The following is an 88,328-nucleotide window of genomic DNA, read 5'->3' on the forward strand; positions in this document are numbered from 1 at the left end:
ATGTTTTCCTGGCCGCCGGCGATCACGATGTCGGCATCGCCCGCGATGATCGCGTTCGCCGCCAGCATCACGGCCTTGAGACCGGAGCCGCAGACCTTGTTGATCGTCATGCCGGGCACCGACGTGGGCAGGCCCGCCTTGATGACCGACTGGCGCGCCGGGTTCTGGCCCGAACCGGCCGTCAGCACCTGTCCAAGGATCACTTCGCTGATCTGCTCCGGTTTGAGGTTCGCGCGTTCCAGCACGGCGCGAATTACCGCTGCACCCAGATCGGGCGCTGCAATCTTCGCGAGCGACCCGCCGAATTTGCCGACCGCTGTCCGTGCGGCCGATACGATCACTACGTCAGTCATTTCAGTTTCCTTTGGCTACGAATGTTAAAGCGGGCTCTTGATGCCCGGTACGCAAAAGCGCACCGTCGAGGCGACGAAAAGCGGCTTACTGGTCACGCTGCAGCACATAGCGGCCAGGCGCCGCTTCGATAACACGGTGTTCCTCCGATCCCGGCGTGGCCGGCGCCTTCACCTTCTTGCCGGCGTAGGCCTGCAGCCAGTTCGTCCACGTGGGCCACCAGCTTCCCGGCTGCTCGGTCGCGGCGGCGAACCAGTCGTCCGGATCGGCGGCCAGGGTCTTGGCGTCGGCGTCGATGCTCCAGAAACTGCGCTTGTTCTTCGACGGCGGGTTGATCACCCCCGCGATATGCCCCGACGCGCCCAGCACGAACTTCTGCGGCCCGGTGAGCAGCGGCGCCGATGCATACGCCGACGTCCACGGCACGATGTGATCCTCGCGCGAACCGTAGAGGAACGTCGGCACGTCGATGCGCGACAGGTCGACCGGTTCGCCGCACGTCTTCAACTGGTTCGGCACGCGCAACTTGTTTTCGAGGTACGTGTTGCGCAGATACCAGACGCACATCGGACCCGGCAGGTTCGTCGAGTCGCTGTTCCAGAACAGCAGGTCGAACGCCTGGGGCGTGCGTCCCTTGAGATAGTTATCGACGACGTAGTTCCATACCAGATCGTTAGGACGCAAGTAGGAAAACGTATTCGCGAACTCGATGCCGCGCATGAGCCCCGGCTGCGCGCCGTTCTTGCCGCCGATCGTCTGCTCGCGCATCTGCACGTGCGACTCGTCGACGAAGACGTCGAGCACGCCGGTGTCGGAGAAGTCGAGCATCGCGGTGAGAAGCGTCATCGAGGCGGCCGGGTGTTCGCCGCGCGCCGCCGCGACCGCGAGCGCGGTCGCGAGGATCGTGCCGCCGATGCAGAAGCCGAGCGTGTTGATCTGCTCGCGGCCGGTGATCTGCCTGACGACGTCGATCGGTTCGAGCACGCCCTCCTGGACGTAGTCGTCCCAGGTCTTGTGCGCGATCGACTGATCGGCGTTGCGCCATGACAGGATGAACACCTGATGCCCCGCGTCGAGCGCATGGCGCACGAGCGAGCTTTCCGGCTGCAGATCGAGGATGTAGAACTTGTTGATGCAGGGCGGCACGATCAGGAGCGGCCGTTCGAACACCTGCGCCGTGCGCGGCTTGTACTGGATCAGTTGCAGCAGCTCGTTCTCATAGACGACCGAGCCTTCCGTCGAACCGATGTTATGCCCGACCACGAAGCCCGAATCATCCGACTGGGAGATCTTGCCGCGCTGCATGTCGTTTAGCAGGTTCATCATGCCCTGCCAGAGGCTTTCTCCCTTGCTTTCGATCAGCGCCTTCTGCGCTTCCGGATTGAACGCGAGGAAGTTGCTCGGCGAGGCGGCGGCGGTCCATTGCTGCACCGTGAAGCGGATGCGCTCGCGCGTCTTGGGATCGGTATCGACGGCTTCGGCGAGTTCCTGCAGATAGCGCGCGTTCAGCAGATACCACGCGGCGGTGAACGCATACGCGGGCGTCGATTGCCACGCCGTCGTGCTGAAGCGGCGATCTTTCAACGCTGACGGATCGATATTCTGCGCGCTGGCCTGCTTGAGCAATTCGATCACGTCGCGCGAATAGTTGCTCTGCAATTGCTGAAGACGCTCGGGCGAGATGACGGCGTTCGGCATCGCGGGCATCTGCGACAGCGCGCCGTTGAAGCCGGGAATTGCCTGCATGCCGGGGATCGCGCCCGCGAACTTCGAGAAATCGGGGATCGTGCCGAGTTTCGTGAAGTCCGGCATCGGCGGGATCGTGAACGGCACGGCGCCGGGCGCGCCGTTCAAGCCCGCGAAAGGATTCGCGGCGCTCTGGCCGTTGCCGCCATTCGTCTGCGGAGTCGCCTGCTGGGCGAGTGCCGCCCATTGCGATGGATCGGCGACCGAGCGCCACGCGTTCAACCATTGCTCGAAGACTTGCTGCATGCCTGCCGTGTCGGCGGGACCTGCGCTGGCCGATTTCGTATCGGCGGAATCTGAGCGGGAAGTTTGAGAGGATGTTTTAGAAGCAGCCATACCCGCTATTGACCTGTGAGTCCCGAAAGACTGATTGCTGATGCAGGCGCTCGTGCAGGGCTCGCCGGGACAGCGCGCAAGTGTGCGTCAAGTGCGCGATGGACACCGACCTTGCCACGCCGTGCCTGATTTCGAAATGAATCGGGAACATTCTTGCTCCCGAGCGTCAGGCATGTCAATGCTTTGCCCCGATTTTGCCGCAGTGCGATATTTTTTTAATTATCGTTTTCCCCCATGCGATCGTTGCGCCGATTCGGCCCTCGCGCGCGGGCATCGCCGACGCATCGGACGACGCACGCGCATGTGTCGCGGATATTGCAGCACAACAAAAAAAACGCTCATGCGTTCGGAGATTCGAAGCGTCGGGCGTTATTCGGCGAGCCAGATCATCGCGGCCATGCGGCCGGTGACGCGGTCGCGTCGATAGGAGTAGAAGCGCTCGCGCTCCGTCACCGTGCAGTGCGTGCCGCCGTGCACGCGCGCCGTATCGATACCCGCGTCTGCGAGCCGCAAGCGCGCGAGCGCGTAGATGTCAGCAAGGTATTTGCCTTTCGACTGCGTCGCGTGGAAAGCGGCGACGGTGGCGTCGCGGCGGGTGGCGTCGGCGGTGGTGGCGAAAGCATCGAGCACGTCCTCGCCGACTTCGAACGCGGACGGCCCGATCGCCGGCCCGAGATACGCACGCAATGCCGAAGGGCTCGCGCCAGCCAACGCGGCGACGCGCCCCGCCGTCTTTTCGACGATCCCCGCCGCGAGCCCGCGCCAGCCCGCATGCGCCGCGCCGACCGCGCGGCCGGCTTCGTCGCAAAAGAGCACCGGCAGGCAATCCGCGACCATCACGACGCATACCGCGCCCGGACGATCGGTCACGCTGGCATCAGCCTGTACCACCGTCGATGGCGCGTTCGCGCACCGGTCGATCACCGCACCCGCTTCGGCGATGTCGGCGCCATGAATCTGTTCGAGCCACGCGGCCGCGGGCGACTCGGTCAGCGCCAGCAGGCGGCGACGGTTTTCGCGCACGGCGTCGGGCGAGTCGCCGGTATGCAGGCCGAGGTTCAAACCGCCCTCGCCCGGTTGGCCGCCGCCATACGGCGCCTCGCTGACGCCGCCGTTTCTCGTTGTGACCAGCGCGCGCACGCGCTTCGACACGCGCCACGCCGGCCACAGACAGTCATCGTTGCGAAGCGCGGCGCGGGCGATGCTCATTCTTCGTCATCCTCGTAGTCTTCGTCGCAGTCGTCGCCGATCTCGTAGACTTCGACGAAATCGTCGTCATCGTCGCCGTGGTCCATCTCTTCCTCGCGGCCGAGGCCCAGTTCGGCGGCAAGAATCGAAATGTCCTCGGGGACATCGGCGCGCCAGGCGATGTCCTTGCCCGTCACCGGATGAACGAGCCCGAGCCTCCACGCATGCAGCGCCTGCCGCGCGAAGCCGTTCGGCAGCGGCGTGACGGAGCGCTTGCCGCGCGCGTGCCCGTAGACGGGGTCGCCGAGCAGCGGATGCCGCGTATGCGCGCAATGCACGCGAATCTGATGCGTGCGCCCGGTTTCGAGATCGCAATGGATCGCCGAGACCGGCTGGCCATTCCACAGCGCGCGGTCGATGGTGCGAAAGTGCGTGCGCGCGGGTTTGCCCGATGCGCTCTCGACCACAGCCATGCGCGTGCGGTCGCGCGGATCGCGGCCGATCGGCGCATCGATCGTGCCTTCGTCGGCCATCGTGCCCCAGACAAGCGCGACGTAGCGGCGCTTGACGGTACGCGCCTGCAATTGCCGCGTGAGGATGGTCTGCGCCTCGAGCGTGCGCGCGACGACCATCAGCCCCGATGTCTCCTTGTCCAGCCGATGCACGATGCCCGCGCGCGGCAGGCCGGCAGCGGCTTCGCCGTATCGGTACAGAAGGCCGTTGAGCAGCGTGCCGCTCCAGTTCCCCGCCGCCGGATGCACGACCATGCCCGCCGGCTTGTTGATGACGACGAGCGCGTCATCCTCGTAGACGATCTCGAGCGGCACCGGCTCCGGCGTGAACGCGAGCTGCTCGGGCAGCAGGTCGGGCACGAGCGTGATCGTGGCGCCGAGCGGCACCGCCTGGCGGATCTTCGCGGGCGCGCCGTCAATCTGCACGCGCTGCGCATCGATCCACGCCTGCAGGCGGCTGCGTGAGAACTCGGGAAACATTTTCGCCATGACCTTGTCGAGCCGGTCGCCCGCGTACTCGTCGGGCACGACCGCGACGCGCGGCGTTTCGGCATCGGCGCGGCGCTCGGCGAGCATCGTCGGGACGGTGGTCTCGGAGCCTTCTGCAGACGGCGCGGCAGGCTCTCGGGACATGGCTGAATCGTCCGGGCGTGCGTCGTCGGCCGGTGCGCTTGGGCTATAATCTTTGTTGCGATCTTTGGTACGACTAGTACTTGAGCGGGTCATTTAGACTGAAAGCCGGGAAATAGCTAGGAAATGCAAGCACTGATGCGAGCCCTGAACACCACCAAACAATCGATGCAGAAATCGATCAAGTACCTGGCGCTGGCCGCTGGCGTTGCCATTGTGGCGGGTTGCCACGGCCTGCCCGAGAAGACCGACGAGACGGCAACGTGGAATAACAACAAATTATATACGGAGGCTCAGGACGCGCTTTCCGGCGGCGACTTCGGCAAGTGCGCGAAATACTTCGAAAGCCTCGAAGGCCGCGACCCGTTCGGCCATTTCGCGCAGCAGGCGCAGATCAACGTCGCGTACTGCAACTGGAAGGACGGCGAAACCGCCAACGCCGACCAGGCCATCGACCGCTTCATCAAGCTGCATCCGGACCACCCGGAAATTTCGTACGCGTACTACCTGAAGGGGATGATCCACTTCAACGACGACCTCGGTCTATTCGGCCGCTTCTCCGGCCAGGACATGAGCGAGCGCGATCCGAAGTCGCTGCGCGAGTCGTATGACGCGTTCAAGGTGGTCGTCGACCGTTATCCGAACAGCAAGTATGCGCCGGACGCCGCGCAGCGCATGCGCTATATCGTGAATGCGCTGGCGTCGCACGAGGTCCATGCGGCCGATTATTACTATCGCCGTGGTGCGTATGTCGCGGCCATCAACCGGGCGCAGCTCGCGATTCGCGAATACAAGAACGCGCCGGCAACCGAAGACGCGCTGCACATCATGATGCTCTCGTACCAGAAGCTCGACCAGCCGCAACTCGCCGACGACACGAAGCGCGTGCTCGCCGCCACGTTCCCCGACAGCCCGTACGTGACCGGCAAGCGCCGCGCGGGCACGGACAAGCCCTGGTATCAGATCTGGTAAGCCGCTTCTTCGTCGCACCCAACAAAAAACCCGGCTCTCGCTCGAAGCCGGGTTTTTTATGCCCTCAATCTACTCCGCCAGATCGGCGGCCGTGCTCTCCGGATCGGCGAAGAACTCGCGCACGACCTCGATTTCCCGCGTGCGCTTGAACGGCGGCAGGCTTTGCCAGATGCGCCGGCCGTAGGGTTTATCAACCAAACGCGTGTCGCAGATCATCAGCACGCCGCGATCGGTTTCCGCGCGGATCAGCCGCCCCGCGCCCTGCTTGAGCGTGATCACCGCCTGCGGCAACTGATGCACGGCAAACGGGCTCAGCCCTTTCTTCGTCAATGCTTCGAGCCGCGCCGAAAGCACGGGATCGTCGGGCGGGGCGAACGGCAGCTTGTCGATCACGACGAGCGACAGCGCATCCCCACGCACGTCGACGCCTTCCCAGAAGCTCTGGCTCCCCACGAGAATCGCGTTGCCGTAGGCGCGAAAACGATCGAGCAGCTCAGTGCGGCTCGCGTCGCCCTGGACCAGTAGCGGGTAATCCCAGCCGCGCCGCTCGATCGTGTCACGCAGGCGCATCGAGATGCGATCGACCGCGCGCAGCGTCGTGCACAGCACGAACACGCCGCCGCCCGACGCTTCGATCGCCGGCAGCGCCGCTTCGAACACGGCGTCGGTGAATTGCGGCGACGACGGCTGCGGCAGGTTCCGCGGCACGTACAGGAGCCCTTGCGTCGGGTAATCGAAGGGGCTCGGCAGCGTCATCGAGCGGCGCGCGTTGAGGCCCATCTGTGCCGCGTAGTGGGTGAAGTCGCCGCGCACCGAGAGCGTCGCCGACGTGAAGATCCACGCGCGCGGCACGCCTGCGCGCTGTTTCGCGAAGATCGGCGCGACGGAGAGCGGCGTCTCGTGCAACTGCACCGTGTGCGAGAACACTTCGATCCAGCGCACCATTTCGTTCGGATCGGCCTTGGCGGCTTGCTTCGCGGCCTCCTCGTCCTCGACGACCGCGCGTTCCGTCGATGTCGGCGGTGTCGTCCAGCCCGCGAGCTGACCCTGCAACTCGCGCGCACGGCGCACGAGCGCCTGCAGCGGTTCGGCGCGTTCAGCGTGCGCCGAGAGCGCGGCGCTCAGCGCGTCGAGATGCGTGTCGAGCGTATCGAGCGCTTCGAAGAGCGGATGATCGTCGGGGAGCTGGCCGAGCGACAGGCGCACTGAATCCTCGCGAAACGCGAGCCGCAGGTCGCGCGCGGCGCGTTCCAGCGCGGCGCCGAGCTTGGTCCAGTCGGTGGCATCGCGCGCGTGGCTCAGGCCTTCCGCGACCGAATCGCGCGCGAGTTCGAGGAACTGCGTCGTCGAAACGGTAACGCCAAAGAAAAGCGTCGCGGTTTCGGGCAACTGATGCGCTTCGTCGAAGATGATCGTGTTCGCCGTCGGCAGCAGTTCGGCCATGCCGGTGTCGCGCAGCATGACGTCGGCGAAAAACAGGTGGTGATTCACCACGACGATGTCCGCCTGCTGCGCTTCCTTGCGCGCTTGCATCACGAAACAGTCCTTGTAATGCGGGCATTCCTGGCCGAGACAGTTGTCGCGCGTGGAGGTAACCATCGGCCAGACCGGCGAGTTTTCGGGCACGCTCGCGAGCTCGGCCTTGTCGCCGGTGCGCGTGATTTTCGCGAACCGGATGATGTCCTGCAGATGCGACGTGTCCTGGCGCGTTGGCAGGCGGCCGTTGTCGGCGGTGCGTTGCAGATAGTAATGGCACAGGTAATTCGCGCGGCCTTTGAGCATCGCCACCGACACCGGCACGGCGAGTGCGTCGCGCATGGTCGGGATGTCGCGCTGGAAGAGCTGGTCCTGCAAGTGCTTCGTACCGGTCGAGACGATCACCTTGCCGCCCCACAGCATCGCCGGAACGAGGTACGCGTAGGTCTTGCCGGTGCCCGTCCCCGCTTCGACGATCAGCGTGTTCTCGCCCCCATCGACCGCAGCCGTCGCGGTGGCGATGCCCACATCGTCCGTCTGCTGCTCGACGGGCGATTGCGGCGCATCGGACGGTCCGGGCTTGCGCGCCGGACGCCGTTGCGCCTCGAACATCGCGGGTTCGGGCATCGCGCGGCCGGACGCTTCCATCGCGGCGGCGACGGCGCGCGCCATGTCGATTTGCGACGCGCGCGAGCGATAGCCGTCGATCGCGCGTGCGAGCAGGCCCTCGGCGGAGAAGATGGAATCGAGTTCGGCGCGGCGTTTGTCGGCGAGGACGAGCGCGGCGGGGCCATCGGCGGTGACGGCAGCGCTGTTGGAAGACGACGATGAAGATGAGCGGACGGGAGAATTCAAGGCAAGCGATTCCTGCTAATGCCGGTGCGCGCGCCGCCGGGCGGTGAATACGGCGCTCAGTGCGCGTCCGGCTCCAGTTGCAATTGCAACAGGATGATGGTGTCTTTCACCTTGAGCTTGCGCTTTTTGAGGCGCCGCAACTCGAGATCGTTGATGCCGGGCACGCTCGCCATCTTGCCGATCAGGCTGTCGAGTCCGTGATGCTCGGCCTGCAATTGCGCGATGCGATCGCGGATCGTGCCTGCATCCACGGCTACGGCTGGCGCTGTGGTCAAACGCTGTTGCATGCTCGCCTCCTCACACTACGCGCGGCGCCGCGTTGAAAACGGCATCGCCCGAGGTTGCTGTCCGGCTCGAAGGTGCTACTTGTTCTGCTGCAGTTGCTGTTGTTGCTGCTTGATCTGCTGCTGACGCTGCTGTTCCTGCTGGGCCTCGAGCGCGCGCTGCTGCTGTTTCGCCGCAGCCTCTTTCTGGCGCGCTTCGACTTCCGCCTGGTGCAGCGCCGCCTGGCGCTGCTTTTCCTCGTAGCGCTGCGCCTTGTCATCGCGATCGCGCGCGTCCTGCGCGCCGCGGGCGCGCGCGTCGTCGAGCTGCTTCTGGTAGTCGGCCTGCTTTTTCTGGTACGCGGCGTCGTTCGCGGCGCGCTGCGGCGCCTCGGCATTGCGCTGCGCCGCCGCCAGTTCGTTCTGACGCTGCTTCTCGGCAAACGATGTCTCGTTCGCCTTCTCATTCGTGGCGCGCTGCGGCGCTTCCGCCTCGTATTGCGCGCGCTTGATCGCCGTCTGCTGGTCGCGTTCACTCGCGTGCTGGGCGCGTTGTTCGTCGTCGAGGGCGAGCTGTTGCTTTCGAATGTCCTGGCGCTCGAAGCGCATTTCGTCGCGCGCCTTGTTGAGACAGTGATTCACGAAAAACGTGCTATAGCAGTTGTGCTGCGCGACGCCATAGCGGTAGTTGTTTTCCTCGCTGCGCAGGCTCAGTACTTTCTGCCGTTGCGTAAACTCGTTCTCGACAGGCGCATCGACAGCTTCTCCAAGCGGCTTCGCGGTGACCGACGTGGTGGCATCGATCGGCTTGGGCGTTTGCGCCGAAACCGCCTGCGACGACATCGCCAGCATCGCCGATACAGCCAGCGCCACAGCCCGCCACGGAGAACCGGAAAGCACGCGGGGAAACGAACCCGAAGACGAAGCGACGGCGGTTTTCGACGCGCTCGCGGGCGATGGGCTCGGCAGGACGTGGATAAGGCGGGAGGTCGGCAACGTGATGGGCAAGCAGCTTGAACGATCCCGAAATTCTATCACCGCGCGCCGGAGCGCCCCGGCATTTATGGCAAAATGCCCGGCTTCACCAACCCGGCCGACGTGCTCGCGCCCTCAATACCCGCGCGTTCCCGCGCGAGTCCGAAATGCGCGGCGCCCACGCCCTTGATGAGCCAGCAGGCAGTGCAGAAACCCATGACGGAAACCGTAGCACTCAAGATCGTCCAGCGCATCGCCAGCGAGTTGACCGTAGAGCCGCGCCAGGTCGCCGCGGCCGTGCAACTCCTCGATGAAGGCTCAACCGTTCCGTTCATCGCCCGGTATCGCAAGGAAGTGACCGGCAATCTCGACGATACGCAACTGCGCAATCTCGAAGAACGGCTCCTGTATCTGCGCGAGCTCGAAGACCGCCGCGCATCGATCCTTTCCAGCATCGACGAGCAAGGCAAGCTCACCGACGAACTGCGTGCCGCTCTCGAAGGCGCCGACAGCAAGCAGGTCCTCGAAGACCTCTATCTTCCCTACAAGCCGAAGCGCCGCACGCGTGCGCAGATCGCCCGCGAAGCCGGGCTCGAACCGCTCGCGCACGCGCTCCTCGCCGATCCAAAGCTCGATCCGCAAACCGAAGCCGCGAAGTTCGTCGATGCCGAAAAGGGTGTCGCGGATGTCAAAGCCGCGCTCGACGGCGCCCGCGACATCCTCTCCGAGCAATTCGGCGAGACGGCGGAAATCCTCGGCAGGCTGCGCGACTACCTGTTCAAGCAGGGCCGCGTGATGTCGACGGTAGTCGATGGCAAACAGGGCGAGGAAGGCGAAAAGTTCCGCGATTACTACGAGTACAGCGAGACGATCCGCACCGTGCCGTCGCACCGCGCGCTCGCGCTCTTTCGCGGACGCAATGCCGGCGTGCTGATGGTGAAGCTGGGCTTGGGCGACGAACTCGACGCGCAAGTGCCGCATCCGGGCGAAGCGATGATCGCGCATCATTTCGGCATCGCGAATCAGGGGCGTCCGGCCGACAAGTGGCTGTCCGACGTCTGCCGCTGGTGCTGGCGCGTGAAGGTGCAGCCGAGCATCGAAAACGATCTGCTGACGCAGTTGCGCGAGGAAGCCGAAGCCGAGGCGATCCGCGTGTTCGCGCGCAACCTCAAGGACCTGCTGCTCGCGGCGCCCGCCGGCCCGAAAGCCGTGATCGGCCTCGATCCGGGGCTGCGCACGGGCGTGAAAGTCGCAGTGGTCGATCGGACGGGCAAGGTGCTCGCGACCGATACCATCTACCCGCACGAGCCGCGCCGCGACTGGGACGGCTCGCTCGCGAAGCTTGCGCGCGTCGCCGCGCAAACGCAGGCGGAACTGATCAGCATCGGTAACGGCACGGCATCGCGCGAAACCGACAAGCTCGCGAGCGAACTCATCGCGAAGCATCCGGAGCTGAAGCTGCAGAAGATCGTGGTGTCGGAAGCGGGTGCATCGGTGTATTCGGCGTCCGAGCTAGCCGCGAAAGAGTTTCCAGACCTCGACGTCACGCTGCGCGGCGCCGTATCGATCGCGCGGCGTCTGCAGGACCCGCTCGCCGAGCTCGTCAAGATCGATCCGAAGGCGATCGGCGTCGGCCAGTATCAGCATGACGTGAACCAGCGCGAACTCGCGCGCTCGCTCGATGCGGTCGTCGAGGATTGCGTGAACGCGGTCGGCGTCGATGCGAATACGGCGTCGGTCGCCCTGCTCGCCCGTGTGTCTGGGCTCAACGCGACGCTCGCGCGCAATATCGTCGAGTTTCGCGACGCGAACGGGCCGTTCCCGTCGCGCGAGCATCTGAAAAAAGTGCCGCGTCTCGGCGATAAAACGTTCGAGCAGGCCGCCGGCTTCTTGCGCATCAACAACGGCAGCAATCCGCTCGATCGCTCGTCGGTGCACCCTGAGGCGTATCCGGTCGTCAAGCGTATTCTCGCGAAGATCAACAAGCACGTCGGCGACGTGCTCGGCAAGCGCGAGGCGCTCTCGGGCCTGTCGCCGGCGGAATTCGTCGACGATCGCTTCGGTCTTCCGACCGTGCGCGACATTCTCTCCGAGCTCGAAAAGCCGGGCCGCGATCCGCGTCCCGAATTCAAGACGGCGACGTTCCGCGAAGGCGTCGAGAAGATCTCGGACCTCACGCCGGGCATGGTGCTGGAAGGCGTCGTGACGAACGTGGCGGCGTTCGGCGCATTCGTCGATATCGGCGTGCATCAGGACGGGCTCGTGCACGTCTCGGCGATGTCGACCAAGTTCATCAAGGACCCGCACGAAGTCGTGAAAGCGGGGCAAATCGTGAAGGTCAAGGTGGTGGAGACCGACGTGAAACGCCAGCGTATCGCGCTGACGATGCGTCTCGACGACGATTTCGCCGCTGCGGGCACGGCCGGCGGCGCGGCGGGTGGCTCGCAGCGCGGCGGCGCTCAGGACAAGCGTGGCGGCGGCAGCAATCGCGACGTGCGCGGCAACGGCCGTCGCGAGCCAGAGGCGTCCAGTGCGATGGCGGCGGCTTTCGCGAAACTGAAGCGATAGCGCGACGCGCTTCGGGCAAGACAAAAGGCCGTTCCAGTGCAACTGGAACGGCCTTTTGTCATTGATCTACCGCGAATCCTTGTTCTGCCACTTCCTGCCCTCGATCGACCCTGCCCTGCGAGTCTTCTCGACGCGCCGCTGACGCGCCGTCTTCGGATCGACCTTCAGCGGCCGGTAAATCTCTACACGATCGCGATCTGCAAGCACTGCGTCGAGCGGACTGATCTTGCCGTACACGCCCACTTTCTGCGCATCGACATCGATTTCCGGATGGCGCTGCAAAACACCGCTTGCATCGATGGCCTGCCGCACCGTCGCGCCTTCCGGCAGATCGAGCGTCGCGAGAAAACTGCGCCCGTCCGGCAAGCCGTAACACACATCGATCCGCATGCTCACGCCTTCCCGTACTTCTGGTCCGCGCGCTTGACGAACGAATCGACGAACGTGTTCGCGATATGGCTGAACACCGGCCCGATGAGCTTTTCCAGGATGATGTTGGAAAATTCGTAATGCAGCGCAAATTCGATCTTGCAGGCATCGGCCCGAAGCGGCGTGAAGCGCCAATAGCCGGTGAACTTCTTGAAAGGACCGTCCATGAACTCCATATCGATACTGGTCGGCCGTTTTTGCGTGTTGCGCGTCGCGAAGTGCTGCTTGATACCCTTGAAGCTGATGTCGATCTTGGCTTCCATGCCGGTTTCGTCCTGGCGTCGAATCTCTACGCCGCCGCACCACGGCAGGAAATTGGGGTAGTCGGCGACGTCGGTGACGAGGTCGAACATCTGCTCCGCCGAATGGCGGATCAACACGGTTTTCTGAACATCTGCCATAAAGGGCGCAACATGTGGCAAGAGTGGGAAGCTTCGCGGCCGCTTCTTCAGACCTTATCGGGCGGGCCCATGAGCCCCGTACGACGCCGCGCTGCTAAAATCAGGATTTTAAACGAGTTGGGCACTTTCCATTCATGAGCATCATAGACAACAGAAAAGCCTTCTTCGATTATTTCATCGAAGACCGCTATGAGGCCGGGCTCGTGCTCGAAGGGTGGGAAGTCAAGGCCATCCGGGCCGGGCGCACGCAGATCAAGGAAGGTTACGTCATGATCCGCGACGGCGCGCTGTATCTGATCGGCGCGCACATCAGCCCGCTGCCGGAAGCGTCGACACACATCAACCCCGATCCAGTGCGCACGCGCAAGCTCCTGCTGCACGCGGAAGAGATCTCGAAGCTCATCAGCAAGGTCGAGCAGCGCGGCCACACGCTCGTGCCGCTCAATCTTCATTACAAAGGCGGCCGCGTGAAATGCGAGATCGGTCTCGCCAAGGGCAAGAAGATGCACGACAAGCGCGAAACCGAAAAAAAGCGCGACTGGGAACGCGAAAAGGCGCGCATCATGCGCGGCGCGACGAAGTAACCATTGCGTTGACAATGGAAACGGGGCGTTGACTGCTTGAGTCAACGCCCCGTTGTCTTTTGAAGCTTCTTCAGCTCTTGCGGATGACGCCGCCGCCGTCGCCTTTCACGATCGCCAGCGCCGACGCGATCATCGACCCCATGTCCGACAGATTGCCCGGCACGATCAGCGTGTTGCCCTGTTTCGCGATGTTGCCAAACGCGCCGACATACTGCTCCGCGATCTTCAGGTTCACCGCCTCCATCCCACCGCCGCTCTGGATCGCCGCGCCGACCTTCGCGATCGCCTGCGCGTTCGCCTCGGCAACAGCCAGAATCGCCGACGCCTGCCCTTGCGCCTGATTGATCGCCGCCTGCCGCTCGCCTTCCGACTTGTGGATCGCCGCCTCGCGCGCGCCCCACGCGAGGTTGATCTGCTCCTGCTTGCGCCCTTCCGATGCCGCGATCACCGCGCGTTTTTCACGCTCGGCGGTGATCTGCGCCTGCATCGCGTGGAGGATTTCCTTCGGCGGCGTCAGATCCTTGATTTCGTAGCGCAGCACCTTCACGCCCCAGTTCGACGCCGCTTCGTCGAGCGCCGTCACAATGCTGTGGTTGATGTAGTCGCGTTCCTCGAAGGTCTTGTCGAGTTCGAGCTTGCCGATCACCGAGCGCAGCGTGGTCTGCGACAACTGCGTGATCGCGTAGACGAAATTGCTCGATCCATACGACGCCTTCATCGCATCGGTGACCTGGAAGTAAAGCACGCCATCGACCTGCAACTGCGTGTTGTCTCGCGTGATACAGACCTGGCTCGGCACTTCGAGCGGAATCTCCTTGAGCACATGCTTGTAGGCCACGCGATCGATGAACGGCAGCACGATCGTGAGACCGGGCGTGAGCGTCGTGTGATAGCGGCCGAGCCGCTCAAGCACCCACGCGTGCTGCTGCGGCACGATCTTGATAATCTGCGCGGCGATCACGATCACGATCACCAGCAGGATGGCCCCGACTATAGTTACATCCATTTCTTCACTCCTTTGTTATCAACGCTTCGCCGTCACGACGAGCCGATTGCCCTGCATCGCCATGATCTGGTACCAGCGCGCGCCTTCCGTTTCGCCGGGCGCGAGTTCGACGTCCCACTCCGCCCCGCGATACATCGCGCGCGCATGGCCCTCGTGCCATTCATTCACCTGCAGCGTCTCGCCGATGTCGAGGTTCACGCCCGCGTCGCGCGAGGCGTCGCGCCGCTTCCAGCTACCAAAGCGCGAGCGCCTGAGCACGATGACCGCGACGAGCGCCACCAGTGCAGCCACCGCCAGTTCGATGGCGAGCGACGCGCCCGCCCAATGCGCCAGCCCGCCCGCGATGAAACCGAGCGCGATCATCAGCAAGTAGAACGTGCCCGTGATCAACTCCATCACCACGAGCGCGCCGGCTGCGATCCACCAGAAAAGTCCGCTTGCGGCCATGTCAGTCTCCAAACGAAAACACCCCGGAATATCCGGGGTGTTTATAGCACGGCAACCGTCTCAAAAAAGCTATCGAAAGGCCGCCATGTGATGCCTGCTTACTTGTTCAAGGCTTTGGCAAGCGTCTGCCACGTATCGATGATCGTGTCCGGATTCAACGACATCGACTTGATGCCTTCCTTCGCGAGCCATTCGGCGAGGTCCGGATGATCCGACGGACCCTGTCCGCAAATACCGACGTACTTGTTCAGCCGCAGGCACGTTTCGATCGCGCGCTTGAGCATGAACTGCACGGCCGGATCGCGTTCGTCGAAATCGATGGCGAGCAATTCCATGCCCGAGTCGCGGTCGAGGCCGAGCGTGAGCTGCGTAAGGTCGTTCGAGCCGATCGAGAAGCCGTCGAAGAATTGCAGGAACTCCTCGGCCAGAATCGCGTTCGACGGCACTTCACACATCATGATCAGCTTCAGGCCGTTCACGCCGCGCTTGAGGCCGAACTTCTCCAGCAGCCCGACCACGCGTTCCGCCTGCTTCAGCGTACGCACGAACGGCACCATGATCTCGACGTTATCGAGCCCCATCTCCTCGCGCACCTTCTTCAGCGCGATGCATTCCATCTGGAACGCTTCGGCAAAGTCGTCGGAGATGTAGCGCGACGCGCCGCGGAAACCGAGCATCGGATTTTCTTCGTCCGGCTCGTAGCGCGAACCGCCGATCAACTTCTTGTACTCGTTCGACTTGAAATCTGACAGACGCACGATCACGGGCTTCGGATAGAACGCCGCCGCGATCGTGGCGATGCCTTCGGTCAGCTTGTCGACGTAGAACGCACGCGGCGACGCGTGACCGCGCGCGACGCTTTCCACGGCCTTCTTCAAATCCGAATCGATGTTCGGATATTCGAGGATCGCCTTCGGATGGACGCCGATGTTGTTGTTGATGATGAACTCGAGCCGCGCAAGGCCGACACCCGCGTTCGGCAGTTGCGAGAAATCGAAGGCAAGCTGCGGATTGCCGACGTTCATCATGATCTTGACCGGAATCTCGGGCAGTTCGCCGCGCTGCACCTCGGTCACTTCGGTTTCGAGCAGGCCGTCGTAGATCTTGCCTTCGTCGCCTTCCGCGCACGAAACCGTCACGAGCGCGCCTTCCTTCAGCACATCGGTGGCGTCGCCGCAGCCGACCACCGCCGGCACGCCGAGCTCACGCGCGATGATCGCCGCGTGGCAGGTCCGCCCGCCACGATTCGTGACGATCGCCGAGGCGCGCTTCATCACCGGCTCCCAGTTCGGGTCGGTCATGTCGGCGACGAGCACGTCGCCCGGCTGCACGCGTTCCATTTCCGACGGATCGTGAATCACGCGCACGGGACCCGCGCCGATCTTCTGGCCGATCGCGCGACCCGTGGCGAGCACGTTCGACTGCCCCTTCAGCTTGAAGCGCATTTCGGCCTTGCCGGCCGCCTGACTCTTCACCGTCTCGGGGCGCGCCTGAAGGATGAAGATCTTGCCGTCGCGGCCGTCCTTGCCCCATTCGATGTCCATCGGACGCTGATAGTGCTTTTCAATGATGACGGCGTACTTGGCGAGCTCGATCACGTCTTCGTCGGTGATCGAGAAGCGGTTGCGCTGCTCGTGCGGCACGTCGACGGTCTTCACGCGGCCCTCTTCGCCTGCCTTGGTGAATTCCATCTTGATCAGTTTGGAACCGATCGAGCGGCGGATGATCGGGTACTTGTCCTGCGCGAGCGTGGTCTTGAAGACGTAGAACTCGTCCGGGTTCACGGCGCCCTGCACGACCGTTTCGCCGAGACCGTAGCTCGACGTGATGAACACGGCTTCCTTGAAGCCCGACTCGGTGTCGAGCGTGAACATGACGCCGGCCGCGCCCACGTCCGAGCGGACCATGCGCTGCACACCCGCCGACAACGCGACTTCAGCGTGGGTAAAACCCTTGTGGACGCGATAGGAGATGGCCCGGTCGTTATACAGCGACGCGAACACGTGCTTCATGCGGTCGAGCACTTCTTCGATGCCGACCACGTTCAGATAGCTTTCCTGCTGGCCGGCGAACGACGCATCCGGCAGGTCTTCAGCGGTCGCCGACGAGCGCACGGCGAACGACAGTTCTTCGGGCGAACTGTTTTGCAGCGTGTCGAAACCCTTGCGGATTTCTTCTTCGAGACGCGGCTGCATCGGCGCATCGACGATCCACTGGCGAATTTCCTTGCCGGCAACGGCCAGGGCCTTCACGTCGTCGACGTCGAAGAGTTCGAGGCGCTTCGCGATGCGCTCGGTCAGATTGTTGTGATTGAGGAAATCGCGAAAGGCGAGCGCCGTGGTGGCGAAGCCCGTCGGCACGCGCACACCGGCGTTGGCCAACTGACTGATCATCTCGCCGAGCGACGCGTTCTTGCCGCCGACGATTTCGACATCGGTCATTCGCAACTGCTCGAATGGAACTACATACGCCTGATCCTTTGCGACATCTTTCGCAACATTGACTGCGTTGTTCATACAAGCCCCTAAGGTGGATGGAATTCACGATCATGCAAGTGGGCTCTCATGCGGCGGCGCTCATTGAAAGCGCGTGCCGCATCTTGCACAACCTGTTTGATGAGCTATCGCAAAATAGTCCGGCGCGAATAAAAATGCCCGGCGAAAGACGCGCGAATTCGGCCAGAATATGCTCGAATCGAGGACAATTTGCAGGAAAACTGCGCGAATCCCGGTAAAATCGACGAGATTCGTTATCAAATTGTTCGCAATTGCTTATCAAACAGGTTGCCGCTATTCTACCGTGCTGGCTCTCGAAAATGTTTCGGCGGCGCCTTTTGTACCGCGAAATCGGCGTCTTCATGGCCTGTACGGTGCGCCGGCGCACACCGGTCATTTGCCGACCTTTTAGTCCGCACTCAACGGCCAGCACATTGATTTGAGCGCGCCCGCCCACTCTCGTTCCTTTTTTCCGATGCCGCCATCCGTATTCATCGTTTCCGACGGTACCGGGATCACTGCCGAAACCTTCGCGCACTCGATCCTCTCCCAGTTCGATCAGAAATTCCGGCTCGTGCGCGTGCCGTTCGTCGATTCGAGCGACAAGGCGCATGCGACGGTCGCGAAGATCAACGAGGCGGTGTCGCTGGACGGGCGGCGTCCGATCGTCTTCACGACGCTGGTCAACAGCCAGTCGAACGAGATCGTGAAGGCGTCGAATGCGCTCGTGCTCGACATGTTCCAGACGTTCATCGAGCCGCTGGAACACGAACTGGACATCAAATCGACGCACGCGATGGGGCGCGTGCACCAGAACGCTGATACTGAGGAATACAAGAATCGCATCGAGGCGATCAATTTTTCGCTCGCCCACGATGACGGCCAGTCGAACCGCAACCTGACCGACGCCGACGTGATCTTGGTGGGCGTGTCGCGCAGCGGCAAGACGCCGACGAGCCTTTATCTCGCCATGCAATACGGCGTGAAAGCGGCGAACTACCCGCTGATTCCGGAAGATTTCGAGCGCGGCAAGCTGCCGACGCCGCTTCTGGATCATCGCGAGAAGATGTTCGGTCTGTCGATCGATCCGCAGCGGCTTTCCGAAATCCGCAACGAGCGGCGACCGGGCAGCAAGTACGCGGCGCTGGAGAATTGCCGCTACGAGATCAACGAAGCGGAAATGATGATGAAGCGCGAGGGGATCAAGTGGCTGTCCTCGACGCACAAGTCGATCGAGGAAATCGCGACCACCATCCTGCAGGAAATCAAGCTTGAACGGCCGTCGTATTACTAGAACGAGCGCCTATTTGCCGCGCTGCTGGCGGCATTGCTCGAAAAGACACACGGCGGCTGCGGCCGCCACATTCAACGATTCCATGCCGCCCGGCTGCGGAATCGTCACGCGAAGCGTCACGGCATCGCGCCACGCCTGCGACACCCCCGCCCCTTCATTGCCGAACACCCACGCGAGCTGGCCCGACAGGTCGCAGTCGTAGAGCGCCTTCGCGCCGTGCGAATCGGTGATCGTGACCGGTGCGTCGAGCCGCGCGATCAAATCGGCGGGCTCGGCGTCCTCGAAGATGTTCAGCAGGAAATGCGCGCCCATCCCGGAGCGCAACACCTTCGACGACCACGCGTACGCCGTCCCCGGCGCGCAAAACACGTTCTGGACGCCCGCCGCCGCCGCACTGCGCAGGATCGAACCGACGTTGCCCGCGTCCTGCACGCCATCGAGCACGACGCAGGTCGTCGTGACGCGTTCCGGTATCGGCGTCTCGATTTTCTCGACGAGCAGCAGCATTCCGACGCCGTGCACCACGCTCGAAAGCTGGCCGAAGAGCGCATCGGGCAGCGTGTGGACGCGCTTCTCTTCGATCCGCGCGACGATCGCCCGCGCCTCCTCGTGTGCGAGCGCGCCTTCGGTAACGATGCACGTTTCCGGCTGCCCGGCCGCATCGAGATACGCCGACGCGAGATGCAGCCCTTCGAGCAGCGCGTGGCCGCTGCGGCGCTGCTGCGCGGTCGAACCGGCGAGCGCCTTCAGGCGCTTGTAGAGCGGATTGTCCCGCGAGGTGATGGCTTTCACGTTTGGAGAGTCAGAAGGCGCGGGCGTCCGGGTCCTGGTCGGCCACAGAGGCCGCCTGGATCACTTCGGGCGCGATTTCAGGCAGCACGATGCCGCAACGCGCGTGCGCCTCGCGCACCGGCGCAAACGAGCGCCGGTGGTGCTCGCATGGCCCGTGGTCGCGCAAGGCGGCCAGATGCTGCGGCGTGCCGTAGCCGGCGTGGACGTTGAAACCGTAGACGGGATGTGTCTCGTGCAATTGCAGCAACATGCGGTCGCGCGTGACTTTCGCGAGGATCGACGCTGCCGAGATCTGCGCGACGAGCGCGTCGCCGCCGATCACGGCTTCGGATCGGATCGCGAGAATCGGGCAGCGGTTGCCGTCGATTTTGACGAGCGTCGGCGTCACCGACAGCCCTTCCACTGCGCGTTTCATCGCGAGCATCGTCGCGTGGAGGATGTTCAGCGTGTCGATTTCCTCGACATTCGCCGACGCGACGCAATACGCCAGCGCGCGGTCGACGATCTTTTCGTACAGTTCTTCGCGCTTTTTGGCGCTGAGCACCTTCGAGTCGTCGAGACCGCGGATCTTCGGTTTTGCGGGATCGAAAATCACTGCCGCCGCGACCACCGGCCCGGCCAGCGGCCCGCGCCCCGCTTCGTCGACGCCGCAAATCACATCGAGCGGCGAGTCGAAATTCAGGCCGCGCTGTCTGGACGATGTGCCTTTCACCGCGGCCTCCGGGTTTCGAGCACCGTCGCGACGGCTTGCGCCGCCCGCTCTGCCGTGTTCTGCCGCAGCGCCAGGTGCATTTCGGTAAAGATTTGCGTGAGAGTACGTCGGTTCGCGTCGTCGTTCAACTGCTTCAGCGTGGCGTCGGCGAGGGCTTCGGGCGTCGCGAAGTGCTGCAGGATTTCCGGCACGACGAAACGCCCCGCCAGAATGTTCGGCAAACCGACGTACGGCAGATAACCCTGCCGCTTCATGATCTGGCCCGTGAGCCAGGGCACTTTGTACGAAATGACCATCGGCTTCTTCAGCAACGCCGCTTCCAGCGTCACCGTGCCGCTTTTCACGAGAATCGCGTCGGCGGCGGTCATCGCGGTTTGCGCGCGGCCATCGGTGATGGTCAGGTTCAGCCGCGGATGCGCCTCGACGAGCGGTTGCAGCAATTCACGCAGCGCCGCGTTCGCCGCTGGCACCAGAAAGCGCACGCCGGGTTCGCGCTGCTGCATCAGTTCCATCGCGTCGAAAAACGTCGGGCCGATCAGCGCGATTTCCGAACGGCGGCTGCCCGGCAGCACCGCGATCACCGGAGCGCCTTCGACCAAGCCAAGTTCGCGGCGCGCACCGAATGTGTCCGGCTCAAGCGGGATCTCATCGGCGAGCGGATGGCCTACGTAAGTCGCCGCGACGCCCGCCTTCTCCATCAACGCGATCTCGAACGGAAACACGCAGAGCATGTGATCGACCGCTTTCACGATCTTCTTGATGCGCCCGCCGCGCCACGCCCAGATCGACGGACACACGAAATGCACCGTCGGAATACCCGCGTCGCGCAGCGCGTGCTCGAGCCCGAAATTGAAATCGGGCGCATCGACGCCGATGAACACCGACGGCGGCTCGGCCAGCAATTGCCGCTTCAACTCGTTGCGGATGCCGAGAATTTCGGGAATGTGCCTGAGCGCTTCGACATAGCCGCGCACGGTCAGCTTGTCCATCGGCCAATGGGCGTCGAAGCCGACGGCCGTCATGCGCGGGCCGCCGATGCCGCTATAGTGCGTCGCGGCGGGCAGCCGCTCCTTGAGCCCGCCGAGCAGCGACGCCGCGAGCAGGTCGCCGGACGGCTCGCCCGCGACCATCGCGACGCGCAAGGGATTGGGTAACAGCGTCATTCAGGCGGCCGGTCAGCGGATGATGCCGCGCTGCGACGTCGCGATGAAATCGGAAAACGCGGTGACGGGCGCGTCGCCGTCGCCGCCGGCCGTCGACAGCTCGCGCAACTGCGCCTTCGCCTCTTCGAGCGACAAACCGCTCTTGTAGACGACGCGGTACGCCGCGCGCAACGCCGAAATCGCCTCGGCGGAAAAACCGCGCCGGCGCAAGCCTTCGACGTTGATGCCGTGCGGCTCCGCCTTGTTGCCCGCCGCGATCACGAACGGCGGCACGTCCTGCACGAGCGCCGAGGCGCCGCCGAGCATCGAATGCGCGCCGATGCGCACGAACTGGTGCACGCCCGACATGCCGCCGACGATCGCGTGATCGCCGACTGTCACGTGGCCCGCCAGTTGCGCGTTGCTCGACATGATCACGTTGCTGCCAAGCCTGCAATCGTGGCCGACGTGCACGTAGGCCATGATCCAGCAGTCGTCGCCGACCGACGTCAGGCTCGCGTCCTGCACGGTGCCGGTGTGGATCGTCGTGAATTCGCGGATCGTATTGCGGTTGCCGATTTCGAGCCGCGTGGGCTCGTCCTTGTACTTCATGTCCTGCGGCCGGCCGCCGACCGACGCGTAATGGCCGATGCGGTTATCTTCGCCGATCGTCGTGTGGCCTTCGATCACGCTGTGCGAGCCGATGGTCGTGCGCGCGCCGATCACGACGTGCGCGCCGACGATCGCGTACGGTCCGACTTCGACGGATGCGTCGAGCTGAGCGCCCGGCTCGATGATCGCGGTAGGGTGAATCTTGCTCATGCGCCCTCGCCTTGTGTTCTGTTCGTTTCGTCCGATGCTTTCGAAGCGTCGAAATTCGCTTTAAGCCTCGGTCCCGGTGTTCTTCACGGTGCACATGAGCGTGGCTTCCGCAGCGACCGCGCCCTCGACTTCGGCGCGCGCCTTGAATTTCCAGATGCCGCGCATGTACCGCTCGAATTCGACGTTCAGGATCAACTGGTCGCCCGGCTCGACGACACGCTTGAAACGCGCCCCGTCGATGCCGACGAAATAGTAGAGCGTCGTTTCCGGATCGTGCGGTTCTTCCGCGAACGTCAGCAGCGCGGCCGTCTGCGCGAGCGCCTCGAGGATCAGCACGCCTGGCATCACGGGACGCGTCGGGAAGTGACCCTGGAAATACGGCTCGTTGATCGACACGTTCTTGAGCGCTTTGATGCTCTTGTGCGGCTCGAGTTCGAGCACACGATCCACGAGCAGGATCGGATACCGATGCGGCAGCAACGTGAGAATCTTGTGGATGTCGAGGTTGATTTTTTCTGTGCTCATGGTCGTTCTGCTCGCGCGCCTGTTAAGCGCGGATGTTGACTGCGGGCCGCGCACGCGGCCCGCCGGGGATGCTGATGTCTCGTTCGCGGCTCGAACCGGCCCGCTTTCGGGGTGACGCTGCTGGCTAGTCGCCGTCGCGCTTGTCGAGCGCGGCTTCGAGCGCCTTGATTCGGTCGCGCAGTTTGTCGAGATTGCGCACGAGCGCCGCGCTCTTGTTCCAGTCGGCGTGATTCACGGCCGGGAAAGCGCTCGTGTACATGCCGGCTTTTGTCAGCGATTTCGACACGCCCGACTGCGCCGTCACGATCACATAGTCCGCGAGGGTCACGTGGCCCGCGATGCCCACCGCGCCGCCGATCATGCAGTGCCGCCCGATGTTCGTGCTGCCCGCAATGCCCGCGCAGCCCGCGATCACTGTGTACGCGCCGATCCGGCAGTTGTGCCCGATCTGCACGAGATTGTCGATCTTCACGCATTCCTCGATGATCGTGTCGGCCATCGCGCCGCGATCGATCGTGGTGTTCGCACCGATTTCGACGTCCGCGGCAATATCGACCGCGCCCACCTGCGGGATCTTCACCCAACTACCAGTGCGCGCCTCGCCCTCGCCGACGAAGTCCGGCGCGAAGCCGAAACCGTCCGCGCCAATCACCGCGCCCGCGTGCACGATCACGCGCGCGCCGAGCTTGCAGCCGTGATACACCGTGACGTTCGGGTATAGATGGACGTCGTCGCCGAGCTTCACGCCCCGTCCGATCACGACGCCCGCGTCGAGCTTCACTCGCTCGCCGATCACCGCGCCCGCTTCCACCGACACGTGCGCGCCGATCACGGCGCTCGGGGCGACCTTTACGGACGGATCGATCGATGCGCTCGGATGCACGCCGGGTATGGCGGGTGGCATAGCGAGGTCGATGAACGCCTGCGCGACGCGCGCGAAGTAAGCGTAGGGATTCGGCGTGACGATGAAGTTGAGGCCCTCGCGGGCCATCACTTTCTCGCGATCCGCGGGTGAAATCAGGACCGCGCCCGCGCGCGTCGTCTCGACTTGCGGCAGATATTTCTGATTCGCGAGAAACGCAAGCTGCGCGGGACCGGCCTTGTCGAGCGGCGCCAGGCTGCCGACCCGATGCGCCGCATCGCCGGCGATCTCGCCGCCGAAGCGCTTGGTCAACTCGGCGAGCGTGATCGTCATGTCCGGTTCAGTGCCTGATGCCATGCGTGTGTGGCTCCTGATCAGTTCGCGCTACTGGCGGCAAGTGCCTTCAGCACCTGATCGGTGATATCGATGCGCGGGCTCACGTACACCGCTTCCTGCACGATCAGGTCGTAATGCTGCTGCTCGGCGATCTGCTTGATGACCTTGTTCGCGCGATCCAGCACCGCCGCGAGTTCTTCGTTGCGGCGCTGGTTCAGGTCTTCGCGGAATTCACGCTGCTTGCGCTGGAAGTCGGCGTCCAGTTGCGACAGATCGCGCTGACGCGCGGCACGGTCGGTCGCGGACATCGACGGACCGTTTTTGTCCATGCCGTCCGACATTGTTTTCAGGCGTTGGGCCATTTCCTGCAACGCCTTGTCGCGCTTCGAAAACTCCTGCTCGAGCTTCGTCTGCGCCGCTTTCGCCGCCGCCGATTCGCGCAGGATGCGGTCGGAATTGACCGCCGCGATCCGGGCCGACGGGATGTCCTGGGCATTCGCCGCAGAAACGCCGGAGAAGCCGATCATCATCGAGAGCGCCAGGGCCAATCCCACATGTTTCGAAAGCTTACCGGTTCGCAAAGTCTTCCTCACGTTACTAGAGTGCAGAAACGAGTCACGCATCACGTCAGAATGCCGTGCCGATCTGGAACTGGAACTTCTGGTACTGGTCGCCTTCGTGTTTCTGCAGCGGGAAACCCAGGCTCAGCTTGAGCGGGCCGATCGGCGAGATCCACGCGAGACCGAAACCGTAGCCGTAGCGCAGACCGTTCGAACCACCGGCCGTGCCGCCCTGGCCCGGATCGCCCCAGACGTTACCGCCGTCGAGGAACGTGAAGACGCGCAGCGTGCGGTCGTAGCCCGTGCCCGGCAGCGGGAATGTCAGTTCGATGTTACCCACCGCCATGCGCGAGCCACCGATCGGGTCGCCCGTCGTCGCGTCACGCGGACCGAGCGAGCTCGGCTCGTAGCCGCGCACCGAACCGATACCGCCGGCGTAGTAGTTCTTGAAGATCGGATACGTCTGGCCCTGCAGCCCTTTGCCGTAACCGCCCTGCAGGTTGAAGCCGAGTACGAAGCCGCGCGCGAACGAATAGTAATACTGGAACTGGGCGTCGAACTTGCCGTAGGTCGTGCCACCGAGCGGCGTGCCATATTCGGCGTTCGTCTGCAGGTAGTAGCCGCGGCTCGGCACCAGGGCGCTATCACGATTGTCACGCGACCAGCCTACCGTCAGCGGAATGTTGTTCACCACACGGCCGAACTCGTTCACATAGTTCTTATAGGCCGTCGGCGTGTTCTGATCCACGTCCATCGTGTTCTGCTCGATGCCGGCACCGAAATACACGGTGTCCTGCTCGGAGAACGGGATGCCGAACTTCGTATCGAAGCCCATCGTGACGATCTTGAAGCTCGAATCCGTCGAGTAGTACAGCGGCTGGTACGTGCGGTAGTACGCGTCGGTGATGCGCTTGATGCCGTCGATCGTGAAGTACGGATCGACCTGCGTCACCGTCAGCGTGCGGTACGTCTTCGCGGTGTTCACGTTGACCGCGAGGCTCGTGCCGGAACCGAACACGTTGTCCTGCGACACGCCCGCCGAGAGCACCACCTTGTCCGTCGAGGAAAAGCCCGCGCCCAGCGTGATCGCGCCGGTCGGCTTTTCCGCGACCTTCACGTCCACGTCGACCTGGTCGTTCGTGCCTTCGACCGGCAGCGTGGTGACATCGACGTCGGTGAAGTAGCCGAGACGGTTCACGCGATCCTTCGAGAGCGCGAGGCGACTCGAATCGAACCACGAGCTTTCAAGCTGGCGCATTTCGCGACGCACGACTTCGTCGCGCGTACGCGTATTGCCCACGATATTCACGCGACGCACGTAAACGCGGCGGCTCGGATCGACTTGCAGCGTCAGCTCGACGGTATGGTTCGTTTGATCGATCTGAGGCTGCGCGTTGACCTGCGCGAATGCGTAGCCATACTCGCCGAGCTTGTCGACGATCGCCTTCGTGGTCGCCTGCAGCTTTTCGGCCGAGAAACGCTCGCCCGGTTTGATCTTGATCAGCTTGGTGAGTTCGGCCTCGCGGTCGAGCAGATTACCCGCAAGCTTGATGCTGCTCACCTTGTACGGCTCGCCTTCGTGAAGCGCGACCGTCAGGTACATGTCCTTCTTGTCCGGCGAGATCGACACCTGCGTCGAGTCGATACTGAATTCGAGGTAGCCGCGATTCAGGTAATACGAGCGGACGTTCTCGAGGTCGCCCGTCAGCTTTTCCTTCGCGTACAGATCGTTCTTCGTGTACCAGGAGAACCAGTTTGGCGTGGAAAGCTGCATTTCATCGCGCAGCGTGCTCGTGCTGACCGCGTTGTTGCCGATGAAGTTGATCTGGCGGATCTTCGCGCTCGGACCTTCCGCGACCGAGAACAGAATCGACACGCGATTGCGGTCGACCGGTGTCACCGTCGTCGTCACTTCGGCCGCGTAGTAGCCGCGCGTGAGGTACTGGCGCTTGAGTTCCTGCTCCGCGCGATCGACGAGCGCCTTGTCGTACGACCGGCCTTGCGACAACCCGACCGAGCGCAATGCCTTTGTCAGATTGTCCTTGTCGAATTCATGGAGACCGGCGAAGTCGATCTGCGAAATGGCCGGACGTTCCTGCACCTGCACCACGACGACATTGCCTTCGGTGGCAATCTGCACGTCGTTGAAGAAGCCCGTTGCGTAGAGCGCGCGAATCGCTTCGGATGCCTTGTCGTCGGTGAACGTGTCGCCTTGCTTGATCGGCAGGTAGGCGAAGACGGAACCCGGTTCGATGCGCTGGAGACCGTCGATCCGGATATCCTGCACGACAAAAGGCGTGGTCGCGTGTGCCGCCATGCCGGTTGCGGCCAGTGCCGCGGCCACAGCCGTCTTAGGAACAAAGCGATGAGGTTTGAACAACGTGCTTCCCCAGTGTTAAAGCTGCATCAGTTCCGGCGGTCTTCATGATGAGACGCCAGGGACTGATGGAAATGGATCAAAAACGAATCAGGCGAGCCAGGTCGTTGAACAGCGCAATCATCGACAAAGCGACGATGCACACGAGGCCCGCCCGTTGCAGAACCAGCTGCCAGCGATCGGAAACCGCTTTGCCGGTAACGGCTTCAACCAAATAATATAACAGATGACCACCGTCCAAAACCGGAATCGGTAACAAGTTCAGCACCCCCAGACTGATGCTGACGAGCGCCAGAAACGACACGAATGCCGATAATCCGAGCCGCGCGCTCTTGCCCGCGTAGTCGGCGATGGTGACCGGTCCCGACAGGTTCTTGAGCGATGCCTCGCCGACGATCATCCGCCCGAACATGCGCAGCGAATACACGCTGATGTCCCACGTACGGTTCACGCCGAGCCGCACGCTTTCGACCGGGCCATAGCGCACGTCGACGGTCGGCAGATGGTTCGCGAGCGCCGCGCCGATGCGCCCCACTTCGCGGCCGCTATCCGCGTCGCGCTTGAGATCCGGCACGACCTGCACCGTGCGCGCGCTGCCATCGCGTTCGACCGTGAGCGTCACCGGCTTGCCCGCGTGCGTCTTCACGAAATCGATGAAACCGCTTGCGTTCTGCACCTTCTTGCCGTCGATCGCGATCAGCTTGTCGCCCGCCCGCAGGCCGCCCTTTTGCGCCGCGCTGCCTGCTTCGACACCCGCTACCGCGAGCGTGCCGCCGCCGGGCGCGAAGCCGAGCTTGTCCATGAAATCGGTGTCGGCGTCGGGGTCGCCGATGCCCGCGACGTCGATCGGGAAATCGAACGTGCCGTCGGGCTTTTTCGCCGTGAGCACGACGCGGCGGTGATCGAACGAGGCGTCGAGCAGCTTCCAGCGCAGGTCGGACCACGAGCGGATCGGGTGCGAATCGCCGCCGCTCTGCGCGTCGCGCATCGACAGAATCGTTTCGCCGCCTTCGAAGCCGGCCTGAGCCGCGGCGGTATCGGCGGCGGGGGTTGCGATGATCGCGGCGGGTTCCGTTACGCCGCCGGCGAACACGGCCGCGAACAGCGCGATCGCGAGGACGAAGTTGGCGATCGGCCCGGCCGCGACGATCGCGATGCGCTTGCCGACGCTCTGCCGGTTGAACGCCCGCGGAAGATCCTCGGGCGGGATCGCGCTGTCGGCTTCGCGCTCGTCGAGCATCTTCACGTAGCCGCCGAGCGGCAGCGCGGCGATCGTCCACTCGACGCCCGTCTTCTTGCTGATCCAGCGCACGAGCGGCTTGCCGAAGCCGACCGAGAAGCGCAGCACCTTCACGCCGCACAGTCGCGCGACGCTGTAGTGGCCGAATTCGTGGACGACGACAAGCACGCCTATCGCGACGACGAAGGCAACGATTTCGGTCAGGAAGTTCATGACGGCCTCAATGCGCGATGCGCTCGGCGGGCAAGGGACTCGACGCGTCCGCGCTCAGGTTGTCGACGAAGCCGTTCGCGAGGCGGCGCGCGCTGGCGTCTGCGGCGAGGACGTCGTCCAGCGTGGCGGCGCTCGTGTTCGGCAGCGCGTTCAGCACGCGTTCCACCACATCGCCGATCGCCATGAAGCCGATGCGGCGCGCGAGGAACGCTTCCACGGCGATCTCGTTCGCCGCGTTCAGCGCCGCGCTCGCGATGCCGCCAGCTTCCAGCGCCTTAATGGCCAGCGCGAGGCACGGGAAGCGCCCGAAGTCGGGCTTTTCGAACGTGAGCGTGGCGATTTGCGCGAGATCGAGCTGCGCCACGCCCGATTCCACCCGATCCGGATAAGCAAGCGCATGCGCGATCGGCGTGCGCATGTCGGGATTGCCGAGCTGCGCGAGCACGGAGCCATCGGCGTAGGACACCATCGAATGGATGACGCTCTGCGGGTGAATCAGCACTTCGATGCGCGATCCCGGCAGGTCGAAGAGCCAGTGCGCCTCGATGACTTCGAGGCCTTTGTTCATCATCGTCGCGGAATCGACGGAGATCTTGCGGCCCATCGCCCAGTTCGGATGCTTGCAAGCCTCGTCGGGCGTGACGTTGACGAGCGTCGACGGCTCGCGCGTGCGAAACGGCCCGCCGGACGCGGTCAGGATGATTTTCGAGACGCCGCCGTGCAGTTTCGCCTCGGCATCCGCACAGCGCGGCAGGCACTGGAACACGGCGTTGTGCTCGCTGTCGACGGGGAGCAGCACGGCATTGTTGTCGCGCACGGCGTCGATGAAAATCTGCCCCGACATCACGAGCGCTTCCTTGTTCGCGAGCAGGATGCGTTTCCCGTGGCGCGCGGCCGCGAGCGTGGGCGCGAGTCCCGCCGCGCCGACGATCGCCGCGACGACCGTGTCGCACGCGTCCGACGATGCAGCGTCGACGAGCGCCTGCGGCCCGTGCAGCACTTCAGTCCGGCAGTCCGCGGCGCGCAGAACGGCTGCGACCTTCGCGGCCGTATCGGCATCGCCTACGACCGCCACTTCGGGCTGAAAGCGCAGGCACTGGGCGACGAGTTTGTCGCCGTTACGATGAGCGGTGAGCGCGTGGACCGAGAAGCGGTCGGGATGCCGCGCCACGACGTCGAGCGTGCTTTCGCCGATCGAGCCCGTGGAGCCGAGCAAAGTCAGACGTTTTTGCATAAATCCTTCTTTAGCCGAGCAGCAGTAGCGCGATCGGCAGTACAGGCAACAATGCGTCGATGCGGTCCATGACGCCACCGTGGCCCGGCAGCAGACCGCTCGAATCCTTGACGCTGGCCTGGCGCTTCATGAGCGACTCGAACAGGTCGCCGATCACGCTGAACGCCACCAGCACGGTGAGCGCGACCAGCGCCTTGAGCCATCCGCGATGCTCGACGTAGGCCGTGAAGAGCGTGGGTGCGAAAACCTGGCTGGCGGCGGCGATCGAGCCGATCACGATCACCGCGACCCAGCCGCCGATCGCCCCTTCCCACGTCTTGCCGGGGCTGATCGACGGGGCGAGTTTGTGGCGTCCAAGGGCTTTTCCGGCGAAGTATGCGCCTATGTCGGCGAGCCAGACGACTAGGAGAAGCGATAGCACGAACGCGACGCCGACCGTGCGCGCCGCGACCAGCGCGTGCCAGCAGGCGACGAACACGACGATTCCGGCGAAAAGGAGGAATACCTGCCACAGACCGGTGGCTAGAACGGGCTTGCGTAAAAGCGCGAACGGCCCCACGAGCACCCAGAAGATTGCGGCCATCTGGAAAAGGCCTTTCGGCGCGACGCCGAGAAACGTGCTCAGAATCAGCACGAGCGCGGTAAAGACCGCATAGGCGACCGGCCCGGCGCCGCCGACCTTGAGCAGCCGCGCCCATTCCCAGGCGGCAAACACGACGACGAACCCGATCAGCGCCCCGAAAGCCCCGACCGGCGCAAAAAGCGTGATCGGCACCAGCACTGCCAGCAGAACGATTGCCGTGATGACACGGGTCTTTAGCATGAAAGGGTGTCGACCTTCTGCGATTGCGGTGCGAGTTGGGCGCTCGTGCGGCCGAAGCGGCGTTCGCGCTCGCCATAGGATTCGATCGCGCGGCCGAGCGCGTCGGCGTCGAAATCAGGCCAATAGGTGTCGGTGAAATAGAACTCGGTGTAGGCGAGTTGCCACAGCAGGAAGTTGCTGATGCGCTGCTCGCCGCCCGTGCGGATGAAGAGATCGGGCTCAGGCGCATAGGCCATCGCGAGGTGCTGCGCGAACGATGCCTCATCCACCACGACCGCCTGCCCCTCTTCCACCGATTGCTCGGCAAGCTTACGGGTGGCTTGCATGATGTCCCAGCGGCCGCCGTAGTTGGCTGCGATCGTCAGCGTGAGGCGCGTGTTGCGCGCGGTTTTGGTTTCCGCGCGCTGGATCAGCGCGCGAATACGCTCATCGAACATCGAAATGTCGCCGACGACGCGCAAACGGATGCCATTCGCATGCAGTTTGCCGATTTCGCGCTCGAGCGCCGTGACGAACAGGCGCATCAGAAACGACACTTCCTCGGTCGGGCGGCGCCAGTTTTCCGAGCTGAACGCGAAGAGCGTCACGTACTCGACGCCACGCCGCGCGCAGCTTTCGACGGTCGCGCGCACGGCATCGACGCCACGCGTGTGGCCGGCGACGCGCGGCAGGCGACGCTGCGTCGCCCAACGGCCGTTGCCGTCCATGATGATCGCGATATGGCGTGGAACAGCCGCGACATCGGGTACGCGAACGGTAGAGCTGGTATAGGTCATGGCCGCTGAATCTTATGATCGACAGAATGAAGTGCCAGCAACACTGGCAAGACCGGAATCGGCCTTCAGACCGTCATGATCTCGGCTTCTTTCGACTGAACCAGCTTGTCGATTTCCGCGACGAATTTGTCGGTGAACTTCTGAACGTCGTCGCTTGCACGACGCTCGTCGTCTTCGGAGATTTCCTTGTCCTTGACGAGTTTCTTCAGTTGCTCGTTGGCATCGCGGCGCAGGTTGCGCACCGCGATCTTGGCCGTTTCGCCTTCGCTCTTCACGACCTTCGTGAGTTCCTTGCGGCGCTCTTCGGTCAAAGCGGGCATCGGCACGCGGATCAGATCGCCCTGGTTCGACGGATTCAGGCCGAGGTCCGACTCGCGGATCGCCTTCTCGATGACCGGCACCATCTTCTTTTCCCACGCCTGGACGCCGATCGTACGCGCATCGACGAGCGTCATGTTCGCGACCTGCGAAATGGGTACGTTCGAGCCGTAGTAATCGACCTGGATGTGGTCGAGCAAGCCGGTATGGGCGCGACCCGTGCGGATCTTGGCGAGATCGGCCTTGAACGCTTCGATCGACCGCTGCATCTTCTGGTCGACGCCCTTTTTAATGTCAGCCACACTCATTTAAACCTCCGAACCTTGGTTACTGGCAATGCAGGCGCTTCGGGCGCAGGCTGTCGCGCCGCGCCGCGCCCTATCCCGCAAGAGTTTACACGTGGACGAGCGTGCCTTCGTCGTCGCCCTGGATGATGCGCTTGAGCGCGCCCGCCTTGTTGATCGAAAACACGCGGATCGGCAGTTTCTGATCGCGGCACAGCGCAAACGCGGTCGCGTCCATCACCTGCAGATTGCGACCGATCGCCTCGTCGAAGCTGATCGTGCTGTAGCGCGTGGCGTGCGGGTCCTTCTTCGGGTCGGCGGAGTATACGCCGTCGACCTTCGTCGCCTTCAGCACCACCTCGGCGCCGACTTCCGAGCCGCGCAAAGCCGCTGCGGTATCGGTCGTGAAGAACGGGTTGCCCGTGCCGGCCGCGAAAATCACCACTTTGCCTTCTTCGAGCTGGCGAATGGCCCGCGGACGGATATACGGCTCGACGACCTGGTCCATGCGCAGCGCCGACTGCACGCGCGCTTCGATGCCCGCGTGGCGCATCGCGTCCTGCAGCGCCAGCGCGTTCATCATCGTGGCGAGCATGCCCATGTAATCGGCTGTTGCCCGGTCCATCCCGGCCGCGCCGCCCGCCACACCGCGAAAGATGTTGCCGCCGCCGATCACGACAGCAAGCTGGGTGCCCATGCGGACCACTTCAGCCACGTCCGCCACCATGCGTTCGATGGTCGCGCGATTGATGCCGAAGGCATCGTCGCCCATGAGGGCTTCGCCGGAGAGCTTGAGGAGTACGCGTTTGTAGGCTGTGGGCATATGAAGGTTCCGATCGCGCCAAGGAGGGTTGCAACAACGTAGAACTGTAGGGGTGAAACGATATTTACGGCAAGCGCGCCAAATTCGTGCAGCGGCGGGTTGACTAAGGGTAAACCCTTAAATTTGGGGCTTGCTGGTGCTGCTTGCGAACAGGCGGAACGAGTGTTCCGCCTGGCGTCTCGCTGTGCTGCGGGTAATGCGTCCCTGCCGATGACGGCGCGCACTGGAATCATGCCGCGCCGCCTCGCTGCCGGATTTAGCTCTGCTTTGCTGCTGCGACTTGCGCGGCCACTTCGGCGGCGAAATCGTCCTGGCGCTTCTCAATGCCTTCGCCCACCACGAACAGCGCGAACTTCTGCACCGAAGCACCTGCCGCCTTCAGCATCTGTTCGATCGTCTGCTTGTCGTTCTTAACGAACGGCTGGTTCAGCAGCGAGACTTCCTTCAGATACTTTTGCACGCTTCCGTCGACCATCTTCGCGACGATTTCAGCCGGCTTGCCCGATTCGGCGGCCTTCTGCTCGGCGATGCTGCGTTCCTTCGCGATCAGGTCGGCCGGCACTTCTTCCGACGACAGCGAAACCGGCTTCATCGCGGCGATGTGCATCGCGACGTCCTTGCCGACTTGCTCGTCCGCGCCCGCGAACTCGACCAGCACGCCGATGCGCGTGCCATGCAGATACGAAGCCAGCTTGTTGCTGGATTCAAAACGCACGAAACGGCGGATAGAGACGTTTTCGCCGATCTTGCCGACGAGCGCGAGACGCACGGCGTCGACCGTCGAGCTTTCGAGCGGACGTGCGCCGAGCGCGGCGACGTCGGCAGGGTTGGTCTTCGCCACGATTTCGGCGACCGTCTTGCCGAACGCGAGGAAATCGTCGTTTTTCGCGACGAAGTCGGTTTCGCAATTCAGTTCGACCAGCGCGCCCACGCCACCTTCGATGTGCGACGTCACGATGCCTTCAGCCGTCACGCGCGATGCCGCCTTGCTCGCCTTGTTGCCGAGCTTCACGCGCAGCAGTTCTTCCGCGCGCTCGAGGTCGCCGTCGGCTTCCGTCAGCGCCTTCTTGCATTCCATCATCGGCGCATCGGTCTTTGCGCGCAGTTCTGCCACCATGCTTGCGGTAATTGCCGCCATCATCTGCTCCTTGAGTCTGTTTGATACGTGCCGCCGGCGTAAAAGCTCGCGACAAAAAATTGGGGTACAGCTTGTACTACAGGGCGAACTCCGGTCGTCGGCTTAAAAAAAAGGGGCCTTTCACAAAGCCCCCTTTTTTGCCGGACGAGAGGGCTCTTTACGCCTCTGCGTTGACCTCGACGAACTCGTCGCCTTCGCCGCTGCGAGCAGCCTGGACGACTTCGTTCACCGCGTTCGCACGGCCTTCGAGGATCGCTTCGGCCACGCCTTGCGTGTACAGCGCGACGGCCTTGCTGGCGTCGTCGTTACCCGGGATCACGTAGTCGATGCCTTCCGGCGAGTGGTTCGTGTCGACCACGGCGATGACGGGGATGCCCAGCTTCTTCGCTTCGGTCACGGCAATCTTGTGATAGCCGACGTCGATCACGAAGATCGCGTCCGGAATGCCGCCCATGTCCTTCACGCCGCCGATCGACTTCTGCAGCTTGGCCATTTCGCGTTCGAACAGAAGCGCTTCCTTCTTGCTCATGCGCTCGGTTTCACCCGATTCCAGCGCTGCTTCCATGTCCTTCAGGCGCTTGATCGAAATCTTCAGCGTCTTGAAGTTGGTCAGCATGCCGCCGAGCCAGCGCGCGTTCACGAACGGCATGCCGGCGCGTTGCGCTTCTTCAGCGACCGTATCGCGCGACTGGCGCTTCGTGCCGACGAACAGGATCGTGCCGCGATTGGCTGCCAGTTGACGCACGTACTTCAGCGCGTCGTTATAAAGCGGCAGCGTCTTTTCGAGGTTGATAATGTGAATCTTGTTGCGATGACCGAAGATATAGGGGGCCATCTTCGGGTTCCAGAAGCGCGTTTGGTGACCGAAGTGGACACCGGCTTCCAGCATTTGACGCATGGTAACTGCCATGAAATTCTCCGCGAGGGTTGGGTCTTAAGCCGGCTGCCGCATCCCGCGCCCTTCCTGCCTTTCGGCCAGTTTTGGAAGGACGCCGGACACCCTGGGTGCGCCGGCTTGCGAATCAAGTCTGTTTCCTTGCGTGCTGGCTTTCGTTTTATCCGATTGACAGCGGTCGCAAAATGGATACCGACTTAGCCAAAGAGTATAGCACGGGCAAGTTACAGGGCTCAAGGTGGCTGGGCGAGCGGAAATCGCCTGGCAGGCCGCGGCGCCCGGCACCCGGAAACGCCCTGCCCATCAGCGCCTCCCGCCCTAAGGTGCGATAATGCCGCTTTCGCGCGACCGCGCCGCCTACACGATTTTGCCTACCCAGTCATGTCCATTACGCTGAAAAACGACCACGATATTGCGCAGATGCGCGTCGCCTGCCGCCTCGCCAGCGAAGTGCTCGACTTCATCACGCCTCACATCGTGGCGGGCGTGACGACCGGCGAACTCGACCGCCTGTGTCACGAGTACATGGTGCAGGAACAGGGCACCGTGCCCGCGCCGCTGAATTACCAGCCGCCCGGCTATCCGCCGTACCCGAAAGCCACTTGCATCTCGGTCAACGACGTGATCTGCCACGGTATCCCGGGCGAGAAGGCGCTGAAGAATGGCGACGCGCTCAATATCGACGTCACGGTCATCAAGCATGGCTATTTCGGCGATACGAGCCGCATGTTCATCGTCGGCGAAGGGTCGATTCTCGCGAAACGTCTCGTGCAGACCACCTTCGACTGCATGTGGCTCGGCATCGATCAGGTGCGGCCGGGCGCGCATCTCGGCGATATCGGCCACGCGATCCAGAAGCACGCCGAGTCGCAGGGATATAGCGTCGTGCGCGAATATTGCGGCCACGGCATCGGGCAGGTGTTTCACGAAGAGCCGCAAGTCTTGCATTACGGACGCCCGGGAACCGGTATCGAGCTCGAGGCGGGCATGATATTTACCGTCGAACCGATGATCAACGCCGGCCGCCGCGATATCCGCACGATGCCGGATCAGTGGACCGTCAAGACGCGCGACCGCAGTCTGTCGGCGCAGTGGGAACACACAGTGCTCGTCACGCCGACGGGGTATGACGTCCTGACCGTGTCGGCGGGAACGCAGGCGCCGTCGCAGTTGATTGCGGCTACGGCTTGAGTTGGCGGGTTTCCGCCAGGAGCGCGGGCCTCTGATTCGCGATAACGGCGCCCGAATTTCAAGACGGGCGAACTGACCGGGCACGGCAGCACCGAATGCGCGCGAAACTTCGCCGTGCTCCGCACCGTGAAGCGATTCGCTCGCGGACATGCGCCCGAGACCCGGCGGTCCGCCGCCGCAATCAGGGCAATGCTGGTAAAGCCCTGCTGACGCCCACAAAAACGTTGCCGCTTCCTGGCCGTCTTCAATATGCAGCGTCGCCTGGATCAAAAGAAGCACAAAACGCACTCGCAGGACCAAACCGCCGTTCCGTCCAACCGATCTTCCGCCCCGGTCCATCCATGAGCGTTACCGCCGTCGCCCCGCCCTGTGAATCGCTGAAGGCCGCTTTCAAGTTGGCAAAAACGGGTTTGCTCGAGCGCTTCCAGACCGCCTCGAACGTCGACGCGCTGATGCACGCCCTCGCCCGCGTCACCGACGACGCGCTGAAAGGCGCCTGGGACGCCTGCGAGATGCCGTCGTGGGCGGCGCTCGTCGCGGTGGGCGGCTACGGACGCGGCGAACTCGCGCCCTATTCCGACGTCGACATCCTCGTCCTCCTGCCCGATCACAAGCCCGCCGATTCGGGCGACGCCGAACTCACCGTTCGCATCGAGCGCTTCATTGGCATGGCGTGGGATCTGGGGCTCGATATCGGCAGCAGCGTGCGGTCGGTGGCGCAGTGCATCGACGAAGCGACGAACGACGTCACCGTGCTCACATCGCTGCTGGAGGCACGGCGCGTCTACGGCGACACGCCGCTTTTCCTGCTTTTCCGCGAGCGCTACCAGCAGACGCTCGACCCGCGCGCGTTCTTCCAGGCAAAAGTGCTGGAAATGCGTCAGCGTCACGCGAAATTCCAGGACACGCCTTACAGCCTCGAACCGAACATCAAGGAAAGTCCGGGCGGACTGCGCGATCTGCAGCTCATTTTGTGGATCTCGCGCGCGGCGGGCTTCGGCAGCAGTTGGCGCGAACTCGACCTGCGCGGCCTCATCACCGAACGCGAAGCGCGCGAACTGCGTCGCAACGAAGGCTTCCTGAAAATGCTGCGCGCGCGGCTGCACGTGATCGCGAAGCGTCGCCAGGACATTCTCGTGTTCGATTTGCAGACGGCGCTCGCCGAGAGCTTCGGCTTTCAGGCGACCGCAACAAAACGCGCGAGCGAGCAACTGATGCGCCGCTACTACTGGGCGGCGAAGGCCGTGACCCAGCTCGCGACGATCCTGATCCAGAACGTCGAAGCGCAGCTTTTCCCGACGACGAGCGGCATCACGCGCGTGATTTCGGGACGTTTCGTCGAGAAGCAGGGCATGCTCGAAATCGCTCGCGATGACGTTTTCGAGCGCGAGCCGCACGCGATTCTCGAGGCGTTTCTGCTCTACGAACAGACGCGCGGCATAAAAGGCCTCTCGGCGCGTACCCTGCGCGCAATCTACAACGCGCGCGATCTGATGGACCGCGACTGGCGCCGCGATCCGGAAAACCGCCGGCTCTTCGTGGAGATCCTGAAGCAACCGGAAGGCATCACGCACGCGCTGCGTCTGATGAACCAGACGAGCGTGCTCGGGCGTTATCTGCTGAATTTCCGGCGTATCGTCGGACAGATGCAGCACGATCTGTATCACGTCTACACCGTCGATCAGCACATTCTGATGGTGCTGCGCAATCTGCGGCGTTTCGCGATCGCCGAGCACGCGCACGAATATCCGTTCTGCAGCCAGTTGATGGGCAACTTCGAGCGGCCGTGGGTGCTCTACGTGGCGGCGCTGTTTCACGATATCGCGAAGGGCCGCGGCGGAGATCATTCGACGCTCGGCATGGCCGACGCGCGCCGCTTCTGCCGCGAACACGACATCGGCGCCGAGGACAGCGCGCTTGTCGTGTGGATGGTCGAGCAGCATCTGACGATGAGCCAGGTCGCGCAGAAGCAGGACACGAGCGATCCCGAGGTCATCAAACAGTTCGCCGCGCTCGTGAAAACCGAGCGCCGGCTGAGCGCGCTGTACCTGCTGACCGTCGCGGATATTCGGGGTACGAGCCCGAAAGTCTGGAACGCGTGGAAGGGCAAGCTGCTGGAAGACCTTTATCGCGCGACGCGCGCCGTGCTCGGCGGGGCCGAACCCGATGCGCATTCCGAGCTGAAATCGCGTCAGGAAGAGGCGCTCGCGCTGCTGCGGCTCGAAACGGTGCCGGAACATGCGGAGCGGCGGCTGTGGGACCAGCTCGACGTCGGCTATTTCCTGCGCCACGACGCCGCCGACATCGCCTGGCAGACGCGTGTTTTGTACAAGCACGTCGAGAGCGCGAAGCCGATCGTGCGCGCGCGGCCGTCGCCGATCGGAGCCGGGTTGCAGGTGCTCGTGTACGTGCCGGATCGGCCGGACCTGTTCGCGGCGATGTGCGGTTATTTCGACAAGAACGGCCTCTCCGTGCTCGATGCACGGGTGACGACGACCCGTCACGGCTTCGCGCTCGACAATTTTCTTGTCGCGCATCCGGAGCATGACGGGCATTATCGCGACATTGCGAATCTGGTCGAGGAACAGTTGAGCACGCTCCTGACGGCCGAGCGCATGTTGCCGGAGCCGTCGAAGGGACGTTTGTCGCGGCTCGTGCGCACTTTCCCGATTACGCCGCGTGTGGATTTGCGTCCCGACGAGCGCGGCCAGTACTACATCCTGTCCGTGTCGGCGAACGACCGGCAGGGCCTCCTTTATTCGATCGCGCGGGTTCTGGCCCAGCACCGGATCGGCGTGCAGGCGGCGCGGATCAACACGCTCGGCGAACGCGTCGAGGACGTGTTCCTGCTCGACGGCAAAGGCCTTTCCAGCAACCGGACCCAGATTCAGGTCGAAACCGAACTGCTGCGCGCGATCGCAGCCTGAGAAATTATGCGCGTCAAACTGACAGCCAAACATCCGCGCCCGGCCACGCCGGCACGCTCCCCTGTGCGTTCCGGTAGTGCCGCGGGGAGGAAACCTGTACGTGAGAATGTGGCGCCGGGGGATCGGCCCCGGCCGGGTGGGGATGAGCGGCGGCCGTTCAAGCCTCGCGGTGAGGAATCGCGGTCGGGTGATCGTGGTCCGCGGCCTTCGTTTGGCGATCGTGGGGCGGCGCGTGGTGACCGGCCGGGTGGCGATGAACGCCGTCCGTTTAAGCCGCGCGGAGAAGAGTCGCGGTCAGGTGAGCGTGGCCCGCGTCCCTCGTTTGGCGATCGTGGGGCGGCGCGCGGTGATCGGCCGGGTGGCGATGAACGCCGTCCGTTTAAGCCGCGCGGAGAAGAGTCGCGGTCAGGTGAGCGTGGCCCGCGTCCCTCGTTTGGTGATCGTGGGGCGCCGCGTGGCGACCGTCCGAGTGGTGATGAACGCCGTCCGTTTAAACCGCGTGGTGAGGATTCGCGGTCAGGCGATCGTGGTCCGCGTCCCTCATTTGGTGATCGCGGCGCACCGCGTGGCGACCGTCCGAGTGGTGATGAACGCCGTCCGTTTAAACCGCGCGGAGAAGAGTCGCGGTCAGGCGATCGTCGTCCTTCATTTGGCGATCGTGCCGCACCGCGCGGCGACCGGCCGAGTGGTGATGAACGCCGTCCGTTCAAAGCTCGCGGCGACGATTCACGGTCAGGTGATCGCGGTCCGCGCCCGTCGTTCGGCGATCGAGGCGCACCGCGCGGCGACCGTCCGAGTGGCGATGAACGCCGTCCGTTTAAACCGCGTGGGGAAGACTCGCGAACAGGCGATCGCGGCCCGCGCCCTTCATTTGGCGATCGCGCCGCCCCGCGCGGTGACCGTCCGAGCGGCGACGAGCGTCGTCCGTTCAAACCGCGCGGCGAAGACTCGCGAACAGGCGATCGCGGCCCTCGCCCTTCATTTGGCGATCGCGCCGCCCCGCGCGGCGACCGCCCAAGCGGAGACGAACGTCGTCCGTTCAAAGCTCGCGGCGAAGATTCGCGATCAGGTGATCGTGGTCCGCGTCCCTCTTTTGGCGACCGTGCCGCACCGCGCGGCGACCGCCCAGGCAACGACGAACGCCGCCCCTCGTCCAGCACCACCCCCCTGCCCCGAGCAGAGAAAAAACGCAAGGAACCCGCCATCTCCCCCGCCCGCATGGCGCGCGCCGGCGAAGAAGGCTTGGTTCGTCTCTCAAAGGTGATGTCCGAACTCGGCCTGTGCTCGCGCCGCGAAGCCGACGAGTGGATCGAAAAGGGCTGGGTGCTCGTCGACGGCCAGGTGATCGACACCCTTGGCACGCGCATCCGCCCGGACCAGAACGTCGAAGTCCTGCCGGCCGCGCACGCAGCCCAGTCGCAACAGGTGACGATCCTGGTGCACAAGCCGGTCGGCTATGTCTCCGGACAGGCCGAGGACGGCTACCAGCCCGCCGTCACGCTGATCAACCCGTCGAATCACTGGGCCGACGACCAGTCCGGCATCCGCTTCACGCCAAACCACTTGCGCACGCTCGCGCCGGCCGGCCGTCTCGATATCGATTCGACGGGCCTCCTCGTCCTCACGCAGGACGGACGCATCGCAAAGCAACTGATCGGCGGCCATTCGGAAGTGGACAAGGAATATCTCGTGCGCGTGAAATTTGGCGAGCACACGACCGACGTCGACCAGCATCTGCCTGCCGAGAGTCTCGCGCTGCTACGTCACGGCCTGGAACTCGACGACGTCCCGCTCAAGACCGCTCAGGTGAGCTGGCAAAACGGCGAACAGTTGCGCTTCGTGCTGCGCGAAGGCAAAAAGCGCCAGATTCGCCGCATGTGCGAACTGGTCGGGCTTGAAGTGGTCGGGCTGAAGCGAATCCGCATGGGTCGCGTCACGCTCGGCGCACTGCCGCCGGGGCAATGGCGTTATCTCGGACCGGATGAAGCGTTCTGATCTCGCAACCCACCAAAAATAAGTAGTAAAAAAACCACGAAATCGACGCGCACGCACCCCAATCGTGCGCGTCGATTTTTTTATGGATTTTTGATTAAAGAAAATATGTCATCCACCCGATAGGAAGGTAACGCCCTTTTTACCGCCTGCTGGGCGCGTATTCATGCTTCGCACGTCATTGGGGAGAACCGCCATGTCAGTTGAGATCATTGTTCGCGAAACCAAAACCGGCCTCGAAATCATCAGCGGCCGACGCCGGCTCGACGCGCTCCTCGCCCTGCGCGACGAAGTCGTCGTCATGAGCCCGGGCATCGGCGAGGTCGTCATTGCGCGACTGCCGGACGGGCGCTTGCAGGCATCGGCGAATCCCGAGCACGTGAAGCTCTTTCGCCAACCCGAAATCGGCGCGAAGAAAACGTTCGCCTGAAACGACGAAGGCCGCTCCCGGAGCGGCCTTCGTGTTTAAGAAAGCTACCGATCAATCGTCCCGCGGCGAGTCGAGCCCCGGGAACAGGATGTCGGTGAAGCCGAACTTCGAGAAGTCCGTGATCCGCATCGGATAGAGCTTGCCGATCAGGTGATCGCACTCGTGCTGCACGACGCGTGCGTGAAATCCCTCGGCCAGCCGGTCGATCGCGCCGCCGAACTGGTCGAAGCCCTGGTAGCGGATCATCGAGTACCGCTGCACGGCGCCGCGCAGGCCGGGCACGGACAGGCATCCTTCCCAGCCCTCCTCCATGTCGTGCGAATTCGGCGAAATGATCGGGTTGATCAGCACGGTTTCCGGCACGGACGGCGCGTCCGGGTATCGCTCGTTGTAGCCGAACCCGAAGATCACGACCTGCAGATCGACGCCGATCTGCGGCGCGGCGAGCCCCGCGCCGTTCGCGTCGCGCATCGTGTCGAACATGTCCTTGATGAGCTCGTGCAGTTCCTGGGTATCGAAATGCTCGACCGGCTCGGCAATGCGCAACAGCCGCGGATCGCCCATCTTCAGTATTTCGCGAATCATGGAGTCACTCCTTCCAAAAGCCTGCGCAACCCGTCTTCGTCGAGCACGGGGATGCCGAGATCCTCGGCCTTCGCGAGCTTGCTGCCCGCCTCCGCTCCCGCCACGACGTAATCGGTCTTTTTCGATACCGACCCGGCCACCTTCGCCCCGGCCGCTTCCAGCATCTCCTTCGCTTCCTCACGCGACAGCGCCGGCAGCGTGCCGGTCAGTACGACCGTCTTGCCCGCCAGTACGCCCTGCGGCGCTTTCGGCGCCGGCGGGCCTTCGGGCCACTCCACCTTTGCACGCAATTGCTCGATCACCTGCTGGTTGTGCGCTTCGCTGAAGAAATTGTGAATCGATTCGGCAACCACCGGCCCGACGTCGTTCACTTCCAGCAATTCTTCGACCGTGGCCGCGAGGATCGGGTCGAGCGAGCCGAAATGCTTCGCCAGATCCTTCGCCGTCGATTCGCCGACGTGCCGGATACCGAGCGCGTAAATGAAGCGCGCCAGCGTTGTTTTACGGGCTTTTTCGAGCGAATCGAGCAGGTTTTGCGCGGATTTGTCGGCGAAACGGTCGAGTGCGGCGAGCGTCGAGAAGCCGAGGATGAAGAGATCAGCGGGCGTGCGCACGAGGTTCTGCTCAACCAGCTGGTCGATGATCTTTTCGCCCAGGCCGTCGATATCCAGCGCGCGACGCTGCGCAAAATGCCACAGCGCCTGCTTGCGTTGCGCGGGGCAAAAAAGGCCGCCAGTGCACCGCGCGATCGCTTCGTCCGGCAGACGTTCGATCTTCGAGCCGCAGACCGGGCACTCGGTCGGCATGACGAATTCGTGCGCGTCGTCGGGACGGCGGTCCAAGATCGCGCCGACCACTTCGGGAATCACGTCACCCGCGCGGCGAACGATCACCGTGTCGCCGATGCGGATGTCCTTGCGGCGCACTTCATCCTCGTTGTGCAGCGTGGCGTTCGTGACCGTCGCCCCGCCGACGAAAATCGGCGCGAGCCGCGCGACCGGCGTAATCGCGCCCGTGCGGCCGACCTGGACGTCGATCGCGAGCAGTTGCGTGAGCGCTTCCTGCGCCGGAAACTTGTGCGCGAGCGCGAAGCGCGGCGCGCGCGAGACAAAGCCGAGCTTGTCCTGCTCGTCGCGCGGGTTGACCTTGTAGACGACGCCGTCGATGTCGTACGGCAAGCCGTCGCGTTTCTCGCCGGTTTTCGCGAAGAAGTCGAGCAGGCCTTGCGCCCCTTCGACCACGCCCCGTTCCGAATTCACCGGCAAGCCTAATTCGACGTACCAGTCGAGCAACGCGGAATGCGTCGGCGGCATTTCGGCGCCTTCGAGCACGCCGATGCCGTATGCGAAGAACGAGAGGGGCCGCTGCGCCGTCATCTTCGGATCGAGCTGGCGCAGGCTGCCCGCCGCCGCGTTACGCGGATTCGCGAACTCGCGATGCTCGGCCTCGCGCTGCCGCGCGTTCAGCCGCTCGAAATCGCGCTTGAACATCAGCGCTTCGCCGCGCACGTCGAGGCGCTTCGGCACATTCTTGCCCTTCAGCTTGAGCGGAATCGAGCGGATCGTGCGGACGTTGCCCGTCACGTCCTCGCCCGTCGCGCCGTCGCCGCGCGTGGCGGCCTGCACGAGGCGGCCGTCGTCGTAGCGCAGCGAGATCGCCAAACCGTCGAATTTCAGCTCGCACGCGTACTGCACCGGCGCGTGGCCGAGCGCGTCGGACACACGCTTGTCGAACGCGACGATGTCTTCCTCGGCAAAGCCGTTGTTGAGCGACAGCATCGGCACGTCGTGGACGACCGGCTCGAAGCCCGCCGCCACCTGGCCGCCGACGCGCTGCGTCGGCGAATCGGGTGTGATGAGCTCCGGCTGGTCGGCCTCGATCTGCTGGAGTTCCTTGAACAGCGTGTCGTATTCGGCGTCGGGTAAATCCGGCTGGTCGAGCACGTAGTACGCGTAGTTCGCGCGCTCCAGTTCCGAGCGCAGCCACGCGGCGCGCTCCGCCGGACGCTCGGCGCTCGGCACCGGGGCGGCGGACTTCGACTTGGCGGCGGACTCGGCTTTCGTTTTTGCGGACATGCGTAGCAAGACGGAAATGGTTTGGACTAAGAGAAATCCGACCGTTCGATTGTCTCAGAAGATCGGTAAATCGTGGCATCGGCCAGATGGCCAGCGGCGTCGCAACCTGTGCGCCGCCGTGCGGACGCGCACAAAAAAACGCGCTCCGTGGAGCGCGATTCGTGTCGAAAGCGTCGCAGGCAGCGCAGGGTTACTGGCTGAACAACCGTCGCGTCGCGGGCGAACCCGCCGGAATGCCGGCCTGCTCCAGCTTTGCGTAGAGCGTCATCAACTGCTTTTCGATCGCGAGCAGCGCCGATTCGGGCAGCGGCCGGCGCTGGTCGTCGACGACACGCGCGCCGATCCGCTCGGACAGTGACTTTGCGTAATCGCACATCAGGCGGAACGGCAGGATGTCTTCGTCGGCGACGGGCACGTCGAGCACCAGCGTGATCATCTGGCCGCCCTTGTACGTGAGGTCGTCGCGCAGGAAGTTGGTGTCGCCGAACTGGAGCATGAAGACCGGATTCTGCTTGGCGTCGAGCTTGACGAAGCGCGTGCCGTCGCGCGAGAGCAGCAGGCCGTCCTGCGACGCCACCGCCTGCACGTAGTTCGCCGACCAAGGCGCGCCGTCGGAAAGGATGTTGATCGACAGTTGCGCGTCGCACTGGGCGGCGAACGCGTCGAGTTCGCGCGCCATGCCGACGGTTTCCAGCATGTCGGGAAAATCAGGCGCGCCGTCGATGGCATCGGCGAAACGCTGCACGCCCGTAACGAATTCCGAGAACTCCAGCTCGTTCAACGGCCCGCTACGGTTCGCCAGTTGCGCCGCCGCGCGCAATTCCGCATAGCGCGCGCCGTTCTTGAGCAGTTCCCAAGTGGTCTCGCCTTCGGGCTGACCTTCGATGTTCACCGGCTTGCTGCCCGCGCGGCGCAGGCGCTGGGCGAGCGGCACGAGCTTGTCGCCGGCGATCGGCGCGTTGAGCCGAATCGGCACGACGCAATCGATACGGCGATCCACGAGCGCGGGCGGCGCCGATGAAATCGTCGTCGCGGCGGGGAGGATCGGCTCGTCGCGTTCGTCCTCGATTTGCGCTTCGCCGTTCGTCGACGTCGCCTCGGCTTGCAGGTCGACGGCCGTATCGGCCGGGGCGACGCCCGGCATCGGCGCGCCGCCAAAACTCGGTTCGAGGCGCGATTCGCTGTTCTCGCTGGTTTCGGCTTCGCCCATCGCGGGCTCGCGGCGCGTGGGCCGCACCGGCTCGATGAACGGATGCTCTTCGTCCGCATCCTGGCGCGCGAGCGTATCCGCGGCTTCGTCGGGCATCGGACGGGGCATCCTGCGGCGCACCTTTGCGCTCTGCCATGCGTTGTAAACCACGACGCCGCCCACCACCACGGCACCGGCGCCGATCAAACCGAGTGTCAACTCGTCCATGCACGCTCCATCATTCTTTTGATTGCGATGCGCCGCGCGATCTGTCGCGCACGCCGTGTTCGGCGTGCGCAGACTCCGCGCCTGCGCGCTCGGGGCCGGATGTTCGATCCCGCCCCGTCCTGTTTCATAAAAACATGTCAGCCAGCATTCTGTGCGAATCCGGCTGCCGATTCCATGTCAACGGCAACGATCCGCGATACGCCCTGCTCCTGCATCGTCACGCCGATCAATTGCTGCGCCATCTCCATCGCGATCTTGTTGTGCGAGATGAAGAGGAACTGCGTCTTGGCGGACATGGCGCGCACGAGATTCGCGAAACGCTCGGTGTTGGCGTCGTCGAGCGGCGCGTCCACTTCGTCCAGCAGGCAGAACGGCGCGGGATTCAACTGGAACATCGCGAAGACGAGCGCGGTGGCCGTCAGCGCCTTTTCGCCGCCCGAGAGCAGGTGGATCGTCGAATTCTTCTTGCCGGGCGGTTGCGCCATCACCTGCACGCCGGCGTCGAGAATTTCGTCGCCGGTCATGATGAGTTTCGCCTGCCCGCCGCCGAAAAGGCGCGGGAAAAGCTCGCCGAAGTGGTGATTCACCTCGTCGAACGTGCCTTGCAGAAGCGCGCGCGTTTCCTGGTCGATCTTGTGGATCGCGTCTTCCAGCGTGTTGATTGCATGATTCAGGTCGGCCGATTGCGCGTCGAGGAAGTCCTTGCGCTCGCTCGCCGACGCCAGTTCTTCGAGCGCCGCCATGTTGACGGGGCCGAGCGCCGTGATCGCGTTGCTCAGGCGCGTGACCTCGCCCTGCAGATAAGACGGCTTCATGTCCGCCGTGAGCTTCGCCTGCAACTCGGCCTCATCGACGCCCACCGCCTGCAACTGCTCGACGAACTGCTCGCCGCTGATGCGCGCCGCCTGCTCTTTCAACTGCAAGTCGCCGATGCGCTCGCGCAAAGGCTGCAGCGAACGCTCGGCGGTCAGGCGCGCTTCGTCGGACTGACGCAGACGTGCCGTGAGATCGTCGAGTTCGATGCGCGCCGCGTGCAGCGCCTCTTCCTTGACCGCGCGGATTTCGAGCGCGTCCTGCAGACCGGTGTGCGCGGTCTGCTCGTTGATTGTTTCGAGCTCGGCGCGCGCGTCTTCCAGCGCCCCCGCGACGCGTTCGCTCTGGTCGTGCGCCGTCTCGATATTGCGTTTGAACTCGTCGATCTTGGCCGCGAGCCCGCGCACCGCGAAGCCCGCGTCGGAGGCCGCGCGTTCGAGATCGCGCGCTTCCTGGCGGGCGTTCGTAAGCGTTTCGTCGAGGGCTTCGAAGGCGAGCTGGTTGTCCTCGAAGCGCGCCTGCAATTCGGCGAGTTCGGCGTCGTGACGCTCGAAATTCGCCTCCGATTCCGCCCGCAGCGCGCGCTGTTCGTCGATCTGCGAGGTGATTTCCTCCAGTTCCTCGCGAATCTGCGTGCTGCGCTGCGTGTAGCGCTCGTGCGCCTGCGTGAGCTTCAGCACGTCGAGCTGCAAGGCGTGGACGCGCTGCGTCGCGCGCTCGGCGGCGGAACGCGCGTCCGACAACGCGTGCGATGCCGCCGTGTGCGCCGCCTCGGCGCGCACGGCGGCAGCTTTCGCTTCGTCGGCAAGGAGCGCCTGTGCGCGCACCTGAAGCGTCAGGTTCTCGATTTCCTGCTGGCGCGCGAGCATGCCGGCCTGCTCGGAATCGGCGGCGTAGAGCTGCACGCCGACGCGCGTCACCATGTGCCCCGCCTTCACCACGAACGCGCCGCCCTCCGGCAGTTGCATGCGCGACGCCAGCGCCTGAGCGATATCGTCCGCGACGAAGGTCGTGCCGAGCCAGTCGTTCAACACGGCGCGAATGCCCGGATCGTCGATGCGAACCAGAGACAGCAGCGAGCGCAAGCCCGCTGGCGTTTCGAGCAGCGGACGACCGGCTGGCGGCGGCGCGTAGAACGCGAGCTTGGCGGGCGGCGCATCGGTGGCGAATGCCTTCACCCAGTCGAGATTCGACACTTCCAGCGCCGCGATCCGCTCGCGCAGCGCGGCTTCTAGCGCCGTTTCCCAGCCCGCCTCGATATGCAGCTTCTTCCAGAGACGCGGCAGACCGCCAAGCTCGTGCTTGTCGAGCCACGGCTGAATCTTGCCTTCGGTCTGGACGTTTTCCTGAAGCTGCTTCAATGCCGCGAGCCGCGCTTCCAGTTGATGAATCTGCGCGCTTTCCGATTGCACGCGCTCCTGCGCCGAGCGGCGCTCGCCATCGAGACGCGGCAACGTGGACTGCGCATCGGCGAGACGCGTTTGGGCGTCGGCGAGAATCTCTTCGTGTTCGGCGAGCTGCATGCGCAACTCTTCGAGCTGGGCCTCGTCAGGCGCGTCGAGACCGCCCGCTTCGCTCTTTAACCGTTCGTGGCGCTGCTGCAGTTGCTGCAACTGCTGATCGGCGTTGCGCTGGTGCGCCGCTTCCAGCTTGAGCGCCTGCTCCGTCTGAGCGATGCCGGCGCGTTCGTCGTTGAGCTTCGTCTGCGCGTCGCGAAAACGCGCTTCGAGCGCCGGCAGTTCGTCATGCTTCGCCGCCGCCGTTTCCTGCGCGACCGCCGCCTTTTCCTCGCCGATCGCCAGAGCTTCCTCTGCGTCGTCGATCTCAGCGCGCGCCCGCTCCGCCTGCATCTGCCACTGCTCGCGCTGGGCGCTGAGCGCGGCAATCTGTGCCTGCACGCGATTGCGTGATTCGACGATGAAGCGGATCTCCGCCTCCAGCCGGCTCACCTCGGAATTGGCTTCGTAGAGTGCGCCCTGAGCGCCCTGCATCGCGTCGCTCGCGCTGTAATGCGCGACGCGCAGCGTCTCCAATTGTGCTTCGACTTCGCGCAGATGCGCCGTCTGCCGTTCGAGATCGACCTGCGCCTCGCGGATCGCGCGCTGCTGGCGCTCCGACTCGTTGCCCGCCTCGTTCTTGCGCAGAAGCCACAACAGACGCTGCTTTTCCTCGCCTTCGGCCTGCAACTGCTTGTACTTCGTCGCGACGACCGCCTGCGCTTCGAGCTTTTCGAGATTCGCGCTCAATTCGCGAACGATATCCTCGACGCGCGTCAGATTTTCCCGCGTGTCATGCAGACGATTCTCGGTTTCGCGACGCCGTTCCTTGTACTTCGACACCCCCGCCGCTTCTTCGAGGAACACGCGCAACTCTTCCGGCTTCGCCTCGATGATCCGCGCGATCATGCCCTGCCCGATGATCGCGTAGGCGCGCGGGCCGAGACCCGTGCCGAGGAAGATGTCCTGGATGTCGCGGCGCCGGGCCGGCAGGTTGTTGATGTAGTAGCTGGAGGTGCCGTCGCGCGTGAGCACGCGTTTCACGGCGATTTCGCCGTAGGTGCTCCACTGGCCGGCGGCGCGGCCGTCGGCGTTGTCGAAGATCAGTTCGACGCTGGCGCGGCTGCCGGGCTTGCGCGCCGTCGAGCCGTTGAAGATCACGTCCTGCATCGATTCGCCGCGCAATTCGGAGGCGCGCGATTCGCCGAGCACCCAGCGCACGGCATCGATGATGTTGGACTTGCCACAGCCATTGGGCCCCACGACGCCGACCAGCTGGCCGGGGACCTGGAAATGCGTGGGATCGACGAATGACTTGAAGCCAGCGAGTTTTATCGAGGTCAGACGCACGGCGATATCGCTGTTGGAAAAGAATGCTTGGGCGTATCTCTGATACGGGGCCGGCGGGACTGGCGCGCGCGGTTTCGATGTCTCGATGCATGCGCGGCTGGCCGTGTCGCCGGTCGAATCGCTCGGGCTTGCGCTGCGCTCGATATGCAATCGGCGCGCAATCAACGACTTAGGACCGCTTTGCGGATTTGTCCGATTGACTGGTCGGCGCGGCCCGGCGAGCGGTCACAATCATACCATCGCGCGTTGTGATTTCTTTTTGGCTGAGGCGTCGCCGGAGGGCTCTTTTAGCGGGTCTGCCGGGTCGATCGGCTGCAGCGCTTCGAGTGGCCCGACCGGCGCGCGATCGCGATGCACCCAGCTCGACAGCACGCACGCCACGACGATGCACGCACCGCCCGCCCACTCGCGCGGCCCCGGCACTTCACCCGCGAAGGCCCACGCCGAGAGCGCCGTCACGACGAGCTCGAACAGCATGATGATCGACGCGCGATTGGCCGGCACCTTCGCCAGACCGACCTGCACGAGCATGTTGTTCGACGCCAGCACGACGCCCAGCCCGATCACGATGAACACGACCGTGCCCATCTGCGAGGCGGCGGGCGGCGTGGGCATCGCTTCGAACAAGGTGGCGAACGCCGCGACGATCGCCGCGCCGCCGAAGATCGTCGCGGTGCGCATTTCGGCCTTCATGTCGGGTAGCACGCGGCAAATCTTGACGATCAGCACGTTGCTCATCGCGAAACCCATGCCGGCCATCAAACCCGCCCATTCGGCCAGGTTCGCGGGCAGCGGCATGCCGAGTTCGGGCGACCAGAGCATCGTCATCGCGCCCGCCAGCGACAGGCCCGCGAGCGCGACGCCCGAGCGCGTGAGCCGCTCGTGCAGGATGAAGTGCGCGAAAACGGCGGTCCACGCCGGAGTCAGATAGAAGAGCAGCAGCACGCGCATCACCTGCCCGTGAATCGCGCCCCACACGAAGCCGATGTTCGTCACGCCCGCCGCGAACGCGAGCGCGGCGAGCAGCCAGTGCCACGAGACCGTGCGGATCGCGTGGCGGCGCAGCGCGAGGACGAAGAGGCACGCGGCGGCGCTCGTCGTCGCGCTGGCTGCCGTGCCGGAGAGGCCGAGCGCGGCAAGCATGCGCATCGGATACCAGATGACGCCCCACACCGACGCGCCGAGCATGATGGCGAGGGTCGGCAGGGTGTTTTTAAGGCGCTGGTTCATTGCGATGCGCCTCGGCGTGTTTGGAAGCGCTGGTTTGCTGGCGGCAGGACGGCTGAACCAGCGCGGCGCTGCAGCATAAGCGGGTGGCGTTCGCCTGAAACCTCAAGGCCTGCAAGGCGCCGCTCAAAGTGACCCCCGCAGTGGAGCGCGCCACGCGATGCCATGCACGAGCCGAGCCAATCCACCCTGCGCCTCGAAACCGTCTCTATTTCACCGAGCCTCTGCGCCGCCCCCGGCGCGAAGCTTCTTTCTTCACATGACTGCATTCACCGCTCCGTCTTTCGTGCCATGCGCTTTCGCGCGCTTTGTCCGTCTGTCGCCGCGCCCGGCAGACCCTTCTGTGTCGCGCCTTTCCGCCGGAATGTCGTAATCCGTCGCTGTATAATCGAATGCTTCGTCGCCCACGCGCGACAGCGCTTTCCGACGTCCCGAGCCGCGGTCCGCCGCCGCCGATTGCCGTTTCCAGTCGCCGCGAACGTAGCGCGAGCGGTCCCGGTCAATCGCCAGGCAAGCCGTGCCAAGTCCCTCATTTGCCGTTGTCCCGACGACTCGCCGTGAATCCACTTCTGCAGAAACTTCAGCCGTATCCGTTCGAAAAGCTGCGGGCGCTCTTCCAGGGCATCGAACCGCGCGCCGGTTTGAAGCCGATCAGCTTCGGTATCGGCGAGCCGAAGCATCCGACGCCCCCGCTCGTGCGCGATGCCGTCGTGAACGCGCTCGGCGGCTTGTCATCGTATCCCGCGACGATTGGAAGCGAGCCGCTCCGGCAAGCCATCGCGACGTGGGTGAAGACGCGCTACCACCTTCCGGCGGTCGATGCCGCGACCGAAGTGCTGCCCGTTTCCGGCTCGCGCGAGGCGCTTTTCGCGCTGGCGCAAACGGTGATCGACAGCCGCTCGACCGACCCGGCTGAACCGCCGATCGTACTCTGTCCGAACCCGTTCTACCAAATCTACGAAGGCGCGGCGCTGCTCGCAGGCGCCGAGCCGTACTTCGTGAACAGCGACCCGGCACGCAATTTCGCCTGCGACTATTCGGCCGTCCCCGACGCCATCTGGGCGCGCACGCAGTTGCTGTACGTCTGCTCGCCGGGCAATCCGACGGGCGCGGTCCTCACGCTCGACGACTGGCGCGAGCTCTTCGCGCTGTCGGACAAGCACGGCTTCGTGATCGCCTCCGACGAGTGCTACTCCGAGATCTATTTCGACGAAGCGTCGCCTCCGCTCGGCGGCCTGGAAGCGGCGCACACGCTGGGGCGCGGTTTCGAGCGCCTCGTGATGCTTTCGAGCCTGTCGAAGCGATCGAACGTGCCGGGCATGCGCTCGGGCTTCGTCGCGGGCGATGCGTCGATTCTCAAAAAATTCCTGCTCTACCGCACGTATCATGGCGCGGCGCTCTCCACCGTGTTCCAGACGGCGAGCATCGCCGCCTGGCAGGATGAAACGCACGTGCGCGACAACCGCGCGAAATATCTGCAAAAATTCACGACCGTCACGCCGATGCTCGCCGAAGTCCTCGACGTGCGCCTGCCCGACGCCGCGTTCTATTTGTGGGCGAACGTCGGGCGCACGGGCCTCACGGACACCGCGTTCGCCGCGCGTCTCTACGCCGACTATAATGTGACGGTTCTGCCGGGCTCCTTTCTCGCGCGCACCGCGCACGGCACGAATCCCGGCGAGGGGTTCGTGCGCATCGCGCTCGTCGCCGACGTCGACGAATGCGTCGAGGGCGCCCGCCGCATCGTCGAGTTCTGTCGCCAGCTCGCGCAGCCGTAACCTTCCACCTCCATCACCGATACCACCGACATGTCGCAACAACTTCAGCAGATCATCGATAACGCCTGGGAAAACCGCGCCGAGCTGTCGCCGAAAGCCGCGCCCGCGGAAGTGCGCGACGCTGTCGCTCACGCCATCGAGCAGTTGGACAAAGGCCAGCTTCGCGTCGCCGAGAAGAAAGACGGCGACTGGGTCGTCAACCAGTGGCTCAAGAAGGCCGTGCTGCTGTCGTTCCGCCTGGAAGACAACGCGCCGATGCCGGCGGGCGGATACAGCCAGTTTTACGACAAAGTGCCGTCGAAGTTCGCCAACTACACGGCTGAAGATTTCGCGGCGGGTGGTTTCCGCGTCGTGCCGCCGGCCATCGCGCGCCGCGGCTCGTTCATCGCGAAAAACGTCGTGCTGATGCCGTCGTACACGAACATCGGCGCCTACGTCGACGAAGGCTCGATGGTCGACACGTGGGCCACCGTCGGCTCGTGCGCGCAGATCGGCAAGAACGTGCATTTGTCGGGCGGCGTGGGCATCGGCGGCGTGCTGGAGCCGCTGCAGGCGAACCCCGTCATCATCGAGGACAACTGCTTCATCGGCGCGCGCTCGGAAGTGGTGGAAGGCGTGATCGTCGAGGAAAACTCGGTCATTTCGATGGGCGTCTATCTCGGCCAGAGCACCAAGATCTACGATCGCGAGACCGGTTCGGTCACGTATGGCCGCATTCCGGCGGGTTCGGTGGTGGTCGCGGGCAATCTGCCGTCGAAGGACGGTTCGCACAGCCTCTACTGCGCCGTGATCGTAAAGAAGGTCGACGCCAAGACGCGCGCGAAGGTCGGCCTGAACGAGTTGCTGCGAGGCGACTGACGTGGCGAAGAAAACCGTCGTCTACGGCATTCCGAACTGCGACACCGTGAAAAAAGCACGCGTGTGGCTGGAAGAGCACGGCGTGCCGTTCGAATTCCACGACTTCAAGAAGGCGGGAGTCTCGACGGCGCTCGTGCAGGACTGGCTGAAGGACGTGTCGCTCGATGAGCTGATCAACCGGCGCGGCACGACCTGGCGCGGCCTGTCCGACACCTACAAGGCTGAAGCCGGCACGACCGCCGGCGCGATCGCGCTGATGATCCACAAGCCGTCGATCATCAAGCGGCCGGTCGTCGTCGTGAACGGCCGCGTGAAGACGCTCGGGTTTTCGGCCGAGCAGTACGAAACGCTGTTCGCCTGACCCCGACGCCCCGGCGTCGCGTCGATTAACGCAAAGCCGGCCGCCGCGCCGGCATTTTTATTGAAAGTGGTCCATCCATGTCCGGCACCCTCCTCCTCACCGAAGACCTGATCGCGCGCGCCTCCGTCACGCCCGATGACCAGCACTGTCAGGCGCTTCTGACCGAGCGGCTCGCCGCGATCGGCTTCGACTGCGAGACCATCGAATCCAGCGGGGTCACGAACCTGTGGGCCGTGAAACGCGGCATCGACGGCACGAAAGGCAAGCTTCTCGCGTTCGCCGGCCACACCGACGTCGTGCCGACCGGTCCGCTCGAACAGTGGACATCGCCGCCCTTCACGCCGACCCATCGCGACGGCAAGCTCTTCGGACGTGGCGCGGCTGACATGAAAACGTCGATCGCGGCGTTCGTCGTGTCGAGCGAGGAGTTCGTGAAGGCGCATCCCGAGCATCGCGGCTCGCTCGCGTTCCTCATCACGAGCGACGAGGAAGGCCCCGCGACCGACGGCACCGTGAAAGTCGTCGAAGCCCTGAAGGCGCGCGGTGAGCGCATAGACTACTGCATCGTCGGCGAACCGACTTCTTCTGCCACGCTCGGCGACATGGTCAAGAACGGCCGGCGCGGCTCGATGTCGGGCAAGCTCGTCGTAAAGGGCGTGCAGGGGCATATCGCGTATCCGCATCTCGCGAAGAATCCGATTCACCTGCTCGCGCCCGCGCTCGCGGAGCTCGTCGCCGAGCATTGGGACGAAGGCAATGAATACTTCCCGCCCACGACGTGGCAAGTGTCGAACCTGACGAGCGGCACGGGCGCGACCAACGTGATCCCCGGCCACGCGGACCTGATGTTCAACTTCCGCTTTTCCACGGCGAGCACGGTGGAAGGCCTGCAGTCGCGCGTCCACGCGATCCTCGACAAGCACGAACTCGACTACGACCTCGCCTGGACCGTCAGCGGCCTGCCCTTCCTCACGCCGCGCGGCTCGCTCTCGAACGCGCTCGAAAAAGCAATCCACGATGAAACCGGCGTGCGCACCGAACTGTCTACGACGGGTGGGACGTCGGATGGCCGCTTCATCGCGCGCATCTGCGATCAGGTGGTGGAATTCGGGCCGCCGAACGGCAGCATCCACAAGATCGACGAACATATCGAAGTGAAATTCATCGAGCCGCTAAAGAACGTGTACCGCCGCGTGCTCGAACAACTGATCGCGTAAAAAACAAGGAGCCTGACGATGGCGCTGCCCTTCACCACCGTGCGTGACCTGCTGCGCTTCGGCGTGTCCCGGTTCACCGAAGCCGGATTGTCGTTCGGCCACGGCTCGTCGAATGCGTACGACGAAGCCGCGTACCTGATTCTTCACACGTTGCACCTGCCGCTCGACACGCTCGAACCGTTCCTCGACGCGCGCCTGCTCGACAACGAAATCGACGCCGTCATGAAAGTGATCGAGCGCCGCGCGAAGGATCGCGTGCCGGCGGCGTACATCACACACGAGGCGTGGATGCACGGGCATCGCTTCTACGTTGACGAACGCGTGATCGTGCCGCGCTCGTTTATCGGCGAATTGCTCCAGGACGGCTTGCAACCGTACGTCGCCGATCCCGATCAGGTCACGCGCGTGCTGGAACTGTGCACCGGCTCCGGGTGTCTCGCCATCCTCGCCGCCCAAGCGTTCGAGAACGCCGACATCGACGCGGTCGACATTTCGCCCGCTGCACTCGAAGTCGCGCATCGCAACGTGGACGACTACGGCCTCGACGACCGCATCGCGCTCTACGAAGGCGACCTCTTCGCGCCGCTGCCGGGCGTGCGCTATGAAGTGATCGTCACGAATCCGCCGTACGTGAACGCCACCGCGATGAGCAACCTGCCCGCCGAGTACCGCCACGAGCCGGAACTGGCGCTTGCGGGCGGCGCGGACGGCATGGACGTGGTGCGGCGGATCGTCGCCGAGGCGGGCAAGTGGCTGACCGAAGACGGCGTGCTCGTGGTCGAGATCGGCAACGAGCGGGAAAACGTGGAAGCGTCGCTGGGCGGGCTCGACCTCGTGTGGCTTTCGACTTCCGCCGGCGACGACAACGTCTTCCTGATCCAGGCCGGCGACCTGCCCGGCTGAGCGCTTGAGCGCGCGCGACGACGGGCCGCAAGCGCCCTGCCTTCTGTAAGATGACGCAACGTCGGCCGGTGCCTTGAATGCACCGGCCAGTCCCCCGATCGCCACGCCCGGCCGCGCGCATCCATGCAATTCGCAGACTGGCTCCACCTCGGCACTTTCGTCATGGCGGCACACGTGCTCGGCACGATCGCCGCGTGCCATGCCGTGCTCAACACGCGCACGTCGCAAGGGGCGGTGGCGTGGGCCGTGTCGCTTGTCGCGATGCCGTATTTCACGCTGATCCCGTATCTCTTCCTCGGCCGCAGCAAGTTCGCCGGCTATATCGACGAACGCCGTCTCGAAAACGAAATCCTGCGCAGCCGCTCGCATCCCGCCGAGTGGGAATCGGGCGATGCCACCGACTCGGGCGCGCTGCAGAACGTGTCGAGCGTGCGCGGCGTCGCGGCGCCCGGCCCCGCCGAATATCTGGGCCATCCGGCCATCCGCACGCTCACGCGCCTCTCCGGCATGCCGTTCCTGCGCGGCAACGCGGTGCGCGTCCTGATCAACGGCGATGCCACTTTTTCCGCGATCCTCGGCGCCATCGAAGCCGCCGAGCATTATGTGATCGTGCAGTTCTTCATCGTGCGCGCGGATGCGCTCGGGCAGTTGCTGAAGGAGACGCTGATCGCGAAGGCGCAGGCGGGCGTGCGCGTGTACTTCCTCTATGACAGCATAGGCAGCTTCGACCTGCCGCATCACTACGTAGGCGCATTGCGTGGCGCGGGCGTGGAAGTGCACAAGTTCGCGACCAAGCGCGTGTTCGTCAACCGCTTCCAGATCAACTTCCGCAATCACCGGAAGATCGTCGTGGTGGACGGCGAGCGCGCATTCGTCGGCGGGCACAACGTGGGCGTCGAGTATCTCGGCGGCAATCCGCGGCTCTCGCCGTGGCGCGATACGCATATCGAAGTGCGCGGTCCCGCCGTGGCGAGCATCCAGTTCGTCTTTATCGAAGACTGGTACTGGGCGACCCAGCGCCTGCCGGAAGTCGGCCCGACGACGCGCTGCCCCGACGACATGCACTGCCTGGTGCTGTCGAGCGGCCCCGCCGACAAGCAGGAAACCTGCTCGCTCTTCTTCGTCGAAGCGATCAACGCCGCGCACAAGCGCATCTGGATCACGACGCCCTACCTGATCCCCGACGAAGCCGTGTTCTCGGCGCTGCGCCTCGCGGTGATGCGCGGCGTGGACGTGCGCATTTTGATTCCGAGCCGGCGCGACCATCGCGTGGTGTTCGCGGCGTCGAAGCTTTATGCCTACGACGCCGTGATGGCGGGCGTGCGCATCTTCCGCTACCGGCCGGGATTCCTGCACCAGAAGGTCGTGCTCGTCGACGACATCGCCGCCGCTATCGGCAGCGCGAATCTCGACAATCGCTCGTTTCGCCTGAACTTCGAAATCATGGTGCTGACGGTGGACCGGCGCTTCGCCGCCGAGGTCGAAACGATGCTGCTCGACGACTTCGCGGAGTCATACGAGATCGATCAGGACGATTACCGTCTGGCCCCTGCATGGCGGCGCATCGCGATGCACGTCGCGCGGCTTTTCTCGCCGATTCTCTGAAAGCGCTTAAAGCAGCTTCTCGACCTCATCGGTGATCGACTCGGGCTTCGTGATCGGCGCGAAACGCTTGACGACATTGCCCTCGCGATCGACGAGAAACTTCGTGAAATTCCACTTGATCGCCTCGATGCCGAGCACGCCCGGCTCCTTCTCCGTCAGATACTTGTAGAGCGGATGCGCGTTCGCACCGTTGACGTCGATCTTCGCGAACATCGGGAACGTGACGCCGTAGTTCTTCTCGCAGAAGCTGCCGATCTGCGCGGCGTCGCCGGGTTCCTGCTTCCCGAACTGGTTGCACGGAAAGCCGAGCACTTCCAGGCCGCGCGCCGCATAGCGCGCATATAGCTCCTGCAAGCCCTTGTATTGCGGCGTGAACCCGCATTCGCTCGCCGTGTTGACGATCAGCATGACCTTGCCGCGGTACTTGTCGAGCGCGACGGTCTGGCCGTCGAGCGTGTCGGCCGTGAAGGCGTAGAGAGAGTCCATTCGATGCTCCGCGAGGTAAAAATCCAGTCTAAGCGAAATTCCCCGCGCGAGCATCCGGCCGAATGGTATAGGCTCAAAACACGTGCCGCATGCCGAGCATCGCGCCGAGCTGGTTGCCCGTCCCCGCCGAACTCGGCGCGTTGATGCCCTGCAACTGCGCGCCGATCAACCCGCCGCGATAGTCCGCGTAATCGACTTCTGCGTACACGCTCGTGCGCTTCGAGAGCCCGTAATCGAGGACCATCTGATACTGCGTCGCCGAGCCGTCCTTCGATGCGGTCTGGCCGTCCTGCAGCGTGCGCCACACGTTGCCGGAAATGTGCGTCAAGTCGCCGACCTGCTGCGTCACGCCGCCGAAGTACATGCGGCGCTTCGAGAAATCCGTGTACTTGAGCGCGGCGAGCGCGGCCGGCGTGAACGGCCCGTTCGGATAGGACGAGAATCCCGCGTCCAGCCGGTTCTCCACGTAGCCCGCATTGAAGCGCGTATTGCCCCACAGATACGACGCGCCGAGCGTCCAGGCCTTTGAGTGCGCGCCGTTGTTGGCGTCGGTGGCATCGACCCAGGCGGCCGCCGCGCGGAACGGCCCGCCCGAAGAATATTCGAGCATCGCGCCCATCTGCCGCCCGTGGCTGAACTCGCCCGCCACGTTGCCGAACGAATACGACAGCTCCACCTGCACGAACTCGTAGCGCGCGACGTATTTCGCCATGTTGCTGCTCCAGACGCCCTCGGCCATCGTCGCTTCGGGCTTGAAGACGTACACCGTCGGCAACCACGCGTTCGAACTGTAGTTGCGCACCATCGCGTCGGCGAGCGGGTTGAACTGGCGGCCGAGCGTGAGCCGCCCGGCTTTCGCCGACTGCAACCCGACGAACGCCGTATTGAAGAACGGATAGGCGGGGTCGGTGATGCCGCTGTTCGGGAAGAAGCGGTTCTCAATCTGGAAGACGGCTTTCAGGCCGCCGCCCAGGTCTTCGGTGCCCTTCAGGCCGAACATGCTCTCCGACAACCCGCCGTTGCCGAGGCCGACCTTGTCGTCGCCCTTGGCGTTGGCGTTCGTCACATAGCGCACGTTTTCATCGATGAGGCCGTAGAGCGTCACGGTCGATTGCGCGCAGGCCGTGCTCAAGTCGAGCGCAAGCGCCGCGCCCAGCAGACAGGCTCGTTTCATATTGATCTCCTCCTGATTCTTTGTCTCGTGTGTGTTTTTTGTGCGAGCACTTTCCTGGCGATGAATTCGCCATGAACGTGCTCGCCGGTGCAGCCGAACGACTAGCCGATCACGCGCAGAAGCTTCAGCATTTGCTCGAAGCGCGCGCCGTACGGCGGATACATGAAGCGCATGCCATTGATGCGCGATTGGAGGAACACGGGCTTCTCCTTCGACAGGGCGCGAAACCCCCATTCGCCGTGGTACGCACCCACGCCGCTCGCGCCCACGCCGCCGAACGGCTGCGCTTCCTGCCCGAAGTGCCAGAGACAATCGTTGATGGTCGCGCCGCCTGAAACCGTCTCGTTCAGCACGCGATCGCGATTGGCGGTATCGCGCCCGTACCAATAGAGTGCGAGCGGCCGGTCGCGCGCCGCGACGAACCTGATCGCGTCGCCGACATCGCCGCCATAGGTCAGCACCGGCAGAAGTGGTCCGAAGATTTCCTCCTGCATCACGGCCATGTCGGGTTTGACGTCGAGCAACAGCGTCGGCGGGAGACGCCAGCCGCCGAGAGGCGCTTTAACGTCCTTGCCCGCCTCGCCGAGCGGCACGCAGAGTGCGCCTCGCTTGCGCGCATCGCCGATCAGGCCGGTCAGCCGCCGAAACTGCCGTTCGTTGATGATCGACGTGTAGTCGGGATTGCTCGCCGCCGCCGGAAAGAGACGTTGCGCCGCCGTGATCAGTGCCTTCGCGAACGCATCGCGCGACGCAACCGGCACAAGTGCGTAGTCAGGCGCGATGCAGGTCTGCCCGGCGTTGAGCAGCTTGCCGTAGACGAGGCTCGCGGCGGCAGCATCCAGATCAGCGGACGGATCGATGATCGCCGGCGACTTGCCGCCGAGTTCGAGCGTGACGGGCGTGAGATTCGCCGCCGCCGCGAGCGCGACGCGCCGCCCGACCGCCGTCGATCCGGTGAACACGAGGTGATCGAACGGCAGTTGCGAGAAGGCCTCCGCCGCCTCGACGCCGCCCGTGACGATCGCGAATTCGTCGGCCTGGAAATAGCGCGGCGCCGCTTCGCGCAGCGCTTCGGCGAAACGCGGCGTGAACTCCGACAGCTTCACCATCACGCGATTGCCCGCCGCGAGCGCGGGCACGACCGGTCCCATCGACAACTGATACGGATAGTTCCACGGCGCGATCACGCCGACGACGCCGAGCGGCTGGCGCATCAGCACGTTGCGCCCCGGCCGGAACGACAGCGAGGTCGGCGCGCGACGCGTCTTCATCCAGCCGCGCAGATGTTTGCGCGCATGGCGGATCGCCGACAGGATCATCTCGAAGTCGATGAGCCGCGTCTCGTGCGTCGAGCGATGGCCGAAGTCCTCGCGAATCGCCTCGACCAGACGCGGCGCCTCGCGCTCGGTCATGCGTTCGAGGCGCGCGAGCCGGTCGAGTCGCAGCGCGAGATCGGGCGGTGGCGACGCGAGGCACGCGGCGCGCTGGAGGTCGAAACGCGCGCGCAGGTTATCGGCCGTGGGCGGTATTTCCAGACGCATGTTCATAAGACTGTCCTCATTGCGTAGCCGCAAGCAAATGATCGCGCCACGCTTCACGCAGCGTGTGCTTGAGCAGCTTGCCGGTCGCGCCGAGCGGAAGGTCATCGACAAAAACGATGTCGTCGGGAACCTGCCACTTCGCGACACGATCCGTGTACAACGCGAGCAGCGCCTCGCGCGTGACGCTCGCGTCGGGCCGCGTCATCACGAGGACGATCGGGCGCTCGTCCCAGCGCGCATGCTTCACGCCGATGCACGCTGCGCGCAGCACGCCGGGATGCGCGAGCGCGATGTTCTCCAGCTCCGCCGAGCTGATCCACTCGCCGCCCGACTTGATGACGTCCTTCGCGCGATCGGTGATGCGCATGAAGCCGTCGCCGTCGATGGTCGCGATGTCGCCGGTTGCGAACCAGCCGTCGGTGGTGAGCGCTTCGGGCTGGTCCGCGCCGAAGTACGCGCTCAGCACCCACGCGCCGCGAATCTGCAACTCGCCCGCCGCGAGGCCGTCGCGCGGCAATTCGGCGCCGCTTTCATCGACGATGCGCAGTTCTACGCCGAACGGCGCGCGTCCCTGCGACAGCGCCACCGACGCGCGCTCGTCCGCCGTCATGTCGGCGGGCGCTCGGCGCGGCGCGGACGCCGTGCCGAGCGGCGACGTCTCCGTCATGCCCCAGGCGTGCAGCACCTCGACGCCATGACGCCCGGTGAATCCGTCGTACATCGCGCGCGAGCACGACGCGCCGCCGATCACCGTGCGCCTGAACGTGCGAAAGCGGATACGCCCGGCATCGGCGTGATCGAGCAGACCCTGCCACACGGTCGGCACGCCGGCCGCGAGCGTCACGCCTTCGTCCTCGATCAGCTTGCAGAGGGACGCACCGTCGAGCGACTGTCCCGGCAGCACGAGCTTGCTGCCCATCGCGGGCGCGGCGTAGGCGAGGCCCCACGCGTTCACATGGAACATCGGCACGACGGGGAGGATCGTGTCGCGAGCGGACAGATTCAGCGAATCCGGCAGCGACACGGCATACGCGTGCAGTACCGACGACCGATGGCTGTACAGCACGCCTTTGGGCTTGCCCGTCGTGCCGCTGGTGTAGCAAAGCGACGACGCCGCGTGCTCGTCGAACTGCGGCCAGTCGTAGCGGTCGCTGTGGGCGCCGATCAGCGTCTCGTAGCTCATCAGGTTCGGAATGCCACTTCCTTGCGGCAAATCGGCTTCGCTGCACAGCGCGACATACACGCCGATCGCCGGGCACGCCTGATGCAGCTTCTGCACGATCGGCAGGAACGTCAGGTCGAAGAAGAGCGCGCGATCCTGTGCGTGATTCAGTATCCACTGCACATGCTCGATCGTGAGACGCGGGTTGACCGTATGCAGCACGCGCGCCGACCCCGACACGCCGAAGTACAGCTCGAAGTGCCGGTAGCCATTCCACGCGAGCGAGGCGACGGTTTCGCCCGGCTTCAGCGCCAGCGCATCGAGCGCGTTCGCGAGGCGCCGGCTGCGGGCGAACGCCTCGCGATAGGTATGGCGATGCACGTCGCCTTCCACGCGACGGCTCACGATTTCGACGTCACCGTGCGAGCGTTCCGCGAACTCCGCAATCGACGACAACAACAGCGGACGATCCTGCATCAGTCCACGCATGGCACATCTCCAGTGCGGCGTCGCGCGCCGCTCGTTGTAGGTATGGGGGACTTCTTCAAGCAGCGCCGACGACGACGGCGCGCCCATCGGCGAGATAGATGACCGCGCGCGCCCCGGCCACTTCGGCGGCGCTGTATTCGCGCTGCGGCGTTGCCTTGCGGACCGCGTTCACCGCAGACTTCGAGCGAAAGAGCGGCCACCAGAGTTGCTCGTACCACGGCTCCGAGCGCACGCCGACGGGCAGCCCGAACGCATCCTGCACGCGATGCGGCGAACCGACCGACGTCCCGTGCAGGTAATCCCATGCGACGAACACGTTCGCGTAGTTCGCCGACGTGTTGCCATAGCGCCCGATGCCGTGATGCACATGGTGATAGTCCTGCAGCACGAAGATTTTCTCGAGCATGTCGAGCACCGCGCGGCCGATCGCGAAACGACGTATCGCCAGATCCCAGCGCACCGCCGTGTGCTGCAGATACACCACGACGATCTTCAGCACGAGCATCGCAAGAGCGGCGTGCGTCGCGCCGAGAAAGAGCAGCGTCCCCGCGATCCAGGTGTTCGGCAGGAGCGCGTTGAACATCCAGTTGTTGCGCATCGTCGCGAGCACGTTCAGGCGCGTCGGCGTGTGATGCGGCTTGTGCAGACGCCACATCCACGGCACCGTGTGGCCGCCGCGATGCAGCCAGTAGTTGCCGTAGTCGTCCATCAGCATCGCGATCGGGAAGACGAGCCACGCCGGGGTATGAGCGAGTGCGCCCTGCCATTGCGGCACGAGGCGCGGCAGCACGGTCGCGATCAGCAGCAGTTGCAGCGCGCGCACGGTGAAGAGGTTGATCGCCGCGCCCGCGCTCACGCCAAGCTCGTTCGCGGTCCAGACGCGCGGCTTGCGATACTCGCCCGCGACGATTTCCCACAGCAGCAGCGCGCCGAACGTGGCGGCTGCGATTTTTGTGTCCAGTGTCATGATCGGTCTCCTCCGAATCTGCTGGCTTTACGCTTACTTTTCGTCGAGACGGCCTGTGCCCGCAACGCCGAACACGAGCTTGCCGCCCGTCTGCGGCGGGCTCACCTCGACCTTCACGTCGAACGCACCGTTAAGCTTCGACATCTCGCCCGTGCCGCCGGTAATCGTGAACGTGCCGGTCTGATGCCAGACGCCTTTGTCATCGAAAATTTTCTGGAAGCGCACGAAGAGCGAACCCGCCTTCTGCGTCTTGAACTCGCAGAACGCGGTGCCATCGACGACGGTGTTCTTCGCATCGACGACATCGACGCCGTCGCAGTTCACGTAAATCGGCTCGGAGCGCGCGTCAAACGTGAGCTTGCCCGCGCCTTCCGCGATGAACGCGAGACGCGCGCGGTCGCCGGGAATCGTCGTGCGGCTCATGTTGCGGATTCCGGTGCCGAGTTGCACCGTCGATTGCAGTTCGCGCGCCTCGACAGCGGTCGTCGCGGCGCTGACTAGAAGGAGCGCGCAGGCTGCGGTGGTGAAACGGTTGGTACGGGACATCGTCAAATCTCCTCGGTTTGAAGGGTGCTCTGATCCAGAAAGCGATCGAAGTGAATATGTGCGGCCGATACGCGCGATGCCACTGCGTCGCGCACGGCATCGACCATCGCGGGCGGGCCGCACAGGAAAAAGGCGCTCGACGCGACGTCGCAATAGGCGTCGAGGAATTCAGTGCAAAAGCCGGCGTGGCCGCTCCACGGCGAGCCGTGCGGTTCATTCGAGAGCACCGGCACGAAGATGAAGCGCCCCGCCCAGCGCGCGGCGAGCGCTTCGATTTCGTCGATGCAGTAAAGATCGGCTTGCGTGCGCGCCCCGAAAAAGAGCGTGACGTCGGGCACGTGCGGTTCGTCCACCATCGATTCGAGCAGTGCCTTGACCGGTGCGAGTCCGCTGCCGCCCGCGACGCAGACCATCGGCCGGCCGCCGCCCGTCGTGCGGCCGAACGCGCCGAGCGGAGCGGTCAACGTGACGCGCGCGCCGCTGCGATCCGCTTCGAAGAGCCATTCGGTGAACGCGCCGCCAGGCACGCGCCGCACGTGAAAATGAAGGCGCGTCTGGCCGCCAGGCTGCGGCGCGCAGGCGAACGAATAGCAGCGCGGAGCATCGGCGAGCACCGCGTGGCCGGGCACCGCGATCTGCGCGTATTGGCCGGCGCCGTAGCGCACCGGCTGGTCGGTATGGATCACGAGTTCGCGGATGTCGTGATTGAGAAGCCGCGCGCTTTCGATACGCCCTTCGACCGTATGCACCGCGTCGGCTTCGCCGTGATCGGCGACACTCCAGGCACGATCAGCTCGACGTCGCTCTGCGGCACGCACTGGCACGCGAGTACGAAGCCCGCCTGCAATTCATCGCTGGAAATGTGATTGGAGATATCGCGCTTCAACTGCACGCGCCCCGCGACGAGCTGGCTGCGGCACGAGCCGCAATCGCCGACGAGGCAAAGATGCGCGATCTTGATGTTGTCCCGAAGCCCCGCCTTGAGGATCGTCTCACCCGGACGCACGTCGCAGACGTGCTCGGTCCCGGCGATGGAAAGCCTAAAGGCGCGCGCCCCGCTCGCGAGAGTTCGCTGTTCTGCCATGCCATCTGTCTCCTGGATTCGTGTTGAATCTTTTTTGTGAGACAAGAGTAGGCATGCCAAAAAATAAACGGAACTGAAGTGTTAGCATATGAATCATTCACGCCGTGAATAGTTGAACGAACCCATCACGACCATGTCCCTGCGCGCCATCGACCTGAATCTCCTCGCGATCTTCGACGCCATATACAAGACGCGTAATCTCACGCGCGCCTCCGAACGCATCGGCCTGAGCCAGCCGGCGGTGAGTCACGCGCTCACACGCTTGCGCGAAACCTTCGGCGACCAGCTCTTCCTGCGCGACGGCCGCGCGATGGAGCCGACTGCGCGCGCGCATCGGCTCGGCGTCGCGATAGAAAGCGTGCTGAACGACGTCGACGGCATGCTGCGCGACGATGCCGTGTTCGATCCGTCTGGCTCGCAGCGCGAGTTCAACCTCGTCCTCTCCGACTACGGCGAGTTGCTGATCCTGCCCGCGCTGATGCGGCGCCTGCAGGATCTCGACACGCAACTGCGCATCAACGTGCGCGCGCAGCATTTCGGCGAAGTGCGCGACGCGATGCAGTTCGGCAAGGTCGATTTCTATTTGTGGGCCGTGCCCGTGAAGGACAGCGGCTTTCGCTGCGAGCCGGTCGCGACCGACACGCTGTCGTGCATCGTGCGGCGCGGGCATCCGCTACTCGATGCGCCTGTCACGCTCAAGCGGTATATGCACGCGCGTCATATCGGCATCGGCTGGCCGAGCTGGCACGGCGCGCGTCCGATCGACCAGTTCCTGCACAGCAAGGGCCTCGCGCGCGAAATCGATACGACGGTGCATTCGTACTTCGACGTGCCGCGCGTAGTCGCCGTGACCGATCTCGTGAGCACGATGCCCACGCGCATGGCGTGCGAAATCGCGGCGCAGCACGGGCTCGTCGCGTTCGAGGCGCCGCTCGCGGGGCTGAATATCGCGATGTATCTGATGTGGCACAGCCGGCTGGATGGGGACCCGGCGCACCGGTGGATGGGGGGATTGTTGAAGGAGTTGATTGCGGCGGGGCCGGCGGCCGCGGTGAAGGCTGGCCGGCGCCGCGCAGCGCCAGCAGTCTAAAATACCCCTTTCCCCCCGCCCCGGTCGTCACGTCGTGATTCGCTTCAACCAATTCAGCCTTGCACGCGGCACCAAGCCGCTTTTCGATGCGACCACGTTCGCCCTCAATCCGGGCGAGAAGGCCGGCCTCGTCGGCGCGAACGGCGCGGGCAAGTCGACGCTCTTCTCCGTGCTGCGCGGCGACCTCCACGCCGACGGCGGCGACTTTTCGATGCCGCCGTCCTGGCAGATCGCTCACGTCGCCCAGGAGACGCCCGCCGTCGACCGCACAGCGCTCGAATACACGCTCGACGGCGACACGCAACTGCGCGCGATCGAAGCGCGCATCGCGGCGGCTTCGGCGGCTCACGACGGCGCCGCCGAAGCACACGAGCACGCCGCCTTCGCCGATGCCGACGGCTACACCGCCCCCGCGCGCGCCGAAGCGCTGCTGCTCGGCCTCGGCTTCACGCTCGCGCAGACACGCGAAGCGGTCGCGAGTTTTTCGGGCGGCTGGCGCATGCGGCTGAACCTCGCGCAGGCGCTGATGTGCCGCTCCGACCTGCTGCTCCTCGACGAACCGACCAACCACCTGGACCTCGACGCGATCGTCTGGCTGGAAGACTGGCTGCATCGCTATCCGGGGACGCTGATCGTGATTTCGCACGATCGCGAGTTTCTCGATTCCGTCTGCGACGTGACGCTGCATCTGGAAAACCGCCAGATCAAGCGCTACGGCGGCAACTACAGCCAGTTCGAGATCCTGCGCGCACAGCAGATCGCGCTGCAGCAGAGCGCCTATGAAAAGCAGCAGAAAACGGTCGAGCATCTGCAAAGCTTCATCAACCGCTTCAAGGCGAAGGCGACCAAGGCGAAGCAGGCGCAAAGCCGCGTGAAGGCGCTGGAAAAGATGGAACTGATCGCGCCGGCGCACGCGTCGTCGCCGTTCACGTTCGAATTCCGCATGCCCGATGCCGCGCCCAATCCGATGATCGTCATGGACGACGTCCGCTGCGGCTATCACACCGAAAGCGGCGACGTGCCGATCGTCGAGAACGTGACGCTGTCGATTCAGAACGGGCAGCGCATCGGCCTGCTCGGCGCGAACGGCCAGGGCAAGTCGACGCTCATCAAGACACTCGCCGCCACGCTCGATGCGCTCTCGGGCACCGTGCGCCAGGGCAAGGGCCTGCGCATCGGCTATTTCGCGCAGCATCAGTTGGAAACCCTGCGTCCCGACGACTCGCCGATCCAGCATCTCGCGCGCCTCGCGCCCGACACCCGCGAGCAGGAATTGCGCGATTTTCTCGGCGGCTTCAACTTCTCCGGCGAGATGGCGACCGCGAAGATCGCGCCGTTTTCCGGCGGCGAGAAGGCGCGCCTCGCGCTTGCGCTGATCATCTGGCAGAAGCCGAACCTGCTGCTCCTCGACGAGCCGACCAACCACCTCGACCTCGAAACCCGCCACGCGCTGACGATGGCGCTCGCCCAGTTCGAAGGCACGCTGATCCTCGTGTCGCACGACCGCGCGTTGCTGCGAGCCACGACCGACATCTTCATGCTGGTGGCGAAGCACCGCCTGCAACCGTTCGACGGCGATCTCGACGACTATCGCGACTGGCTGCTGCAGCACGCCGCCGAAGCGCGCGCGGCGGCGAAGGAAGCGAACGGCTCAGCCGATGCAGGACAGGACTCCGGGCAGAATCGCAAGGAACAGCGCCGGCTGGAAGCGCAGGAGCGGCAGAAGCTCTCGCATCTGAAGAAGCCGTTGCAGTCGCGGATCGCGAAGATCGAGAAGGAGATGGACGCGCTGCATGCGGAGAAAACGGCGCTCGATCACTTCGTCGCCGATCCGGCGAGCTACGAGGCGTCGATGAAAACCAGGCTCACGGATTCGATCCGCCGCCAGGCCGACGTGAACGCGCGGCTCGAAACGCTGGAGCTTGAATGGCTCGACGTGCATGAGGAGCTGGAGCAGATCGGCTGAAGCACTAACACCAGAAACCGGAGAACGAGCCTTGTCGCAAACCTTACCCCTCGACGGCCTCTGCGTGCTCGACCTGACGCGCCTCCTGCCCGGCCCCGTCGCGACGTTGCGACTGGCGGAACTCGGCGCCGATGTCCTGAAGATCGAAGCGCCAGGCGAAGGCGACTACGCCCGCTCGATGCTGCTGAGCGACTCGGATCGCGCGTCCGGCACGCCGAGCGCGTTCTATCGGCAGGTCAATCGCGGCAAGCGCTTTCTCACGCTCGATCTGAAAAGCGACGAAGGCCGCGCGCAACTGATCGACCTCGCGCGCAAAGCCGACGTGCTCGTCGAGAGTTTTCGACCTTCGGTGATGGCGCGGCTCGGCGTCGGCTACGACGTGTTGCGCGCGGCGAACCCGAAGCTCGTCTATTGCGCGATCACGGGTTTCGGCAGCGACGGGCCGTTCACCGATCTGCCCGGCCACGATCTCAATTACATCGCGTATGCGGGCGTGCTGGATCAACTTGCCGCAAGCGACGGCACGCCGATCGTGCCGAACTTCCAGATCGCGGATTTGCTGGGCGGCGCGCTCGCGGCCGTCACGCAGATTCTCGCGGCGCTCTGGCCGGTGGCGCGCGGCGGCGAGGGCCGCTGCCTGAATGTCTCGATGACGCACGCCGTGCACGCGCACAACGTAATGGCGCACATCGCGCTCGACAATTCCGCCGATGCCACCACCCGCACCGGCGCCGGGCTGCTGAACGGCGGTGCGCCCTGCTACAACGTCTATCGCACGCGCGACGATCGCTTCGTCGCGGTGGGCGCGCTCGAACTCAAGTTCTGGGAAAACTTGTGCAACGCGCTCGGACGGCCCGAATGGGCGGCGCGGCACTGGAGCCTCGGCCAGGCGATCGGCGGCGCGGACGCCGACGAACTGACGCAATCGCTCGCCGCGTTGTTCCGCGAGCGCACGCGCGACGAATGGATCGCACTGCTCGAACCGCTCGGCTGCTGTGTGGCGCCCGTGCTGACGCCCGCCGAAGCGGCGGCGCATCCGCTGTTTCAGCGCTAAACCGCCTCGCGTTTAACGGCGCGGCAAGGTCTGCCGGGGCATGCGCTCATCGTCGACGAGCATGTGTTTGCGGCCCGTCACGTGACGTCGAATGGTCGCGACGACTTCATCCTCGGTCACGTCCGCCGCCACGACGCGGCGCGAAATCTGCCCTTCGGCATCGATCCATTCGACGATCCGGCAGCCGCCACCCCACGGATGCTCGATCGGCGCCGAGACGCGGCAACCGCGCAGGTGATACGAAGGTTGCTGCCCGGATTGTTCTGAGTGTTTCAAGGCGTAGTCCTCTACTCTTGCAGGCTTTCGAAATTGCAGCCGTGAAAGGATAAGAAAACTACGCACCGATTGGGTTACATGCGCCGCCAACTCTTTTACGCGGCGTTACGAGGGACCGAGCGCTTTTAGTCCAGCGAGCGCACCCGGTCGATCGCTTCCTCGATGCGGTCCACCGCGATTACCTCCAGCCCGTCGATGGGCTGCTTCGGCGCGTTCGCCTTCGGAATCAGCGCGATCGAAAAGCCGAGCTTCGCGGCTTCCTTCAGCCGGTCCTGTCCGCGCGGCGACGGCCGGATCTCACCTGCGAGCCCCACTTCGCCGAACACGATCAGACCCTTCGGCAGCGGCTTGTTGCGCATCGACGATTGAATGGCCAGCAGCACGGCAAGATCGGCGGCAGGCTCGGTAATCTTCACCCCGCCGACCGCGTTCAGGAACACGTCCTGATCGAAGCACGCGATGCCGGCATGCCGATGCAGCACCGCGAGCAACAGCGCGAGCCGGTTCTGCTCCAGCCCGACCGCGAGCCGGCGCGGATTGGACACGTGCGCCGTATCGACCAACGCCTGCACTTCGACGAGCAGCGGCCGCGAGCCTTCCTGCGTCACGAGCACGCACGATCCCGACACGCTCTGCTCATGCTGCGACAAAAACAGCGCCGACGGATTCGCCACGCCGCGCAGGCCGCGCTCGGTCATCGCGAAGACGCCGAGTTCGTTGACCGCGCCGAAGCGGTTCTTGAACGCGCGCACCAGCCGGAACGACGAGTGCGTGTCGCCCTCGAAGTACAGCACCGTATCCACGATGTGTTCCAGCACGCGTGGCCCCGCGAGGTTGCCCTCCTTTGTTACGTGGCCGACCATGATGATCGCCGTGCCCGTCTGCTTGGCGATGCGCGTGAGTTGAGCCGCGCACTCGCGCACCTGTGCGACCGAGCCGGGCGCGGACGTGAGCGCTTCGGAATAAACGGTCTGGATCGAATCGATGACGGCGACTTCGGGCCGTTCGGCGTCGATCGTCGCCTGGATTTTTTCGAGCTGGATTTCGGCGAGGAGCCGCAAATCGGGCGCGGCCGATTCCAAACCGTTCAAGAGGCCGAGCCGCTGGGCGCGCAATGCGATCTGCGCGCCGGATTCCTCGCCGCTGATATAAAGCGCGGGCCGCTCGCGCGCGATTTCGGCAAGCGACTGCAGCAGCAGCGTCGATTTGCCGATGCCCGGATCGCCGCCGATCAGCACCACACCGCCCGCCACGAGTCCGCCGCCCAAAACGCGATCGAATTCGCCGATGCCGGTGGTGAAGCGCGGTACGTCGGTCGCTTCGATATCGGCGAGCCGCCGCACCGTCGAGGTCTTCGCGAGCGCCTGGAAGCGATGCGCCGAGGGCGTTTCCGCCACCGATTCCACCAGCGTGTTCCACGCGCCGCATGCGGGGCATTGCCCTTGCCACTTCGGCGCCTGACCGCCGCATTCGCTACAGATGTAAAGCGTCTTCGCCTTCGCTACTTTTGCCACGCGTGATCCTGAATTCGACTGCTGTTAAAAACTTCTATTTTGTCAGACGTGACGCAGATGCTCATTCCGCCCGCACCGGCACGCGCTGCGCGACCGCGCACATCAGCTCGTAGCCGATCGTGCCGCAGGCTTGCGCGACGTCGTCGATGGGGAGGTTCGCGCCCCACAATTCCACGCGCGAGCCGACGCCCGCCGTCGGACACGGGGTCAGGTCGACGGTCAGCATGTCCATCGACACGCGCCCGACGAGCTTCGTGCGAATCCCGTCGACGATCACGGGCGTCCCTTCCGGCGCGATGCGCGAATAGCCGTCCGCATAGCCGCACGCGACCACGCCGATCTTCATCTGCTTGCCCGCCGTATAGGTCGAGCCGTAGCCGATCGTGTGCCCCTTGTCGACCGACTGAACGGCGATCAACTCGGAGGAAAGCGTCATCGCGGGACGCAGGCCGATGCCGGCGATGTCGGCCGTCACGCCCGACGGCGACGCGCCATACAAAATGATGCCCGGCCGCACCCAGTCGAAGTGCGCCGCCGGATGCCAGAGCGTCGCCGCGGAATTCGCGAGGCTGCGCGCGCCCGCGATACCTTCCGCGCCGCGCTCGAATGATTCGAGCTGATACGCGATGCCGCGCTCGCTGTCGGCGTCGGAAAAATGGGTCATGAGCGTGATCTGCCCGACGCCCTGGCACGCTCGCGCCCGTTCCCACGCAGCGCGATAGCGCTCCGGCGTGTAGCCGAGGCGGTTCATGCCGCTATTCATCTTCAGTTGAATGTTGACCGGTTTCGAGAGCCGCGCCATTTCGAGCATGCGCAACTGCTCGTCGCAATGGACGGCGGTCGTCAGGCTGTAGCGGTCGATCACGTCGATGTCGGTCGGCCGGAAAAAGCCTTCCAGCAGGAGAATCGGGCCGGCCCAGCCGAGTTCGCGCAACTTCGCGGCTTCTTCGAGGTCCAGAAGTCCGAAGCCGTCGGTGGCACGCAGTCCGGGGAACGCCCGGGCCAGTCCGTGGCCGTAGGCATTGGCCTTGACGACGGCCCAGATCTTGGACTTCGGAGCGTGCTTGCGCGCGACTGCGAGATTGTTGGCGAGTGCGGCGGTGTGGATCGTGGCGGACAGGGGGCGCGGCATGAGAGTTCGGATTAAACGCAGTTGGAGCGCGAGGCGAGCGAGCAGTTCAAGACGCCTTGCGAATCAGTATCTTATGAAGAACCAGCAGCACGGTCGTGTGTTTTGCAACACCTAATCGAGATTACTGCTAGTCAGAATGCGCCTATTTTCGTGTTATAAAGCCGTGCACACAACCCATTTCGAACGGAATAAGCCCGACCGCGCCTCAGGCGGACGGGGCGGATCACCCGCAGTGAGGAAAGCTTCGGATCAGATGAAAAAAGGTTTTTACACCATCATGGCCGCGCAGTTTTTCTCCTCGCTGGCCGACAATGCGCTTCTGATCGCTGCTATTGCACTGCTGAAAGATCTTCACGCCCCAAACTGGATGACGCCGCTGCTCAAGCTGTTCTTTGTGCTGTCGTATGTCGTCCTCGCCGCGTTCGTTGGCGCCTTCGCCGACTCCCGGCCGAAGGGCAACGTGATGTTCATCACCAACACCATCAAGGTGGTCGGTTGTCTCACGATGCTGGTCGGCGCCCATCCGTTGCTCGCGTACGGCATCGTCGGATTCGGGGCCGCCGCGTATTCTCCCGCGAAGTACGGCATTCTCACCGAGCTGCTGCCGCCCGACCGGCTGGTCGCAGCGAACGGCTGGATCGAAGGCACGACGGTCGGCTCGATCATTCTCGGCACCGTCATGGGCGGCGCCCTCATCAGTCCGCATATCGCCGGGCACATCCTCAGCCTGAACATTCCGCGCATCCACACGCCGGCCGAAGCCGCGATGCTCGTTATCGTCGTGATGTACGCGGTCGCCGCCATCTTCAATCTGCGCATCCCCGACACCGGCGCCCGCTATCCGAAGCAGGAGACGCGCCCCGTCAAGCTCATCACCGATTTCGCCGACTGCTTCGTCACGCTCTGGCACGACAAGCTCGGCCAGATTTCGCTCGCGGTCACCACGCTCTTTTGGGGCGCGGGCGCGACGCTGCAGTTCATCGTGCTGAAATGGGCCGAAGTGGCGCTCGGGATGTCGCTCTCGCAGGCGGCGATCCTGCAGGCGGTGATCGCGGTCGGCGTGGCGGTCGGCGCGATTCTCGCGGCCGCGCGCGTGCCGCTCAAGCGCTCGCTCTCGGTGCTGCCGGTCGGCATCATGATGGGCCTGGCCGTCATGCTGATGGCGTTCTACACGCGCGACCTCTTCCCCTCGACCTGGGGCGTCTCGATTGGCGCGATGCACGTACCCGCCTATCTGCTCGTCGCGTATGTGTTCCTGATGATCGTCGGCGGATTGTCGGGCTTCTTTGTCGTGCCGATGAACGCGCTCTTGCAGCATCGCGGACACGTTTTGCTCTCCGCCGGCCACTCGATTGCCGTGCAGAATTTTAACGAAAATCTCTCCGTGCTCGTGATGCTGTGCCTGTACGCCGTGCTCGTCTGGCTCGACGTGCCGATCCAGTTCGTGATCGTGCTGTTCGGCTCGTTCGTCTGCCTGATGATGTATTTCGTGATGCGCCGGCACCAGGCGAATCAGCGCGCATTCGATTCCGTCGCGCTGATCGGCGAGGCGCGTCACTGATTTTCGCAGCGCCTGCGCCAAGCAAACGCCGCTTTCCTTTTTCCTACGACCATGCACGCCGCCGATCTCCATTCGTTCGCGACGCGCGTGCGTGAGAACGCACCGCTCGTCCATTGCCTGACGAATCTCGTCGTCACCAACTTCACGGCGAACGTCCTGCTCGCGATCGGCGCCGCGCCCGCGATGGTCGTCGCGCGCGAAGAAGCCGGCGAGTTCGCGGGAATCGCCAACGCGCTGTCGGTGAATCTCGGCACGCTCGACGTGCCGCAGTCGAAGGCGATCCGCGTCGCCGTCGATGCCGCCAACGCCGCCGGAAAGCCCTGGGTGCTCGATCCGGTCGCCGTCGGCCCGCTCGCGTTCCGCACGGAATTCGCGCTCGATCTGCTCGATTCGAAGCCGGCGGTGATTCGCGGCAATGCGTCGGAGATCATCAGCCTGTCGGGCGGCACGGCGAGCGGCCGCGGCGTCGACAGCACCGCCGCCACCGATGCAGCCCTAGACGCCGCGCAGATCCTCGCGCTCAAAACGCAGGCTGTCGTCGCGGTGACAGGCGCAATCGACTACATCACCGATGGACGACGCACGGTCGCGCTCTCGAACGGCTCGCCGTTGATGACGCGCGTGACGGGCGTCGGCTGCGCACTCTCGGCGACGGTCGCGGCGTTCGTGGGCGCGTCGGCAGGGCCTGAAGAATACTGGCTCGCCACGGTCGCCGCCGTCGCCTATTCGACGATCGCGGGCGAACTCGCCGCGCGCGACACCGCGTTGCCCGGCAGCTTCGCCGTGGCCTATCTCGACCGGCTGGCCTCGCTCGATGCGGCCAGCTTCGCCGCGACGCTCGTCGCGCGCGACGTCACGGCGGCTTAAAGGCATGCGCCCCGCCTTCGATCTTTCTCTCTATCTCGTGCTCGATCCCGTGCAGTGCGGCGGCCATGCGGCATCGCTCGGTGTGGCGCGTGCGGCGATCGAAGGCGGCGCGACCGTCGTGCAACTTCGTGCGCCCGAGTGGCACAAGCGCGCGTGGCTCGCGCTCGCCCGCGACTTGCTGCCGATCACGCGCGCGGCGGGCGTGCCGCTCGTCATCGACGATCACGTCGATATCGCGCTCGCGTGCGGCGCCGATGGCGTGCACGTCGGCCAGCGCGATTTGCCCGCGGACGTTGCGCGCCGCCTGATGGGGCCGGACGCGTTGATCGGCCTGTCGGTGTCGTGCGCGGCCGAAGTGGATGAAGCGAACGGTCTGATCGACCTCGTCGATTACCTCGGCGCCGGCCCCGTCTTCGCCACGCCGACCAAGACCGACGCCTCCGCGCCCTGCGGCATCGACGGCTTGGCCGCGCTGTGTGCACAGTCGCGCTACCCGACGGTCGCAATCGGCGGAATCCAGTTGCACAACGCCGTCGACGTGCTGCGCGCGCGTCCGGCGGGCGTGGCGGTCGTTTCGGCGATCTGCCGCGCCGCCGATCCGCGCGATGCCGCCGCCCGGTTGCGCGAGTCGATCACATTGAAGCCCTGAACCCATGCCAGACACCAGACCAATTCCCAACGTCCTCACGATCGCCGGCTCCGATTCCGGCGGCGGCGCGGGCATCCAGGCCGACCTGAAGGCGTTCTCGGCGCTCGGCGCGTACGGCGCGAGCGTGATCACGGCGCTGACCGCGCAGAACACGCGCGGCGTGACGGCGATCCACACGCCCGACGCCGCGTTCGTCACCGCCCAGCTCGACGCCGTGTTCGACGACATCCGCATCGATGCCGTGAAGATCGGCATGCTCGCGAACGCCGACATCGTGCGTGCGGTCGCCGATGCGCTCAGGCGCCATCGGCCGCAACACGTCGTGCTCGATACCGTGATGATTTCGAAGAGTAATCACGCGCTGCTCGCGCCGGAAGCGGTCGCCGCGCTGCGCGACGAACTGCTGCCGCTCGCGACGCTCGTCACGCCGAACCTGCCGGAGGCGGCCGCGCTGCTGAACACGAACAGCGCCGCTGACGAAGACGCGATGGTCCGCCAGGGCGAAGCGCTTCTCGCGCTCGGCGCGCGCGCGGTGCTGATGAAAGGCGGTCATCTCGCCTCCGCCGACAGCCCCGACTGGCTCGTTGAAGCAAGCGGCGCGCTCAGGCTCGGCGGCGCGCGCGTGCCGCTGAAGAACACGCACGGCACGGGCTGCACGCTTTCATCGGCGATCGCGGCGCTGATCCCGCAAACCGACAGCCTCGCCGATGCCACCGCAGAAGCCAAGCGCTACCTGACCGGCGCGATCGAACAGAGCGCGCGGCTCGATGTCGGTCACGGCGTCGGCCCGGTACATCACTTTTTCAGATGGTGGTGAGCGCGAATTCGCGCGCGCGTTCCGGCCAGTCGTCCGGGACGATAAAGCCGCGCGAACGTTCGACGAACTCGCCTTTTTCATTGCGGCCGTAAGCGGCGACCATGGTCGGCGAGACGGTGCCGGAGAGGCGTTCGCGGATAGTCGCAGCATGAGCGAGCAAGGCGTCGCCATCCGACGCCGCGAGCCGCCGCGACGCGAGCCACGCGAGACGCGGCTGGACGACCCAGGCATCGTCTGATTCCGCGTGCATCGCGCCCCATTCCGATACCGTGCGCCACCAGCCGCGCAGATGTGCGTCGCCGAGTTCGGGCGCCGGCGTCACGCTCTCACCGTGATAGAAAAGCCGCCCCTTGATATACAACTGCGGCTCCCACGGCCCCTCGAATCCGAGCGACGCGAATTCCGCGCGCGATGTAAGCGCGAGCTGATGCGTGAGCAGACGCTCGTGCTTCAGGTCGAAGCGGTCCTGCAGATTGGGCCCGACGTAGTCGGACAGACGCGCCGTCGCGGCGGAACCGTCGCCAATGTGCAGATAGAACTTCACCGCCAGTTCCCAGTGCAGGCGAGCGCCGCGAGCGGTTTGCAGCAGAAAGTCGAATTCGCCGATCGTCACGCGCTGGCGCCGCAGCGGCACGTTCGCCGCGACGAGGCTCGCGGCCGGACCGTGTGTCAGGAAATATTCGAGGAGACTTTCGGCGTAGAAGCCAAGCCGCGTGAGTTTTGGATTGCGCGCGCGCTCGTGCAGCGTGGCCGGATCGCGATCGAGGACGGCGAGCCAGTCGAGCGTGGCGTCACGTTCGGACGGCGTCTCGAACGGATGGGCGAGCGGCGCGCCCGCGTGGCTCGCCCGCAGGAGATCGGGCGCGAAGAGCAGCCACGCGAGATCGCGGACGGTGACGTCGCCGTAGGCATCGACGAGCCGCTCCGCATCCATTAGTTGCCACCCTGCGCAACTCCCAGCGCATCGAGGGCTTCGCGATACGTTTTATTCGCGAGACAGAGGTCGGCCCAGGCCTTCGCCTTGTCGGGGAGACTGCGCAGCAAGTACGCCGGGTGATAGGTCACGATCACCGGCACGCCTTCGTACTGGTGCACGCGACCGCGCAGCGACGCGATGCTCGCCTCGGTTTTCAGCAGACTCTGCGCGGCGAAGCGGCCGAGCGCGACGATCACCTTCGGTTTCACGAGCGCGACCTGGCGCTGCAGATACGGCTCGCAGCGCGCGACTTCGTCGGGCTCCGGGTTGCGGTTGCCCGGCGGGCGGCACTTGATCACGTTCGCGATGTAGACGTTCGAATCGCGCGCGAGCGTGACAGCGCGCAGCATGCTGTCGAGCAGCTTGCCCGCCTGGCCGACGAACGGCTCGCCGAGCTTGTCCTCGTTTTCTCCCGGCGCCTCGCCGATCAGCATCCAGTCGGCCTCGCGGTCGCCGACGCCGAAGACCGTGTTCGTGCGGCGCTCGCAGAGTCGGCAAAGCTGGCAGTTCGCGACGCGGTCGGCGAGGGTGGGCCAGTCGAGGGTGTGGGTGTCGGCGGGAGGTTCTATCGCGGCGGGCGTTAAAGGCGCGACGGGGTCGTCATCGAGCCAGGGGAGGTCGTCGAAAGGCGGGGCATCGAAGTAGTCGGCGGGTGATTGCGGTGGTTCACCGGTTCGCGGGAATGACGCGGGCATTCGCGGCGCTTCGATGTCTTGCGCGAATGACGCTGAGGCGTCCAGCGGCTCGACATTCTGGGTCGGAGACTGAACTGCCCGGGGCGTTTCGACTTTTTGCATCAGAGGCGCGGCTGTTTGTAGCGTTTCGACGGTTTGCGACAACGGCACAGGCGCTCGCGAGACATCAGCGTTCCGCGGCGGCAACGCGGGCGCCAAGACCGCTTCATCGGTCCGCGGTGCAGGCTGCCCAATCGCCCCCACCCCACTCCGCCGTCTGACCCAGACCGGCCCGAGCCCGAACTCTTCCAGCATCGATTCATGCAGCGCCATGCGCGCCCTCCTTCGAAAACGACAGACGCATGACGATTGCGTCCTCGCGCGACCGATGCCGCGCGGGGTAATAATTCTTGCGACGCCCGATCGCCGAAAACCCGAAGCGCTCGTAAAGCTGGATGGCGCGCGGATTCGACGGCCGCACTTCGAGCAACACACCGTCGAGCTTCTCGGCGCGCGTGATCCGCACCGCCTCACGCAGCAGCGCGAGCCCCGCGCCGGCATGCTGCGCGGCAGGCGCGACGCACAGATTGAGCAGATGCATCTCGTCGACGACAGGCATCAGCACGCAATAGCCGACCAGCGTCCCGGTCACATGCCGCATGCACACGCCGAAATAGCCGTTCCTGAGCGAATCCTGAAAATTGCCGCGGCTCCACGGAAACTCGTAGGCGAGCTTTTCGATGGCGGCGACTTCGTCGAGATCGGCCTCCGTCATCGAGGACAGGTAACGATCCGCGAGCAGCACCCCGCTCACCGTACCGGCTCCTCTTCCTTGCCGCGCGCGTCCTTCGCCGCGCGCGCTTCGATCCGCTCGGCGGTGGTCTGGGCGACCTTGTCGCGCACATACTCCGGCGCGGCGAGTTCGGGCGGCACCGTGCGACCGGCACGCAGCGCACGCAAGCCCGCCAGCGCGACGGGCAAAGCGTGCGGCAACGCCTCGTGATCGACACGCGCGGCCGCCGCCACCGCAGGCAGCCGCTCGCCAAACGCCGCCGCGCCGTTGCCGGCGAGCGTGAAAGGCGCGTCGGGCAGGACGAGCGCGTCCGGCGCATCGAGCGATGCGGGGCGGATCGTGCGCCAGTCGCCGGCGGCGGGATCGAATTCGAAGTCGGCCCAGTAGACCTCGTCCATGCGGGCGTCGAGCGCGGCGAGCACGCGCGTCACCGACGGCTCCCGCAGACGCGCGAATTCCGCGCACGCAAGCAAGGTGCCGATCGGTACGACCGGCACGCCGAGCCCGAACGCGAGCCCCTGCGCGACGCCCGTCGCCGTCCGCAGCCCGGTGAACGAACCCGGACCGGCGCCGAACGCGATCGCCGTGCAATCGGCGAGCGCGAGGCCGGCGTCGTCGAAGAGTTCGCGGATCGCGGGCAAAAGCCGCGTACTCGATACCGCGCCCGTCGCTTCGTGGCGAAACCACACGCGGCTCGACCCGGTGACGTACGGCGGCGCAGCGTCGTTCCGAGCCGTGACGGCGTTCGGCACCCCGACAGCGTTTGGAGCCGTGACCGCGTTCGGCACCCCGACGGCGCTCACGGCCGCGGCGCTTGATGAAGTATCGGTATCGGCGAGAAGCAGCGCGACCGAGCAGAATTCGGTCGACGTATCGAGGGCGAGCAAAACGGTGCGTGTCATAGGCGCCATTGTAATGCGGGACGTAACGGTCGAGCCGCGCGCCTTACGCCCTGCCGATCGCAAAAAAGCGCGCGCTCGTCTGGAAGAAAGCCTCGACAGCCGCGCCGCGCATGCTTGCTATGATCGTCCGTCCCAAAATAGCAACGAGGAGAACCCGGATGAGCGACATCAACGCGCAATTCGCCCAGGCTCAGGCCGACGTCAAGCAACTGCCCGAGCGGCCCGGCAACCTGACGCTCCTGCGTCTCTACGCGCTCTTCAAGCAGGCGAGTACCGGCGACGTGCAGGGCGACAAGCCCGGTTTCGCCGACATCGCCGGCAAATACAAGTACGAAGCGTGGTCCGCACTCAAGGGCACGTCGCAGGACGAGGCGAAGGAGCAATACGTCGAACTCGTCGAATCTCTAAAAAGCGGCGCGTCCGCCTGAACCGCTTGCCGACGGCCCGGCGCAGGGTTTTCCGCACTGGTGCCGTCTTAATATCTGGCGCACTGCAACAAATTTCGATATACTTGCTGCTACGCGCTTCACTGTGAACTAAGTTTTTAACGCAGCGCGGCGTTTCGTAGCGTTTTGCTCCAATCCAGTTTAGAAACTGTCCCCTCCTTGCTAGGCCTCTTTCGGCCCGTCATGCACCAGGCTGACGTCAGCGCCCTCCCGGCCTGCCGTATCCGATACAGCTTCTAACAAAAAAGCTCGCCTTCACTGTCGCGAGTTGCCCCCGTTTTTCGATTTGCTCGCTGTTTCTTCGCTCGCTGAATCCGACGACTTGGGTATGCCGATTGGCGCCGACGCCTCTTTTCCCGTTTCAAGGATCGACATGACTTCGAGCAATACCCAGAGCCCGTTGGACACCATCGCAGCACAAGCACTCGGCACGGACGCAACAGTCGCGCCGGCATCGCCCGCCATTCAAGCACCGATTCAAGCCACCCCGCCCGTTCAGGCAGCGGTAGCCGTTCCTGAAGGCCCGAGCTTCGAATCCCTCGGCCTGTCCGCCGACATCGTTACCGCCCTGACGGCCGCCGGCTATCAGGTCCCGACGCCCGTGCAGCAGCGCGCGATTCCCGCAGCGCTCGCCGGACGCGACCTTCTCGTTTCCAGCCCGACCGGTTCGGGCAAGACCGCGGCGTTCATGCTGCCCGCCATCGAGCGCTTCTCGCAGCTCGAAAAGCTCGCCGCATCGCAGCCGCGCGAGCCGCGTGACCCGAACGGCCGCCCGGCGCGCCGCCAGCAGCCCGTCGCGCGCCCGAGCCTGCTCGTGCTCACGCCGACGCGCGAACTCGCGATGCAGGTTACGGCAGCCGCGACCAACTACGGCAAGCATCTTCGCCGCCTGCGCACCGTCAGCATTCTCGGCGGCGTCGCGTACGGCCAGCAGTTGATGCTGCTCGCGAAGAACCCCGAAATCCTCGTCGCGACGCCGGGCCGCCTGCTCGATCACCTGGAACGCGGCCGTATTGATTTGTCGAACCTGACGATGCTCGTCCTCGACGAAGCCGACCGCATGCTCGACATGGGCTTCATCGACGACATCGAGACGATCGTCGCCGCGACGCCCGCTTCGCGTCAGACACTGCTGTTCTCGGCCACCATCGACGGCAAGATCGGTTCGCTGACCGGCCGTCTGCTCAAGAACCCGGAACGCATCGAGATCGTCCAGAAGCTCGAAGCACAGAACAACATCGCGCAGACCGTGCATTACGTCGATGACCGCGATCACAAGGATCGTCTGCTCGACCACCTGCTGCGCGACGCCGACCTCGATCAGGCCATCGTCTTCACGGCGACGAAGAACGACGCCGACCAGCTCGCGATCCGTCTCGCCGACGCCGGTTTCGAATCGGCCGCGCTGCATGGCGACCTGCCGCAGGGCGCGCGTAACCGCACGATCCGCGCGCTGCGCGAACGCCGTGTGCGCGTACTGGTGGCCACCGACGTCGCGGCTCGCGGCATCGACATCCCCGGCATCACGCACGTGTTCAACTACGACCTGCCGAAGTTCGCCGAAGACTACGTGCACCGTATCGGCCGCACGGGCCGCGCGGGCCGCACGGGCACGGCGGTGAGCCTCGTGCATCACGCCGAGCAAGGCGCGTTGAAGCGCATCGAGCGCTTCGTGCGTGCGCCGCTCGCCGTGAACGTCATTGCCGGCTTCGAGCCGCGCAAGTCGGCGCCGAGCGGCGGCCGTGGCGGCTTCGGCGGTGGACGCGGGCGTCCGGGCGGCGGTTCGTCGGGTGGCCGTCGTTACGGCAGCGGCGGCGGCACGGGTACCGGCGGTTCGGGCAAGCCGGGCGGCTGGGGCAACAAGCCGGCAAGCGCAGGCGCGCGCGACGGCGGCTATCGCGGCGGCAATAGCGACGGCGGCGGCTATCGCGGCGGTTCGCGTGACGGCGGCAGCGGCTTCGGCAGCGGTTCGCGCGACGGTTACAGCACGCGTCGCAACGACGGTCCGCGCGCACCGCGCCGCGGCAGCTAAGCGATAAGCGATGCCGGAGGGCGGCTGAATCGCCCTCACCTGGCAAGCACTTCAAAAAAACCGATGCCTCGTGCAGCGGTTTTTTTTCGTCCGCTCCCTGTATTTCACGATACGGAAAGGCTTTTTGCGTCGCAAAAGAATGTGCTGCGCGGCACAATGATCGCTATATCGAGATGGAAAACGACGTTTCTCATTACGAAAAATTATCTACAACCCATTGAATTAATTGACAAATATTTATCCATAAAAGCCTTCGACAGGGGTATATCCAAAGTCCCGACAAGCCTAGACTCTTATATAAGAGTTGAGCAAACGAAACGCCGAAACGGTGCGTCGCGCTTAAGTCGCTCTCAGGACAGATTCACCACCTATTAGTTGATCAGGACCTCAAGGAGAAACGCAATGACACGTCAACAACAAGCGCAGGAACTCCAACAACAATGGGAAACCGATCCGCGCTGGAAAGGCATCAAGCGCACCTATACGGCTGAAGACGTGGTGCGTCTGCGCGGCTCGGTGCAGGTCGATCACACGCTCGCCAAGCGCGGCGCCGAAAAACTGTGGGAAAGCGTCAATAACGAGCCGTTCGTGAACTCGCTCGGCGCGCTGACCGGCAACCAGGCGATGCAACAGGTGAAAGCGGGCCTGAAGGCAATCTATCTCTCCGGCTGGCAAGTGGCGGGCGATGCCAACGTCGCAGGTGAAATGTATCCTGACCAGTCGCTGTATCCGGCGAATTCGGTGCCGCTCGTCGTGAAGCGCATCAACAACACGCTCACGCGCGCCGACCAGATCCAGTGGTCCGAAGGCAAGAATCCGGGTGACGAAGGCTATATCGACTACTTCGCGCCGATCGTCGCGGACGCGGAAGCCGGCTTCGGCGGCGTGCTGAACGCGTTCGAATTGATGAAGTCGATGATCGAAGCGGGCGCTGCCGGCGTGCACTTCGAAGACCAGTTGGCCTCGGTGAAGAAATGCGGCCACATGGGCGGCAAAGTGCTCGTGCCGACACGCGAGAACATCGCGAAGCTGACGGCCGCGCGCCTCGCGGCCGACGTGTGCGGCACGCCGACGATCCTGCTCGCCCGCACCGATGCGGAAGCCGCCGATCTCGTGACGTCCGACATCGACGACAACGACAAGCCGTTCCTCACCGGCGAGCGCACGATCGAAGGCTTCTACCGCACGCGTCCGGGCCTCGAGCAGGCGATCTCGCGCGGTCTCGCCTACGCGCCGTACGCCGACATGATCTGGTGCGAAACCGGCAAGCCGGACCTCGAATTCGCCAAGCGCTTCGCCGACGCGATCCACAAGGAATTCCCGGATCAGATGCTGTCGTACAACTGCTCGCCGTCGTTCAACTGGAAGAAAAACCTCGACGACGCAACGATCGCCAAGTTCCAGCGCGAACTCGGTGCGATGGGCTACAAGTTCCAGTTCATCACGCTCGCGGGCTTCCACGCCCTGAACTACTCGATGTTCAACCTTGCGCACGGCTATGCGCGCAATCAGATGACCGCGTTCGTCGAAATGCAGCAGGCCGAGTTCGCCGCCGCCGAGAAGGGTTTCACCGCCGTCAAGCACCAGCGCGAAGTGGGCACGGGCTACTTCGACGCAGTCACGCAGACGGTCGAGCGCGACGCATCGACGACCGCCCTGCACGGCTCGACCGAAGACGAGCAGTTCTTCGACAAGAAAGTGGCGTGATCAGAAGTCGAAAGGCGTAATCAGGGAGCGTAGTGAACAAGGTGGTGGCCACGGCTTGCCACCAATAATGAAAACGCGCGGCTTCGGTCGCGCGTTTTTCTTGAGGCTATCGATAGACGATCACCGGAATTTTGGTATGCGTCAGCACGCGCTGCGTCTCGCTGCCGATCAGGAGGCTGCCGAGCCCGCGCCTTCCGTGCGACGCCATCAGGATCACGTCGCAGCCGTGCGATTCCGCCGCCTCGATGATGCCGATATACGGCGCCGAATCGATGCTCGTCACGCTGTCGCAGGTGACGCCCGCCTCGCGCGCCGCCTCCTCCACCGCGCGCAGATGCTCGCGCGCCTCGCGCTCGGCGCGGTCGTGGAAATCGTCGGGAGGCTCGACGGCGACGTCCGCGAACGGCGAGTACGGGTACTGCGGCAAACACGCGTACGCCGTGATGCGCGCGCCGACGGATTGCGCCAGGTCGATCGCGCCATCGATTGCTTTTTGCGACAGCTCGGAGCCGTCGGTCGGAACCAGGATGTGCTTGAACATGGCGTCCTCCTTGGAACGTCGTTGCGCTCTTTCATTGTAGTAACACGAAGTGCCGACTCAGCCCCAATATCCCGGAGCGCTGTACGTATGCTTCAACATGTCCAGAAACAGCCGCACGCGCAGCGGCAGATGGCGTCGCTGCGGAAAGACCGCGTGAATGCCGATTGGCGGCGCGGCGAAATCGTCGAGCACGCTCCTGAGACGCCCCGCCGCGATGTCCTCGCCGACTTCCCACCACGAACGCCACGCGAGGCCGTAGCCCGCGAGACACCATTCGTGCAGGACGGCGCCATCGGAGCATTCCATCGTGCCGGAGACCTTGATTGTCGTGACCTTCCCGTCGTGCTGGAACATCCAGCCGCGCTGCTGGTTCGCCGATGCGCCGAGCGCGAGGCAGTTGTGCCCGGCGAGCGCGGCGAGGTCGGCAGGCTTGCCGCGCTTGCCCAGATACGCGGGCGAACCGACGCACACGCGCCGGTTCTCACCGAGCTTGATCGATACCAGCGACGAATCCGGCAGCTCGCCGAGCCGTACCGCGCAGTCAAAACCTTCGTTGACGAGATCGATCATGCGGTCGGTGAGATCGAGCGAAATCGAAACGTCGGGGTGCTGCGTCGTGAATTCCGGCACGAGCGCCGCGACGTGGCGCCGCCCGAAACCCGCCGGAGCCGACACGCGCAAGTGTCCGCTCGCCTTGACGCCGCCCGCCGAAACGCTCGCCTCGGCGTTCTGCATGTCGTTGATGACGCGCTGGCAGTCCTCCAGAAACGCGGAGCCTTCGAACGTCAGCGTGATCTTGCGCGTCGTGCGCACGAGCAGCTTGACGCCGAGCCGCTCCTCGAGCGCATCGAGCCGCCGGCCGATCACCGCCGGCGCCACGCCCTCCGCCTGCGCCGCGGCGGAGAGGCTGCCCTTCGCCGCGACGGCGGCGAACGTTTCGATCTGCTTGAAGCGATCCATGCGCGAAATTCCTGTATCGACGACACCGCGCTCAGATTAAGTACGAAAAAGTAAAAGATCAAGTGATCCGGAGCGTCTTTTTATGCATCCTGATCACGAATAAAATTGGTCAGACCTCTATAGGAGTGCACGGCTATGTCGGCCAGAACGACACCCGCAATGACTTCCCCTCCCGACGCAGCGCCTTTCGGCCCCGCCCGTTCTGCCCCTTCGCCACGTCCAGCCAGCACGCGCCGCCGCCCCGACGCGTGATTTCCCTTAATCATTGCCTACCCGCAAAACTATCTGACCGACCAAGGAGAACAACCATGCCTCAATCGCCGAATCCGCTGAACTTGCCCGAAGGCGTGGCAATCACGGCCGAGATCAAGCCCGGTTACGAAACCATTCTGACGCGCGACGCGCTCGAACTCGTCGCGACGCTGCATCGCCGCTTCGAGCCACGCCGCCAGCAATTGCTCGCGGCGCGCGTCGAGCGCACGAAACGGCTCGACGCCGGCGAACGTCCCGATTTCCTGCCGGAAACGAAGTCGATCCGCGAAGGCGACTGGAAGATCGCGCCGTTGCCGAAGTCGCTGCAACGCCGTCGCGTGGAAATCACCGGGCCGGTCGAGCGCAAGATGATCATCAACGCGCTCAATTCCGGCGCCGATGCCTACATGACCGACTTCGAGGATTCGAACACGCCCAACTGGGACAACCAGTTGACCGGCCACCTGAATCTGAAGGAAGCGGTGCGCGGCACGATTTCGCTGGAGCAAAACGGCAAGTCGTACAAGCTGAACGACACGACCGCCACGCTGATCGTGCGTCCGCGCGGCTGGCATCTCGATGAAAAGCACGTGAGTGTCGACGGCCAGCGCGTCGCCGGCGGCATCTTCGACTTCGCGCTTTTCCTGTTCCACAACGCGAAGGAGCAGCTTGCGCGCGGTGCCGGCCCGTATTTCTATCTGCCGAAGCTCGAAAGCCACCTCGAAGCGCGTCTGTGGAACGAGATTTTCGTGGCGGCGCAGGAGACCGTCGGCGTGCCGCGCGGCTCGATTCGCGCGACGGTACTCGTCGAGACGATCCTCGCCGCGTTCGAAATGGACGAAATCCTCTACGAGCTGCGCGAACACAGTTCGGGCCTGAACGCCGGCCGCTGGGACTACATCTTTTCGGCGATCAAGAAGTTCAAGGCCGACCCCGATTTCTGCCTTGCCGACCGCGCCAAGATCACGATGACCGTACCGTTCATGCGCGCCTACGCGCTCGAACTGCTGAAAACGTGCCACAAGCGCAATGCGCCGGCGATCGGCGGAATGAGCGCGCTGATTCCGATCAAGAACGACCCGGCGGCGAACGAAAAGGCGATGGCCGGCGTGCGCTCGGACAAGGCCCGCGATGCCGGCGACGGCTACGACGGCGGCTGGGTCGCGCACCCGGGCCTCGTGCCGATCGCCATGGAAGAGTTCGTGAAAGTGCTTGGCGACAAGCCGAACCAGATCGCCAAGCAGCGCCCCGACGTGCAGGTCACCGCGACCGACCTGCTCGATTTCCGCCCCGAGGAGCCGATCACCGAGGCGGGCGTGCGCAACAACATCAACGTCGGCATCCATTATCTGGGGGCTTGGCTCTCAGGCAACGGCGCGGTACCGATCCACAACCTGATGGAAGACGCGGCGACCGCGGAAATCTCGCGCTCGCAGGTCTGGCAGTGGATTCGCTCGCCGAAGGGCAAACTCGAGGACGGCCGCAAGGTCACGGCCGAAATGGTGCGCGGCTTCACGATCGACGAGCTGGAGAAGGTGAAGCTTGCTGTCGGCGGCGATACAAAGCCCTATGAACGCGCCGCGAAGATCTTCGAAGAAATGTCGACGTCGGAGAATTTCACCGAGTTCCTGACGCTACCGCTTTACGAAGAAATCTGAGCGCCGGCCTGACTCGGAAACAAGCCGCTCCGCTTGCCGGGGAGCGGCTTTTTACCTGGGACGTTCACCGAGTTCCTGACGTTGCCGCATTACGGGAAATCTGCGCGACGGCCTGACTCAGGAACAAGTCGCTCGGCATGATGGATCTGCCTATTATTTTCCGCGACTCGCCCGATGCTCGACCCAGTCGCCGCCCTCGATGTGCGGCAGGCCATCGACCGAATGCGCGGCCACCGGATACATCAGGCAGTCGACGCCATGTTCCGCGCCCTCCACGTCCACCGTCACGTGCACGCGATGCGGCCGGAACAGCCCCTCGACGCCCGGATACACCTCCTCGATTTCGTCGAGCACGGGCACGAGTGCATCGTCGATCCGGTAGACGTCGCCGCGAATCGGCGCGCCTTCCGGATCGAGCACAAGGCCCGGATAGCGGCCGAAGTCGAAAAGCCGCCCCGTCACATGCGCGACGCCGAGGCGCTCCGGCCGCGCGATGCCATGCCGCTCGGCCGCGCGATTGATGTCGTTGATCTCGCCCGCGCGCAGCGTGCCGTAGATGAAAACGTGTTGCATCGGCTGAAACTCCATCTCGAAATTGCCCAATCGCGCATTATGCCGCGCTCGCACGGCGCATTGCGTCGATTCAAATTACCATCGGGTTTTCGAGACACCACTCCTGTCACCGAATGAGACCGTCCGCCGATCTGCGCGCGCTGCACGAAACCGTCGAAGATCTCGACATCCCCGTCGAGCACTCCCCGACGCACGCGCATCCGATCTGCGTGCGGGCGCGCCCGGTGGCGGCCGGCGTGCGGATCGCGCTGCACACGCACGCGTGGGCGCAACTGGCGTATTCGGCGCGCGGCGTGCTGCGCGTCGCCACGCTTGATTCAACGTGGATGGTGCCCCCCTCGCGCGCGATCTGGGTGCCACCGAACGTGACGCACGAGGTGGTGATCGTCGAGGACGCTTATCTGCGCACGCTTTATCTGGACGAGAGCGTCGTGCCACCGGGACTCGACGCGTGTCGCGTGGTGGAAGTATCGCCTTTGCTGCGCGAAGTGATTGCCGCGCTGGATGATCGTGGCGTCTCGCGTCATCGAGAGCGGCTGCTCGGCACGCTCGCCCTCGACGAAATCACGCGCTCGCAGCCGTTGCCCCTTTCCGTACCGATGCCCGACGACAAGCGCCTGCGCGCGCTCTGCGAAGCTGTGCTCGCAGACCCGGCGCACGCCGATTCGCTGGAACATTGGGCGGCGGAAGCCGGTGCGAGCACACGCACGATTGCGCGGCTTTTCCGGCGTGAACTGGGCGTGAGCTTTTCGCAATGGCGCCAGCAGGCGGTGCTCGCGCGCGCGATCCCGCTTTTGAGCGCCGGACGGCCGCTCGCGCAAGTCGCACGCGATCTCGGCTACCAGAGCCAAAGCGCGTTTTCAGCGATGTTCAGACGTGCGTTCGGCGAAAGTCCGCGCGCGTTCTTCGTGCGCGATGGCCGGGGCGACACTCAGGAATCGAACCGCGAGGATGCGGCGTAGACATAATCAGACGCGTCGCGCCATATGCCGAATGGCGCCGAGCTGCGCGAGCCGCGAACCTGCTGGCCGATACCCCATCCGGATATAGAGCCGTGCCGCCGGATTATCGACGAACACGCGCAACTGGCATTCGGCGAGGCCACGGGCGCGCGCCCATCGATGAGCGGTGTTGAGCAGGAACGTTCCGGCGCCGCGGCCGCGCCATCCTTCGGCGATCTGTACGTCGCGGATGTGGAGCGAATCGTTTTCCTCGGTCACGCGCATGACGCCGATCGGCGCTCCGTCGGCTTCGAGCACGAAATTCTCCGATTCGCGCCAACTGCAGAGAAAAAGATCGCCCCGCCAGACGAGATTGTGCCGACGGTAATAGCCATCCATATTCTGATGCGTGAGCGTTTCGGCGAAGGGAAAATCGTCCATCGTCGCCTGGCGTAATTGATATAGCGAGAGATCTTCTGTCGGATCGAGCATCGCGCGGGCCAATGGCACGGAAGTCAGTGCCTAAACACTAAGTCAGAGCGCGCAGGCTGGCAATGGAGAGTTTTACGAAAACCGGTTTCCGCAAACCCCGGGCGCAATGCGAACTGCAAACGATGGAATCGACGGGCGAAAAAAAATCCAGCACGTAGGCTGGATTTTTTCTTGAAACTGGCTGGCGGAGCGGACGGGACTCGAACCCGCGACCCCCGGCGTGACAGGCCGGTATTCTAACCAACTGAACTACCGCTCCAGCGCTTTCATCGATTGCGGCGCCGATGGCAACCGCCGATGTTTCTGGCGTCCCCTAGGGGATTCGAACCCCTGTACTCACCGTGAAAGGGTGATGTCCTAGGCCTCTAGACGAAGGGGACA

The 88,328-nt window shown here is 64.4% G+C and carries 78 protein-coding genes and 2 tRNA genes; 26 read left to right on the forward strand and 54 right to left on the reverse strand.

Annotation, left to right across the window (positions count from 1 at the left end):
* The 4 genes from AWB65_RS22075 to AWB65_RS22090 all read right to left on the reverse strand — a co-directional run.
* A partial coding sequence (locus AWB65_RS22075; RefSeq protein ID WP_268808258.1) for a thiolase family protein occupies positions 1 to 353 on the reverse strand: 353 nt, incomplete at its 3' end.
* Between the two features lie 85 nt (positions 354 to 438).
* The gene (gene phaC, locus AWB65_RS22080; protein ID WP_087669169.1) at positions 439 to 2,343 is read right to left on the reverse strand and encodes a class I poly(R)-hydroxyalkanoic acid synthase; all 1,905 of its coding nucleotides are present in this window, start codon (positions 2,341 to 2,343) and stop codon (positions 439 to 441) included.
* A gap of 459 nt (positions 2,344 to 2,802) precedes the next feature.
* Positions 2,803 to 3,642, reverse strand: coding sequence for a peptidoglycan editing factor PgeF (pgeF, locus tag AWB65_RS22085; protein WP_087669170.1), 840 nt, complete (start codon positions 3,640 to 3,642; stop codon positions 2,803 to 2,805).
* A complete protein-coding gene (locus AWB65_RS22090; RefSeq protein WP_087669171.1) occupies positions 3,639 to 4,859 on the reverse strand; it encodes an RluA family pseudouridine synthase in 1,221 nt (406 codons plus the stop codon). The genes pgeF and AWB65_RS22090 overlap by 4 nt, the downstream gene beginning before the upstream one ends.
* A 42-nt stretch (positions 4,860 to 4,901) precedes the next feature.
* Here AWB65_RS22090 and AWB65_RS22095 point away from each other — a divergent pair, with 42 nt between their 5' ends.
* The gene (locus AWB65_RS22095) at positions 4,902 to 5,735 is read left to right on the forward strand and encodes an outer membrane protein assembly factor BamD (RefSeq protein WP_200821765.1); all 834 of its coding nucleotides are present in this window, start codon (positions 4,902 to 4,904) and stop codon (positions 5,733 to 5,735) included.
* A 69-nt stretch (positions 5,736 to 5,804) separates the two neighbouring features.
* On the opposite strand, the gene yoaA is transcribed toward AWB65_RS22095, so the two are convergent.
* The 3 genes from yoaA to AWB65_RS22110 form a co-directional block, all read right to left on the reverse strand.
* A complete protein-coding gene (gene yoaA / locus AWB65_RS22100; protein WP_087669173.1) occupies positions 5,805 to 8,066 on the reverse strand; it encodes a DNA repair helicase YoaA in 2,262 nt (753 codons plus the stop codon).
* A gap of 56 nt (positions 8,067 to 8,122) precedes the next feature.
* A complete protein-coding gene (locus AWB65_RS22105; RefSeq protein WP_200821766.1) occupies positions 8,123 to 8,353 on the reverse strand; it encodes a DUF465 domain-containing protein in 231 nt (76 codons plus the stop codon).
* A gap of 75 nt (positions 8,354 to 8,428) precedes the next feature.
* Positions 8,429 to 9,229, reverse strand: coding sequence for a flotillin family protein (locus AWB65_RS22110; RefSeq protein WP_087669230.1), 801 nt, complete (start codon positions 9,227 to 9,229; stop codon positions 8,429 to 8,431).
* Positions 9,230 to 9,520: 291 nt separating this feature from the next.
* Between AWB65_RS22110 and AWB65_RS22115 the strand changes: the two genes are divergently transcribed.
* On the forward strand, positions 9,521 to 11,872 hold the full coding sequence (locus tag AWB65_RS22115; protein ID WP_087669174.1) for a Tex family protein: 2,352 nt from the start codon (positions 9,521 to 9,523) through the stop codon (positions 11,870 to 11,872).
* A 66-nt stretch (positions 11,873 to 11,938) separates the two neighbouring features.
* On the opposite strand, the gene AWB65_RS22120 is transcribed toward AWB65_RS22115, so the two are convergent.
* A complete protein-coding gene (locus tag AWB65_RS22120; protein ID WP_087669175.1) occupies positions 11,939 to 12,262 on the reverse strand; it encodes an RnfH family protein in 324 nt (107 codons plus the stop codon).
* 2 nt (positions 12,263 to 12,264) lie between these two features.
* Positions 12,265 to 12,702 carry a type II toxin-antitoxin system RatA family toxin gene (locus AWB65_RS22125; protein WP_087658009.1) on the reverse strand — a complete coding sequence of 146 codons (438 nt, stop codon included), beginning with the start codon at positions 12,700 to 12,702 and terminating at the stop codon, positions 12,265 to 12,267.
* A 134-nt stretch (positions 12,703 to 12,836) separates the two neighbouring features.
* Here AWB65_RS22125 and smpB point away from each other — a divergent pair, with 134 nt between their 5' ends.
* A complete protein-coding gene (gene smpB, locus AWB65_RS22130) occupies positions 12,837 to 13,286 on the forward strand; it encodes an SsrA-binding protein SmpB (protein WP_087658008.1) in 450 nt (149 codons plus the stop codon).
* Between the two features lie 70 nt (positions 13,287 to 13,356).
* Here smpB and AWB65_RS22135 read toward each other — a convergent pair whose 3' ends face one another.
* The 3 genes from AWB65_RS22135 to ppsA all read right to left on the reverse strand — a co-directional run bounded on the left by AWB65_RS22135 (position 13,357) and on the right by ppsA (position 17,255).
* A complete protein-coding gene (locus tag AWB65_RS22135) occupies positions 13,357 to 14,292 on the reverse strand; it encodes an SPFH domain-containing protein (RefSeq protein ID WP_087669176.1) in 936 nt (311 codons plus the stop codon).
* A gap of 18 nt (positions 14,293 to 14,310) precedes the next feature.
* Positions 14,311 to 14,739, reverse strand: coding sequence for an NfeD family protein (locus AWB65_RS22140; RefSeq protein ID WP_087669177.1), 429 nt, complete (start codon positions 14,737 to 14,739; stop codon positions 14,311 to 14,313).
* Positions 14,740 to 14,837: 98 nt separating this feature from the next.
* Positions 14,838 to 17,255, reverse strand: coding sequence for a phosphoenolpyruvate synthase (ppsA, locus tag AWB65_RS22145; protein WP_087669178.1), 2,418 nt, complete (start codon positions 17,253 to 17,255; stop codon positions 14,838 to 14,840).
* 454 nt (positions 17,256 to 17,709) lie between these two features.
* On the opposite strand from ppsA, the gene ppsR reads away from it, so the two are divergent.
* Positions 17,710 to 18,528, forward strand: coding sequence for a posphoenolpyruvate synthetase regulatory kinase/phosphorylase PpsR (gene ppsR / locus AWB65_RS22150; RefSeq protein ID WP_087658004.1), 819 nt, complete (start codon positions 17,710 to 17,712; stop codon positions 18,526 to 18,528).
* A 9-nt stretch (positions 18,529 to 18,537) separates the two neighbouring features.
* Here the strand turns inward: ppsR and AWB65_RS22155 are convergent, their stop codons facing one another.
* The 16 genes from AWB65_RS22155 to rpsB all read right to left on the reverse strand — a co-directional run bounded on the left by AWB65_RS22155 (position 18,538) and on the right by rpsB (position 34,415).
* A complete protein-coding gene (locus AWB65_RS22155) occupies positions 18,538 to 19,320 on the reverse strand; it encodes a TrmH family RNA methyltransferase (RefSeq protein WP_087669179.1) in 783 nt (260 codons plus the stop codon).
* A 10-nt stretch (positions 19,321 to 19,330) separates the two neighbouring features.
* A complete protein-coding gene (gene rnhB / locus AWB65_RS22160) occupies positions 19,331 to 20,032 on the reverse strand; it encodes a ribonuclease HII (protein WP_087669180.1) in 702 nt (233 codons plus the stop codon).
* A complete protein-coding gene (gene lpxB, locus AWB65_RS22165; protein ID WP_087669181.1) occupies positions 20,029 to 21,195 on the reverse strand; it encodes a lipid-A-disaccharide synthase in 1,167 nt (388 codons plus the stop codon). Before lpxB ends, rnhB begins: the two co-directional genes overlap by 4 nt.
* Before the next feature lie 12 nt (positions 21,196 to 21,207).
* Positions 21,208 to 21,996 carry an acyl-ACP--UDP-N-acetylglucosamine O-acyltransferase gene (gene lpxA, locus AWB65_RS22170; RefSeq protein WP_087669182.1) on the reverse strand — a complete coding sequence of 263 codons (789 nt, stop codon included), beginning with the start codon at positions 21,994 to 21,996 and terminating at the stop codon, positions 21,208 to 21,210.
* Between the two features lie 60 nt (positions 21,997 to 22,056).
* Positions 22,057 to 22,521 carry a 3-hydroxyacyl-ACP dehydratase FabZ gene (gene fabZ / locus AWB65_RS22175; protein ID WP_087657999.1) on the reverse strand — a complete coding sequence of 155 codons (465 nt, stop codon included), beginning with the start codon at positions 22,519 to 22,521 and terminating at the stop codon, positions 22,057 to 22,059.
* A 124-nt stretch (positions 22,522 to 22,645) separates the two neighbouring features.
* Complete coding sequence (lpxD, locus tag AWB65_RS22180) at positions 22,646 to 23,716, reverse strand: UDP-3-O-(3-hydroxymyristoyl)glucosamine N-acyltransferase (protein ID WP_087669183.1); 1,071 nt, start codon at positions 23,714 to 23,716, stop codon at positions 22,646 to 22,648.
* A 41-nt stretch (positions 23,717 to 23,757) separates the two neighbouring features.
* On the reverse strand, positions 23,758 to 24,300 hold the full coding sequence (locus AWB65_RS22185) for an OmpH/Skp family outer membrane protein (RefSeq protein ID WP_087657998.1): 543 nt from the start codon (positions 24,298 to 24,300) through the stop codon (positions 23,758 to 23,760).
* Positions 24,301 to 24,346: 46 nt separating this feature from the next.
* Positions 24,347 to 26,659, reverse strand: a complete 2,313-nt coding sequence (gene bamA, locus AWB65_RS22190) for an outer membrane protein assembly factor BamA (protein WP_087669184.1) — start codon at positions 26,657 to 26,659, stop codon at positions 24,347 to 24,349.
* 76 nt (positions 26,660 to 26,735) lie between these two features.
* Positions 26,736 to 28,109 carry an RIP metalloprotease RseP gene (gene rseP / locus AWB65_RS22195; RefSeq protein ID WP_087669185.1) on the reverse strand — a complete coding sequence of 458 codons (1,374 nt, stop codon included), beginning with the start codon at positions 28,107 to 28,109 and terminating at the stop codon, positions 26,736 to 26,738.
* 7 nt (positions 28,110 to 28,116) lie between these two features.
* Positions 28,117 to 29,343 carry a 1-deoxy-D-xylulose-5-phosphate reductoisomerase gene (locus tag AWB65_RS22200; protein WP_087669186.1) on the reverse strand — a complete coding sequence of 409 codons (1,227 nt, stop codon included), beginning with the start codon at positions 29,341 to 29,343 and terminating at the stop codon, positions 28,117 to 28,119.
* 10 nt (positions 29,344 to 29,353) lie between these two features.
* Positions 29,354 to 30,166, reverse strand: coding sequence for a phosphatidate cytidylyltransferase (locus tag AWB65_RS22205; RefSeq protein WP_087669187.1), 813 nt, complete (start codon positions 30,164 to 30,166; stop codon positions 29,354 to 29,356).
* Positions 30,160 to 30,942, reverse strand: a complete 783-nt coding sequence (gene uppS / locus AWB65_RS22210; RefSeq protein WP_087657993.1) for a polyprenyl diphosphate synthase — start codon at positions 30,940 to 30,942, stop codon at positions 30,160 to 30,162. Before uppS ends, AWB65_RS22205 begins: the two co-directional genes overlap by 7 nt.
* A gap of 65 nt (positions 30,943 to 31,007) precedes the next feature.
* Complete coding sequence (gene frr / locus AWB65_RS22215; RefSeq protein WP_087657992.1) at positions 31,008 to 31,568, reverse strand: ribosome recycling factor; 561 nt, start codon at positions 31,566 to 31,568, stop codon at positions 31,008 to 31,010.
* An 85-nt stretch (positions 31,569 to 31,653) separates the two neighbouring features.
* On the reverse strand, positions 31,654 to 32,367 hold the full coding sequence (pyrH, locus tag AWB65_RS22220) for a UMP kinase (RefSeq protein ID WP_087669188.1): 714 nt from the start codon (positions 32,365 to 32,367) through the stop codon (positions 31,654 to 31,656).
* Between the two features lie 256 nt (positions 32,368 to 32,623).
* Positions 32,624 to 33,505, reverse strand: a complete 882-nt coding sequence (tsf, locus tag AWB65_RS22225) for a translation elongation factor Ts (RefSeq protein WP_087669189.1) — start codon at positions 33,503 to 33,505, stop codon at positions 32,624 to 32,626.
* A gap of 157 nt (positions 33,506 to 33,662) precedes the next feature.
* Positions 33,663 to 34,415, reverse strand: coding sequence for a 30S ribosomal protein S2 (gene rpsB, locus AWB65_RS22230; RefSeq protein ID WP_087669190.1), 753 nt, complete (start codon positions 34,413 to 34,415; stop codon positions 33,663 to 33,665).
* Between the two features lie 366 nt (positions 34,416 to 34,781).
* Between rpsB and map the strand changes: the two genes are divergently transcribed.
* From map to AWB65_RS22250, 4 genes are all read left to right on the forward strand, one after another.
* Complete coding sequence (gene map / locus AWB65_RS22235; protein WP_087669191.1) at positions 34,782 to 35,591, forward strand: type I methionyl aminopeptidase; 810 nt, start codon at positions 34,782 to 34,784, stop codon at positions 35,589 to 35,591.
* A 341-nt stretch (positions 35,592 to 35,932) separates the two neighbouring features.
* Positions 35,933 to 38,518 (forward strand): [protein-PII] uridylyltransferase, encoded by a 2,586-nt coding sequence (locus tag AWB65_RS22240; protein ID WP_087669192.1) that lies wholly within the window; start codon positions 35,933 to 35,935, stop codon positions 38,516 to 38,518.
* A gap of 6 nt (positions 38,519 to 38,524) precedes the next feature.
* Positions 38,525 to 40,513: a pseudouridine synthase gene (locus tag AWB65_RS38030; RefSeq protein ID WP_087669193.1), complete on the forward strand. Its 1,989-nt coding sequence runs from the start codon at positions 38,525 to 38,527 to the stop codon at positions 40,511 to 40,513.
* A 193-nt stretch (positions 40,514 to 40,706) separates the two neighbouring features.
* Complete coding sequence (locus AWB65_RS22250; protein WP_087657985.1) at positions 40,707 to 40,940, forward strand: hypothetical protein; 234 nt, start codon at positions 40,707 to 40,709, stop codon at positions 40,938 to 40,940.
* Between the two features lie 51 nt (positions 40,941 to 40,991).
* On the opposite strand, the gene def is transcribed toward AWB65_RS22250, so the two are convergent.
* The 5 genes from def to AWB65_RS22275 all read right to left on the reverse strand — a co-directional run bounded on the left by def (position 40,992) and on the right by AWB65_RS22275 (position 49,906).
* The gene (gene def, locus AWB65_RS22255) at positions 40,992 to 41,525 is read right to left on the reverse strand and encodes a peptide deformylase (protein ID WP_087657984.1); all 534 of its coding nucleotides are present in this window, start codon (positions 41,523 to 41,525) and stop codon (positions 40,992 to 40,994) included.
* Positions 41,522 to 43,600, reverse strand: coding sequence for an NAD-dependent DNA ligase LigA (ligA, locus tag AWB65_RS22260; protein ID WP_087669194.1), 2,079 nt, complete (start codon positions 43,598 to 43,600; stop codon positions 41,522 to 41,524). Before ligA ends, def begins: the two co-directional genes overlap by 4 nt.
* Before the next feature lie 190 nt (positions 43,601 to 43,790).
* Positions 43,791 to 45,017, reverse strand: coding sequence for a cell division protein ZipA C-terminal FtsZ-binding domain-containing protein (locus tag AWB65_RS22265; RefSeq protein WP_087669195.1), 1,227 nt, complete (start codon positions 45,015 to 45,017; stop codon positions 43,791 to 43,793).
* A gap of 137 nt (positions 45,018 to 45,154) precedes the next feature.
* Entirely contained in the window at positions 45,155 to 48,676 is a 3,522-nt protein-coding gene (gene smc, locus AWB65_RS22270; protein ID WP_087669231.1) for a chromosome segregation protein SMC, read from the reverse strand.
* Positions 48,677 to 48,907: 231 nt separating this feature from the next.
* A complete protein-coding gene (locus AWB65_RS22275; RefSeq protein WP_087669196.1) occupies positions 48,908 to 49,906 on the reverse strand; it encodes a DMT family transporter in 999 nt (332 codons plus the stop codon).
* A gap of 554 nt (positions 49,907 to 50,460) precedes the next feature.
* Here AWB65_RS22275 and dapC point away from each other — a divergent pair.
* The 6 genes from dapC (at position 50,461) to cls (ending at position 56,625) form a co-directional block, all read left to right on the forward strand.
* A complete protein-coding gene (gene dapC, locus AWB65_RS22285) occupies positions 50,461 to 51,681 on the forward strand; it encodes a succinyldiaminopimelate transaminase (protein WP_087669198.1) in 1,221 nt (406 codons plus the stop codon).
* A 30-nt stretch (positions 51,682 to 51,711) separates the two neighbouring features.
* Positions 51,712 to 52,539 carry a 2,3,4,5-tetrahydropyridine-2,6-dicarboxylate N-succinyltransferase gene (gene dapD, locus AWB65_RS22290; RefSeq protein WP_087657979.1) on the forward strand — a complete coding sequence of 276 codons (828 nt, stop codon included), beginning with the start codon at positions 51,712 to 51,714 and terminating at the stop codon, positions 52,537 to 52,539.
* Position 52,540: 1 nt separating this feature from the next.
* A complete protein-coding gene (locus AWB65_RS22295; RefSeq protein WP_087669199.1) occupies positions 52,541 to 52,900 on the forward strand; it encodes an ArsC family reductase in 360 nt (119 codons plus the stop codon).
* Between the two features lie 77 nt (positions 52,901 to 52,977).
* Entirely contained in the window at positions 52,978 to 54,117 is a 1,140-nt protein-coding gene (gene dapE, locus AWB65_RS22300) for a succinyl-diaminopimelate desuccinylase (RefSeq protein WP_087669200.1), read from the forward strand.
* Between the two features lie 18 nt (positions 54,118 to 54,135).
* A complete protein-coding gene (gene prmB, locus AWB65_RS22305) occupies positions 54,136 to 55,020 on the forward strand; it encodes a 50S ribosomal protein L3 N(5)-glutamine methyltransferase (RefSeq protein WP_087669201.1) in 885 nt (294 codons plus the stop codon).
* Positions 55,021 to 55,143: 123 nt separating this feature from the next.
* Complete coding sequence (gene cls / locus AWB65_RS22310) at positions 55,144 to 56,625, forward strand: cardiolipin synthase (RefSeq protein ID WP_087669202.1); 1,482 nt, start codon at positions 55,144 to 55,146, stop codon at positions 56,623 to 56,625.
* Positions 56,626 to 56,631: 6 nt separating this feature from the next.
* Here cls and AWB65_RS22315 read toward each other — a convergent pair whose 3' ends face one another.
* From AWB65_RS22315 to AWB65_RS22350, 8 genes are all read right to left on the reverse strand, one after another.
* Positions 56,632 to 57,111, reverse strand: a complete 480-nt coding sequence (locus AWB65_RS22315; protein ID WP_087669203.1) for a glutathione peroxidase — start codon at positions 57,109 to 57,111, stop codon at positions 56,632 to 56,634.
* Positions 57,112 to 57,184: 73 nt separating this feature from the next.
* On the reverse strand, positions 57,185 to 58,285 hold the full coding sequence (locus AWB65_RS22320; protein ID WP_087669204.1) for a porin: 1,101 nt from the start codon (positions 58,283 to 58,285) through the stop codon (positions 57,185 to 57,187).
* Between the two features lie 101 nt (positions 58,286 to 58,386).
* Positions 58,387 to 59,826, reverse strand: coding sequence for a coniferyl aldehyde dehydrogenase (locus AWB65_RS22325; RefSeq protein WP_087669232.1), 1,440 nt, complete (start codon positions 59,824 to 59,826; stop codon positions 58,387 to 58,389).
* 16 nt (positions 59,827 to 59,842) lie between these two features.
* The gene (locus tag AWB65_RS22330; protein WP_087669233.1) at positions 59,843 to 61,477 is read right to left on the reverse strand and encodes a 3-(methylthio)propionyl-CoA ligase; all 1,635 of its coding nucleotides are present in this window, start codon (positions 61,475 to 61,477) and stop codon (positions 59,843 to 59,845) included.
* A 55-nt stretch (positions 61,478 to 61,532) separates the two neighbouring features.
* Complete coding sequence (locus AWB65_RS22335; RefSeq protein WP_087669205.1) at positions 61,533 to 62,444, reverse strand: sterol desaturase family protein; 912 nt, start codon at positions 62,442 to 62,444, stop codon at positions 61,533 to 61,535.
* 33 nt (positions 62,445 to 62,477) lie between these two features.
* Complete coding sequence (locus tag AWB65_RS22340; protein WP_087669206.1) at positions 62,478 to 62,990, reverse strand: hypothetical protein; 513 nt, start codon at positions 62,988 to 62,990, stop codon at positions 62,478 to 62,480.
* Between the two features lie 2 nt (positions 62,991 to 62,992).
* Complete coding sequence (locus AWB65_RS22345) at positions 62,993 to 63,739, reverse strand: FAD-binding oxidoreductase (protein WP_159907741.1); 747 nt, start codon at positions 63,737 to 63,739, stop codon at positions 62,993 to 62,995.
* On the reverse strand, positions 63,673 to 64,074 hold the full coding sequence (locus AWB65_RS22350) for a 2Fe-2S iron-sulfur cluster-binding protein (protein ID WP_087669208.1): 402 nt from the start codon (positions 64,072 to 64,074) through the stop codon (positions 63,673 to 63,675). Before AWB65_RS22350 ends, AWB65_RS22345 begins: the two co-directional genes overlap by 67 nt.
* 133 nt (positions 64,075 to 64,207) lie before the next feature.
* Here AWB65_RS22350 and AWB65_RS22355 point away from each other — a divergent pair, with 133 nt between their 5' ends.
* The 3 genes from AWB65_RS22355 to AWB65_RS22365 are packed head-to-tail and all read left to right on the forward strand — an operon-like array spanning position 64,208 to position 68,184.
* Positions 64,208 to 65,164 carry a LysR family transcriptional regulator gene (locus AWB65_RS22355; RefSeq protein ID WP_087669209.1) on the forward strand — a complete coding sequence of 319 codons (957 nt, stop codon included), beginning with the start codon at positions 64,208 to 64,210 and terminating at the stop codon, positions 65,162 to 65,164.
* Positions 65,165 to 65,198: 34 nt separating this feature from the next.
* A complete protein-coding gene (locus tag AWB65_RS22360; protein WP_087669210.1) occupies positions 65,199 to 67,130 on the forward strand; it encodes an ATP-binding cassette domain-containing protein in 1,932 nt (643 codons plus the stop codon).
* A 31-nt stretch (positions 67,131 to 67,161) separates the two neighbouring features.
* A complete protein-coding gene (locus AWB65_RS22365) occupies positions 67,162 to 68,184 on the forward strand; it encodes a CaiB/BaiF CoA transferase family protein (protein ID WP_235007719.1) in 1,023 nt (340 codons plus the stop codon).
* Positions 68,185 to 68,196: 12 nt separating this feature from the next.
* Here the strand turns inward: AWB65_RS22365 and AWB65_RS22370 are convergent, their stop codons facing one another.
* The 3 genes from AWB65_RS22370 to alr all read right to left on the reverse strand — a co-directional run bounded on the left by AWB65_RS22370 (position 68,197) and on the right by alr (position 71,106).
* The gene (locus AWB65_RS22370; protein ID WP_087669212.1) at positions 68,197 to 68,460 is read right to left on the reverse strand and encodes a DUF2866 domain-containing protein; all 264 of its coding nucleotides are present in this window, start codon (positions 68,458 to 68,460) and stop codon (positions 68,197 to 68,199) included.
* A 125-nt stretch (positions 68,461 to 68,585) separates the two neighbouring features.
* Positions 68,586 to 69,974, reverse strand: a complete 1,389-nt coding sequence (gene radA / locus AWB65_RS22375) for a DNA repair protein RadA (RefSeq protein ID WP_087669213.1) — start codon at positions 69,972 to 69,974, stop codon at positions 68,586 to 68,588.
* A 61-nt stretch (positions 69,975 to 70,035) separates the two neighbouring features.
* Positions 70,036 to 71,106 (reverse strand): alanine racemase, encoded by a 1,071-nt coding sequence (gene alr, locus AWB65_RS22380; RefSeq protein ID WP_087669214.1) that lies wholly within the window; start codon positions 71,104 to 71,106, stop codon positions 70,036 to 70,038.
* Between the two features lie 253 nt (positions 71,107 to 71,359).
* Between alr and lplT the strand changes: the two genes are divergently transcribed.
* From lplT to thiD, 4 genes are read left to right on the forward strand one after another with little or no spacing between them, the layout of a single operon-like run.
* Entirely contained in the window at positions 71,360 to 72,667 is a 1,308-nt protein-coding gene (lplT, locus tag AWB65_RS22385) for a lysophospholipid transporter LplT (RefSeq protein WP_087669215.1), read from the forward strand.
* A gap of 51 nt (positions 72,668 to 72,718) precedes the next feature.
* Positions 72,719 to 73,534 carry a hydroxyethylthiazole kinase gene (gene thiM / locus AWB65_RS22390; protein WP_087669216.1) on the forward strand — a complete coding sequence of 272 codons (816 nt, stop codon included), beginning with the start codon at positions 72,719 to 72,721 and terminating at the stop codon, positions 73,532 to 73,534.
* 4 nt (positions 73,535 to 73,538) lie between these two features.
* Complete coding sequence (gene thiE / locus AWB65_RS22395) at positions 73,539 to 74,183, forward strand: thiamine phosphate synthase (protein ID WP_087669217.1); 645 nt, start codon at positions 73,539 to 73,541, stop codon at positions 74,181 to 74,183.
* A 4-nt stretch (positions 74,184 to 74,187) separates the two neighbouring features.
* Complete coding sequence (gene thiD, locus AWB65_RS22400; RefSeq protein WP_087669218.1) at positions 74,188 to 75,000, forward strand: bifunctional hydroxymethylpyrimidine kinase/phosphomethylpyrimidine kinase; 813 nt, start codon at positions 74,188 to 74,190, stop codon at positions 74,998 to 75,000.
* On the opposite strand, the gene AWB65_RS22405 is transcribed toward thiD, so the two are convergent.
* The 4 genes from AWB65_RS22405 to tsaB are packed head-to-tail and all read right to left on the reverse strand — an operon-like array spanning position 74,987 to position 78,345.
* Positions 74,987 to 75,934 (reverse strand): DUF1853 family protein, encoded by a 948-nt coding sequence (locus AWB65_RS22405; RefSeq protein WP_087669219.1) that lies wholly within the window; start codon positions 75,932 to 75,934, stop codon positions 74,987 to 74,989. The genes thiD and AWB65_RS22405 overlap by 14 nt on opposite strands.
* On the reverse strand, positions 75,934 to 76,983 hold the full coding sequence (locus AWB65_RS22410) for a uracil-DNA glycosylase (protein ID WP_087669220.1): 1,050 nt from the start codon (positions 76,981 to 76,983) through the stop codon (positions 75,934 to 75,936). Before AWB65_RS22410 ends, AWB65_RS22405 begins: the two co-directional genes overlap by 1 nt.
* The gene (gene rimI / locus AWB65_RS22415) at positions 76,970 to 77,464 is read right to left on the reverse strand and encodes a ribosomal protein S18-alanine N-acetyltransferase (protein WP_087669221.1); all 495 of its coding nucleotides are present in this window, start codon (positions 77,462 to 77,464) and stop codon (positions 76,970 to 76,972) included. Before rimI ends, AWB65_RS22410 begins: the two co-directional genes overlap by 14 nt.
* Positions 77,461 to 78,345 carry a tRNA (adenosine(37)-N6)-threonylcarbamoyltransferase complex dimerization subunit type 1 TsaB gene (gene tsaB / locus AWB65_RS22420; protein WP_087669222.1) on the reverse strand — a complete coding sequence of 295 codons (885 nt, stop codon included), beginning with the start codon at positions 78,343 to 78,345 and terminating at the stop codon, positions 77,461 to 77,463. The genes rimI and tsaB overlap by 4 nt, the downstream gene beginning before the upstream one ends.
* A 158-nt stretch (positions 78,346 to 78,503) precedes the next feature.
* Between tsaB and AWB65_RS22425 the strand changes: the two genes are divergently transcribed.
* From AWB65_RS22425 to aceA, 3 genes are all read left to right on the forward strand, one after another.
* Positions 78,504 to 78,773 (forward strand): acyl-CoA-binding protein, encoded by a 270-nt coding sequence (locus tag AWB65_RS22425; protein ID WP_087669223.1) that lies wholly within the window; start codon positions 78,504 to 78,506, stop codon positions 78,771 to 78,773.
* Between the two features lie 391 nt (positions 78,774 to 79,164).
* A complete protein-coding gene (locus AWB65_RS22430) occupies positions 79,165 to 80,823 on the forward strand; it encodes a DEAD/DEAH box helicase (RefSeq protein ID WP_087669224.1) in 1,659 nt (552 codons plus the stop codon).
* A 402-nt stretch (positions 80,824 to 81,225) separates the two neighbouring features.
* The gene (aceA, locus tag AWB65_RS22435) at positions 81,226 to 82,530 is read left to right on the forward strand and encodes an isocitrate lyase (protein WP_087669225.1); all 1,305 of its coding nucleotides are present in this window, start codon (positions 81,226 to 81,228) and stop codon (positions 82,528 to 82,530) included.
* Between the two features lie 106 nt (positions 82,531 to 82,636).
* Here aceA and AWB65_RS22440 read toward each other — a convergent pair whose 3' ends face one another.
* Both AWB65_RS22440 and AWB65_RS22445 read right to left on the reverse strand, forming a co-directional pair.
* The gene (locus tag AWB65_RS22440) at positions 82,637 to 83,071 is read right to left on the reverse strand and encodes a universal stress protein (RefSeq protein WP_087669226.1); all 435 of its coding nucleotides are present in this window, start codon (positions 83,069 to 83,071) and stop codon (positions 82,637 to 82,639) included.
* A 57-nt stretch (positions 83,072 to 83,128) separates the two neighbouring features.
* The gene (locus AWB65_RS22445) at positions 83,129 to 84,031 is read right to left on the reverse strand and encodes a LysR family transcriptional regulator (RefSeq protein ID WP_087657951.1); all 903 of its coding nucleotides are present in this window, start codon (positions 84,029 to 84,031) and stop codon (positions 83,129 to 83,131) included.
* Positions 84,032 to 84,339: 308 nt separating this feature from the next.
* On the opposite strand from AWB65_RS22445, the gene aceB reads away from it, so the two are divergent.
* Positions 84,340 to 85,941, forward strand: a complete 1,602-nt coding sequence (gene aceB, locus AWB65_RS22450) for a malate synthase A (RefSeq protein ID WP_087669227.1) — start codon at positions 84,340 to 84,342, stop codon at positions 85,939 to 85,941.
* Positions 85,942 to 86,094: 153 nt separating this feature from the next.
* On the opposite strand, the gene AWB65_RS22455 is transcribed toward aceB, so the two are convergent.
* Positions 86,095 to 86,514 carry a gamma-glutamylcyclotransferase family protein gene (locus AWB65_RS22455; protein WP_087669234.1) on the reverse strand — a complete coding sequence of 140 codons (420 nt, stop codon included), beginning with the start codon at positions 86,512 to 86,514 and terminating at the stop codon, positions 86,095 to 86,097.
* A gap of 113 nt (positions 86,515 to 86,627) precedes the next feature.
* On the opposite strand from AWB65_RS22455, the gene AWB65_RS22460 reads away from it, so the two are divergent.
* Positions 86,628 to 87,476, forward strand: a complete 849-nt coding sequence (locus AWB65_RS22460) for an AraC family transcriptional regulator (protein ID WP_181505479.1) — start codon at positions 86,628 to 86,630, stop codon at positions 87,474 to 87,476.
* Between the two features lie 6 nt (positions 87,477 to 87,482).
* Here the strand turns inward: AWB65_RS22460 and AWB65_RS22465 are convergent, their stop codons facing one another.
* The 3 genes from AWB65_RS22465 to AWB65_RS22475 all read right to left on the reverse strand — a co-directional run bounded on the left by AWB65_RS22465 (position 87,483) and on the right by AWB65_RS22475 (position 88,327).
* Positions 87,483 to 87,947: a GNAT family N-acetyltransferase gene (locus AWB65_RS22465; RefSeq protein WP_087669228.1), complete on the reverse strand. Its 465-nt coding sequence runs from the start codon at positions 87,945 to 87,947 to the stop codon at positions 87,483 to 87,485.
* 182 nt (positions 87,948 to 88,129) lie between these two features.
* A tRNA-Asp gene (locus tag AWB65_RS22470) sits at positions 88,130 to 88,206 on the reverse strand.
* Positions 88,207 to 88,251: 45 nt separating this feature from the next.
* Positions 88,252 to 88,327, reverse strand: a tRNA-Glu gene (locus AWB65_RS22475).
* Between the last annotated feature and the right edge of the window lies 1 nt (position 88,328).

This window comes from Caballeronia humi, from assembly GCF_001544475.1.
GTDB classification, from domain to species: Bacteria; Pseudomonadota; Gammaproteobacteria; order Burkholderiales; family Burkholderiaceae; genus Caballeronia; species Caballeronia humi.

Excerpts from the sequence above, each read along its gene's own strand:
- AWB65_RS22115 (WP_087669174.1), top strand. The coding sequence starts at position 9,521 with ATGACGGAAACCGTAGCACTCAAGATCGTCCAGCGCATCGCCAGCGAG.
- def (WP_087657984.1), bottom strand. The coding sequence starts at position 41,525 with ATGATTCGCGAAATACTGAAGATGGGCGATCCGCGGCTGTTGCGCATT.
- prmB (WP_087669201.1), top strand. The coding sequence starts at position 54,136 with ATGGCGCTGCCCTTCACCACCGTGCGTGACCTGCTGCGCTTCGGCGTG.
- AWB65_RS22105 (WP_200821766.1), bottom strand. The coding sequence starts at position 8,353 with ATGCAACAGCGTTTGACCACAGCGCCAGCCGTAGCCGTGGATGCAGGC.
- AWB65_RS38030 (WP_087669193.1), top strand. The coding sequence starts at position 38,525 with ATGCGCGTCAAACTGACAGCCAAACATCCGCGCCCGGCCACGCCGGCA.
- frr (WP_087657992.1), bottom strand. The coding sequence starts at position 31,568 with ATGAGTGTGGCTGACATTAAAAAGGGCGTCGACCAGAAGATGCAGCGG.
- AWB65_RS22200 (WP_087669186.1), bottom strand. The coding sequence starts at position 29,343 with ATGCAAAAACGTCTGACTTTGCTCGGCTCCACGGGCTCGATCGGCGAA.
- AWB65_RS22425 (WP_087669223.1), top strand. The coding sequence starts at position 78,504 with ATGAGCGACATCAACGCGCAATTCGCCCAGGCTCAGGCCGACGTCAAG.
- tsaB (WP_087669222.1), bottom strand. The coding sequence starts at position 78,345 with ATGACACGCACCGTTTTGCTCGCCCTCGATACGTCGACCGAATTCTGC.
- thiM (WP_087669216.1), top strand. The coding sequence starts at position 72,719 with ATGCACGCCGCCGATCTCCATTCGTTCGCGACGCGCGTGCGTGAGAAC.
- rpsB (WP_087669190.1), bottom strand. The coding sequence starts at position 34,415 with ATGGCAGTTACCATGCGTCAAATGCTGGAAGCCGGTGTCCACTTCGGT.
- AWB65_RS22335 (WP_087669205.1), bottom strand. The coding sequence starts at position 62,444 with ATGACACTGGACACAAAAATCGCAGCCGCCACGTTCGGCGCGCTGCTG.
- dapE (WP_087669200.1), top strand. The coding sequence starts at position 52,978 with ATGTCCGGCACCCTCCTCCTCACCGAAGACCTGATCGCGCGCGCCTCC.
- AWB65_RS22090 (WP_087669171.1), bottom strand. The coding sequence starts at position 4,859 with ATGACCCGCTCAAGTACTAGTCGTACCAAAGATCGCAACAAAGATTAT.
- thiE (WP_087669217.1), top strand. The coding sequence starts at position 73,539 with ATGCGCCCCGCCTTCGATCTTTCTCTCTATCTCGTGCTCGATCCCGTG.
- AWB65_RS22410 (WP_087669220.1), bottom strand. The coding sequence starts at position 76,983 with ATGGCGCTGCATGAATCGATGCTGGAAGAGTTCGGGCTCGGGCCGGTC.
- ligA (WP_087669194.1), bottom strand. The coding sequence starts at position 43,600 with ATGTCCGCAAAAACGAAAGCCGAGTCCGCCGCCAAGTCGAAGTCCGCC.
- fabZ (WP_087657999.1), bottom strand. The coding sequence starts at position 22,521 with ATGAGCACAGAAAAAATCAACCTCGACATCCACAAGATTCTCACGTTG.
- AWB65_RS22325 (WP_087669232.1), bottom strand. The coding sequence starts at position 59,826 with ATGCGTCTGGAAATACCGCCCACGGCCGATAACCTGCGCGCGCGTTTC.
- cls (WP_087669202.1), top strand. The coding sequence starts at position 55,144 with ATGCAATTCGCAGACTGGCTCCACCTCGGCACTTTCGTCATGGCGGCA.
- AWB65_RS22440 (WP_087669226.1), bottom strand. The coding sequence starts at position 83,071 with ATGTTCAAGCACATCCTGGTTCCGACCGACGGCTCCGAGCTGTCGCAA.
- AWB65_RS22330 (WP_087669233.1), bottom strand. The coding sequence starts at position 61,477 with ATGCGTGGACTGATGCAGGATCGTCCGCTGTTGTTGTCGTCGATTGCG.
- AWB65_RS22250 (WP_087657985.1), top strand. The coding sequence starts at position 40,707 with ATGTCAGTTGAGATCATTGTTCGCGAAACCAAAACCGGCCTCGAAATC.
- uppS (WP_087657993.1), bottom strand. The coding sequence starts at position 30,942 with ATGACCTATACCAGCTCTACCGTTCGCGTACCCGATGTCGCGGCTGTT.
- phaC (WP_087669169.1), bottom strand. The coding sequence starts at position 2,343 with ATGCAGCAAGTCTTCGAGCAATGGTTGAACGCGTGGCGCTCGGTCGCC.
- AWB65_RS22350 (WP_087669208.1), bottom strand. The coding sequence starts at position 64,074 with ATGGCAGAACAGCGAACTCTCGCGAGCGGGGCGCGCGCCTTTAGGCTT.
- AWB65_RS22465 (WP_087669228.1), bottom strand. The coding sequence starts at position 87,947 with ATGCTCGATCCGACAGAAGATCTCTCGCTATATCAATTACGCCAGGCG.
- AWB65_RS22315 (WP_087669203.1), bottom strand. The coding sequence starts at position 57,111 with ATGGACTCTCTCTACGCCTTCACGGCCGACACGCTCGACGGCCAGACC.
- pgeF (WP_087669170.1), bottom strand. The coding sequence starts at position 3,642 with ATGAGCATCGCCCGCGCCGCGCTTCGCAACGATGACTGTCTGTGGCCG.
- alr (WP_087669214.1), bottom strand. The coding sequence starts at position 71,106 with ATGCCGCGCCCCCTGTCCGCCACGATCCACACCGCCGCACTCGCCAAC.
- AWB65_RS22460 (WP_181505479.1), top strand. The coding sequence starts at position 86,628 with ATGAGACCGTCCGCCGATCTGCGCGCGCTGCACGAAACCGTCGAAGAT.
- pyrH (WP_087669188.1), bottom strand. The coding sequence starts at position 32,367 with ATGCCCACAGCCTACAAACGCGTACTCCTCAAGCTCTCCGGCGAAGCC.
- lplT (WP_087669215.1), top strand. The coding sequence starts at position 71,360 with ATGAAAAAAGGTTTTTACACCATCATGGCCGCGCAGTTTTTCTCCTCG.
- lpxB (WP_087669181.1), bottom strand. The coding sequence starts at position 21,195 with ATGACGCTGTTACCCAATCCCTTGCGCGTCGCGATGGTCGCGGGCGAG.
- lpxD (WP_087669183.1), bottom strand. The coding sequence starts at position 23,716 with ATGACGATCACGCTCGCCGAGTTGACCAAGCGCTTCGGCGGCGAGATC.
- AWB65_RS22445 (WP_087657951.1), bottom strand. The coding sequence starts at position 84,031 with ATGGATCGCTTCAAGCAGATCGAAACGTTCGCCGCCGTCGCGGCGAAG.
- AWB65_RS22455 (WP_087669234.1), bottom strand. The coding sequence starts at position 86,514 with ATGCAACACGTTTTCATCTACGGCACGCTGCGCGCGGGCGAGATCAAC.
- dapD (WP_087657979.1), top strand. The coding sequence starts at position 51,712 with ATGTCGCAACAACTTCAGCAGATCATCGATAACGCCTGGGAAAACCGC.
- smpB (WP_087658008.1), top strand. The coding sequence starts at position 12,837 with ATGAGCATCATAGACAACAGAAAAGCCTTCTTCGATTATTTCATCGAA.
- AWB65_RS22135 (WP_087669176.1), bottom strand. The coding sequence starts at position 14,292 with ATGGATGTAACTATAGTCGGGGCCATCCTGCTGGTGATCGTGATCGTG.
- AWB65_RS22205 (WP_087669187.1), bottom strand. The coding sequence starts at position 30,166 with ATGCTAAAGACCCGTGTCATCACGGCAATCGTTCTGCTGGCAGTGCTG.
- ppsR (WP_087658004.1), top strand. The coding sequence starts at position 17,710 with ATGCCGCCATCCGTATTCATCGTTTCCGACGGTACCGGGATCACTGCC.
- AWB65_RS22340 (WP_087669206.1), bottom strand. The coding sequence starts at position 62,990 with ATGTCCCGTACCAACCGTTTCACCACCGCAGCCTGCGCGCTCCTTCTA.
- AWB65_RS22405 (WP_087669219.1), bottom strand. The coding sequence starts at position 75,934 with ATGGATGCGGAGCGGCTCGTCGATGCCTACGGCGACGTCACCGTCCGC.
- AWB65_RS22095 (WP_200821765.1), top strand. The coding sequence starts at position 4,902 with ATGCGAGCCCTGAACACCACCAAACAATCGATGCAGAAATCGATCAAG.
- AWB65_RS22430 (WP_087669224.1), top strand. The coding sequence starts at position 79,165 with ATGACTTCGAGCAATACCCAGAGCCCGTTGGACACCATCGCAGCACAA.
- lpxA (WP_087669182.1), bottom strand. The coding sequence starts at position 21,996 with ATGAGCAAGATTCACCCTACCGCGATCATCGAGCCGGGCGCTCAGCTC.
- AWB65_RS22355 (WP_087669209.1), top strand. The coding sequence starts at position 64,208 with ATGTCCCTGCGCGCCATCGACCTGAATCTCCTCGCGATCTTCGACGCC.
- AWB65_RS22120 (WP_087669175.1), bottom strand. The coding sequence starts at position 12,262 with ATGCGGATCGATGTGTGTTACGGCTTGCCGGACGGGCGCAGTTTTCTC.
- map (WP_087669191.1), top strand. The coding sequence starts at position 34,782 with ATGTCCATTACGCTGAAAAACGACCACGATATTGCGCAGATGCGCGTC.
- rseP (WP_087669185.1), bottom strand. The coding sequence starts at position 28,109 with ATGAACTTCCTGACCGAAATCGTTGCCTTCGTCGTCGCGATAGGCGTG.
- AWB65_RS22320 (WP_087669204.1), bottom strand. The coding sequence starts at position 58,285 with ATGAAACGAGCCTGTCTGCTGGGCGCGGCGCTTGCGCTCGACTTGAGC.
- AWB65_RS22275 (WP_087669196.1), bottom strand. The coding sequence starts at position 49,906 with ATGAACCAGCGCCTTAAAAACACCCTGCCGACCCTCGCCATCATGCTC.
- aceA (WP_087669225.1), top strand. The coding sequence starts at position 81,226 with ATGACACGTCAACAACAAGCGCAGGAACTCCAACAACAATGGGAAACC.
- AWB65_RS22240 (WP_087669192.1), top strand. The coding sequence starts at position 35,933 with ATGAGCGTTACCGCCGTCGCCCCGCCCTGTGAATCGCTGAAGGCCGCT.
- AWB65_RS22125 (WP_087658009.1), bottom strand. The coding sequence starts at position 12,702 with ATGGCAGATGTTCAGAAAACCGTGTTGATCCGCCATTCGGCGGAGCAG.
- tsf (WP_087669189.1), bottom strand. The coding sequence starts at position 33,505 with ATGGCGGCAATTACCGCAAGCATGGTGGCAGAACTGCGCGCAAAGACC.
- AWB65_RS22140 (WP_087669177.1), bottom strand. The coding sequence starts at position 14,739 with ATGGCCGCAAGCGGACTTTTCTGGTGGATCGCAGCCGGCGCGCTCGTG.
- ppsA (WP_087669178.1), bottom strand. The coding sequence starts at position 17,255 with ATGAACAACGCAGTCAATGTTGCGAAAGATGTCGCAAAGGATCAGGCG.
- AWB65_RS22265 (WP_087669195.1), bottom strand. The coding sequence starts at position 45,017 with ATGGACGAGTTGACACTCGGTTTGATCGGCGCCGGTGCCGTGGTGGTG.
- thiD (WP_087669218.1), top strand. The coding sequence starts at position 74,188 with ATGCCAGACACCAGACCAATTCCCAACGTCCTCACGATCGCCGGCTCC.
- aceB (WP_087669227.1), top strand. The coding sequence starts at position 84,340 with ATGCCTCAATCGCCGAATCCGCTGAACTTGCCCGAAGGCGTGGCAATC.